The following is a 115,343-nucleotide window of genomic DNA, read 5'->3' as shown; positions in this document are numbered from 1 at the left end:
TAGCGATTCGTACAGACTCCAGCGTTGCAATCGGCGCAGGACATGTAATGCGCTGTCTAACATTAGCTCACATGCTAAAAGACCTTGGAGCTGAAATCCATTTCATTCATTCTGATTTGAAGGGGAATCTGTCTCAAGTCATAAAAGTAGCAGGGTTTAAAGTGCACGTCTTTTCGCCGGACTTTGAACATGAATCTTTATCAATGGATTCATTAATCGCGAAAATGAGTGGATGTTCTAATCAGGATGTAGAGAAAACAAGCAAGATCCTTGAAAAGCATGGTCCTTTCGATTGGGTAATCGTTGACCATTATGCGTTTGATTCAAACTGGGAGAGTCAAATTTATTCGTATACGAAGCATGTATTTGTTATTGACGACATGGCAAACCGATCTCATGAATGCGACGTTTTGCTGGACCAAAATTTTCATTTTGATGGTGCATCCCGATATGAAGGTTTAGTTCCAAACCGTTGCCGACTATTATTGGGAACAAGGTTTTTATTACTTAGAAAAGAATTTTATGCTGTAACGAGGAATCTAAAAAGACGAGATCAAGCCATTTTTCGATTGTTAATTTTTTTCGGAGGCAGCGACGTCAGCAATGAGACGGAGAAGGCGCTTCGAGCTGTTCAAATGTTAGAAGGTTATAACCTTCATGTCGATGTAGTAGTAGGAGCAAGTAATCCGTATAAAGAAAAAATAAGCATGATATGTGCAGAAATTAAAGATGCTGTTTTTCATTGTCAAATCGACTATATGGCAGAATTGATGTGTCAAGCCGATCTGGCTATAGGAGCCGGAGGATCTACGACTTGGGAACGCTGTTATCTGGGTGTGCCTGCGCTTGTCGTTATTTTGGCGGAAAATCAGCGGATTGGCATTGAAGAGCTGGAACCGATAGGTGCTTTTATAAATCTTGGGGATTATCGCAAGGTTAAGAAAGAACTCATTTATGATCAGCTTACTGATTTGTTAAATAATCCGGATAAACTGAGGCGTATGAGACAGCAGACTTCCAAGTTGGTATCGAAAAAGAGCATTATTAAACCAAAAGAGTGGATAGAAATATTTAATGGGGAGAAAAATCAATGAACATAGGTTCTTACTCCATGCGCCCAATCAGTGAAGAAGATTTGCCGAAATTACTGGAGTGGCGAAACTCGGATCCGATTCGTTCAAAAATGATTACCGATCATTTTATCACGATGGAAGAACATCTAAAATGGTTTGAGAAAATAAAACAGTATACCCCTAGTCTTCATTTCGTTTTTGAATATGAAGCAGAATCTGCCGGATATATCGGCTATACGGATAGGGATACAGCTAGCGGCACATGCTCTTCAGGACTTTATATCGGATTGCAAACCGGGTTGCCTCCAGTTTCTGCATTTGCCATTGAATTTTTGATGCTTGACTATGCATTCAAACAGTTAGAAGTTCGAAAGCTATGTGCAGGGGTTTTTGCTTTCAATCGTAAGGTGATTCGGTTGCACAATCTGTTCGGATTTCATCAAGAAGGAATTTTGCAAAGACATGTTTTAAAAAATGGGAACTATGAAGATTTTTTGTTAATGGCTGCATTTGCTGACGAATGGATAGAGAAAAGAAATGAATTTCATCGATATTTCAAATGACTTGAGCTGATTAAAAAAAACTGAAAATATATAAAAGGAGAAATGGAATTGGAATTTCAAATAGGCAGTCAGTGGATCGGGAAAAACCATAAACCTTTCATTATTGCAGAAATGTCGGGTAATCATAATCAATCTTTGGAACGTGCGCTAGCTATCGTTGAGGCAGCTGCAGCGGCTGGAGCCGATGCATTGAAGTTGCAAACTTATACTGCAGATACGATGACTCTCGATATTCATGAGGGAGACTTTTTTATCGAAGATCCGAATAATCTTTGGCAGGGAAATTCTTTGTATAATTTGTATTCGGAAGCGTATACGCCTTGGGAATGGCATAAGCCAATCTTCGACCGTGCGACAGAATTGGGCATGCTGGCATTCAGTACGCCTTTCGACGAAACGGCTGTAGATTTTTTGGAAAGCTTAAATGTGCCTGCTTATAAAATAGCGTCTTTTGAAAATACGGACATTCAATTGATTCGTAAAGTAGCCGCAACAGGTAAGCCGCTTATTATCTCTACCGGAATGGCATCGATCGCTGAACTCGACGAATCGGTATGTGCCGCGAGAGAAGCAGGGTGCCGCGATTTAGTTTTGCTGAAATGTACAAGTACCTACCCGGCAACGCCGGAAAATACAAATATTTTGACAATCCCTCACATGGAACAATTGTTTGGTAGTATGGTCGGAATGTCCGATCATACAATGGGGGTAGGTGTCTCTGTTGCTTCGATTGCGCTGGGCGCCGTCGTAATTGAGAAGCACTTCACACTTAAAAGATCTGATGGAGGAGTGGATGCTTCTTTCTCGCTTGAACCCCAAGAAATGGAATCGCTTGTTATTGAGACCGAAAGAGCTTGGCAAGCGCTTGGTCGTGTTTCTTATGGACCGACGGAACGCGAACAACCGTCTCTTAAGCACCGAAGATCTTTATATATCTCACAGAATTTACGGAAAGGAGATGTATTGACTCGTGACAATATCAAAGCAATTCGTCCTGGTTTGGGGCTGCCTACTAAATATTTAGATGAAATGATTGGGCGCGTCGTTTCACGAGACGTTTCCAAAGGTACGCCTTTAACATGGGAGGTCATTTGAAATGAAAAAGAACATCTTACTTACCGGAGGAGCCGGATTCATCGGCCGCTGGGTTGCCAAAAAGCTGCTTGAAGAAGGTCATCAGGTATGGATTTTGGACGACTTGTCCAATGGGCAAGCTTCAAACATCGCCGAGCTGCGAGACCATGCCAACCTTAAAGGATTCGTGGAAGGAACTATTCTCAATGAGAAGCTGCTGGCGAAGTTGTTCGAGGAACACCGCTTCGACATTTGCTACCACCTCGGTGCTTCCATCAATGTTCAGGATTCGATCGATGACCCGCGTACTACTTTTAACAACGATACCGTAGGCACCTTCTATATTTTGGAGCAGTGCAAAAGGCATGGTACAAAAGTGGTCTTCATGAGCACCTGCATGGTCTACGACCGCTGCAGCAATGAGACCGGCATAGATGAACTCCATCCGACCAAACCGGCTTCGCCCTATGCGGGAGCGAAAATCGGAGCGGAAAACATGGTGCTGTCCTATTATTACGCTTATGGACTTCCTACCGTAGTCATTCGTCCGTTCAACACCTATGGGCCTTTCCAAAAAACCGGCGGCGAAGGCGGCGTCGTAGCCATTTTCATCAAGAATGCGCTTGAGGACAAAGAGTTGAATATCTATGGAGAAGGGACTCAGACCCGGGATCTTCTGTACGTTGAAGACTGCGCCAGATTCGTTGTAGAAGCCGGTTTCAGTGACGCCGTAAACGGAGAAATCGTCAATGCCGGTCTGGGGCACGATATTTCGGTCAATGACTTGGCCGCGCTTATTGCGGGAAGTATGGATAAAGTGAAGCATGTTGAACATATACATCCGCAGAGCGAGATCCAAAAGCTGCTCTGCAACTCGGGCAAAGCGAAGACGCTGCTGGGCTGGGAACCGCAGGTTTCCTTGGAAGAAGGCATAGCGCGGACTCGAGAATGGATCAAACAGGGCGGGCTGGCTTAAGCCTGCCCTGTTTGACTGAATGCGAAGGAGGGAAAACGATGAGCGAGACGAATCGTAGAGAAACGATGCTGCCTTACGGCCAGCAGTGGCTGGACGAAGCCGATATCGACGCGGTCGTGCAGGTGCTTAGAGGCGATTTTATTACGCAGGGACCGGCAATACAGGCATTTGAACGCAAAGTAGCCGCCTATTCCGGGGCCAAATACGGGGTTGCTTTTACGAACGGAACTGCAGCTCTGCACGGGGCCTGCTTTGCGGCAGGAATCGGTTCAGGCGATGAGGTCATTACGACGCCGCTCACCTTTTTGGCAAGCAGCAACTGCGTACTTTATCAGGGAGGGACACCGGTATTTGCGGATATCAATCCGGATACTTATAATATCGATCCTGCCGATATCGAAGCCAAGCTGACTGCGCGCACCAAAGCCGTAATCGCCGTCGATTTCAGCGGGCAGCCTGCGGAAATGGACCGGATCATGGAGATCGGCAGGCAGCATCGGCTCGTAGTCATCGAGGACGCCGCGCATTCGATCGGAGCGGACTACGCAGGACATAAGGTCGGCTCTTGGGCGGACATGACGATGTTCAGCTTTCATCCGGTTAAGCACGTGACGACCGCCGAAGGCGGGATGATCGTGACCGACAACGAAGAATTCTACAAAAAACTGCTGCAGTTCCGAAGCCACGGGATGACGCGCGATCCGCAGGAGCTTACCCGTAACGAAGGTCCCTGGTACTACGAGATGCAGTCTTTGGGTTACAACTATCGGATGACCGATATGCAGGCTGCGCTTGGAATTTCCCAAATGGACAAGCTGGACCTTTTCGTGGAACGGCGCCGTGCGATTGTAAATACCTATAATCGGGAACTGGCCGGGATTCCGGGAATCGTACTACCCAAGCAGCATCCGGATGCCCGGTCCAGCTGGCACTTGTACGTCGTACGTTTTCTGCCCGAGTTTTTCACGGTTTCCCGAAAAGAGATTTTCGAAGCTTTCCGCGAAATGAATATCGGCGTGAACGTGCACTACATGCCGGTTTATCTCCAGCCGTATTACGAACAGTTGGGGTACGCCAGAGGCCTTTGTCCGAATGCGGAAGCTTATTACGAGACGGCGATCACGCTGCCTTTGTTTCCGAAGATGCAGGAGCAGGACATAGAAGATGTTATAGATAGCGCAAAAAAAATCATCGCTTGTTACATGTTCAAACAGCAATAAAAGCGTGGCTTTATTCTTATGGGGGTGTCGTCTTGGGGGTTGAATTTATTCAAAAGCAAATTGAAAGCTTGGATTCATTAAATACCGAAATTCAAACGGCTTTTCAAAATGGGGATTCAAATGAAATCATTGAGCAGCTGATAGAAAAATATAAAATTCAAAACGAAGATGCCAATTTGATTTCTTTTCAGAGTAATCTTCTGGTTCAAAAAGGGGATTACGATCAAGCAAAAAGTGTTTTAGAAAAATCGCTTAAAAAATATCCGTTTCATTTTGATATCAATCTTAATCTGGGAATCGTTTATGAAATAAAGAGCATGCTCCCATCAAGTTTATATCAGTACGTTCGAACTCTGAAATATGCAAGTGCAGATAGTAAGGATCTTGCTAAAACGTATGTGGACCGGATGCTGTCTCTTATTGGAGAAGCTTACCAAGGCAAGAAATCGGAACACTCGGACATTCTGAAGGAAGCCAAAAGAATCATAGCAGAACATGACGAACGTTTTTTCCCTATCGATACCAACCAAAAAAGCGTTGTTCGCAAAGTCATGCACCAAGGTACAAAAGACGAGTATATGACCAATTTATATAAATCTATTTTCCTGAGTAATGTAGATGAAAACAGTCGTTTTTTTCAAACGACGGAAACTTTCAAAGGACACCTGGTTGTACGAAAAGACTCTTTGATTCTGGAACCGGATTCGTTGATTCCAGTAACCTTACTGGAGCAAGATACCCAATTAAAGTTTAAATTTAATGATCAGAAACACTTTTTTAACGGAGAAGATCTTTCTCCTATGAGGTATCATTATTTGAACTTTAAAGAGGGCGGCGCTTTAAATATCGATGTCAATAAGCCTGTTTTTATAGGCAAACCTATTCTGCTCAAAGACCCTCCTAAAAAGAAAAGATTGATTTTCAATATTTTTGTCGACGGATTATCTTTTGATTTTTTGGATCGTCATAATTTTGAGGCAGCCATGCCGTATACTTACGAATATTTCAGACAGGGTAAGATTGCTTCTAATTGTTATGCGACAAGCGAATGGACTTTTCCAAGCGTAGCTACCATGATGACAGGAAAATATACGACGAACCATGGGGTCTTCCATCCGGAATTCATTCATCCTTTTGCGGAAAACAACAAGATGGTGCAAGAATCTTTTAAAGAAGCCGGATATTTCACTGCCCTCTTTAGTGGAGACTGGAGAGTAACGCCGGCACACGGATATCACAAAGGGTTCGATCGAATATTATATAGAAATTATTCCGGAGGGTTTGACTGTAAGGAAGTCATTTCTGAAGCTTTGGAACATTTGGGGACGTTCAAAGATAAAAATAATTTCATGTGGATCACGTTGGGAGACGTTCACTTGGTTCCCGATGAAGTCGATCTGAATTTGATGAGCCAATCCAAGATCGATATTAGCGAACGAGTGAACTCAGGCAAAAAAGGTGTCACTACCGTGCTTAGCTCTTATGACGAACGTAAGCTAAGCAAGTATCTTGCGGAAATCAAACGGGTAGATTTCTTTTTGAATATGCTTTATCGCTATTTTGAAGAACATTATAACGAAGATGAGATTTTGATCGTACTTCAGTCCGATCATGGTCAATCTTTCCTTGAAGACCACCCGTTTTTACTTAATGAAAGTCGGCGCAAAGTCCCTCTAATGGTTCGTGGAGGGGGAATAGAAAAAGGAGAGACGTCGGAGTTTATTGAACTTACCGATCTGCTTCCCATTTTACTGCATCATAGCGGTTTATCTTTAAGTCCATACATAGATGGGCAGCTCCCTAAAGCTTTTGGAGGGGAAACAGAACGTTCTTTTGCTTTTACCGAAAGTTTACATCCGAACCAAACTTATAAAGCCGCGATTACAGACTCGGATCACTTCTATTATTTCGAGAGTAAGCACCCTGTTTTAAACGACGGATTGATCGATTTAAACGGATACAGCGCAAAATTGATCAATAAACAGAGCGGAGAAGAAGAATCGGAAAAATATGATGAAAAGATGGAGAAATACGAAATCTTCATCTGGAAGCACGTAAAAGAAAAAGTGAAGCTGAGCTAAAACCAAATCATTTAGAATATATTTTATCAAAAGGATGCGAACCCATGAAAAAAACTCAGAAACTCAAACAAATGCTCACCCGTTCAGAACTTGACTTCATCATGGAAGCGCATAATGGAATGTCGGCTAAAATCGTCGAAGAGGCCGGATTTCAAGGGATTTGGGGAAGTGGATTGACGATCTCGGCTTCGCTTGGCGTGCGCGATAACAATGAAGCTTCTTGGACCCAAGTGATGGATGTTATGGAGTACATGAGCGATGCCAGCAGTCTTCCCATCCTTTTGGACGGAGATACCGGCTATGGTAACTTTAACAATATGCGCAGGCTTGTGAAAAAGTTGGAGCAACGAGGAGTCGCAGGCGTCTGCATCGAAGATAAGCTTTTCCCGAAAACAAACTCGTTTATTTCCGGAGAAACGCAGCCTTTGGCCGATATCGATGAGTTCTGCGGGAAAATCCAGGCAGCCAAGGAAACGCAGCTTGATGAAGATTTTTGCGTAGTGGCAAGACTCGAATCTTTTATTGCAGGCTGGGGGTTGGATGAAGCGCTTCGCCGCGGAGAAGCTTATCGAAAAGCGGGAGCAGATGCCATCTTGGTACATAGCAAGAAGGCGGATAGTTCGGATATTGAAGCTTTTATGCGAGAGTGGGGGAACCGCCACCCGGTCGTGATTGTACCCACTAAATACTATTCAACGCCTACGGACCGTTTTAGAGAAATGGGCATCAATATGGTAATCTGGGCGAATCATACGATGCGTTCTGCAGTTCAGTCCATGCAGCAGACCGTTCAGCAGATTTACAAAGATCAATCGCTAATTAACGTTGAAGGAAAAGTAACCACCGTATCCGAAATTTTCCGGCTTCAAGGTGCTGATGAACTTAAAGAGGCCGAGAAAAGATATCTGCCTACTTCGGGCAAGCAGGTCAATGCGATTATACTGGCTGCCAGCCAAGGTAACCTTGGCGAATTAACTCGTGATTTGCCGAAAACAATGCTCAAGATCAATGGAAAGCCGTTATTGAGCATGCAGGTAGACGATTTAAATAAAGTCGGCATTAAAAACATTTCGGTTGTACGGGGGTTTGCCAAAGAAAGTATTTCGCTTGGCAATATCATGCCGATCGACAATGATCGCTATGCTTCTACCAAAGAACTAAGCTCTTTGTACTTAGCCAAAGAACAGCTGGGTAAAGGGACGACGGTCATTAGCTACGGTGATATTGTATACAAAAATTACATTTTGAACGACCTGCTGAACGATGATAATGATATTACCATTATTGTCGACGCCGATTCTGAAATGAATGAGGATGTGCAGGATATCGTAGTTACAGACAAGCCGTATTCCCGGAATTTGTATTCGAACGCTGTAAAGTTGACAAGTGCAAAAAAACTCAATAATGAACAGCGGGCAAACGGTGAATTTATCGGTCTATGGAAAGTGTCGCAAGCCGGCGCAGCATTAGTCAAAACCGCTTTGGAAAAGCTGTCCAGCCATGACGATTTCGATACTTTCACTGTCATGGATCTTTTTAACGAACTTATTAAAGATACGGCAGTGGCTGTTAAATTCGTTAAAGGAGATTGGCTGGATATTGACTCGATCGTAGATTTGCAAAAAGCAGGTGAGCTCTTATGATCGATACGAGAGCTTTCGGGGATGCCATGAAAGAACGGGGATTTGATTTCTATACAGGAGTACCTTGTTCTTTTCTTAAAGATCTGATTAATTATGCCATAAACGAATGTGACTATGTAGGCGCAACCAATGAAGGGGATGCAATTGCTATAGCGGCAGGAGCTCAGATTGGAGGAAGAAAATCCGTTGTATTGATGCAAAATTCCGGCCTTACCAATGCCGTATCGCCTTTGACTTCGTTAAATTATTGTTTTAAGCTTCCGGTTCTCGGATTCGTGAGCCTGCGCGGTGAAGCCGGATTGGCAGACGAGCCGCAACATGAGCTGATGGGTGAGATTACGACGCGATTACTGGATCTGATGCAGGTCGAATGGGAGTTTCTGGCGGACAATATCGAGCAGGCGAAGAAACAGCTCGAACATGCGGATCAAATCTTTGCATCTGATCGGCCGTTCTTTTTCGTTGTAAAGAAAGGTACGTTTAGTACGCAACCTCTACAAAGCAGTGAAATTGCAATTCGTAGCATTCATTCCGAAGTCATTCGTCATGACAAAAACAACCAATCGAAACCTACGCGATATAAAGCTTTGCAGGTTATGAACGAAAGCAAAGATTCCAAGACCGTTCAGTTGGCTACTACGGGATTTACCGGCCGTGAATTGTATGAAGTTGCAGATTCCGAACAAAATTTATATATGGTCGGTTCAATGGGATGTATCAGTCCTCTTGGATTGGGTCTGTCTCTCAGCCGTCCGGACAAAAAAGTAATAGCTATCGATGGAGACGGCGCATTGTTGATGCGAATGGGCAACTTGGCTACAACCGGTCAGTACGGACCTTCAAACCTGCTTCATGTTCTGCTGGATAACCATTCGCACGACTCCACCGGGGGTCAAGGAACGGTATCCGCCGGAGTCGACTTCGCCGCTATAGCCGCAGCTTGCGGCTATGAACGAATCGAAGCAGTATTCAGCGAAGAGCAATTTGAATGTGCGATACAAGAATGGCACGCCAGACCACAGTTGACTTTTATCTATCTGCCTATAACCAAAGGAGCTAAAAAAGACCTGAGCCGTCCAAAGGTCAAGCCTCATGAAGTTAAAGAGAGACTGATGGCTTTTATAAATGGTTGATTGGAAAGAAATTTGGTCACGGGAACGCGCGATTCCGGACGAGAAACCAAACTTGGAGTTTCTTATTGAAGCGGACGGCTTCAATTCCGGAGCGGGAAGAATTGGGGAGGACGCTTGGAAAGCCTATACGTCTTCCATCTCGAAACTTGCCGGAATTCGGGAACAAGACGCTTTGTTCGAAATCGGCAGCGGCAGCGGAGCTTTTTTATACGATTTCTACAAAAAAGGACATACTGTAGGAGGCATTGATTACTCTCCTTCTTTGATCGATTTGGCTAGGTTTGCAATGCCTCATATGGATTTTCACGTACAAGAAGCAATTCATCTTGATCCTGAGCCCGAGTATGATTTCGTAGTCGCCAACAGCGTTTTTCAATATTTCCCGTCCTACGACTATGCAGCCGAAGTCATTCGGCAAATGTACCGTAAGTCCAAGCGGACATTGGCACTGCTTGATTTGAACGACTTGGATCATGCGGAGGAGGCGCTGCGTATTCGTAAAGGTGCATTATCTTCAGGGGAGTATGAGAAAAAATATTCCGGTTTGGATCACTTGTTTTATGAAAGAGAGTTTGTCTCTCGAGTATTAAAAGATCAGGATGCAACAGTGCGAATATTCGACCAACAGATCGAAAATTATGGTAACAACAAATTCCGATTTAATGTGGTGATCGAAAAATGGTAAAAACAGCGATTATTCTAGCGGCAGGATTAGGCAGTAGGTTGAAAGAACGAACTATGGATAAGCCGAAAGGCTTTGTCGAAGTTGGAGGAGTCTCCATCATAGAACGTTCGATCCAGGAGCTTATCCAAAATGGTATAGAACGTATCGTAATCGGTACGGGATACCTCTCGGAAGTGTATGACCGTTTAGCAGAGAGATATGAGCAAATTAGCTGCATTCGAAATGACCGGTATGCAAATAGCGGAAGCATGGAGACCCTATATAATCTTCGCCATGCAGTCAAAGAAGATTTCCTGCTTCTTGAATCGGATTTGCTCTACGATCCGGCTTGTTTGGCCAATTTGTTAGCCGACGCGCGAAGTGATATCATTTTGGCTAGTGGAACAACTCATTCAGGTGACGAAGTTTATATTGAATTGAACAGCGATGGGTTCTTGCACGCAATGTCCAAGCAAACTCAAGATTTACGGAACCTAGATGCGGAGCTTGTCGGAATATCCAAAGTATCGTTCGATACGTATCGAATGATGTGCGATTTGGCAGCTGTCGAATTAAAGAAACAGCCGAAATGGGACTATGAATATGCGCTTGTAGCAGTCGGCAGAGACAAACCTTTGTTTGTTAAAAAAATCGAGAGATTAATTTGGTGCGAAATTGATACGGAAGAGCATCTTCAGCGAGCAGCGAGCCGGATTTATCCTTTGATCATGAAAAAAACCAACGCAGAAAATGGATCGGTCCGGCGAAACATTTTGTTGAATCCGGGACCTGCCACAACGACGGACACCGTGAAATGGGCACAAGTCGTACCCGATATTTGTCCGCGAGAAAAAGAATTCGGCGATTTGATGAACTGGATTTGCGATCAGCTTACGTTGTTTGTGGCGCCCAAAAATAAGTACGAGACCGTTCTTTTCGGAGGTTCGGGCACTGCGGCAGTCGAGTCTGTGCTCACTTCGGTGATAGGCAGCGGCCAATTGCTGATTGTTAGTAACGGGGCTTACGGGGAGCGTATGGCAGAGATCGCCGAAGTTTACGATATCGACCATGAAGTATTACGCAGCTCGCCTATACAACCGTTATCCATGCAAGCTGTAGAAAATGCGATGAAGCAAAAAGAAGGCGGATTTACTCATGCGGCTATCGTTCATAACGAGACGACAAGCGGTATTCTTAACGATATCGACGCAGTATCGAAGTTGTGCGAGACATACAATATTGATTTGATTGTAGATGCCATGAGCTCATATGGCGCGATTCCGATCGATATGGAAGCCGGCAAAATCTCGTATTTGACTGCGAGTTCCAATAAGAATTTACAAGGAATGGCGGGAATCGGCTTTGTAATAGCAAATCGCGAGAAACTGTTGCAATTGAAAGAACATAAGCCGAAATCGTACTACTTGGATTTGTATAAACAATATGATTACTTGAAAAAAACTCATCAGCTTCGTTTTACTCCGCCGGTACAAACGTTGTACGCATTGGAACAAGCCATTATAGAAACTCAGATCGAAGGGATCGAGCAACGATATAGAAGGTATTCCGAATCATGGCTTACTTTGATTGAAGGATTGAAACTTTTGCGGCTTGAATGTCTGGTGCCTATAGAACATCATTCCAAGATCATTACGGCTATTAAAGAACCTGGATCTGAACATTATGATTTTGAGAAAATGCACGATTTTTTATACGAGAACGGCATAACGATTTATCCCGGAAAAATCGGAAATACTTCGTCATTCAGAATCGCCAATATAGGCGACGTTACAAAAAAGGATATAGAAAATTTTCTTGATGTGTTAGAGAGGTACTTGAAAGGCCTGTAAGCAGTAAAGATTTTTTCTCTATTTATTGTAATTTAATCTTTGCAGCATTCACATGTTTCGCTTATTTGGCATCGGTTTATAAAGAATTCAAGATCGCTACTGCGAATTTATCCAGCTTTTTCTCTATTATTCTTTGGAATATAATTGAATGTAAACATTTCATATTCCAATTGACAGTCGCGAATGACGGGTGGTATATTCGAGTAGTGGATCACACATTTTTATCTGATAACGAAGGGAATGTTCGTGCATGCAAGGTAAAGTGAAATGGTTTAACGCAGAAAAAGGTTACGGTTTCATCGAGACGGAAGAAGGCGGCGACGTTTTCGTTCACTTCTCGGCGATTCAAATCGAAGGATTCAAGACGCTGGAAGAAGGACAAGCCGTTGAGTTTGACATCGTTGAAGGCGCTCGCGGACCGCAAGCTTCCAACGTTACTCCTCTGTAAGTCGCGACAGCCGTATACCTGACCTACATAGAGAATTGTGCGTCAACGATTTATGCTGGTTGGAGACACATGGCTCAGCAGGAAGGCCCCACTTATGCGGGGTCTTTTTTGTGTGATTCAACAGAAAAATATCTGATTGCACCCTGTTTTTGAATTATGAAAAATCGAAAAAAGATTTAATTAGAGAAAATCGAGAAAAAATGGGCATATTCAAAAAATGAGCGTTTACTTGAACAGATTTGCGTTTAAAACGCATTAGGCAGATGGGACTATTCACCTGGTTTTTACTTCCATATATTTGCCTAACCACATCTAAGGAGGGATCACACAAAGTGAGGGGAAAGAACAAAAAAGTATGGGCCATTTTGATTGCCCTGGTACTCGTCTTACATACTATGCTCGGCGCGGGAATCGGTCAGGCAAGGGCGGAGGAAGCGGCGCCGGCCGGAGAGGCCGTTGAGCAGCAAGTCACATCCTCGACGGAAGGCAGCGTCGTTCAAGCGGACGTGCCGTCCGAGTCCGTACAGACCGGAGACCCAATCGTCGTTGAAGAAAGTCCTATAAGCGCAAACGAAGCAGCGGTGGAAGAAGTTCCTGCAGCGGACGCCGGAACTCCTGCCGTGGAAGCGGAAGAAGAAACGACTCCTGCAGCGGATGCCGCGGCTCCTGTCGCCGAAGAAGAAACAGCTCCTACAGAAAGCGTAGAGACGCCTGCCGTTGATACGGAAACGCCGGCGGTAGACGAATCGACTCCTGCGACAGACGAAGAGCAGACGCCGGACGCCGACGTCGAAACTCCTGCAAGCGAGGAAGAAGCGGCTGCAGCCAAAGAAGAAGCGGCCAAAGCGGAAGCCGAACTTGCTGCCAAAGCAGAAGCAGATGCAAAAGTAACATCCGTGATCGAAGAAAACATCATCACGAACGTGTCGATCACGAACCAAAACGGAAGCGCGATCGATGCCGACCACCCGGTTGACGTCAACGATGCGCTTCAACTGAATTACCAGTTCGCTCTCCCGGACGGTAAAGGATACGGAGACGGTTCGACCTTCGATTTCAACGTTCCTTCGCAGTTCCCGATTTACAACGCAGTCAATGCCCCTCTGTTCGCTACCGATAGCTCGGGCGAGACGATCGGTACGCTTCAAGTTACCACGGACGGTCACGTCAAACTCACGTTCAACGATTACATTGCCAAGCATTCCGATGTAAAAGGCAACTTGACGATCGGTACGGTACTGACGGAACAAACCGTAAACAACCAGGAGCAGGTTACCATTTCTTTCCCGATTGCGGGCGGACTCGTACCGGTTATTCTTTATGTCACAAAACCGGACAACACCGATCCGATTCGAAACGATGCCAACCTGTTCTACAAACTGCATACCTCTACCAACTACGCGGATAAGCAGGCCGCATGGGGTATTTTCATCAACAAAGACATGCTCTCGCTTAACAAGGTCGTCGTAAAGGACACGTTCCCGAACGGTGGGCTTGAATTGGTCAAAGCTTCGATCGCTGTCGAAGTCGAAGGCACTGAAAATGGCAAAGGAAACGGTCAGTACAGTGCTTATGCAGGCAGCTACACGGTGGAAGTTTTGGAAAACAATTTGCGTAAAGGGTTCGTCGTAACTTTCAATGAGCCTGTAACGCAAAGTCTTCGCATTACTTATACGACCAATTACGACAGCAGTAAATTGACGGACGCTACAGTGAATCAAGGATTCGTCAATCGTGCAAACCTGACTGCCGAGATCCTTGGCAAAGACGGACAAGGCCCTGCGGAACAAATTACCAAAGAATCGCAAATCGCTTTCTACGAGCCTTTCGTTGACAAAGACGGCGCGCAGAACGGAGATCGCCTGAATTGGTCGATCACGATCAACAAAAACCAGTCCACGATCACCAATGCGACCATTATCGATACGGCGGGCAACAGCCAGACGCTGGACCGCGAATCCTTCCGTCTGTACCAAGCGGCCGTGGATCGCAATGGCGTGGTAACCAAGACGGGTACACTGCTGACAGAAGGCACGGATTATATGTTGAATATGGCAGCGGACGGGACAACCGGATTCACCCTGACGTTCAACAATCCGATCAATTCCACTTACGTGCTGGAATACGCTTCGACCTTTAACGCCGCTGAGACGAAAGACCTTACGGAAATCGTCAACAACGTTCGTTTTACAGGTGAAGGCATTCGGGGCGGTATCGTGGAAAGCCAAAGCAAAATCACGGTACGCGTAACGACGGGTTCCGGTTCGGGTTCCGGGACGATCCCGGTAACGCCACCTACAACACCGCCGACGACGCCACCTACAACGCCGCCGACGACGCCACCAACAACGCCGCCGACAACGCCGCCGACAACGCCGCCGACGACAGAGACGCCTCCGCCAACGACGACGCCACCGACAACGGAGACGCCGCCAACGACGGTAACGCCGCCGGATACGACTGTACCGGAAAATCCGGTTCCCGTAGGACCGCCGGTCATCGTGGTGCCGACTCCGCCGACGCCGGATACGACGATTCCGGACGATACGACGCCAGTCGGACCTCCGGTTGTGCCGACAGAGCCGGATACGACAATTCCGGACGACACGACGCCGGTAGGACCTCCAGCCGTGCCGACGGAACCGGTTATGCCGATTCCGGACGAGACGATCCCGCAGGGACCTCCGATCGTTCCGGTTCAAGAGCAGCCGATTCCGATGCAGCCGATCGTTTCGATTCCCGATGACTCCGTGCCGCAAGGAATGCCGGTAGTCGAAGGAACGGTAGTGCCGAGCGAAGAGACACTGCCGCAGACCGGCGAAAGCAGCAGCCTGCCGTACGTGATGGCCGGTGCCGGCCTGATCCTGTTCGGACTGCTGATGAGACGCCGTTCGGCTAAAAACGCCGAATAAGCGCTTTTCGCAGCAAATACAAAGCAGCCTGCCCCCGTTTTCGCGACTCCCGCGAAAGCGGGGGTTTTTGTGTGCTCGCGGCTTAGGCTTTTACGCGTACATGCGTTCCTGCGTTTGCCCGGCGGCTTTTAAGGTTAAAAGAGAAGATAGCGGCAAGTCGGAACCGGAGTCCCGGACGAGGTGATCCGATTTGCCGATAAAGCGTTAACACTCTTTTTACTCGGCGTTAACGCTGTGCTATAATGGTGATATAAGGAGGAGTGCCCTATGGATTTTGCGATTCGCGGACAACACATTGAAGTTACTGACGCTCTGAAGGATTACATCGACAAGAGACTCAGCCGACTCGAGAAGTACTTCGATATTCCCCCTGCTACGGAAGGTACGGTTACGCTCAGCGTGACGCGTGGCATTCACAAAGTAGAGGTGACGATCCCTCTTCCAGGCGGCGTGTTCCTGCGCGCGGAAGATCGGAGCGACGACATGTACACGTCGATCGACTCGGTGCTGTCGAAACTTGAGCGCCAAATTCGCAAACACAAGACCAAAATGAACCGCAGGTTCCGTCAGGACGAAAGCCTCAAAGGGTTGTTCGTCGACGAGGGTGCCAACGCTTCCGTCTCCCCGTCCACGGACGAGGAAGAGGCCGAGGACGAACTCCAAGTGGTACGCAGCAAGCGATTCCTGCTCAAACCGATGGACGTCGAAGAAGCTATTCTGCAGATGAACATGATCGGCCACAACTTCTTCGTCTTTTCGAACATCGAATCCGAGACGGTCAACGTCGTGTATCGCCGTAACGACGGCAAATACGGCCTGATCGAACAGGAATAAGGCACGACTTTCACAAAAAAATCAAATTTTTTTAAGAAAAAGGGCCTTATCCGCATCGGATGAGGCTCTTTGTGCGTATATAATATGTTGGAAGTTTTACGGAAGAGCGGCCAGGCGGCCTTTTGCGCGGTTGCCCGTGCCCGCTCAAGCTGGTACAATTTAGGCAAACCATCCGTTTTGCACGAAAGGGGCACAACATGTTAGGACTTGTCAAAAAAATCTTCGGGGATATGAACGAACGGGACGTCAAGAAGTTCATGCGCACCGTGGAGATCATCAATAAAATGGAACCCGATTTCGAGAAGCTTACCGATGACGAATTGAAGCACAAGACGGTCGAGTTCCGCGAGCGCCTGGCCAAGGGCGAATCGGTTGACAGCCTGCTGCCGGAAGCTTTCGCAACGACGCGTGAAGCGTCCAAGCGTACGCTCGGCAAGCGCCATTACGACGTGCAGTTGGTCGGCGGCATCGCCCTGCATAACGGCCGGATCGCGGAAATGAAAACAGGGGAAGGCAAGACGCTCGTCGGCACCCTCCCGGTCTATCTGAATGCTCTCGTCGGCAAAGGCGTGCACGTCGTTACCGTCAACGATTATCTCGCCCAGCGCGACAGCGAGGAAATGGCTCAAGTCTACAATTTCCTTGGCATGACCGTAGGTCTCAACCTGAGCGGCATGGAGCACTCGCAGAAGCAGGAAGCTTACGGCTGCGACATCACGTACGGCACGAACAACGAGTACGGGTTCGACTACCTGCGCGACAACATGGTGCTGTACAAAGAGCAAATGGTACAGCGCCCGCTGTATTTCTGCATCATCGACGAAGTGGATTCCATCCTGATCGACGAAGCGCGTACGCCGCTGATCATCTCCGGCCAGGCGCAAAAATCGACCGAGCTGTATTTCCTTGCGGACCGTTTCGTAAAGCGTCTGCAGGTGGAAGAGGATTACACCGTCGACATCAAGATCAAATCGGTCTCGCTGTCGGATAAAGGCGCGGCCAAAGCCGAGCGCGACTTCGGCATCGACAACCTGTACGACCAAAAGCACGTCATGCTGAACCATCATATCGTGCAGGCGCTCAAAGCGAACGTGATTATGCGCCGCGACGTCGACTACGTCGTCGTCGAAGACGAAGTCGTCATCGTCGACGACTTTACGGGCCGCCTGATGGCCGGCCGCCGTTACAGCGACGGCCTGCACCAGGCGATTGAAGCGAAGGAAGGCATCACGGTTCAGAACGAGAGCATGACGCTCGCGACGATCACGTTCCAGAACTACTTCCGGATGTACCGCAAGCTGGCCGGCATGACCGGTACGGCAAAGACGGAAGAAGAAGAATTCAAAAAGGTATACGGCCTCGAAGTGCTGCAGGTGCCGACGAACCGGCCGAACCAGCGTCAGGATTCGCCGGACGTCGTCTACAAAAGCGTCGCCAGCAAATTCCGTGCGGTCGTAACCGAGATCGAAGAACGCCATGCCAAAAACCAACCGATCCTGGTCGGTACGGTCTCGATCGAGAACTCCGAAGTGCTGTCGGAAATGCTGAAGAAAAAAGGCATTCGTCACCAGGTACTGAACGCGAAGTACCACGCCGAAGAAGCCGAAATTATCTCCAGCGCCGGTCAACCGGGCGCGGTTACAATCGCGACCAACATGGCGGGACGCGGTACCGACATCATGCTGGGCGAAGGCGTGCAAGCTGTAGGCGGCCTGCACATCATCGGTACGGAGCGCCACGAATCGCGCCGGATCGATAACCAGCTGCGCGGCCGTGCCGGACGTCAGGGCGACCCGGGTTCGACGCAGTTCTACTTGTCGCTCGGCGACGAACTGATGAAGCGTTTCGGCGCGGACAACGTGCTGAACATGATGGAGCGCCTGGGCTTCGAAGAAGACCAGCCGATCGAGAGCCGCATGATCACCCGCGCGGTGGAATCGGCGCAGAAGCGGGTCGAAGGCAACAACTTCGATACGCGCAAAATCGTGCTCCAATACGATGACGTGATGAACCAGCAGCGCGGCGTGATCTACAAGCAGCGTATGGAGCTGCTGGAAGCCGACAACGTCAAGCAGATCGTGCTCGACATGATCCGCGGCACGATCGAGCGGATCGTCGAAGCGCACACGGGCGACGATATCCCGGAAAACTGGGAATTGGAGCAGGTGGCCGAGTATATCAACGCCAAGCTGCTTGAAGAAGGCGAGATTACCCGCGACGAGCTGTGGGGCAAAGAATCTTCGGAGATTACGGAGTACCTGTACGACAAAGTCGAACAGCGCTACAACGAACGCGAAGCTTCCCTCGGCGAAGCGATGGTCCGCGAATTCGAGAAAGTCATCGCGCTGCGCGCGGTCGACCGGAAATGGATGGATCATATCGACGCCATGGATCAGCTCCGTCAAGGTATCCACCTGCGGGCATACGGCGGTACCGATCCGCTGCGCGAATACCAGTTCGAAGGTTACGAAATGTTCAATCAGATGATCGCCGGCATCCAAGAAGAGGTGGCGACGTACATCATGAAAGCACGCGTCGAATCGAACCAGCAGCGCGAAGCCGTGATCGACGAGAAGAAGATCAGCACGAACAGTCCGACACCGGAAAAGAAAGCTTCCCGCAAAGACCGTCGCGCCCAACGTTAATCGTACACCCTGCCGCATAGGCAGGCAAAAGCTCCCCGACAAGTTCGGCGGCTGCGTTCGGAATCCCGCGGCACGATCGCCGGATTCCGGCGTACTGCGGCGCGAGCCCGGGCATACGGCCCGGTTTCCGAAGTTCTTTTCGGAAGCCGGGCCGAAGGGCTGTTTACGGGCGGTTTATCCGCCGACATAAACGAGAGAAGCCGCAAGCGGCTTTTTAGACTACCAACGAGGTGAAGAAAAATGATCGATCCGAATGTCAGACACGATCTGCGCGAGTTGACGCAGAAATTAACCAACCTTAGGGGGTCACTTTGACTTAGATCTCAAAGAAGAAATGATCTCCAACTTCGAAGAGAAAATGGCCGCTCCCGGTTTTTGGGACGACAGCGATAAAGCGCAGGCGCTGATCGCGGACATGAACGCGGTCAAAGGCTCGCTGGACCAATACCTGAAAATGCAGCAGGATTTCGACGACGCCGTGCTGATGGCGGAACTCGCCGACGACGAAGACGATCAGGAAATGGCGGATGAAGTGGCGGCAAGCGTAGCCGATCTCATGACGCGCATGGGCGAGTTCGAACTGCAGCTGCTGCTGAGCGAACCTTACGACAAGCTGAACGCCATTTTGGAGCTGCATCCGGGCGCCGGCGGCACCGAGTCGCAGGATTGGGGGCTGCAGCTGCTGCGGATGTACACGCGTTGGGCCGAGAAGCGCGGCTTCAAAGTCGAGACGCTCGATTACCTGCCGGGCGAAGAAGCCGGCATCAAAAGCGTGACGCTGCTGATCAAAGGCCATAACGCCTACGGCTATCTCAAAGCGGAAAAAGGCGTACATCGCCTCGTCCGCATCTCGCCGTTCGATTCGTCGGGCCGCCGCCATACGTCGTTCGTATCGTGCGACGTCGTGCCGGAGATCGACGACACGATCGATATCGATATTCGCACTGAAGACCTGAAGATCGATACGTACCGCGCAAGCGGCGCGGGCGGTCAGCATATCAATACGACCGATTCGGCCGTCCGGATTACCCACCTTCCGACCGGCGTCGTCGTGACGTGCCAGAATGAACGCTCGCAGATCAAAAACCGCGAACAGGCCATGACGATGCTTCGTTCCAAGCTGTATGAACGGGAGATCGAAGAACAGAAGCGGCAGTTGGCGGAAATTCGCGGCGAACAGTCGGAGATCGGCTGGGGCAGCCAGATCCGCTCGTACGTGTTCCATCCTTACAGCATGGTCAAAGACCATCGCACGTCGCATGAAGTCGGCAACATCGGCGCGGTCATGGACGGCGATCTGGACGGATTCATCGACGCTTATTTGCGCAGCCAGCTGAAGATCGAACCGTCGGAGTAAGCGGGAGCCATGTCAACGAGCAAAGGCGGCAGAAAGCCGCTGGTCCCGCTTCACGGCGCCAAACGAAACGCCCTCGATACGACGCTGATTGTCGTGGGCGCTTTTATTACGGCGATCGCGTTCAATCTGTTCCTGCTGCCAAATCAGATCGCGTCCGGCGGTGTGTCGGGCCTGTCGATCATTATCAAGGAATGGTTCGATTTCGAGCCTGCTTTTACCCAGTGGATCTTCAATATCCCTTTGTTTATCGCCGGGGTGATTTTTCTGGGCAAACAGTACGGAGCGCGCACGCTCGTCGGTACAATTTGCCTGCCGCTTTTCATCTTCCTCACGCGCGACTGGCCGATCTCGACGACCAATCCGCTGCTCGGTTCGCTGTACGGCGGAATCGGCGTCGGCCTGGGCCTCGGACTCGTGTTCCGCGGGCGCGGCTCGACCGGCGGCCTGTCGATCGTGGCGCATCTGCTGCAAAAGTTCAGCGGACTTAGCCTATCGCTGAGCGTCATGCTCGTCGACGGCACGGTTATCGTGCTGGCCGGCTTCACGTTGTCGTTCGAAAATGCGCTGTATGCGCTGATCGGACTGTACGTGACGGGCAAAGTAATCGACGCAGTGGAGATGGGACTCGGGTATACGAAAGTGGCCTACATCATTACGGATAAGCGCGAAGAGCTTACCCGGGTGATTTTGCAGGACCTCGACCGCGGCTTGACCGAACTCAGCGCACGCGGCGGCTATACCGGCGAGTCCCGGCCGATGCTGATGGTCGTGATCGGCCAGAGCGAGACGAGCCGGCTGAAGACGCTGGTGCGCTCGGTCGATCCCGAAGCGTTCGTCGTGATCAGCAACGCGCAGGAAGTGCTGGGCAAAGGATTCAAGATCCAGATCTGAGCGAAAACCTGCGCAAAACAAAAACCGCTTCCGGAGTCTCTCGACTTTGGAGGCGGTTTTTGCTTATGGAATCGGAAACTAGGTCGACAGCCGGTCGATCTCTTCCCGCGTCAGGCCGGATAACCGCATCGTCTGTTCGGCGCTCATGCCTTCCGCGAGCAGATTGCGGGCGATTTCCTGCCTCGCTGCCCGTTCGCCTTCGGCTTTGCCTGCCGCCATACCTTCGACCTTGCCTTCTTCCAAGCCTTTACGCCGCATTTCGTAATATTCGTCGCGCAGCGCTTTTGTCAGATTAGAAATCATGCTATCCACTCCTTTGGGATCGTTGAACTCGTCGAGAATATGGCCGATCTGTTCGGTTTCCTTCGGGTTGATCAGTTTGAACCACGATTTGAACAGCCGGAAAAGTTCGGGGCTGAGTGTTTGCAGCAGGCGGAGCGTTAAGGCTGACGTCGCGCCAGATCTCCGTCATGTAAGTGAGCAGCCGGTGCGGCATCTCGAAGTCGACCCGGGATTGGAACTCCAGCAGCAAATAAAAGTAAAACTCCTGTCCCCGTATACAGGCCCGGTAGACGAGATCCGACTCTTTTTCCTTATAATCGCTCAAAATGTACGACTTGTCGACCCGCAGCAGGTCTTCCCCGGCAATTTGCCGCGCCCATTCGCCGGGCACGAAGTTCTGCAGCAGTTCGGCGAACAGGGAGCGGCTGGACAGCAGCGATTTGTAGGCTTTGTCGTAAGGGTGATGCAGCGGTTTTTCTCGATCCGGATGCATGGCACGACCTTTCTCTCGGGGTCAAAGGATTACAAAGGAGATCGCGCCGGGGTAGGAAGATGCGCCGGATCTTTTCTTTTTATGAAGTATACTCTTTTCATGAAGAAAAGGGAATGTATGTTCCTGTTTTCGTGTATGCTTTTTTTCGCCTTGCATGGAATGTAAACTTTTTCGCACAAGGTTGTATTTATATGATGCCGAACGTATAATAATACATATTATTCACGTTCTATGCACGGTATATGCATGTATGACACATATTCATTCGAAAGAACCTTATAGAGCGGAGGCCAGGAAGAAATGAGCAAAGACAAGATCAAAGCGGCGATCGTGGGCGCGACCGGTTACGGCGGGGCGGAGCTGATCCGACTGCTGCAGGCGCATCCCCATGTCGAAGTGAGCTGCGTGCTGTCGTCGTCGAGCAGCGGCGTGCCGCTGAGTGCGAGCTTTCCCCATCTGACGAACCTTATCGAACTGGAGCTTGAATCGATCGAGCCGGCGAATATCAAAGCCAAAGCCGATGTCGTCTTCCTGGCCACGCCTGCGGGCGTAAGCGCCGAGCTGACGCCGAAGCTGCTGGAACAAGGACTCAAAGTTATCGATTTGTCGGGCGATCTTCGTCTCAAGGACGGAGCCGTGTACGAGAAATGGTACAAGCGTCCTCCGGCATCCGAAGACGTGCTGGCCCAGGCGGTATACGGGCTGAGCGAGATCTACGGTGAGTCCGTCGTCGGGCATGCGGCGATCTCGAATCCGGGCTGTTTTCCGACGGCGACGCTGCTCGGCCTGATCCCGGCGGTGAAAGCGGGCTGGATCGACCCGGCGACAATCATCATCGATGCCAAAACCGGCGTGTCCGGCGCGGGACGCGGAACCGGGCTCGGCACGCATTACGGCGAGATTAACGAAAGCGTGAAAGCCTATAAGGTCAACGCGCATCAACATATTCCGGAAATCGAGCAGGTGCTCGGCGAAGCGGCCGGCGCGGAAGTGGTCGTGACGTTCACGACACACTTGATTCCGATGACCCGCGGCATTCTGAGCACGATGTACGCTTCGGTCAACGAAAAGCGGAGCACGCAGGAATTCATCGATTTGTATCGAACCTTTTATGCAGGGCGTCCGTTCGTGCGCATTCGGGAAAACGGCGTCATGCCGGCAACCAAAGAAGTCTCGGGCTCGAATTACTGCGATATCGGGTTTTCGGCGGACGAACGGACCGGCCGCGTCACGATCGTGTCGGTCATCGACAATATGGTCAAAGGCGCGGCGGGACAGGCGATCCAGAACCTGAATCTCATGATGGGCTGGGACGAAGCGGAAGGTCTCCGTTTCGTTCCGATGTATCCTTGATTCCACAGCGATTATATACCGAAAGGCGGAAGCGGCTCATGGCAGTTCCTTCTTATACCGTCGTCGAAGGCGGATCAATCATTACGCCGAAGGGATTCCGGGCATCCGGTCTTCACTGCGGTTTGAAAAAAACGGACAGAAACGATATCGGCGCCATCGTGTGCGAGGTTCCCGCTTCGGCGGCGGCCGTCTATACGACGAACCTGTTTCAGGCGGCTCCGCTGCAGACGACCCGCGACAGCCTGGCGAACGGCGTGCTGCGCGCGGTCATCGTGAACAGCGGCAACGCCAATGCGTGCACGGGGACCCAGGGCGACGCGGACGCGTCCGAAATGCGCGATCTGGCAGCTAAAAGTTTCGGCGTGAACCCGGAAGACGTGGCGGTCGCTTCGACCGGCGTCATTGGCGAGACTCTGAAGATGGACTGCGTGCGAAGCGGCATCGCCCGCCTGGCAGACGTGCTGGCACGCGACGCGGATGCCGGAGAACAGTTCAGCCAGGCGATTCTGACGACCGATCTGGTCAAAAAAGAGCTGTGCGTCTCGCTGCCGATCGACGGGCAGACCGTGACGATCGCGGGCGCGGCCAAAGGCTCCGGCATGATTCATCCGAACATGGCGACCATGCTGGCCTTTATGACGACGGACGCCAAAATCGGCAGCGAAGCGCTGCACAAGCTGCTGCGGCGCACGACCGAAAACACGTTCAATATGATTACGGTGGACGGCGATACAAGCACCAACGACATGCTGGTCGTTATGGCGAGCGGTTTGTCGGAACAGAAACGGGAGCTGGACGAAGCCCATCCGGATTGGGCGGCGTTCGCCGAAGCGTTCGTGCGCGTCTGCGAGCATCTGGCCAAAGCGATCGCCCGCGACGGGGAAGGCGCGACCAAGCTTGTCGAAGTGACCGTGAGCGGCGCGGAGAGCGAAGAGTCCGCGCGGGCCGTCGCGAAGACGGTCATCGGCTCCAGTCTCGTCAAAACGGCCGTGTACGGCGCGGACGCCAACTGGGGACGCATCATCGCGGCTGTCGGACGCGCGGGCGTGCCCGTTCATCCGCATACGGTCGATATCCAGCTCGGCGACATCGTCGTGCTGACGTCTTCCCAGCCGGTCGCGTTCGACGAAGAGTTGGCGCTGGAATATTTAAAAGGCGATACCGTGACCATCTCGGTCGAGCTGAACATGGGCGAAGCGCAGGCGACCGCCTGGGGCTGCGACCTCACTTACGATTACGTGCGCATCAATGCCGCGTACCGGACATAAACCGAATCTGTTACCATACCAAGCACGGCCGGCGCAGGCCGGACCGCGAATCGATACAAAGCCGGAAGTTACCGGCGCATCTGGAGGGATAGTCATGCAGCGACAGTCGTACCGGTTCCCGCACGACAACGGGTCTTCGGCCCGGCTTCGGCAGGATTCGGACACATCCGACGTGCAAGCCTCGTTCGTCATGAAATGCGGCGGCAGCACGCTGGCCGCTTTGCCGGAAGCATTCTTCGCCGATCTGGCGCAGCTTCAGGCAGACGGCGTGCGGCCGGTCATCGTGCACGGCGGCGGCCCGGCGATCTCCGACAATCTGGAGAAGCTCGGCATTCCGACGGAATTCGTGCACGGTCTTCGCCGCACGACCGAAGAAGTGCTCGACGTCGTGGAAATGGTGCTTGCCGGAACCATCAACAAATTGATCGTGCGGCGCATTCAGTCCGCCGGCGGCAAAGCGCTCGGGCTGTCCGGCTCCGACGGCTCGCTGATCCAGGCCGAGCCGGTCGCGAATGCCGCCGAAGTCGGCCTGGTCGGCGACGTCGTGCGCGTGGAAGCGGACATCGTCACCGGCGTACTGAGCATGGGCTACATGCCCGTCATCGCTCCCCTGGGCGTCGACGCCCAGGGACAGCGCTATAACATCAACGCCGACACGGCGGCCGGCGCGGTCGCTTCCTTCGTCGGCGCGCGGCGCATGATCGTCGTGACCGACGTGCCCGGCATCCTCAAGACGGTCGACGGCGTCAAAGCGGCGCTGCCGTCCGTCACTTTTGCCGAGATCGAAGACATGATCGCAAGCGGCGAGATCTACGGAGGCATGATCCCGAAAGTCCGCGCCGCGATGAAGTGCCTTCACGGCAACGTCGAAGAAGTCGTGATCGTCGACGGCAGCGAAGAGAGAGTGCTGAGCCGGCTTCTGTCCGGCGAAGCGATCGGAACGACGATCCGGCGATGACGTTCGGCAGAACGGACTTGAACATTATTCCAATCCCTGATTTTTGTGAATGATTACTACGATGAAGCATGCCAAGCGGAGGGAAAAGTGCTGGGAAGGAGCGCCAACGCACTTCTCCCGCAGCTTCTCGCCGAACCCAGGAAGGAGCGTGCAAGACCATGACCGAAGAAAGCGCATTGTTTCAAACGTACGCCCGCAACCCGCTCGCCCTCGTCAAAGGCGAAGGCAGCTGGCTGTGGGACGACCAGGGCAACAAGTATCTCGACTTCATGAGCGGCCTCGCCGTCACCAATCTCGGCCACGCGCCGAAAAAGGTCGGAGACAAGCTCAAGGAGCAGATCGATACGCTGTGGCATACGTCGAATCTGTTCGTTATTCCGAAGCAGGAAGAAGCCGCGAAGAAGCTTGCCGAAGTGGCGCAGGCCGACGCCGTCTTTTTCTGCAACAGCGGCGCCGAATCGAACGAAGCCGCGATCAAGCTGGCACGCCGTTATTTCCAGAAGGTGAAGGGCGAGGATCGCTACGAGATCATCACGCTCGGCAAATCGTTCCACGGCCGCACGCTGGCCACGCTGACCGCGACCGGACAGGACAAAGTCAAAGAAGGCTTCCTGCCGCTGCCGGCCGGCTTCGTCACCGTGCCTCCGCATGACATTACGGCGATCGAACAGGCGATCAACGGGCATACGGCCGCCGTCATGATCGAAATGGTGCAGGCCGAAGGCGGCGTCTATCCGCTGGATCAAGCGTACGCGCAGCAGATCGAACAGCTGTGCCGCGACAAAGGCATTCTGCTGATCGTCGACGAAGTGCAGACCGGCATGGGCCGGACCGGCGCCTGGTTCGCGCATCATCGCTACGGCATCAAGCCGGATATTTTCACCGTCGCCAAAGGCATTGCGTCCGGCTTCCCGGCCGGCGCCATGATCGGGCGCGCCTATCTCAAAGAAGCGTTCACCGCGGGCAGTCACGCGACGACGTTCGGCGGCACGCCGCTGGCTTCGTCCGCGATCATCGCGACGATCGAGACGATGCAGGAAGACCGCCTGCCGGAGCGGGCCGCGGCAATCGGCGATCTGCTGATGAACAAGCTGCGCGAGCGTCTGCACGGCAATCCTTTTGTCAAGGAAGTGCGCGGACTGGGGCTGCTGATCGGTATCGAATGCGCGGAGCCCGTCAGCGAACTGGTCATGGCCGGACAGCGCCGCGGCCTGCTGTTCGTGTCGGCCGGCCCGAACGTGATCCGCCTGCTGCCGAACCTGTACGTCACCGAAGAACAAGTGCTGCAGGCGGTCGAGATCGTCGCTTCGGTGATCGAGGAGAAAGTACCGACGCCGAGCGCGTAGGCGCGGGCGGCGCCGACAGAGCGTTCGGCGAACCGGGCGACGGATGCCGGGTTCGCGAACGCTCTCTTTTTACGAAATCGACGCATTCCAAGGAGGACTTGATATGGATCTGACTCAACAGGCGTACGGGGCGGCTCTCAAAGGGCGTGACCTCGTCGAACTGACCGACTATACGACGGAAGAAATCCAGTACCTGCTCGATCTCGCGATCGAACTCAAACGCAAACAGAAAACGGGCGAGACGTTCCGGCCGCTGGAAGGCAAAACGCTGGGCATGATCTTCGAAAAATCGTCCACACGCACCCGCGTTTCGTTCGAAGTGGGCATGTTCCAGCTCGGCGGACACGCTCTTTTCCTCAGCAAAAACGATATCCAGCTCGGACGCGGCGAAGCGATCCCGGATACGGCCGGCGTTCTGTCCCGCTATCTCGACGGCATCATGATCCGGACGTTCGGCCACGAAAACGTGACGGAGCTCGCCAAATACGCGGATATCCCGGTCATCAACGCGCTGAGCGATCTCGGCCATCCGTGCCAGGTACTGGCGGATTTGCAGACGATCCAGGAACACAAAGGATCGCTGCGCGGCCGCAAGCTGGCCTACATCGGCGACGGCAACAACATGGCCCACTCGCTGCTGCTCGGCGGCGCGAAGATGGGCATGGACGTCAGCATCGCGAGTCCCGAAGGCTACGAGTCGGATGCCGATATCGTGCGCCAGGCCCGCGAGATCGCGAACGTCACCGGCGCGAAGATCTCGATCGTGCGCGACGCGCGCGAAGCGATCGAAAACGCCGACGCCGTGTACACGGACGTCTGGGCGAGCATGGGCTTCGAGGAAGAACAGAAAGTGCGCGAGCTCGCGTTCAAGGACTATCAGGTAAACGAAGAGCTGGTGCAGCATGCCAAATCCGATTACCTGTTCCTGCACTGCCTCCCGGCGCATCGCGGCGAAGAAGTGAGCGCGGGCGTGATCGACGGCAAAAACAGCGTTATTTTCGACGAGGCCGAGAACCGGCTGCATGCGCAAAAAGCGGTCATGGCGACGCTGATGGCGTAACGATCTCCCCGGATCGTCGATCGCACGGGGCAAAAAGAAGGGCGGCCGATCCTGCGCAGGCAGGAGAACGCCGCTTTTGCGCCGAACAAGGATAGATTGAAGAGGTACAGGAACGCAGACAGGCATCGAACTTTTAGAGCGGAGGATCATATACTTATGGCAAAAGAAAAAATTGTACTCGCCTATTCCGGCGGACTGGATACGTCGATCATTTTGAAATGGCTCAAAGAAACGTATGACGCGGAGATCATTGCTTTTACCGCGGACATCGGGCAAAAGGAAGAACTGGACGGCCTGGAAGAAAAGGCGCTCGCGACCGGCGCTTCGAAAGTGTACATCGACGACCTGCAGGCCGAATTCGCTTCGGACTTCATCTACCCGATGTTCCAATCCGGCGCCCTGTACGAAGGGCAGTACCTGCTCGGCACCAGCATCGCGCGTCCGCTGATCGCCAAGCGGATGGTCGAAATCGCTCGCGCCGAAGGCGCGACGATGATCGCCCACGGCGCGACGGGCAAAGGCAACGACCAGGTTCGGTTCGAACTCGGCGTCGCCGCGCTTGCCCCGGACATTAAAGTGGTCGCTCCGTGGAGACTCGACACGTTCCGCGAGACGTTCCCGGGCCGCGCCGAGATGATCGCCTATGCGGAGCAGCACGGCATCCCGGTCACCGCTTCGGCCGCCAAGCCGTATTCGACCGACCGCAATCTGCTGCATATCAGCTATGAGAGCGGCGTGCTCGAAGATCCGTGGTTCGATCCGAGCGCTCCGGAGAACAAAGAGATGTTCCTGCTCAGCGCTGATCCGCAGGACGCGCCCGACGAGCCGGAAATGCTGGAGATTGAATTCGAGCAGGGCAACGCCGTCGCCCTGAACGGCGAAGCGCTCAGCCCGCTGCAGGTCATGGACAAGCTGAACGAACTCGGCGGCAAGCACGGCATCGGCCGCGTCGACATGGTCGAGAACCGTTTTGTCGGCATGAAGAGCCGCGGCGTGTACGAGACGCCGGGCGGCACGATCCTGTTCACCGCCCACCGCAAAATGGAATCGCTGACGATGGACCGCGAAGTCATGAACCTGCGCGACTCCCTGCTGACCCGCTACAGCACGCTCGTCTACAACGGCTTCTGGTTCGCGCCGGAACGTCTTGCGCTCCAAGCACTGGTAACGGAAAGCCAGAAAAACGTAACCGGCACCGTCCGCGTCAAGCTGTACAAAGGCAACGTCATCGGCGCCGGCGTCAAAAGCCCGGTCAGCCTGTACAACCCGGACATCGCCACGATGGAAGCCGACCCGAGCCAGGCTTACGACCAGAACGACGCGACGGGCTTTATCAGCCTGAACGCGCTGCGTCTGAAAGTCGCAACCAGCGTAGAACAAAACAAATAAGACCGAAGGCGCAAAAACCGTTCCTGCGCACAGGACTTTGCACAGCCCTTCCCGTTCCTCCCGAACGGGCCCCCGGTCGAACAGGAGCCGCATAGCTGCTCCGCCTTCGACCCCCGGCCCCTGGCCGCACAGGAACGACGAAGTGTTCCGCCTGCGGCCCCGGCCCTACCCGGTCGAACAGGAGCCGCGCAGCCGCTCCGCCTTCGACCTCCGGCCCTGAGTCCCGGCCGAGCGCCGCACCAGGCAGCGAACAGCTGCCCTCACCGAGCGCCTCCGCTCGCCTGACAGCTGCGGCCGCCGGAGGCAGGCCGGGCAGCGCCACCACGCACCCGCACCGCCAATACACACGCACACCCCCCGCCGCCCGCGACCAAAAGTTCTGCAACGTTCGGGTGTCCAGAGGGCAGACGCCCTTTGGGGCCCTCCCTCGGGGAGGGTTTGGGAGGGGAAAGGAGTTCAGATGAACAAACTATGGGGAGGCCGCTTCACGAAGCCGACCGACCGTCTGGTGGAAGAATACACCGCCTCCATCAATTTCGATAAAGCGCTGGCCGAAGAAGACATTCAAGGCAGCCTGGCGCACGTGGCCATGCTGGGCAAATGCGGCATTATTCCGCAGGAAGACGCCGACACGATCGCGGAGGGCCTGATCAAGGTGCTGCACAAGATCGAAGCCGGACAGGTGGAATTCTCCGTCTCCGACGAAGACATCCATATGAACATCGAGAAGCACCTGATCGAAGAAGTCGGTCCGGTCGGCGGCAAGCTGCATACGGGCCGCAGCCGCAACGACCAGGTGGCGACCGACATGCACCTGTATCTGCGCAGCCGCGTCGTCGAGCTGACGGGCCTCGTGCAGGCCGTGCAGCAGGCGCTGCTCGATCAGGCAAAGCAGCATACGGACACGATCCTGCCGGGCTACACGCATCTGCAGCGCGCGCAGCCGATCCTGTTCGCGCATCATCTGCTCGCTTACGTCTCGATGTTCCAGCGGGACGCGGAGCGCCTGATGGACAGCTACAAGCGGATCAACATCCTGCCGCTCGGAGCGGGCGCGCTTGCGGGCACGACGTTCCCGATCGACCGCCATTTCGTCGCCGAACAGCTCGGCTTCGACGGCGTGTACGAGAACAGTCTGGATGCCGTCAGCGACCGCGACTTCATCCTGGAGTTCCTGGCCGGCGCATCCATTCTCATGATGCACATGTCCCGCCTCTGCGAAGAGATGGTGCTGTGGAGCAGCACGGAATTCGGCTTCGTCGAACTCGACGACGCGTTCTGCACGGGCAGCAGCATTATGCCGCAGAAGAAAAATCCGGACGTGGCCGAACTGGTCCGCGGCAAGACCGGACGCGTGTACGGCAACCTCATGGGGCTGCTGACCGTACTGAAGTCGCTGCCGCTCGCCTACAACAAAGACATGCAGGAAGACAAAGAAGGCATGTTCGATACGGTGGCGACGCTTGACGGCGCGCTGCGCCTGTTCGCTCCGATGATCGCGACGATGAAAGTGCGGACCGGCCGCATGCGCGAAGCGGTCAACAAAGACTTCTCGAACGCGACCGATATCGCGGACTTCCTCGTCGGCAAAGGGCTTCCTTTCCGTCAGGCGCACGAAGTCATCGGCAAAACGGTGCTGTACTGTATCGAAAACGGCAAGTATTTGCTCGATCTCAGCCTGGACGAGTTCAAAAGCTTCTCGGACCTGTTCGACGAGAACATCTATGCCGTGCTCCAGCCGGAGAACGTGGTCAACGCCCGCAACGTGTACGGCGGTACCGCGGCTCCGCAGGTAGAAGCGGCAATCGGGCGTGCGGAAACGACGCTCGGATGGACGACGGATTGGCTGAACGGCCGTCTGTAACCCTCTGTGCCCGCTCTACCGAATCCGTAACCGACGCAAGGCCTCCTTCGGGAGGCCTTTTTTTCGTGCGAAGTCCGGGTTCAAAGCGCCAAAGTGCATTTGCAGAAAGCCGCGAATGCGGTAGAATATAGGAAAAGCGGCTGTGTAACGCTGACAGCGGCTCAATTTGCATGGGTGCAGACTGCGAGGCCAACCTTTTATGTTCAAAGACCTGTTCGTCAATTTCACGATTCTGGCGACGCTGCTGTTTTTCGGCAACGTGTTTTTTAACCGCTTTCGCAAGTCTTCTTGGGCGGTCGCTTCGGCTTCGAGTGCCTGGCTGCCCTGGGCAACGGGAATCGCGCTCGGCTTGATCGGCATCATCCTGATGGAATTTTCGTTCCCGATCGGACGGAATTCCGTCGTGGACCTGCGCCAGACCGCGATCATCATCGCGATTTACGTCGCGGGTATCCCCGGAGGGCTGGGAGCGAGCCTGCTGATCGGCTTGTTCCGCCTGTTTTTCTTCGGCGAATTCGGCTTGTCTTCGTACGTCGGCGGGGCCAACGCGATCGTCACTTTTATCTGCGTGGCGCTGGTGCTGCGCAAAGGACGGCTCGAACCGCTCCGCTGGGCGGCGGCTTTCGCGATTCAATTCGTGCTGCTGATGATCAGTTTGTATATCATGGTAGGGACGACCGCCCTGCATATCATCCCCGTGTATCCCGTCATTATTGCCGGCACGGGCGTGTTTACCTTTTTCATGCTTCGCCATCTCAACAACTCCAACGAACTGTTCGCTTTCATGGAAGATGCCGCGCACCGCGATTTTCTGACCGGCCTGCATAATCCCCGTTCTTTCCATTTCGCCTACGACCGCCGAATGAAGCGCACGCTGAAGAACGATGAAGGATTTGGCCTCATCCTGCTCGATATCGATCATTTCAAGCGCGTCAACGATACGCACGGCCATCCGGCCGGCGATCTCGTGCTGCAGCAGCTGGGCAAAATTCTGATGTCCTGCTCGCCGGCCGACAGCTACTGCGCGCGCAACGGCGGCGAAGAATTCGCGGTCGTGCTCGATCGCCGCGAAGAAGACGCGGTCATGCGGCTGGCGGAGAAAATCCGTGCGGCGGTGGAAAGCCATGCTTTTCTGCTCGATGACGGAACGAAGCTGAAGCTGACCGTTTCGATCGGGTACGGCCGCACGGAAGAAGGGTCGCCGCGAACGCTGTTCCGCCGGGTCGACGACGCGTTGTACCAGGCCAAGGAAAGCGGGCGGAACCGGGTCAGCAAAGCGTCCTCGGAGATCGGAAGCGGCGAACGTCCTCCGGCTTCCGGTCCCGCTCCGAACCATCCTTCCTGAAGGAGGCGTGGGACGCAAGCGGGAGGCGGGAGCGTCCGAACACGGCGGCCCGCCTGGAGCAGTCCGAATCGAAAAGCCCTTGTTCCGATTTCCCGGACAAGGGCTTTTTTTAACGAATGAAAATGCAAGACCCGCTTATTTCTTCGGCTCGCCGAGCGGCAGCCATTCCAGCACGCGCTGGATCATCGTATCCCAATAGCCCCATTCGTGCTCGCCCGGACCTTCCTCGTACGTAAAGTCCAATCCGCTGCTGTCGGCCGCTTTTTTGAACGTTTGATTGTCTTTGTACAAAAAGTCTTCCGTGCCGCAGCATTGGTACAGCTTGGGCTTCGGTGCGGACGCTTTTGCCGTGCGATCGAGCAGGAACAGCAGATCGTCTTCGCTGCCGCGCACTTTTTGCTCGCCAAAAATCGTGTCCAGCAGCCCGGCGCGCGGATTGTTGCCGTTCTCCACCATGGAAGCAATATCGAGCGCTCCCGAGAGGCTGGCTCCCGCCGCGAATCGATCCGGCCGGCGCAAAGCCAGCTTGAACGCGCCGTAACCGCCCATCGACAGTCCCGCCGCGAAGTTGTCTTCGCGTTCGGCGGACAGCGGGAAGAACGAGCGGGCCAACTCCGGCAGTTCTTCGCTAATGAATTCCCAATATTTTTCGCCGTGCGCCATGTCCGTGTAGAAGCTCCGGTGTACCTGCGGCATCACGATCGCGATACCGTAGGCGGCGGCGTAACGTTCGATCGACGTGCGCCGCACCCAGATCGTGTCGTCGTCCGACAGGCCGTGCAGCAGATACAACGTTTTGTGCGGTCCCGGCCGTTTGACGTTTTCCATGCCGATCTGCGAACGCGTCTGCTGCGGCAGGATGACGTTCATCGACGTGCTGAGACCAAGCGATTCGGAAAAAAAGTTGCAGGTAAGTAAAGCCATGCTGTAAGTTCCTCCTTCGTGGGTTTCTTCAAAAACGGGCGAATTCGCGGTCTGCGCTTTCGGTCCGATTTTAAAGAAAACGCTTTATCGTAAACCATTTCGGGTTCGGTCCGGGCAATTCCTGCACAACAATCCAACTAGGGCCGAAAGACCTAAATAATCGTTGCCGGTCCCACAAGCGGAACATATAATGAAAGAAGCGAAAAAGACCGATATATAAGCGAATGCCGCCTGTCAGGCCGTCGTTTTGACGGAGATTTGTAGGCGTGCCGGAAGGAGGAGACCTTTTTGTTGGATCGGCTTAAAAAGGAACAGGGATTCACGTTGATCGAAGTGCTGGCGTCGCTGCTGATCCTGTCGATCGTGGCCCTGGCCTTCACCGCTTACTTTAGCAATGCGCTGACTTTCGCGAAGAGCAACCAGAACAAGACGATCATGTCGAATCTGGCCCGCAACGCGCTTGTGTATATGCAGAAGCAGGATTTTGACCGGATGGAAAGCTATTTCGAATCGGGTATCGCGACCGTCGTTCGTCCGGGCAATTCCCCAGGTACCGAGCGGGTCGGCATCGCGCCGGAGACGTTCGGAAGCTGCACCAATGATACGTCGGGCGTGTGCGTATTCCGTGACATGTTCGAGAACCGCAATCTGGAACCGCTGAGAGCCGTGCTGGAGCCGCGGGTGAACGGTATCCAATACCGGGTCGTGATCGAATATCAAAAAGAGTTGAACCGTACGGAGGCCGAAGGAGGCGCTCTGCTGCTGCCGATTCGGGCCACGGTCACGACGGCGGAAGCCGGATCGGGCGGACCGGGAGCGGACGCGGTAACGGTGGAGGGATACGTCAATGCGCAATCGATTCGCTAACATGTGGAAGCGCGAAGAAGGCGTGACGCTTATCGAGCTGATCGCCGTACTGTCGTTAATGTCGATGATCCTCGGGATCATCTCGACGACGATCTTCTTCGGCTTCCGAAGCTACAACACGGTCGGCGTGGAGAACCGGCTGCGCGAAGAAGGCGACATCCTGATGTCGTCCATCATTACGGAACTGTACGTGTTTGCCCCGGACCACGTCTATCCGCTGGCGAACGGAACCGGCTTCCGCATGCTGCACGTAACGGCTGACGGAACCGAAGATCCTTCCGACGCCACGACCGTAAGAATCAATGCCGAGACGGGACAATTGGAAATTCAAAAAGCGAATGTCGATTATTCCAAGATGGCGGACCCGTACCAGTCGACGAAGATCAATGGCACAATCGTGCAGGGGCTGTCTTCGATCACGCTTGAAGGCGACACGGCCGGCGGTTTCGACTATTATACGACCGGGTCGATCAACATCAAGCTTGCGCTGACGCTCGGTACGGGAACGGGAACGGACGGTTCGCAAATCGAATTGGAGAGCCGTTTCGGCTTCTGATGAAAACACAGACACAAGGGAAAGGGGAACAGGCTCCTATGAGACGTTTCCGCGAAGAAAAAGGTTCGGCGCTCGTAATGGTCATGTTCATGATGCTGATCCTGACGCTGCTGGGCGTAGCGGTACTGAGCGCGACCGTCGGCGGGGCAAGACGCACGCTGACCCGGGAGAACGATATCCAAAGCTTGCAGCTGACGCAAAAAACGCTGGACGAGTCGGTCGCGTACATCGCGGCCAACCTGGACGGCAAACAGATCAAAGCGGATATGCTGGGCTCGACTCTGCAGAGCGTCGTGAACAGCATTCCGGCGCTCGCCGCGGGGGGAGAGTCGGCCGAGTCGGAAAACGGAGTCAAGACCGAAGTGGCTCTGGCTTCGACGCAGCTGATCTCCGCCAAGCCGCAAGCGGACTTCGGCGGCAGCACGGTCAAAGGCAGCACTTCCTATACGGTGACCCTGATCGCCAAGAGCGACGTAAACGGAGTCGACCGCGTGCTGAGACAGAAAGTGCGCGTCAGCGTGTATCCGGACTTTCTGAATTATGCGTTCGGTTCCGAAGAAGATCTGATTCTTAACGGTTCGCCGCAGATCAAAGGCAATATTTATGCAGGTAAAACGCTCCGCGTCAGCAACGTGGCGAATTATGCCTATAACGCTCAAAGTTTGCAGAAGCAAAGTCTGTTCCCGAAAATGGAAGAGCGGGACGGCGGCGTGAAGCCGTTGGCCTTTATCCAGTCGCTGGACGAGTTCAACCTGTCCGAGAACAACTACCCGGCAAGGCCGGTCAATCGCGGAGCAGACGGCGCCGCTCTGAGCGGAGAGCTGACGAAGGCGAACGTGTTCAAAGCGCTGGGCATCGATCTGAGCCAGGTGCGCGTTCGCAAAAGCGAGCAGTTCGTCCGGGTAGACGTCAACCAATCGTTCAAGGACAAATTCGCGCAGGCGTTCAATCTGGGCGATGGCGCGGTTCCGGCGGATGCCGCGGCCATGTCCGCTTATTTGAGCGGTTACCCGAATGCGCTGCGCATGCCGACCGAGCCAATCAAGCCGATCCGGCCGGCGAATCCGGCTTCGACCGACCCGGAGACGCAGAAGAAGTACGAGCAGCAGCTGGACGAATACGAAAAAGCGTACACGCAGTACATCAAGTTTGATCTCCCGAAGTACGAGAAAGCGCTAAGAGACCTGGCGACCACCCTTACGAATATGCAAGGTACGGTCGTCTTCGACGGCGATCTCAACGTGGACGGAGAATGGCTGAGAGGCTTGATCCAGACCAGACGGGACCCTTCTTCCTGGTTGATCGTGAACGGCAGCCTGACGATCAACAATACGATCGACAAGGCGCCGCTTAATCTGTACGGCAGCGTTCTCGTGACGGGTTCCGTGAATTTGCAGGGCAATATCAACGTGGACTCCACACTGTTTACGCTGGGCAGCACGAAGATTCAGGATGCGACCATTACCGGAGCCGACGGCAGCAAAGAAATCGTGCTCATCTCCAAAGGGCCGATTCTGCTCAACCGGGTCGATGCTTTCACCCCGGCCGCCGTCGCCCAGACGCTGCGCGGGTTCTTCTATACCGACGCAACGGCCGAATTGTACGGAGTCGGCTCGAATTTCGATCTGCAGGGCGGCTTTTTCGCCAAAGGCAATCTGACCGTGAATGCCGTCGTCGGCAATTCGACGGAAGACGCAAGCCGTCAAATGATCAATTTCGACGATCAGGCTTACGGCAAAGCGAGCCGCTTCAAAGTCAATTACAACGACGGCGTGTTCGAGCACCAGGGATTGGCGCTGCCGAGGGTCGATCAGGTCAGCGTGAAGGCCGAGAAGATCGAATTGATTCAAGAGTCCGAGATTACTGCGCCTTAGCCTTAGAGCGGCCGCTTTGCGGTTTTGCGGCTTTGTAGCTTGGCCGCCAAAGGCGGAAAACTTCCGCACACAGCAAGAAGCCCCTACCTGTACAGGTAGGGGCTTCTTTTTCATACACGGGATAAGGACAAGGCCGAACGGTCAGCCGCCGCGGTTCAAGCGAACCTGCGGGCGGCGCCATGCGAGCAAATCCAGTGAATCGAGCGTATCGAACGTATTTAGCGAATCTATCGAATCGAGCGTATCAAACGTATCAGTAGCGATCGCCGTCGGTCGGCGCATTCGGATCGACCGCTTTGGCGACGATGACCCGGGTCGAAGCGGTAATGGCTTCGGAATCCGGCGTTCTTTTGTAAGAAACGGTGACCAGGACTTCCTGACCTTCCAACAGGCCGGTCACAAGCCCGTTCTTGTCCACGCTGACTGCGGCCGGGTTTGCCGTCGTCCAGACCAGCTGGCTTTGAATGTCCTGCAGCGGAATGGAGATCGGGTTGATCATCAGCGGTCCGCGGCTGATCAGGTCAAACGGCATGCCTTGTTCGACTTTGACCGTCGGAGGCAGCAGGAGCGCCGTCACGACCGGCTTGATCGTGACCGGACGGGTCACGGTGAAGTCTCCGGCCGGCGTAGTGAGCACGGCCGTTACGTTGACCTTGCCCGCGGTCGAGCCGGTCAGGGCGGCGGTACTGCCCGAGCTTGTGCCCGACGGAGCGGCACTCGTTCCGAACTGCGCATACGGATTCGTGCCGGGACCGGAGTTCGGGATGTTCGCTACCGACCATTTGACCGGAGCGAGGCTGCCCGGGTAATTGGCCGGCAGCAGGGAAGCGCTCATGTTGATCGAATCGCCGACGTAGACCGTATCCGGTCCCGTCATGGCGAAGTCCAGTACCCAAATCGTCTTGGTGACGGTGCGTTCAACCGGATTGTCTCCGGCCGTGCGTACCGTGACGCTGACCGTGACCGGACCCGGCGCGACGCCCTGCAGGGAGGCCGTCTTCGAAGGAACCGGGCTGCCCGGCGTCAGCACCGCATTGCCTTGTCCGTCGGTTACGGTCCAGGAGATGCTGCCGATATTGGCGGCAGCCGGCAGAATCACCGTGCTGAGGTCGATCGTGCCGCCTTTTCTGACCGTATCCGGTCCGTTGATCACGACGCTGTCGAGGTTGTCGATGACGGTGATGTCTTTGAACGCGACCAGAGGCCGGCTCGTATTCGTTCTCGTGTTCGTAATGGTGGCAGTCGCTTCCAGGCGGATCGTGCCGCTTTTGACGCCGGTCAAGTGGAGCGTGGTCGGATCAACCTGTTGACCCAAAGTGACGTTGGCCACGTTGGAGCTGATCACGCGCCACTGCACGCCGTCGATGCGCAGGTTGGACGCATTGACTACGGCTTTGAGATCGCGGATCGTCTGTCCGACGTTAACGGAAGAACTGCCGTCGATCGTCAATGCCGGCGCTTCGACCGTGACGGTCGCCGTGCCTACGATGCCGCTGCCGTCGGAAGCCGCTGCCGTGATCCGGGCGGTGCCCGGCTGCAGGCCGGTGACGCTAAGGCTGGCCGATTTGCCGTTGTTCGTGCCGTTCGGATACGAGATCTTCACGGCAGGGTCCGGACTGGACCAGGTGAGCAGCGGCGCCGGATTCGTCGTGCCGTCCGTCATGACGACGTTCGGGACGAGAACCGTCGAGTCGCCGACCCAAATCGATTGATCCGGCAGAGCGATGCTTCTCGTCTTGACGATGGCGTTGAAGGTCACGTCCGGGAACTGGATCGTACGGTTTTCGCCCGGCGTCGAAGCGGCGGACGGAGCCGCTCCCCCGAACTTGCCGCTGCCGATCGACGTCCAACCGGTCGTCTTGTAACTGCCGGCTACGATCGTGCCGGAGATGTCGCCGCCGTTGAAGTTTACTGTCGCCTGCGGAGCGAGCAGCGTGCCTCTCAAGCCGACCGAAGTCAGCGTGACCGAACCGGTTCCCACATAGTTGACGATCACTTTGTCGGCCGTGGCGCCAATCAGGTCGAACCCGCCCGAGAACGTGACGTTTCCTCCGACGACGTTCAATATGGCCGTGGAACCGGCAGGCACTTGAATCTTGAGGTTATTCAGGTTGGGCAGTTGGGAGCCGTCCACTTTGAAGACGTTGACCGCAGGATCGGTTCCCTTGAACACGATGCCGCTCTGGTCGGAAGCATCCCGCGCCCCGTTTACGGTCAGGGCGCCGTACGTGTTGGACAGGTTCGTCAGCTGCTGCTTGACGGCTTCAAAATCCGAGACGCCTTTGGCATTGGTCGCATTCTTCTGCGTGTCGAACTGCGATTTGACGGCAGCCGGCGTGGAAGCGGTGACGTAAGGGCTCGTGAAATTCGACGTGCCTCCATAGACGACGCTGCCTCCGTTCATTCCGCCGCCGGTCAACGCGAAGTTGCCTGCCGTGCGGAAGTTCAGGCCGTTATCCACATAATAATTGTTCAGGGTCAGGTTGCCGCCGGCCCATACGGAAGAATTGCTCAAACCGTTGTTGCCGTTCAGGCTCACATTGCCGCCGGCGAGGATCGTCGTGTTGCTGATCCCGAAGCTGGTCGAAGTAAAAGCGCCTCCGGACAAAATCGGTCCTTTGCTGATCGATCCGCCGTTGATCGTCAGGTCGCCTTTGGTCGCCACGGCAGGGAACGCCGCGTCATAACCCGGCAGCCCTTCGCCGATGCTGAAATTGCTCAACGCCGCGGGGCCGCTGAACAAGGCGCGTCCTTGCATCGAGCCTCCGGTAATCGTGGTCGTGTCCGGACCGAGCGTGATCAGGCTGTAGCCGTTCATCAGGGCGATCGTGCCGGCCCCCGCTGCGGCACTGTCGGCCGCGTGCACGTCCTCGTAAGACAAACGGGCCTGATTCAGGTTATAGGTCGCTTTTGCCGTCGGAATCGTATTCAGATGGAACGAGAATAGGCTGCCGGCGTTCGGCACGTACGAGCTGCCGTTCAGCGTGTACGTGATTTTGTCGAACGTCTTGCTCAGCGTATAGCCGGCGGCGAGCGTGCCGGTCTTGGTCATGCCCGGCGGCAGGGCGCCCGAGATCTCAAGGCCGGCCGGCAGCTTTTCCGTATACGCGACATTCGAAATCTCCAGCGTTTGCAGACCGTTCTCGCCCGTGCGGATATCCGCGGCCGGTATCGACTGCGGCGTGACTTTGTACGTCATGCCGACCGTGCTGCCGGTCAGGAATTCGTAGTTGGCCGGGATATTGTCCAGCGTACGTTCCGTCAGCAGGTTCGCCGATACTTTTTGCAAAGTCAGGTCGATCGTTTTGACGGCGGTCGCGCCCTGCTTGTCGCGGGCTTTGATTTCGATCTGAACCGTTCCCTGCTGCAGCAGCAGCGGATTTTTGAACTTCTCGATGATGACCGAACCTTTCGGTACGTTTTTCTCCGCGATACTCATACTGTCCACGTACTGTCCGTTGACTTTGAAACGAACGGAAGAGTAGACGGTAGGGTCCTGCAGATCGAGGTCGTCCACCTGGTAGCTGAATACCAAATCTTTCAAATAGGAAGGTTTGGTCGTTTCCGCCGCCGTCGGTGAAATGACGGTCACGCTCGGCGCGTGGTTCGAACCGATAAAGGCGCGGAACATCGTGTTGACGAACAATTTTTGCTCCCATTCCGGGAAGTTCGTATTCGTATGGCCTGTGCCGGAGTACGTGACATTGCCTTTGGAATACGTGTAGTAGTGATCGTAGCTGTCGTCGCTGTCGCGCTTGTAGTTGGCGGCGTCCGCGTCTTCGCTCACGATGTTGTACCACGGAACGATGTTCGGGTCTTCGAGATCCAGCATGTAGTATTGGTCGTGCGTACGCGCGATTTGTCCGACGTAACCGTTCGTATTGCCCGGCTTGAGCGAAAGGTCGAACGGGAATTGGGTCAGCAAGCCGCTGTTGACGATTTTGGTACGGGTGGACGGGTTGGGCGCTCCCAGACCCATATTCGTGTACGCGCCGGTCTGGCCGGTCGTTTTCTGGAAATTTTTGATCCAGGGATTGGAGGCGCTGCCGATCATCGTATCGTGGGTGAACATGACGGCCTGGCCGGTGTTGATAAAAGCATTGACGCCCGCCGCGGCCGCGTCGGTCAGGGAGCCGGACGTCTGCGTGTTGTAATTGTCGACGAACCCGAACATGACCATATCGTATTTGCCGTTCAGGTTGGCGTAGGAGTTCGCGTTGCTCGCCATGTTGAATTCGTTGAACAGAACCGGCGTGATCTGAATATCGTAATCGTTCGTCCGCAGATACGACGGATTCATGTTGTTGGTTCTCAGCATGCTGCTGTTATCGTTGTTCGGCATGACCTGCAGCACGCGGATGACGGTCTGCTTGTCGCGTACCCGGAAAGCTCCTTCCGCGTAATCGCTCAGGCCGTTCGCCGTCAGTTCCAGTTTCCAATAGATCGGACCCGAATAAGTCTGCGGCAGTTTGTACGTCAGCGTGCCGCTTCGGGAAGAGAGCGTGGAGCTGGCGACGACGTTTTCTTCCGACAGCGGAAGCACCTTGTCGACGCTGGCATACAGCTTGGCGTTCACGGGCGTGTTGAAATCCCGGACGTTGTTCGCATTGAACGTAAAGCTCAGCGTGTTACCGGTCGTATAGACCGTCGTCGAACCGGCGAGGAAGTCGGCCGGCTTGGAGACGATTTCGACGCGGGGACGCTGCTTGTACAGCGCGCTGCCGCTTTTGATATTCGCCGCAACGGTGCTGATCAGGTTCGAATCCGACACGAACAGCGTATTGCTCGCACGGCTCGCGGCGCTGGCATACTTATTGTAGAGAGCGTACAGGTTGCCGCGCGGACTCTGGCTGGCGATCGAGGTGTGGAAAATAACCGGCAGGCCTTTGAGGATGTACTCGGTCTCGATTTCGCCCGCTTTGAGCTTGGTGATGTCGTTCATGATCGCGGTGGTGTTGTGGGCGGCCCGCTGTTCGTTGGAAGGGCCGGTAGTGAAAGTCTGTGCCTGCGTCGTGCTGTATGAGCCTTTGCCGAAATAGATGGCGTCGTACTTGCCTTCCAATTCGGTGCGCATCGCGACGAACGTCTTCATGCGCATCGTCTCGACCGTGACGTTGGCCGTTCCGGCCAAAGCGTCATTCAGGGCGTAAGCTCCGTTGTCGACGATCTCAAGAATCTTGATCTGGTAAGGCGGCTCCGTATCGGCCAACGCTTTCCACATGCCGAAAGGCACGCTTACCGCGACGATTGCCAACACGAGAGCCAAAATGCCCACGTACTTTTTCTTCACTAAAATTCCTCCTCGGATCGCCGGTTTGTAATAAAATCGGGGGATGACTCACTTCGCTTGCTTATCGTTCCGTGTACCTATAAGAACCTGGAACAGGGAGTGTTTGTGTAAGTAAATTGTCAAAATCGAAACGCTGTGGTATATAATCATTTTAGGTCATAAGACTTAGGTTCACAATACTATTTACACACCCCGCCTCTATAAATCGCGTGAAATTATATTTTTTCGAATATTTTAGATTTTTTTCTGAAATCCTCTAAAAAAGCCCTCCCGATTCTACGATATAAAGAAAGACGCTTCGGTCGATGGTCCCTGTTTTTATAAACCGTATGACTTATGCGCTTGTAGATCCCTATTCTTTTTTCGGTTGGAAACGGCAAAGTTTGAATCTCAAATTTCAATAAATATGCGGAGATGAAGCGGGAATGGCAATCATTAAGAAAAGGCTCGGCGATCTGCTCGTCGAGAACGGCATTATTTCCGAAGAGCAGCTGCAGCAGGCGCTCGTCGAGCAGCGGGAGACCAAGCGCAAGCTCGGCGACCATCTGATCGCGCAGGGCACGATCACGGAGCAGCAGCTGATCGAAGTGCTGGAGTTCCAGCTCGGGATTCCCCATGTCAGCCTGTTCAAATACCAGATCGACCCGGCCATCACGCAGATCATTCCGGAGAGCATGGCCAAGCGCTATCAGGTACTGCCATTTATGAAAGAAGGCAGCAAGCTGATGGTCGCCATGGCCGATCCCCTCGATTACTTCGCGATCGAAGACCTGCGCATGAGCACGGGCTTCCGGATCGAGCCGGCCATCTGTACGCGGGACGAGCTGCAGCGGGCGATCGCCCGGCATTACGGCCTGCGCGATTCGATGAACCAGATGATGGGCGAACTGCCGAGCGCGGAAGAGATCGAAGAGACCGAGATCACCGACGAAGATTCGCCGATCGTCAAGCTGGTCAACCAGATGATCCAGCAGGCCGCCCAACTGCGCGCTTCCGACATTCACGTCGATCCGGGCGAGAACAATCTGGCGATCCGCTACCGGATCGACGGCTCGCTGCGGACCGAACGGATGATTCCGAAGCAGATGCAGGGCTTTATCACGGCGCGCCTGAAGATCATGGCCAAGCTGAACATCGCCGAGCGGCGCCTGCCGCAGGACGGACGGATCAAGATGCAGGTCGATTACCGCATGATCGATATCCGGGTGTCGTCGCTCCCGACGGTGCACGGCGAGAAGATCGTACTTCGTCTGCTCGACCTGACGACCGGCGTGCAGTCGATGGACAAGCTCGGCTTCGACGACCGCAACTCTACCGTGTTCAAGGAAATGATCGAACGCCCGTACGGCATCATGCTGCTTACCGGTCCGACCGGCAGCGGCAAGACGACGACGCTCTATTCCGCGCTGAACCATCTCAATACCGAAGAAGCGAACATCATTACCGTCGAAGACCCGGTCGAGTACCAGATCGAAGGCATCAATCAGGTTCACGTGAACCCGGCCATCGGCCTGACGTTCGCGGCCGGCCTGCGCTCCATTCTCCGTCAGGATCCGAATATCGTCATGGTCGGGGAGATCCGGGATACGGAGACGGCCGAGATCGCGGTTCGCGCTTCGCTGACAGGCCACCTGGTGCTGTCGACGCTGCATACGAACGACGCGGTCAGCAGCGTAACGCGTCTGCGCGATATGGGCATCGAGCCGTACCTGATCGCTTCGTCGCTGATCGGCGTCGTCGCCCAGCGGCTGGTCAGGAAAATATGCCCGGAATGCAAAGCGGAGTACACGCCTTCGGAACAGGAGAAAATTCTCATGCACAGTCACGGGATTTTCGCCGATAAGCTATATAGAGGCAGAGGATGCGGCAACTGCAGCACGACCGGCTACCGAGGCCGGGTCGCGATCCACGAAGTGCTGCCGATGAGCGACGCGCTGCGCCGCCTCGTCAACGAATCGGGTACCATCGAAGACATGCGCAACGTGGCCAAGCGCGAAGGCATGAAGTCACTGCTCGAAGACGGCTTCCGCAAAGTCGGCATGGGCATCACGACGCTTCAGGAAGTCATGAAAGAAACGGTCGCCCACTAAACGCAAGGGCTTCCGACGAACGGCGGAGGAGCTGCAGAAGATGAACGAACACAACCGGACAATCGAAGAGCTGCTGCGCGAGATGCACGCCAGAGGATCGTCGGACCTGCATATCGCGGTCGGCGCGCCGCCGAGCGTACGCATCCACGGTTCGCTGATGCCGCTGGCCGGCGAACCGGTCAGCCCGGCGGAAGCGGAACGAATGGCGGCCGACCTGCTCGGCGAAGAACGCGCCCTTCGCTTCCGGACCGAAGGCGAACTCGACTTCGCCTACGCCCTGCCGGGCGCCGACCGGTTCCGGATCAACGTCTACCGGCAAAAAGGCCATGCGGCGATCTCGGCCCGTTCCATTCCGGAACGCATTCCGACGATGGAGCAGCTCGGCCTTCCCGGGGCGCTGGCTTTGCTGGCGCACCGGCCGCAGGGACTGATTCTCGTCACCGGCCCGACCGGCAGCGGCAAGTCTTCGACGCTCGCAGCCATGATTCACGACATCAATACGAAGACCAGCAAGCATATTGTCACGCTGGAAGATCCGATCGAATTCATGCACGACCATCGCAAGTCGCTTGTCCATCAGCGCGAAGTCGGACTGGATACGGCAAGCTTCGCGGACGGCCTGCGGGCCGCGCTCCGGCAGGACCCGGACGTGATCCTGGTCGGCGAAATGCGGGACCTGGAGACGATCTCGGCGGCGATTACGGCCGCGGAGACGGGCCATCTGGTGCTGGCGACGCTGCATACGACGGACGCGCCGAAGACGATCGACCGGATCATCGACGCTTTCCCGGGCCACCAGCAGCCGCAGGTGCGCACCCAGCTCGCTTCGGTCCTGACCGCCGTGATCTCGCAGCGCCTGCTGCCGAACCGCGGGGGGCAGGGGCGGACCTGCGCGACGGAAGTGCTGATCAATACGCCGGCCGTCGCCAACCTGATCCGCTCGGAGAAGATCCACCAGATCCGCAGCGTCATGCAGACCGGCAAAGCGCACGGCATGCACACGCTGGAGATGAATATCCGCGAGCATTTGCAGCGCGGACAGGTTGATCCGGCGGCCGCCAAAGAGTACATGACGGAGGTGACCGCCTGATGGCGCAGTTCGAATATCAGGTGCGAACCGGCAGCGGCAAGCGGCTCAAAGGCAAGATGAACGCGAGCGACAAAGCCGCCGCCATGGAAGAACTCCGCAAACGCGGATTGAAAGTTTTCTCGCTCGTCGAGAAGAACAATACGGTCTTGTCCAAAGAAATCTATATCGGCAATCCGGTCAAGTCGATCCATTTCATCATCTACTGCCGCCAGTTCGCCACGCTGATGCGCGCCGGCATCACCATCGTGGACGCGACGACGATCCTGGCCGGACAGACCGAGAGCAAAGCGCTCAAAAGCGCCTTGATCCAGGTCTCGTCGAGCCTGCTCAAAGGCATTCCGTTCTCGCAGGCCGTGCAGGAACACCGCAAAATCTTTCCGTCGCTGTTCGTGAGCATGGTGCGGGCGGGGGAAGAGACGGGGGACCTCGAAGGCACGCTGGATCGCCTGGCGATGTTCTTCGAGAAGCAGCACTCGACCCGGGAAAAAGTAAAATCGGCGCTGACTTACCCGGCGACGGTCGCCGTCTTGGCGATCGTATCCACGGTGTACCTGCTGTGGGCGATCGTGCCGCAGTTCATCACGATGTTCGATTCGTTCGACGCGGAACTGCCGGCGATCACGATCGCGGTTCTGGCGCTCAGTAACAGCATCCAGCATTACTGGTACTTATGGGGGCTCGCGATCCTGATTCTTATCGCCGCTTTCTTCGTGGCCAAGCGTACCGAACAGGGCGCGTACTGGATCGATTACATGAAGCTCAAAGTTCCGGTGTTCGGCAAGCTGAATCAGAAAAGCTCGATCGCGCAGTTCACCCGTACGTTCTCTTCATTATATGCAAGCGCCGTGCCCGTCCTGCAGTCGCTGACGATCGTCGAAGACGTCGCCGGCAACCGGGTCATCGGCCAGGTTATCCGCAGCGCCGGCGATTCGCTCCGTCAGGGACGTTCGCTCTCGGGGCCGTTGGAAAAATCGTGGGTCTTCCCGCCGCTCGTCACGCAGATGATCGCGATCGGCGAAGAGACCGGAGCATTGGGGGACATGCTCGCCAAAGTCGCCGATTTCTACGAGATGGACGTGGACAACACGGTCGATCGGTTGAAATCGCTGCTGGAACCAATCTTGATTACGTTCCTGGCCGCCGTCGTCGGTGTCATCATGGCCGCGATCATGCTGCCGATGTTCTCTTTGTACAGCAGTATTTAAAAAAAGCGCGCGGCTCCATATGAAGTGCCTATTTCCTAATAGGATATGTACGGCGCCGCGATCTGATCTCAAGTTTGAGATCGAATAGCAGTACCGGAGAAATCCGGAATCTAACTCACGGGAGTGGAAAAAGATGAATCAAGCAGGAGCAGTCAAGGAAGTAGAAGTGCAGGAAACAGGTAAATCGACATTCATGCAGCGCGTATGGTCGAAAATGGGCAAGGAAGAAAAAGGCTTCACCCTGATCGAGCTCTTGGCGGTACTGGTAATCATCGCGATTATCGCGGTTATTGCGATTCCTTTGATTAGCGGAATCATCAATAACTCAAAAGATGATGCTGATGTCGCTACAGCTCGTCAAGTTTATGATGCTTCGCGCTTGTACGTCACAGGCGAAAAAGGCGGAGACTTTACAAAAGTAACAACAATCGAGGTAATCTCGCCTAAAGCTGGTGACGAAAGCCTCCAAAGCAAAAAATATGTAGATGACCCATTACGTTTGCCAAGTAATAAAGAAATTGTGACTGCAGGAACTGTCACTTATGCTTCTGGTAAATTGACTGGAGTTACCCTTACTGCCGGAACGACTAAACGTTCTTACACAGCTGATCAAGTTCTGAAAGGAACAGACAGATAAAGGCTCGTCTATTCCCATGTATATATTTGATTTAACGTAAGAAATTCGAGCCGGAAAAACCTACCGTTTTTCCGGCTCGTTTTATATCTTCGCTTTTTAATCTCAGCATAAGGCTAAAGGATTGTAGAAAGCGGAAAGGTCGCTATTGCCCTCCAATTTCACTCTTTGGCTTATCTTATCCGAAAATTGGAGGGCAACAGCGATTGGAACAACCTTTTGGACTGGAGCGCCTTACTCCAACGTGCCTTACCCGATGACTATTTTTATCGCCATCTACGTCACCGTCGTGGGCCTGTTATTCGGCTCTTTTTTCAATGTCGTCGGCCTTCGGGTTCCTGTGGGCGAGTCCGTCGTGCATCCGCCGTCGCGCTGCGGGAACTGTGGTACGCGTCTGGGCGCCAAAGACATGGTTCCGGTATTCAGCTATATGTTTTCAAAAGGGAAATGCAGGCACTGCGGGATCAAGTTCTCGCCGATCTACCCGCTGTTCGAAGCGGCGACCGGGCTGCTTTTCCTCTGGATGTTTCTCCGCTTCGGCCTGACGGGGGCAGCCGGGCTCGGTCTCGTGCTGGTCAGCCTGTGCGTGATCGTCACGGTGGCGGATTTGAAATACATGCTCATTCCGAACAAAGTGCTGCTCTTTTTCGCGCCGATCCTGATCGTGCTGCGCCTGGCGTTCATGGAAGCGCCGTGGTGGCATTACGGATTGGGCGGCCTGTTCGGCGGCGGGCTGATCCTGTTGATCGTTCTGCTGACCCAAGGCGGAATGGGCATGGGGGACGTCAAGCTGTTCGCGCTGTGCGGATTCGTGCTCGGGATCGGGCCGGCCGTGCTCGCGTTCATGCTGGCCTGCGCGTTCGGCACGATCGTGGGCGTACTTCTGATTTCTTTTAAAATCGTGCAGCGCCGCCAGCCCGTTCCGTTCGGACCGTGGCTGGCGCTGGGCACGCTGATCGCTTATCTCTATGGAACGCAGATTATCGGCGGATATTTCTCGCTGATCGGTTAGGAGGACACACCAGGCATGCTGGGACTCGGAAGCAAAAAAGCGGGACTTACGATCGAACAGACCGGGGTCCGCTTCATCCAACTCAAAAACAACAAAACCTGGGAGATCGAACAGCAGAGCTTTTTGCCGCTCGAACCCGGGACGATTATCGAAAACCAGATCGCCGACGAGGAAAAGCTGCGTACGCAGATTCGGGAGTGGGTCGAGCAGGAGGGCCTCAAAGGCAGCCGGGTCGCGCTGTCGGTGCCGCCTTCGCAGGTCATTATCCGCAAAATGAACATCTCCGCCGTCAATCCGAAGCAGGTGGAACAGCTCGTCGCGCTCGAAGTCGAGACGGGACTGCATCTGCCGTTCGAAGAACCGGTGTACGATTTCATTCCGATCGGCCGCGAGAAGATCAAGCAGGAAGACGGGATCGAGGAAGAAGTGACCCGGGTGCTCGTATTTGCGGCGCCGAGCCGGCTGATCAACGAATATATCGGCATTCTGGACGAAGCGGGCGTCAAGACGGACAGCGTGGAAGTGTCGGCGACGGCGCTTGCTCGTATGACCGGAATCGCGCAGGACAAGCCTTTTGCCGATACGATGCTCGTGCATCTGGAACATTCGCAAATGGACGTCTACATGTTCCGTGAAGGCAATCCGGTATTCATGCGCACGATCAACCTGCTCGATCTGGCCGACGAAGCGCCGATGTTCCAATCCGAGTCCTACCTGGCCCAAAAAGCCGCGCTCGGGGAAGACAGTCTGTCGACCGAGCAGATCGTGGAAATTACAGCCGAAATCTCGCGTATGCTCAATTTCTACCAATACAGCCTGCATGACGGCGCCGCGCGGATCAACGAGCTGGTCGTCACCGGCCCGGAAGCGATTCGCCGGCAGCTCGTGAACGAACTGCGGCTTGCGCTTGCGGAGATCGATATTCAGGAACTGCAGCTGGAAGCAGTGGCCGGCAAAACCGAAGATTCGTCGCTCAACCTGTACCGCGTCGCGGTCGGGGCCGCGCTGCGGGACGACAAGAACAGCCTGATCGACCTGCTGCCGCGGGAAGACCGCGACGTGAAGGTGCTGCCGTATGCGCTCGTTGCGCTGCTGCTGATCTGGGTGCTCGCGGCAGGAGGCGTGACGGTCACTTATCTGGCTCAAAAAAGCGAACTGGCCGACCGGACCGCGCAGGTCGCGTCGCTTCAGTCGGACAGCCAGGTCAAGCAGCTCGAATTGGCCGGGCTGCAAGGAGGCGGAGGCTCTCCGGCCGCGCTGATCCTGCAGCTGGAAGCCGCGCGCATGGACGCGACGGCGGTACTGGAGCAGTTGGACGCCCAGCTTCCGCAGCGCGGCGTCATTCGCGACATTTCCTATTCGCAAAACAGCACGATCGACCTGACGGTCGACGTGGGCAAGATCGAAGACGCCGCGGCTTATCTGGCCCGGTTGAAGCGTCTCGCCTTCGTCTCGAACGCCACGATTGCCACTCTCGCGGAAGAAGGCGATACAGGGAACGGAAGCACGGCAGGCGCGACCGGCTTGTACGCGGCCGTGTACAGCGTGTCCCTGCAGGGGATGCAGGCTGCTGCGCAAAGCGACGCGGACGCGGCCGCCGACTCGACGCGGTCGATCGGCAACGCGATCGCGCCGGGTGCGGCGTCTTCGGATCTTACGACACAGGAGGAAAGCGTCAATGATGGAACGAATCCATAATAACCGTCAGGCGCTCATACTGGGCGTCGCCGTGCTGTTCATGCTGCTGCTGGTGCCTTACATGCTCATGATTCGCCCGCAGTCGGAAGAGATCGCCGCAACCGACGGCGAGATTGCCCGGCTCCAGCAGGAGAACGAGATTTACCAGCGCAAAATCGACGAGCTGACGACCGAAGGAACGAGCGAGCTGAGCGAGGAAGAGATCGCGCGCCGGCTGCCGGCCGATCCGAATCAGGAGCAGATCGTAAACGATCTCTACAATGTGGGACTGGCTACAAGCGTGCGGCTGTCCGACGCCACGTTCGCGAACGAAAACACGGCGGGCGGCGATCAGGCGGCGGTGAGCGAAGCCGAACCGGCTTCCGGCCAGGTGCGTTCGATCTACGTGACCGCCAATATTCAGGGCAGTTACGCCGCCATCAAGGCGTGGATGAGCGCGATTCAGGATCTGCCGCGTCTGACGTCCGTAGAACAATTCACGCTGAACAAGCCTTACGACTTCAACGGCGCGCTGCTTGAAGCGACCGTGACGTTCACGGCCAGCTATGTGCCGCAGTCGGCTCCGGCCGATGGTGCCGCGGGGACAGACCCGGCCGGCGCAGCGGCGGACGGAAGCGGCACGGTCGCTCCGTAACGGGGCATCTTGGGCGAAGTGGACGCGGCCGGGGAGCATCGGTTATACTGGGTTTGCGCGTGCGTGCCGGACTGTGTGCCCGGCGGGTCGTTGAACGCACCGCGCGGCGTTCGTTCGAAAATCGTAGGCTCCCGGTCGACGCATCGGGTCCATCATAGTCGGAATTAAGGCCGGAACGAGTCTGTTCGGCCCGGGGAAGTACCCCGTAAGCTTCGGAGCCGCTTGCTAGCGTGCCCGAAGCTTTTTTGCAAGAGGTCGCAATAAGAAAAACCTCCCCCTTCGCTTTGTGCAGGATGGGAAGACCGGCTCTCTACTCATATGGATACAAATTTGTTACAATGAACTACATAGAGGAGAGTTGAACGGGCACGAACGGTTAAGCAGCGACGTTCGGGCTTGAATAGATACAGGGCCGCGGCACGTCCGGCGGCACCGGGGAACGAGAGGCGCGCGGGGGACGCGACTGCGCCTTGAGCTTCAAATCCAAATTCGGGAAGTGATACCGTGATCGACATGCAGGATGTGTGGAAGACATATCCGAACGGAACCCACGCGCTTCAAGGGGTTTCGCTCCAGATCGACCGCAGCGAATTCGTCTACGTCGTCGGCCCTTCGGGCGCCGGCAAATCGACGTTCATGAAGCTGATCTATAGGGAAGAAGTGCCGACCAAGGGACAGATTTCCGTGAACGGATTCAACCTCGGCAAGCTCAAGCAGCGCAACATTCCGCTGCTGCGCCGGAATATCGGGGTTATTTTCCAGGATTATCGGCTGCTGCCCAAACTGACCGCTTACGAAAACGTCGCTTTCGCGATGGAAGTCATCGAGGCGCCGAGAAAGATCATGAAGAAAAGAGTCATGGAAGTGCTCGACCTGGTCGGGCTGAAGAGCAAAGCGAACCGCGAACCGGCCCATCTGTCCGGCGGCGAGCAGCAGCGCGTGGCGATCGCCCGCGCAATCGTCAACAATCCTTCGGTCATCGTCGCGGACGAGCCGACCGGCAACCTCGACCCGGAGACGTCGTGGGGCATCATGCAGCTGCTCGACGAGATCAATTTCCGCGGCACGACGATCGTCATGGCGACCCACAACAAGGAAATCGTCAACACGATGCGCAAACGGGTCTTGGCGATCGAGAACGGGCACGTCGTGCGCGACCAGCTGAGGGGAGAATACGGTTATGAATTTTAATACCCTTCTGCGGCATTTTCGCGAGGGCACGAAAAACGTATTCCGCAACGGCTGGATGTCGGTCGCTTCGATGCTGTCCATTATCGTGTCGCTGGCTCTGCTCGGCGTCGCCCTGCTGCTCGTCCTGAACCTGGACCGGGCCGCCGACACGGCCGACAAGCAGGTCGAGATCAGCGTCTACCTCAATCTGGACATACAGCAGGCCGAACGCGAAGTGATCGAGCAGGAGATTCGCAGCATGCCCGAAGTGCAGCAGCTGACGTTCATTTCCAAGGAAGAAGGACTTGAGACGATGCGCGAAAGACTCGGCGACGCCATGGTCAAAGGCTACGAGGAGACGGGAACGAACCCGCTTCCGGATACGCTTCAGGTGCAGGTCGTCGAAGCGACGACGGTGCCGTTCGTGGCGGACAAGATTATGGCGCTGAACGCGGCGCATACGGACGAGCCGATTTACGAAGTCGATTACGGAAAAGGCACGGCGGAACAGCTGTTCAAATGGACGCAGACGATCCGGATCGTCGGACTGGTGCTCGTCATCGGGCTCGGCGCCATGGCCATGTTCCTGATCGCGAACACGATCAAGGTCACGATCATCGCCCGCCGCAGGGAGATCGCGATCATGAAGCTGGTCGGCGCGACCAACCGGTTTATCCGCTGGCCGTTCTTCATCGAGGGCGTGCTCGTCGGTATGACGGGTTCGGCGCTGACATTGGTCATTTTGCTGTACGGGTACTATCGGGTGGAGCTTGCCGCGGCAGGCTGGGCGCAGACCCTGTTCACCCTCATTCCGCTGCAGGAAATCTGGCTCTGGTTCAGCCTGCTGATTCTGCTGCTCGGATTCCTGATCGGAGCTTGGGGCAGCACCATTTCGATCCGTAAATTTTTGAAGGTCTGACGCGACGACGCCCGCAACAATAATTCGGAATAAAGGATGGGAAACCGCTTTGAAAAAAACAGCTTCGGTATTGGCCGGCCTTTTGTTGGCCGCAGCGATCGTTCAGCCCGCCAGCCTCCATGCCGCTTCCGCTCCTTCGACCGACAAGATCGATCGCCAGCTTCAAGAGCTGCAGCAGAAGGAAAAGGAAGCGCAGGCCCAGAAAAAATCGGCGGAATCCAACAAAAAGAAAGCCGAGCATTACAAAAATAAAACGGCGGAGTACCTGGAGCAGGTGCTGGCGAATATCGAAGCGGTAGGCAGCAAGCTGACCCGCGTTACCGTAGAGCTGTCGGAGACCGAAATGCAGCTCCAGCAGACCGAACAAGATCTCGAAGCCGCCAAGAAGCGTATCGCGGAACGCGAAGGACTGCTCGATACCCGTGTTCGCATGATGTACACCGACGGCGCCGTTTCTTATCTCGACGTATTGATGGCTTCGGCCGATTTCGGCGATTTCCTCGGCCGGGCCGATTCGATCAAGCGGATCATCGGCCAAGATAACACGATTCTGGAAGACCACAAGCGCGATCAGCAGATCGTGATCGAGAAGCAGGCGGATCTGGAGACGCAGCATGCCAAGCAGAAGACGCTGCTCGCCGAAGTCGAAGCCCACAAAAAAGAGCTTGATTCCAAAGAGCAGGAAAAGCGCGAGCTGATCGCCAAGTATGAGCTGGACATCGAAGAAGCCGGCGAGATCAGCCAGGAGCAGGATTCCATGCTGGTCGAGTTCGCGACGAAGCGTTCCGATCTGGAACGCGAGAAGCGCGAGATCGAAGAAGCCCGCCGCAGAGCGGCGGCGGAGGCGGCGCTGCGCGTCGCGCAGGAGAAAGCGCGTCAGGCCGCGGCGGCCCAGCAGGCCGAAGAACAGCGTCTGGCCGAAGCGGAAGCCGCCAAAGCGCAGGCTGAAGTGCAGGCGGCGCAGTCTCCGTCTTCGAGCGACTATTCGTACAACGCGGAGAGCGCTCCGGCGCCGGAAGCGACGCCGGATACCGGTTCGACGGCCACGCCCGGCAGCGGCCTGATGCTGACGCCGGTCGATCATTACCGGATGTCGTCGGGCTTCGGCACGCGCGTGCACCCGATCACGGGCAAAATCAAAAAGCATACGGGCGTCGATATGGCCGCTCCGCAGGGCACCGACATCCATGCCGCCGAAGGCGGCGTCGTCACGGTAGCCCAGTGGTGGAACGGTTACGGCAACACCGTCGTAATCGATCACGGCAACGGCATCTGGACGCTGTACGGCCATATTCGCGACGGCGGCGTCATGGTCTCGTCCGGCCAGACGGTGCAGCGCGGACAGAAGATCGCCGAGATCGGCTCGACCGGCAATTCGACCGGTCCCCACCTGCACTTCGAAGTTCGCGAAAACGGCGAACCGGTCAATCCCGGCCCTTACCTGGGCTGGTAAGTTCTACTAACGGAAGATTTCATGCTTTCAAGGTCCCGCCCGGCGCTTTTTCGGGGCGGGTCTTGCGCTTCATATTCGGAACGTAAACTTAGGATATTTCCAAGGAGGCTTGCACCATGGTGAAAAAACGGACAGCGGTTCTGTTGGTCATTCTGGCAATGATCATCGGAGGGGGAGCGATGCTGGCCTTGACGAATTATCCGATCTTCGCAAGCAGCGGAGCGAGTTCAAGTGCAAGCGCAAGTACCGGACTGAGCCGGGTCGACATGAACAAGCTCAATGCGGCGGTCAGGCTGATCGAAGACAACTACTACAAGGAAGTGGATCACGAGAAGCTCGTGACGGGCGCAATCAACGGCATCGTCGGCTCGCTCGAAGATCCGTATTCCGCTTATATGCCGGCCGAACAGGCGAGCGAATTTAACGAGTCGATCCAGGGTTCGTTTACCGGAATCGGCGCGGAAGTGGAACTGAAGAACGAACAGGTGACGGTCATCTCCCCGATCAAGGGATCGCCGGCCGAAAAAGCGGGCGTGCAGGCCAAAGACGTCCTGCTGTCGGTCGACGGCGAATCGTTAGCCGGACTTGATCTGCAGACGGCCGTATCCAAAATTCGCGGTCCCAAAGGCAGCAAAGTGACGGTCATGATCAAGCGTCCGGGCACGCAGGACCCGATCAAATTCGAGATTACCCGCTCGGATATCAAGCTGGAGACCGTGAACGCGCGGATGGAAGACGGCGGCATCGGCATTATCGAAGTGACGCAGTTCTCGACCAACACGGGCGAACGGTTCAAGGAAGAACTGTCCAAGCTTGAGCAAAAAGGCATGGAAGGGCTCGTCATCGACCTGCGCAGCAATCCGGGCGGCCTGCTCGACGTCGTCGTCGACATGTCCAAGGAATTCGTGCCGAAAGGCAGCATCATCGTGCAGGAAGAAGAGCGCGGCGTGGCGCGCAAAGTGTTCCGTTCGTCGGGCACGGCAAAGATCAAAGATTACCCGGTCACGGTCTTGATCAACGGCGGCAGCGCAAGCGCGTCGGAGATTATGGCGGGCGCGCTCCAAGAATCGGCGGGAGCCAAGCTGCTCGGGGAAAACTCGTTCGGCAAAGGCACCGTGCAGACGAGCGTTCCGAACGAACTGGGCAAAGGCACGCTGCTCAAACTGACGATCGCCAAATGGCTGACGCCGGATGCCGAATGGATTCATGAAAAAGGAATCAAACCGGACGAAAAAGTCAGCCAGCCGGACTATTTCACCGTCGCTCCGATCAACAAGGAGAAAACGTGGAAGTTCGACATGAACAACGAAAGCGTCAAAAGCGCGCAGGTCATGCTGAGTGGACTCGGCTATGATACCAAACGCAAAGACGGGTATTTCGATGCCGAAACGAAGAAACAGGTTCAAGCGTTCCAACAAGCGCAAAAGATGACGGTCAGCGGCATGATCGACGAAAAAACGGCGGTCGCACTCGAAGCGGCTACGCTTGAAGCGATTACCGATCCGGCCAACGATACCCAGTTGAATCGGGCGATCAAGGAATTGAAGCAGGAAACGCTCGCTCCGGCGTCGAACTCCTAAACCTAGCGGTTTGAACGAAAAGAAGGCGCGAGCCTTCTTTTTTTAGAAGCGGGACGAAAAGGAGAAACCGATGAACGCATACCTGGAAATCATCCTGTCGGCACTGCTGGAACTTGTGATTCAGCCTTTCTATTGGGCGGGGCTTTTGATCCTGCTGTTATATTATCGTCGTCAGGGCCTGCTGGAGCGCAAGCTGTTTCATATCCGGCTGCACGGATACGGCGGCTTTGCGGCGCGTGCGCTGCTCGGCGGACTATGCGCCGGCGCGGCCGTGTCGCTCGTGCTGGCCGGGCTCGGCTTTACGTTGACGCCGCAGGGCGCGACCGCCGTATGGATCACGACGCTGATCCTGCTCGCGGTGCGGGTCCGCTTCGCGAACTTCGCGTATGCGGTCGGCGTGCTCGGCGCCCTGCAGTTTGTGCTGGGCCTTGTTCCCGGGCTGCCGCAGGGCGGCTTCTGGGGCACGGCGTTCGCAGCCGTCGAAGGGCTGAACGTGCCCGCGCTGCTCGTGCTGGCCGCCCTGCTGCATCTGGCGGAGAGCGGATTGATCGCCTGGCAGGGCAAGTCGTTTGCCCTGCCGACCTACATACCGGGCAAGCGCGGCCGCCCGGTCGGGGCTTACGTCCTGCGCATGCTGTGGCTTGCGCCGACGCTGCTGCTCGTGCCGTCGGAGAACGGCCCGATCGGCGCCCTGCCGTGGCAGCCGCCGCTGAACGGCTGGCTGGGCCTGCCGGAGGCGGCCGGCTACACGCTGCTGGCGCTGCCGGTCATGTTCGGCATGGCGGAAGCGACGTGGACGCTGCTGCCGGAGCGCAAAGCCGCCCGTGCGGCGCGGCGCGGGCTTATGTTCGGCGCGGCGCTGCTGGCGCTTGCGTTCGGCGCCGTCTTCTGGCCGCCGATGACGCTGATCGCGGCCGTCGCGGGCATCGCCCTGCGTGAAGCGCTGTTGCGCGATGGTGTCCGCGAAGAAGACGGCCAGCAGGCGATGTACGCGCACGAAGGTCGCGGACTCAAGATTCTGGCCGTCCAGCCCGGCAGTCCGGCCGAGGACATGGGCATCCTGCCGGGCGAGACGCTGCTCAAAGTCAACGGCAGCCCGGTCTTCACCGAGCAGCAGATGCACGAAGCGCTGCGGATGAACTCGGCGTTTTGCAAGCTGCAGGTGGAGAACCGCCGCGGAGACAGCAAGTTCCTCCAGCGCCCGATCTATGCGGGCGACCATCACCAGCTGGGGTTCGTGTTCGCGCCGGACGACGCTTCGCTGTCCGAACAGCCGTACCGGCCGCTGTCGCTGCCGGGCCTGTGGAGCGTGCAGGCCGAGCAGGGCCGCGTCGTCGCGGCGCCCGCTCTTCTGCCGCCGGCTCCGGCTGCCGTCGACAACGGCGCCCGGTCGACAGACGACCGGGGCGACCGGGCATCCGGGCAGCCTGCCGCAGACCCGGCGGATGAAGCCGCGGACGTATCGGCCGCTTCTTCGAAAGCCGATTGAATCCGGCGGCGCCTCGCGACACGGATATAGGTTCGATCCACACAAGACGGAATTCCCCGCTGCGGGAATTCCGTCTTTTTTTGCTGTATTCGGCAGAGTAACGGCTTATAACTGACATGATCCTTTCGGCCTATGTTCGGATAGGCCCAATGTATCCGCTTACGCAGAAAAAGTCACAAAAAAGGGTGTTTTATTCATAAAAACCGTGCACAGAATTTACGGGAAGCTGATAGAATGAAGAAAATTGAGCAACAGAGAGACTTTCAGACTAGTTGAGGAAGCGGTGAACGAAATGCGAAACTTCAAGGTTCAAACCAAAATTTTGGCGCTTACCCTGCTGTCGGGAATCATGCTGCTGGTTGTCGGGTACACCGGTTTTTCCGCAATGAAGACGATGGCCGAAAAATCGGAAAACATGTATCGGAACAACGTGCTGTCGCTGAACTCGATCGGACAGGTCAGCTCCAATAACAGCGCGATCGAAGCTTACGTCATGGAGATGATTTTGAACGAGGATTATACGGCGAACCAAAATCTGTCGATGAGTATCAGCGATCGCACGGCGCGCAACGCGATGGCGTACGCGGCGCTGGAGGAGACGGCGCTGAGCCCGAACGCCAAAGCGCTGTACGACGCCTACAACGGGCTGATGCCGGAGTATTTCAACGTTCGTTCGCGGATCGTCGATCTGGCATCGCGCAATCAGGGCGAAGAAGCGTACCGGCTGTTCCAGACGGAACTGCAGCCGATCCGCGAGGAGGTCAACCGGACCGTCAACCAGTTGAACTCGCAGCTGCTGCGGGAAGCGCAGGGCAACAATGCCGCTTCGCTGGAAGCGGCGCAGAGCTCGACGCTGCTGATCCTGGTCTGTATCGCCGTCGGCGTGCTGCTGGTCGCGGGCGGCGGTCTGCTGATCGCCCGCCTCGTCGCGCGTCCGCTGCGCGGTATGCAGAAGATGATGGAACAGGCCGAGAGCGGCGATCTCAGCGTACAGGGCACGTATTTGTTCCGCGACGAGATCGGACAGGTGACGCTGTCGTTCAACCGGATGATCGACGGGCTGCGCGACATGGTCCGCCGGATCGACGAGAGTGCCGTTACGCTGTCCGCTTCTTCGCAGCAGCTTACGGCGGGCGCGGAACAGACGACCGGAGCGGCCGAGCATATCGCGACTTCTTCGGCGGCACTGACGGACGGCTTCGAGACGCAGGCCAAGTCGATCGCCGGCGTCAGCGGCTTCGTGGACGAGATGGAGAACCATATGCGTCTGCTCGGCCAAAACGGCAAAGGCATCGCCGATTCTGTCCGGTTGGCCAACGAAGCGGCCGAACTCGGCAGCGAGGAAGTGCGCAAGACGATCGGCCGCATGAACGAGATCGAACGCAGCGTAACGCAGGCGCTTGAAGTCGTGACCGGGCTGCGCCGCCGCTCCGAAGAGATCGGCGCCGCCGCCGGACTGATCGATCAGGTCGCGCGCCAGACCAATCTGCTGTCGCTCAACGCTTCGATCGAAGCGGCAAGAGCCGGAGAAGCCGGCCGGGGCTTTGCCGTCGTCGCCCAGGAGATCCGCAAACTGGCGGAAAGCTCGGCCGAATCGACGCGCACGATCAGCGAGATCATCGCGGCGATTCAGACAGAGTCGGAAGCGGCCGTCGATTCGCTGAACGAAGGCGCGCAGCGGGTGAAGCTCGGCGTGGAGAGCGGCCGGGAGATCTCGGAAGTGTTCGGCCGAATCCGCGGTTCGGTCTCGGGTGTGGCCCAGGAGACCGGCCAAGCGAGCGAATTGATTGATACGCTGCTCGAGCAGACGACGCAGGTGGCCGACGCGATGCGCGAAGTCAGCTCGATTGCCCAGCAGGGAGCCGCCGGCATCGAAGAAGTCAGCGCCGCCGGCGAAGAACAGCTGTCCACGATGGAAGAAGTGCAGGGCTCGGCCAAGTTCCTCTCGCAGCTGGCGGAAGAGCTGCAGGGCACGCTTGCCCGCTTCAAGCTGGACCAGGCGGAAGTTTCCGCCGCTTCAGCGGCTTCGTCCGCCGAAGCGGCCGAAGCGGAGCGCCTGGAGAGCAAGCCGTTCGACGCGCAGGCGGAGCCGGCCGACAATGCCGGCACGCGCGAGCCGAACGCCCCGGCCGCCAACTGGAATCCGGTCGCTTGACCGCGCTCGGCCCGCCGATTGCCCGGTCTATCCATGCCTAAGCGTCCCGCTCAAAAAGCCTGACATCCGGAAGTTTCCGGACGTCGGGCTTTTTTGCTGAGCTTTGTTCCGGGACTTGTTCCAGAACAAGTTCCAGCTTTGGTTCCGGGATCTTTTCCGGCACGTATCCCAACCTTTGTTCTGGAACTTGTTCCGCCGTTTTTTCTCACCAAGATTCTCCCCGAACCGCTACCGCCGGCGCAAATAAAAGATCGCGATCTGCGTCCGGTCGCGCAGCGACAGCTTGGACAGAATCTCCGTGACGTAATTTTTGACCGTGCCTTCGCTCAAGTACAGCCGGCCCGCAATCTCGCGGTTGGACAGCCCTTCGGCGATCAGACCCACGACCTGGCATTCCGACGGAGTCAGCCCGTATTCCGCCAGCCGTGCCCGCGCGTTCGCCGCGTGCCGCGCTTCGGACGCCTCTGACGCCGGGGCCGAAACCACTGGAACCACCGGAACTGCTCCGGCCGCAGCCGCATGGGGAGCCTGCGCCGCCATCCGAGCTTTTTGCGACGCAGGAGGCGCCAGCAGCCCCGCCAGCTTGGCCGCGATATCGGGATGGATCAGCATGCTGCCTTCGTGCACCGTTTTGATGCCTTTGATGATCCGGTCGGGCGGGATGTTTTTGAGCAGATAGCCGCTCGCGCCGCCGCGGATCGCTTCGGTAATAAATTCGTCGTCGTCGAACGTGGTGAGCACAAGTACGCGCACATGCGGGAAGCGCGACTTGATCCGCCGCGTGCCTTCCACGCCGTCGCATACCGGCATGCGGATGTCCATTAACACGAGATCGGCCGCTATGCCCTGCTCCAGCAGCCGCAATGCTTCTTCGCCGTTGCCGGCCGACCCCACGACCTCGATCTCGGGGTCCATGCCGAGCATGATGTGCAGACTTTCCCGGATGAAAATATCGTCGTCGGCGATGATGAGCCGGATCATGCGGTTTCCTCCTCTTGCGCAGCTGGCGCTCATTGACCGCCGGCTGCGCCTTGTTCGTCAGCGTCAGTGTCTTCGCTGTATTCTGCGCCGCGCTATTCGCTGCACCCTTCGCGGTGCGCGTTCGCCTTCATTCCGCCGCTTTATGAGCGCGGACCGGCAGCCGGGTCACGACGGTGAACGGCGGGCCCGGCTCGATCCGCAGTTCGCCGCCGAGGTGCCGCGTACGCTCCGCCATGCCGCGTATGCCCATGCCCGGACGAATCTTCGTCCGTTCCGGCTCTACCCGCTGTACCACTTCCAAACGCTGCCCGTCCGCGTCGCCCGTCCGCCCGCTCCGAATCTCCGTCACGACGGCGTCCGGCTCGTAGATGAGCGTCAGTTCGACGTAGTCGGCTCGGCCGTGCCGCAGCGCGTTGGTCAGCGACTCCCGCGCATTTTGGTACAGCGTCACGCGGTAGCTCGGATACAGCGCGTAAGGCAGGCCGCGGATCAGGTACGAAGTGCGGATGCCGGCCTGCTCGCCCGTCTCGCCGAGCAGGCGGTCGAGCGCGTACTCGTGCTCGGCGCGGCTTGCCGTCGTGCCTTTTTTGACCGACAGCCGGATCTCTTCCATGCTCTCTTCGAGCTGCCGGCGAATCTGCTCCAGCATCGCCGCAGCCCGTTCGCGTTCCGTCGGCAGAATATGCAGCGCCGCTTCCATCATCATTTTGATACGGATCAGCCGGTGGCCGATATCGTCGTGCAGCTTGCGGGCGATCCGCACGCGCTCTTCGTCCTGCGCTTCCTCCTCGATCCGCGCCGCGAACGCCGCCAGGCGCTCGCGTTGTTCGTGCAGCTCGAAATGGCGCAGCCGCAGCCCGTCGTAGCGCCTCCGGATCTCGCGTTCGCTCCGTTCGCTGCCGCCCAGCAGCCCAAGCAGGCCCGCGCTCAGCAGAAAAGCCAGGTTGGCGTTGAGCCGCGTCGGAACGTCTTCGCCGGCCAGCGCCAGATTCAGCGCCAACAGGTGGGCGGCCGCCAGCAGCCCTTCGGGAAACGTTCCGCTTCGCACGTATCCCTGCAGGCTCGACAGGGAGAGGAACAGCATCGCCGGTCCGAACCGTTCCGTCAGCCAGAACGCGCACAGAAGCTGCGCCGCATGCAGAGCGATGCGCAGCCGGTCCGGCAGGCCGAAGCGTTCCGCCGCCGTCAGCGCCGCGAACGCCAGCACGCCCGTCGTATACGTCGGCAGTTCGCCGGGCAGCGCGGTGTACAGGCCGGCCGCCGCCGAGACGAAGATCAAGCTTCCGCGTATCGCAAACCTCACTTGGCCTCCACTCCCGTGTTCGCAGTTTGACGCGATGCGCGCCTTTTTCCGATTATAGCATGCGTACCCGGCGAAGACGGAGGTGACTTTGGTCATGCCGCTTTTCGAACCGCCTTTCGAACTCATGACTTTTTGTACCTGCAAGCGGCGCCGAACCTACGTACAATGCGAGTATAAGCCGAAGCAATAGGCATAACGAAAGGGGAACGAGGCAATGTCTTTTATCGAAATCAACGACGTGGTGAAGCGCTACGGCAGCCGCATTTCGGTCGACCATCTGAGTCTGAACGTGGAAGAAGGAGAGGTGCTGGGGCTGCTCGGGCCGAACGGCGCAGGCAAAAGCACGACGATCGGCATGATCTGCGGGCTGATCGGCATCGACAGCGGCGAGATCCGCGTCGGCGGCATCTCGGTCCGGAAGTCGCCGATCGAAGTCAAGCGCATGCTCGGACTCGTGCCGCAGGACCTGGCGCTGTACGAAAAAATGTCGGCCGCGGAAAACGTGACGTTTTTTGCGCGATTGTACGGCCTGCGCGGCGCCCTGCTCAAGCAGCGGGTCGGGGAAGCGCTGGAATTCGTCGGGCTCGAAGACAAGGCGAGAGAGCTGCCGGCGACGTTCTCGGGCGGCATGAAGCGGCGGCTCAATATCGCCTGCGCGATCATGCACCGGCCGAAGCTGATCATCATGGACGAACCGACGGTAGGTATCGATCCGCAGTCGCGCAACCATATCCTCGATTCGGTGCGCGAGCTGAACCGAGCGGGCTCGACGATCGTCTATACGAGCCATTACATGGAGGAAGTCGAAGCGGTCAGCTCCCGGGTGGCGATCGTCGACCGCGGGCATCTGATCGCTTCCGGCAGCCAGGCGGAGCTGCGCGAGCGGGCGGCCCAGCAGGAACGGATTCTGCTGCAGGCTTCGCCGGTGACGGACGAGCTGCTGCGTGAACTCAAGGAACATCCGCGCATCGAAGCCGTCGAAGCGGAAGGCGACCGGATCACGCTCTATCTGCCTTCCGCGCAGCGTAGCCTGCAGGACGTGCTGTTCATCTGCGCTCGGCACGAAGCGCTGATCGCCTCGCTTGAATGCGAAGCGCCGAACCTGGAATCGCTGTTCCTGAATTTGACCGGCCGCACGCTGAGAGACTGAAGCTGAGAAACGGAAGAGGAGGAGAAACGGAATGCGAACTTTTTATGTCGTGGCGCTCCACCAGTTAAAAAGAACGCTGAGGATGCGGACGGTGCCGATCAATTTGTTTCTGCTGCCGCTGATTATTATTTTCCTGCTTGGCACGGCGCTTGCGGGAGTGACCGACGCCGGCAATACGGAAGACGCGAACATCGAGCCGGTGAGACTGGCGTTTGTGCAGGGCGAAGTCTCGCCGCTTGTGGACGGTTATTTGGCGGACGCAGGCGTAGCCGCTTACGTCGACGTCGTTGACGCGGCGGACCGGGCGCAGGCGGACAGCATGCTGCGCGCCGGTACCGCGGATTACGCGCTCGTCGTGCCTGCGGGCTTCGACGGAGCCGTCATGTCCGGCGGCGCAAGCTCGCTGGAACTGATCCGCGGCAAGAGCCGATCCGACAACCGCGTCGCCGAAAACGTGCTGCGTCCGTTCGTCGACGCGATCAACGATCGTTCGGCGGCAGCCGGGCTGCTGGGCCCGCAGGTGCTTGAGGCGTACGCGCAGCTGCCGGCGCCGGCTTCGCAGGTGCAGAGCGGCGCGCTTGGAGCCGAAGGGACGAGCTATACGGCGTTTCAATATTACGCGGCGTCGATGCTCATCATGTTCGTCATGTACGCCGGACTCAGCCTGAGCAGCAGCCTGTACGGCGAACGGGAGAACCGGACGCTGCAGCGCATGTACGCGATGCCGATTCGGCCGGTGTATCTGTTCGCGGGCAAAGTGGCCGCGGCCGGCGCGGTAGCGGGCATGCAGGCGCTGACGATCGTGCTCGTGTCCAAATGGGTCTTCGGCGTCGATTGGGGCACACAGCCGCTGCTGCTGGTCGGCGTATGCCTGCTGATGATCCTGTTCACGATGGGCATGTCGATCGCGGTCACGTTCCTGACGTCGTCGCAGGCGCAGAGCGCTTCGATCATTCAGGGACTGATCGTGGGCATGACGTTTCTCAGCGGAGGCTTCGTGCCGTTCGAAGGCTGGCTGCAGCGGCTGGGCGATTTCACGATGAACCGCTGGGCCGCGGAAAGCATGCTGCGCATGATGCTGCACGAACCGTCCGCGCACGTCGGCGCGTCGATCGGTGTTCTGGCCGCAGTCAGTGTCGGCGTGCTTGCGATCGCGCTCGCGATCTATGCCAGAAAGGGGTATGCGTATGAATAGTGTATGGATGGCCTGGAATTTGATTCGGCGGGCGCTCGGCAGCTTCAGGGGCGTACTCTCGTACCTGATCCTGCCGGTGGCGATCGTCTCCGGCGCGGTCGGGCTGCTCGGCAGCGGAATTTCGTCGCCGCCCGCGCCGGTCGGATACGTCAATCTGGACGCGGGGCCGGCGGGAGAACGTCTGCTGGGCGAACTGGGGCAGCGGGAGAACAGGGAGCTGAGCGAGGCGTCAGGCGAAGAGACTCTCCGGCAGGCCGTGACCGACCGGGATCTGGCGTTCGGTATCGTGATTCCGGCCGATTACAGCCGTTCGCTGCTGGGCGGAGGTTCGGCCGCGCCGACCTATTACCAACTGAATCCGACCGAAGATTCGATTCTGCTGAAGCTGACGCTGGACGGACAGCACAGACGGTTGGCGGATGCGGCGGCCTTGATTCGTTCTGCGGAAAAAGAAAGCGGGAACGCCGCGGCCGGGGTGTCGGCGGAGTCCCGCTTCGCCCAGCTGCTCAAAGCGCAGGGCAGCGAAGCGGTGAAGACGGTGCTGACCGACGAACAGCTGTATCCGCGCCAGGGGCTGAACAACGTAATCGGCTTTACGCTGCTGTTCCTGATGGGCTTGTCCGGCACCTGCGTCTCGCTTATTCTCGAAGACCGCAGGCAGGGCACGATGGCGCGCGTCTATACCGCACCGACGAGTTCGCTGCAGATCGCGCTGGGCAATTTTCTCGGCTGCTTCGCGCTCGGTTGGCTTCAGATCGCTCTGCTGCTGCTCGTGACGCGGGGATTGCTGCGCTACGATTACGGCGTGCCGGTCTGGCTGCATGCCGCGGTGCTGACCGCGTTCATGCTCGTGACGATCGGCCTTGCGAGCGCGGTAGCCGGCCTCGTGCGCAACGCGGACAACGCGCCGATGCTCAACACGCTGATCATTACGCCGACCTGCATGCTCGGCGGCTGCTTCTGGCCGATCTCGATCATGCCGGGATATTTGCAGACCGCATCGAACTTCGTGCCGCAGAAATGGGCGATCGAAGCCGTGCAGCGGATCGCGGACGGCGGCAGCCTGAGCGAAGCGGCCCTGCCGCTGCTTATCCTGCTGCTGATGGCGTTCGTGCTGCTCGCGATCGGCTCGGTCATCTTGAAGCCGGGCGAGAGCGCATCCTGATCGCAAAAAAACACCCGGTCGGCCTTCGCGTCAAACGCGGAAGCCGCCGGGTGCTTTTTTGTGCTTATTCACAGCAGTTGGGGACAGAAGTCTTGTAAAAGAAGGGCGTACGTTAAAAGAGGGTCACGCGTTCTGTCGGAATCATTCGGCCGAAGCCGCGGGCGCCGTCGTTCCGTCGGACCGAAGCTGCCGCAGCACCGTGATCTCGACCCTGCGGTTCTGCTGGCGGCCCGCAAGCGTAGCGTTGTCGCCGACCGGTCGCGTGTCCGCGTAGCCGGCGTACTGGAACTGCGTCGGGTTCAGGCCGCGGTTGTCGATAAAGTAGCGCAGTACCGATAGTGCCCGGTCGCCGGACAGCTCCCAGTTGTCGCTATAGCGTCCGCCGCGGATCGGCTGGTTGTCCGTATGGCCTTCGATGCTGATCGCGGCGTCGATGCTGCCGAACAGGCTGGACAGCCGGTCCAGAATTCCGGCGGCGCCGGGCTTCAGCTGCGCCTGGCCGACGTCGAACAGGAAGCGGTCGCTCAGCGTGATCGAGATGCCCTGCGGCTTGTCGGCCACGAAGATCTGGTCCTGCAAATTGTTGTCCGCCACGTAGGATTCGATCGTCTCCAGAAAACCGGCCAACTGCCGTTCCTGCTCGCGAAAAGCGAGTTCGCGCGCCGTCGGTTCGGTCTCCGGGTCCGGCGCGATCTGCGCATCCCCGCCGCCGGACGGAGCGCCCGAGTCGTTCCCGGCGCTGCCGGGCGTCTGCTGCCCTTCCTGTCCGGTGATCTTCGGTCCGCCGTCCAGAATGCTGCTGCCCGCCTGGAACGTCGTTTGGAGCGAACCGGAGACGGCTTCGTATTTTTCCGCATCGATCGTGCTGACCGCGTACATGATGATAAAAAAGATGAGCAGGAGCGTCAACAGATCGGCATACGTGATCAGCCAGCGTTCCTGCTGATGCGAAGGGCCTTCGTTGCGGCGTCGGCGGCGTCTGCTCATCGGCGATCGGCTCCGGCCGGTCTTTCGTCTTCATAATCGTCGAGGTAGGTCGACAGTTTTTTGCGGACCATGTTCGGATTCTCCGCGTTCTGAACGGCAAGCAGTCCTTCGAGCATCATCTCCATCACTTGGACCTCCTCTTCGCCGCGCGCCCGGATCTTGGAAGCGATCGGCAGGAAAATCAGGTTGGCGCTGGCGACCCCGTACAGCGTGGCGATAAAAGCGACAGCGATCGACGAGCCCAGATTGGCCGGTTCCGTCAGGCTGCCGAGCACGCGAATGAGTCCCATGACCGTTCCGATGATGCCCATCGTCGGGGCGTACCCGCCGGCGGATTCGAAAATTTTGGCGTAACCGTCGAACTTGTCCTGCTTTTTGTCGATTTCGAGTTCAAGGATATGCCGCATCAGCGGCTGGTCGCTTCCGTCCACGATCAGGCCGAGCCCTTCGCGCATAAAAGGATCTTCGTGCGTTTCCGCGGTCTTCTCCAGCGCCAGGATGCCCGAACGTCGCGCGGTCGAAGACAAGGAAGCGAGGTCTTCGACCAATTCCCCGGCGTGCAGACCGCGCGAGCCGAACGCGACCTTCAGCGCCTCGGGCAGCGTGCGCAGCCTTTTCCACGGAAAACTGATGACGACCGCGGCCGCCGTTCCGCCGAATACGATCAGGGCCGCGGCCCCCTGCAGCAGGCCTCCGGCCTGTCCGCCTTCCCACAGAAATCCGCCGATCAGCGCAGCGAATCCCGCAATGATTCCGATAATGATAGTGATGTCCATGCGTTCGTTCCTCTCTGCGGCAAAAGCTTGAAATAAGCATCTTCCGTTTTCATAAATAATTGCAACAGGGGTGGAAAAAGAGTATACTTAACGGGAACAGGTATTCTTATCTTCCGGCGGCCGGCGGGCGGAGGACGTTCCGTCCCTGCCGCCCGAATCCGCTTTTTCGAAGCGCATTCCGTTTCGTTTCCGGTCGCCGGAAGGCGAACGCAGTCTTTATTTTCGACCGGCGCGCGAGGCCTTGAGCCGTTGCTCGGCGGACCTTTTCCGCGTTTTCGAACCGGGGCGGTCCGACCGCCGATCGTTTTCCGCGCGAAAATCTGGTTATTTACAATATAAGCATCCGGACGGCGTATCAAACGAAAGCGATGCGTCGGTTTTTTCTTATTCTCTGCTTCAAATACTATCACTTCAAACGACGAGGGTGAAATAGGGCCAATGAGCGATATTGAAATCAGCAGCAAACCGTTCGAGATCGTCTCGGAGTTCTCGCCGCAGGGCGACCAGCCCCGGGCGATCGAACAACTGGTCGAAGGGATTCACGTAGGCAAGAAGCACCAGACCCTGCTCGGCGCGACCGGCACGGGCAAGACGTTCACGATCGCACAGACGATCTCCAGACTGAACCGTCCGACACTTGTCATCGCCCACAACAAGACGCTTGCCGCCCAGTTGGCGAGCGAATTCAAGGAATTTTTGCCGAACAACTCCGTCGACTACTTCGTCAGCTACTATGACTATTTCCAGCCGGAGGCCTATGTTCCTTCTTCCGATACGTATATCGAAAAAGATTCCAGCATCAACGAAGAGATCGACCGGCTGCGCCACTCCGCGACCAGCTCGCTGTTCGAGCGGCGCGACGTCGTCATCGTGGCGAGCGTCTCGTGCATCTACGGTCTCGGTTCGCCGCAGGAATACGGCAACCTGCTGCTGTCGCTGCGCGTCGGCATGGAGAAATCCCGGCAGGAGATTTTGTCGCGTCTGGTCGATATCCAATATCAGCGCAACGATATCAACTTCGTCCGCGGCACGTTCCGCGTACGCGGCGACGTAGTCGAGATTTTCCCGGCTTCGCGCGAAGAACATGCGGTGCGGATCGAACTGTTCGGCGACGAAATCGAACGGATCAGCGAGATCAACGTGCTGACCGGCGAAATTACCGGCGAGCGCGACCATGTCGCCATCTTCCCGGCGTCCCACTTTGTCACCCGCGAAGAGAAGATGAAGATCGCCATCACGAATATCGAGCGGGAGCTGGAAGAGCGCCTCGCCGTATTCAAGGAAGAAGGCAAGCTGCTCGAAGCGCAGCGGCTGGAACAGCGCACGCGCTACGACATCGAGATGATGAAGGAAGTCGGATTCTGTTCCGGCATCGAGAACTATTCCGGTCCGCTGACGTTCCGCGAACGCGGCGCCACGCCGTACACGCTTATGGATTATTTCCCGGACGATCTGCTGATCGTAATCGACGAATCCCACGTGACGCTGCCGCAGATCCGCGCGATGTACAATGGCGACCAGGCGCGCAAGAACGTGCTCGTCGATTACGGGTTCCGCCTGCCTTCGGCGCTCGACAACCGTCCGCTGAAGTTCGACGAATTCGAGCAAAAAGCGGATCAGCTCATCTACGTCTCGGCGACGCCGGGACCGTACGAGATGGAACACTGCCCGACGATGGTCGAACAGATCATCCGGCCGACCGGCCTGCTTGATCCGATCATCGAAGTGCGCAAGACGGACGGACAGATCGACGATCTGATCGGCGAGATCCGCGACCGCATCGAGAAAGACGAGCGCGTGCTCGTCACGACGCTGACCAAGAAAATGTCCGAGGATCTGACCGATTACCTCAAGGAAGTCGGGATCAAGGTCCGCTACCTGCACTCGGACATCAAGACGCTGGAACGGATCGCGATTTTGCGCGACCTGCGGCTCGGCGTCTTCCACGTCCTCGTCGGCATCAACCTGCTGCGCGAAGGCCTCGACCTGCCGGAAGTGTCGCTCGTCACGATTCTCGACGCCGACAAGGAAGGTTTCCTGCGTTCCGAGCGCTCGCTGATCCAGACGATCGGCCGGGCCGCCCGCAACTCGGAAGGCCGGGTCATCCTGTACGCCGACAAGATCACCGAGTCGATGGACAGGGCGATGAAGGAAACGCAGCGCCGCCGCGAGATCCAGCATGCCTACAATCTGGAGCACGGCGTTACGCCGCAGACGATCAAGAAGAAAGTGCGCGACGTCATCGAAGCGACCAAGGCGGCCGAGAGCGGCGCGGACTTCCTGTCCGGCATCGACGGCAGCACGAAGCTGACGAAGAGAGATCGCGAGAAACTCGTCATGCGCCTGGAAAAAGAAATGAAAGAGTCCGCCAAAAACCTCAACTTCGAACGCGCCGCCGAACTGCGCGACGCGCTGCTGGAACTCCGCGCGGCGGAGTGACCCGCAGCCTTTCCCTATACTCTATACTCTATACGTACAGTCAAGCGTCCGCATCCGTGCGGGCGCAATCTTTTTCCCAAGACCCAGGACCCAAGAATTTGCCGGTAGAGCGTTCCTGCAAAAGATCGGAAAACACTCTGCCGGACAAGTCGACAAACAGAATGATTCATGTGGAGGTTGAGGCCGGTGGCAAGCGAAAATATCGTAATCAAAGGTGCCAGAGCACACAACTTGAAAAATATCGACGTCACGATCCCCCGCGATCGTTTCGTCGTCCTGACGGGCCTCAGCGGCTCGGGCAAGTCTTCGCTCGCTTTCGATACCATCTATGCCGAAGGCCAGCGCCGCTATGTCGAGTCGCTGTCCGCCTACGCGCGCCAGTTCCTCGGCCAGATGGAGAAGCCGGACGTCGATTCGATCGACGGGTTGTCTCCCGCCATCTCGATCGACCAGAAGACGACGAGCCGCAACCCGCGTTCGACCGTCGGCACCGTCACGGAAATTTACGACTACCTGCGGCTGCTGTTCGCGCGAATCGGCAAGCCGCATTGTCCCGATCACGGCGTGGAGATCACTTCGCAGACCGTCGAGCAGATGGTGGACCGCATCATGCAGTTCCCGGAGAAGACCCGGATGCAGATTCTCGCTCCTGTCATTTCCGGCAAGAAGGGCGAGCACAAGAGCCTGTTCACCGAAATTTCGAAGCAGGGCTTCGTCCGCGTGCGCGTCGACGGCGAGCTGCGCGACCTGTCCGAGACGATCGAACTTGAGAAAAACAAAAAGCATACGATCGAAATCGTCGTTGACCGGATCGTGATCAAGGAAGACGTCCAGACGCGTCTGGCCGATTCGATCGAGACGGCGCTCAAGCTGTCCGGCGGGCAGCTGCTCGTCGACATCATGGGCCAGGAAGAACTGCGGTTCAGTTCCAACTTCGCCTGCCCGATCTGCGGGTTCAGCATGGAAGAGTTGGCACCGCGCATGTTCTCGTTCAACAGCCCGTTCGGCGCCTGCCCGGACTGCGACGGACTCGGCGTGAAGATGGTCGTCGATCCGGAACTGCTGGTACCGGACGAGCGCAAGACGATCGAAGACGGCGCGTTTACCGCATGGAGCGGCGGACTGTCCAATTATTATCCGCAGTTTCTCGCCGCGATGTGCGAACATTACAAGATTCCGACAAACGTGCCGGTATCCGAACTGACGGCGGACCAGACGAACAAGATCCTCTACGGCACCGACGGCCAGAAGGTCAAGTTCCGGTATGAAGGCGACTTCGGCCGCAGCAAGGAAGTGACCGTCGCGTTCGAAGGTATCATTCCGAATCTGGAGCGCCGCTACCGCGATACGTCGTCCGAGAGCATGCGCGAATATATCGAAGGCTTCATGGGCACCAAGCCGTGCGGCACATGCAAAGGCCAGCGGCTGAAGCGCGAAATTCTGGCCGTGACGGTCGGGGGAGTCAGCATCTCGCACGTGACGGACCTGTCGATCTCCAAAGCGACGGAATTTTTCAACGAACTCGAACTGTCGGAAAAAGAGCGTTCGATCGCGAACCTGATCCTCAAGGAAGTGTGCAGCCGCCTCGGTTTCCTCGAAAACGTCGGCTTGACGTACCTGACGCTCAGCCGCGCGGCCGGTACGCTGTCCGGCGGCGAAGCCCAGCGGATTCGCCTCGCGACGCAGATCGGGTCTAGCCTCATGGGCGTGCTCTACATTCTCGACGAGCCGAGCATCGGCCTGCACCAACGCGATAACGACCGCCTGATCAAGACGCTGCTGCATATGCGCGATCTCGGCAACACGCTGATCGTCGTCGAGCACGACGAAGACACGATGATGGCCAGCGATTACATTATCGATATCGGGCCGGGAGCCGGCGTGCACGGCGGCCGGATCATCGCCGAAGGCACGCCGCAGGAAGTTATGGACAATCCGGACTCGCTGACAGGCCAGTATTTGAGCGGACGCCGCTTCATTCCGGTTCCGCTGAGCCGCCGCAAGCCGGGCGAACGCTGGCTGGAGATCCGCGGCGCGAAAGAAAACAACCTGAGCAACGTCAACGTGAAGGTGCCGATCGGCCTGTTCACGGCGGTCACCGGCGTATCCGGTTCCGGCAAGTCGTCGCTCGTTAACGGCGTGCTGCACAAAGCGCTGGCCCGCGACCTCAACCGGGCGCGCGTCAAGCCGGGCAAGCACAAAGAGATTCGCGGCATGGAACACGTCGACAAAGTCGTCGAAGTCGACCAGTCGCCGATCGGCCGCACGCCGCGGTCCAACCCGGCGACGTATACCGGCGTGTTCGACAACATCCGCGACCTGTTCGCGACGACGAACGAAGCCAAAGTGCGCGGCTACCAGAAAGGCCGCTTCAGCTTCAACACGAAGGGCGGCCGCTGCGAAGCGTGCAAAGGCGACGGGATTATCAAGATCGAGATGCACTTCCTGCCGGACATCTACGTACCGTGCGAAGTGTGCAAAGGCAAACGCTACAACCGCGAGACGCTGGAAGTGAAATACAAAAACAAAAACATTTCCGACGTGCTGGAGATGACGATCGAAGACGCGGTCGAATTTTTCCAGAACGTGCCGAAGATCAGCCGCAAGCTGCAGACGCTGCTGGACGTCGGCCTCGGCTACGTCAAGATGGGCCAGCCGGCCACGACGCTGTCGGGCGGCGAAGCGCAGCGCGTCAAGCTCGCTTCCGAGCTGCACCGCCGCAGCACCGGCAAAACGATCTACATCCTCGACGAGCCGACCACGGGCCTGCACGTGGACGATATCGATCGCCTGCTGAACGTGCTGCACCGCCTCGTCGAATCGGGCGATACCGTGCTCGTGATCGAGCATAATCTCGACGTCATCAAGACGGCCGATTACCTGATCGATATGGGACCGGAAGGCGGCAGCGGAGGCGGAGACGTCGTTGCGACCGGCACGCCGGAGCAGGTGTCCAAAGTCAAAGGTTCGTACACCGGCCATTATCTGGCTCCGGTCCTCGAACGCGATACGCAGCGGACGCGGCAGGAAGCCGAGCCCGAAGCGCAGACCGCGGACAAATAACTCTGCTTCGGGATTAGGGCCCGTATTCGGCCCGTATTCGCCCGGAAATTCGGTCGAAAAAGGATGCAAGCAAGCGACGATTGCGGAAGAACGCCGTTCCGCCGCGATCCGGAAGCGGCTGCCTAGAGGCGGCCGCTTTTTTTCTTTTCTGCCCAAAGTCAAAATTGTTTATAAAAACGTCTTCAATTTTTCTAAAAGATGGAATAAAGTGAAGAGAGAAGTTCGAGTAGGGCAGAAAATCGGCAAATGGCGGCTGTCTTGTTCTGCCCGGCAGGGCGAAAAGAACGTATTCACCGTGCCGGAATCCGGACCTGCGAATAAAGAGGGGTGTCGACAAGATGAGTAAAACAGGAACAAAAGCGGCAGGTTTGCTGCTGTCGGGCGCGATCGCAATCGGCGGGTTGGGCATATCCCCGCACACGTACGCCGCGGCGGCAGCGTCCGCAAAATCGTCCGCCCCGGCCCAAACGATTCCGCAGATCATTGCGAAAGTCTCGCCTTCGGTGGTCGGCATTATCGGCGAAGTGCCGGTCGGCGCTTCGGAAGATTGGGGCGGCGAAGAGAGCGGGAGCGCGGAGGACGGCTACGATCTCGCGCACGGCTCCGGCGTCATTATCCGTTCGAACGGCTGGATCGTGACGAATGCGCATGTCGTGGAAGATATGGACCATATCCAGGTTGTCACGTCCGAAGGCAAATCGTACAAAGTGCGGCAGGTGTACAGCGATCCGACCAGCGATCTGGCGCTGATCAAGATCAACGTCTCCGGCTTCAAGCCGGCCACCTTCGTCTCGACGAAAGAAACGACGCTCGTGGGCGAGCCGGTTATCGCGATCGGCACGCCGGTCTCGCTGTCGCTGCGCAATTCGGCCACGCTTGGCATCGTCAGCGGCCTGAACCGCGCCGCCGGCGCGGAATACCGGCTGATCCAGACCGATGCGACGATCAACCCCGGCAACAGCGGAGGTCCGCTGGTCAATATGCGCGGCGAGATTCTCGGCATCAATTCGATGAAATACGCGGCCGTCGATATCGACAATACCGGATTCACGATTCCCGCGGCCACCGTCCAGTATATCGTGAAGCAGCTGTTCGCCAAGGGAGAAGTGATTCGCGCCGGGCTGGGCCTCGAACTCGAAGAAAGCTTTTCGGCCACCGTCGGCCTGCCTTCGGAAGATCCGCTGACGGTCAGCGAAGTGATGTCGGACGAAGCCCGCAGAGCGGGCGTGCGCGAAGGCGACGTGCTCTACAGCGTGGCCGGCCACCGGATTACCGCGCTCGTCGATTTGAACGAACTGATGAAAGCGTACGTGCCCGGACAGACGGTGCGCGTGCTCATGCAGACGGACGGCGATATCGTGGAACGCCGCATCGTGCTGACGAACGAGTAGAGGAGGAGAGCGGTTGAGACTGGCTAAAAAAAGTATCGCGCTGTGGTTCGTGCTGCTGCTCATGATCGGAACGTCGGTGCCCGCTTTCGCGGCCGAGCCGGTTACGCTGACTTTGCAGGTGCGCCTCGGCAGTACGAAGGCGCTTGTGAACGGCAGCGAGCAGAAGATCGAGAAGCCGTACACGCAAAATGGAATGGTCATGGTTCCGCTGGGCGTCTTCCAGCGGGCCTTCGGAACGACAAGCCGCCTCGAAGGCGACAATGTCGTTCGCGTCAGCTACGGCGCGCGCGTCGCGACGTTTACGATCGGCAGCAAGACCGTCTGGACGAACGGCACCAAAAAGGTATGGGACGCGGCGCCGGTCATGAAAAACGGCACGCTGATGGTACCGCTGCGTCCGGTCGCGGACCTCATGGGCGCCGGGGTCAAAACGAATTCCGGCACGGTCACGGTGACGTTGAAGTCGGATAACGGCATCCCGGGGCAGCCGGCGAAGCCGGGAGAAGACGCGGAAGAGATCCCGGGCCGGGTCGGCAGCAGTTATGCCGGCTGGTCGATCGATTCGCCGGCCGGTTCGATGGCCGAATTGGGTGACGACGAATATTCGGCGGCGATCGGCGACGCGGACGGCACGTACATGCTTCAGATCCATGTCTGGGACGAAGAAGCCGGCACGTCCGTGCCCGTCTCCAATCTGCTGGAGCAGTTGGAGCAGGAAGCGCTGGACAGCGGCGAGACGATCATTGACCGCCGGACGGTCCCGACCGCCGGACTGCCTTACGCGCGGTTGATCAGCCGCGATCTGGACGGCATTTATTGGGAAGCGCGCCGCTACGACGACAAAGGGCGCATCTACAGCCTCTACCTCGGCGATTCGCTGATCGAGGATTACCGGGCATTCGAAGATCGGGCGCCGCTGCTCGACTCGTTCCGAACTTCGTTCGCCACGTCGGGCATGCAGACGAAAGACCTGTCCGCCGTCGTCGACGGGCAGATGAACGTCTCGGCGCCCGATTACGGCGTGTCGATGAAGATTCCGGCCGAATGGTCGCCTGCGGCATCGGGTTTGTTCCAATACGGCGGAGAAGACGGTTCCGTTCTGGCGATGCAGGTCATTTCGGCCGAACCGGGCGAGACGCTGGACGATTGGCATAACCTGCTCAAGCAAAGAACCGGCGAACTGTTTCTGCCCGAGTATCTCAATCCGATCGTCAGCGAATCGCTGACAGTGTCCGGACAGGACGCCAGGATCGAGAAGATGACTTACAATCTCGGCAGCGGAAGCGTCTACTGGAACTGGCTCGTCCTGAGAGGCAAAGAGCATTTCTACGTGCTGCGCTACTCCGCGCCGGAAGGGGCTTACCGGGAGCAGACGCTCCGTCGGATCGCCGATTCGCTGGAAGTCGATTTCGGCGTCGTCGAAGATTCCTTCGGCAAGCTCGGACAGATTCCCTATCTCAAAGACAAGACGCTTAACATAAGCAAAAGCACGCCCGAGATGAAGATCAGCGTGCCGGCTTACTGGACGCCGCAGGCGATGGCCGATTCGGAGTTCGATCTGGGTTATTTCCTGCCGGGCGGTTCGTTTGAACTGACCGACGTCGAAGAAGGTCCGGAAGCGGCGGCGGCCCAGGCTGTTCGGCGTTACGCCGACTGGAAGCTCGACGATGCCACGTTGACGCACGAAGCGCCGCAGCGGACCGAATTCGCGGGCGTTCCGGCCGTACGTATCGCGTATACGGGCACGGACGGCAATGCTTACCGGGCCGAGGATATTTATTTCCGGCACGGCGGCACGACGTATTGGATTCATTACCGGATCGATCTCGGCATGGCGACGCAGCCGCAGCTGGACGGTATCGAACGCGCGCTGCGCTCGGTCAAGTTTCTCAAGTCATCCATAACGGGTTCATAGCTCATCCATAGCGTGACATTGGGGAAGACCGGTACCGCCGGAGGGCGGGCCGGTCTTTAAAATTTTGAAAAAGAGCGAAATGCTTGTAGGCATGAAGGTTACAGTCTGTTAAAATAAGTGAGATAAACGTCGTGATGAAGTTTGGGCGACGAATTGAAGTGCGTGTACAGGATGCTAATGATTCCCGCGGGGTTCGGCCCGGCGGGATTTTTGTCGGATATGCGAATAAGGAACGAACATTATACGGCGGCCGCTGCCAGGGCAGAGATGCATCATTGACGGGAAAAGCGGCCGCGCGGAGGGATCTTACTGTTATGAATACTCAAGGCATTACGAGACGCGACGTCGAACTGCTGGCTCCGGCCGGCGATTGGGATTGCATGCGCGCAGCCGTCGCAAACGGGGCGGACGCGGTCTTTTTCGGAGTCGAAAAATTCAACGCCCGGGCACGCGCCAACAACTTCCGGATGGACGAACTGCCGGAAATCATGGGCTTTTTGCATAGTTACGGGGTCAAGGGATTTTTGACGTTCAATATCCTCGTATTCGAAAACGAGCTGGAAGACGCGCGCGAATTGATCGACGCTTGCGTCGTGGCCGGCGTGGACGCGGTCATCGTGCAGGATTTGGGTCTGGTCAAAATGATCCGCGAGATCTCGCCGGACTTCCCGATTCACGGTTCGACGCAGATGACGATCACGTCGCCGGAAGCGGTCGAGTTCACGAAGCCGTTCAACATGGAGCGGGTCGTGCTGGGCCGGGAGAACAACCTCAAGCAGATTCGCAAGATCGGCGACCAGGCCAAGCTGCCGATGGAAGTGTTCGTGCACGGCGCGCTGTGCGTGTCGTATTCGGGGCAGTGCCTGACGTCGGAAATGTGGGGCGGACGTTCCGCCAACCGCGGCGAGTGCGCGCAGGCCTGCCGCCTGCCGTACGACCTGATGGTCGACGGCGAACATAAGCCGATGGGCGATATCGCCTACCTGCTGTCGCCCAAAGACCTAGCGGCAATCGATATCATGCCGGAGCTGATCGAAGCGGGCGTGACGTCGTTCAAGATCGAAGGCCGCCTCAAGACGCCGGAATACGTAGCGAACGTGGTCAGCAAATACAATGCCGCGATCAACCGCTATTTCGACGGCGACGACGCGAAGCCTTCGGAAGAAGAAGTGCGCGAACTGCAGCAGAGCTTCTCGCGCGGCCTGACGCACGGCTTCCTGGACGGTACGAACAACAAGCAGCTCGTGGAAGGCACTTTCCCCAAGAGCCGCGGCGTGTACCTCGGCCGCGTGGAACAAATTTTGCGCGACGGCGTCGTCTGCCGGATCGAAGCGCCGCTCAAGCGCGGCGACGGTATCGTATTTGACGCCGGAGATCCGACGAAGAAGGAAGAAGGCGGCCGCGTCTACGACGTGCGCCGCAAAGGCGTCAAGCTCGAAGGCGAAGCCGGACAAGGCTGGGTTATCGACATCGTGCCGGGCCGCAACGACGTTGACCTGCGCCGCCTGCACGTAGGCGACCGCATCTGGAAGACGAACGATCCCGCGCTCGACCGACGTCTGCGCCAGACGTACGAGACGGACAAGCCTTACCGCGTGTTCCCGCTGACCGTCAAAGTCATGGGCAACCCGGGGCAGCCGCTCGTCTCGATCTGGACCGATACGGACAAAGGCACGACCGTGCGCGTCGAATCCGAGATGGAACTTGAGATCGCCAAGAAGCGTCCGCTCGGCTACGAGATTCTGGAAGAGCAGTTCGGCCGTCTTGGCGGCACCGTCTACCAGCTGGAAGAGCTGGACGTGCAGCTGCACGGCGACGTCATCGTGCCGATGCGCGAGCTGAACGCCATGCGCCGCCGCGCCGTCGACGAACTGTCCGGCGAGCGTCCGAAGCCGCCGGTCTACGTGCAGCGCGATATCGCCGTATACGGCGATTCCAAGCAGCCCGCGCAGCCGATGGAGCGCTCCGAAGCGCGCATCACGGCGCTGTGCCGGAGCCTGCCGCAGGTCGAAGCGGCACTGGAAGCCGGCGTAGGCATGATCTACGCCGACTTCGAATTCATCAAGCAGTTCCCGGCGGCTGTCGCAGCCGTACGGGCAGCCGGCAAGCAAATCGCGCTGGCGACGCCGCGCATTCACATGCCGGGCGAGAACGGCTACCACGCGAACATTCTGCGTCTTGCGCCGGATGCCGTGCTCGTCCGCAATACCGGTGCCCTGTATTACTACCTGCGCCACCGCCAGGAGAACCCGGATCAGAACCATCCGGAACTGATCGGCGACTTCTCGCTCAACGTAGCGAACCACAAAGCCGTAGACTTGTTCCTCGAAGCCGGCCTCGACCGCGTTACGCCGTCGTACGACCTCAACATCCAGCAGATGGTCGATCTGCTCGGCCGTTCGCAGACGGACAAGCTGGAGATCGTCATCCATCAGCATATGCCGATGTTCCATACCGAACACTGCGTCTACTGCACGTTCATGAGCGAAGGCACCGACTTCACGAACTGCGGCCGCCCTTGCGAAGAGCAGCGCGCGTCGCTGCGCGACCGGATCGGCATGTCCCACCCGGTCCGTGTCGATGAAGGCTGCCGCAACACTGTCTACAACGCCATCGAGCAGTCCGGCGCCGAATACCTGAACGAGTTCCTGAGCGCCGGCGTGCCGAGCTACCGGATTGAGTTCCTCGAAGAAACGCCGGAGCAGGTGCACGAAGTGCTCGACCTGTACACCCGTGCCCTGAACGGCCAGATCAGCGGTTCCGAAGTGTGGCGCAAGCTCAAAGCGACGAATCAGCTTGGGGTAACGAGAGGGCAGTTGGTGAAGTAAGCCGGATCCATATTCGAAAAAGACCGCAAAAAAGCCGCGCATTTGTATGCGCGGCTTTTTGTTATCCTTGGCGCCTCCGTCGATCCCTCGGCAACGACGAACGGCTTCAGATCAAAATTCGATCGAAGAGAGCGTATCGATCTGTTCTTTGGCCGAAGAATCGGCTTTGATCACTTTGTCGTAGACCGCCTGATCGGTCTGACCGGCTTTTTTGAGCGCGATCAGATACCAGCGGGCGGCTTCCAGATTGTCCGGATTGGCATAGTCGTCCGTCAACATGCTTTTGAGCAGGGTCACCGCTTCTTCCGGCTTGCCCGCCAAATAATTCGATTTGCCGGCATTCAACGTCAGCTGCGGCGTGATCGCGAATTCGCGGCCCTGCAGCTGTCCTTCCGGCAGCGTCTTCAGATGTTCGACGCCGGCCTGCATTTTGGCGTAGGCGGCCGCTCCCTGCTCGGCATACAGCTTCTGGGTGTCGAAATCGCCCTGCCCAAAAGCCTGATAAGCCAGATTGGAAGCTTGCAGAATCACCTGGTTGTACCACTGCATATCCCAGGCGAATTGATCCAGATTGTCCGCATACAGCATAAAGCTGCTTTTGGCATCGTTTTTCAGCGCATAGACCGAAGCCAGTTGGTTGATCAGTTCTTTGCTGCTGCGTTCTTTGGCGAGGGCGGCTTTGAGGCGCGACTCGGCTTCGTCCAGGTAGTTGACGTCCTGCGTGCTGTTATACACGCCCTGCAGCAGCGAAGAGAGCTGCGACACGGTCGACGGGTACGTCGGCCGGGCGTCGAGCGCCCGGTCGAGCGGCTCGCGGACCTGTTCGTAATTGATCTGTCCCGTGCCCTGCAGCAGGGCCGAAGCTTCTTCGCCGGCTTTGATCGAAGCGAGATAACGGCTGGATACGACCACCAGCACGATCGCGACGACGCTGCCGACGACGGCATACAACGTCGGGAAGCCCGTGCCGCTGCTTTCGCCTTCGACTTTTTCGGTCTTTTTCTTTTTCCCGAACAGAGGCTTGGCCTGGATGCCCGCCGCCATGCCGCCCAGTGTAAAGAATACGAGCAGGCTGATGTAGACGTAGCTCATGTTGAAATCGAGCAGGCTGTGCATCAGAATCGAGAACGCAATCAGGAAATAGAAGAAATGAGCGTGTCGTTTTTCTTCGTTTTCTGTCCGGTAATAACTGCGAATATACTGATAGAACACGTACACGAGGAACGACAGCAGGATCAACAGGCCCACGATACCGGTCTCGTCCAAATATTGCAGGAAGTAATTGTGCGTCTGGTTACTGATGTACGGATTGTTTTGATACTTCTCGTACAGGGCTGACCAGGCCCCGCCGCCGCCGCCGAGTACCGGATAGTCGGCCACGAGCTTCAGCGAGTCTTTGTAGAACGTAATCCGTTCCAGAACGCTGTGCTGCTGGAAGTTGATGTTCTCCACGCGGCCGCGCATATTTTCCGGCAGCGCGTTGCGCAGTCCGGTTCCGATCAGCAGGAAAGCCAGCACCGCGATGACGAGGACGCCGCCCAGCGGAAGCCAGAGGCTTGCCGTTTTGCGCGCCGACCATCCGGCGAACTTCGTCTCCAGCCACGGCTGCACGTAGCGGCCCACGAGCCAGATCAACGCCGCATTGACCGCCGAAGCCCCGATCAGCAGGCCCCAGCCCTTGAACGCGTCTACGCCGTTATAGACCTGGTTCAGGCTGAGCCCGAGTTGCGTGATCGGATTGAGCACGATCAGCGCAAGGCCTACCGAAAGCAGCAGGTTGATCGTCCAGACGATCTGCCGGGCCGGCTTGAGCAGCAGCAGCACGAGCACGAATACGATCGGCAGCATAACCAGTCCGCCGCGCGAGAGCGTGAGCGCGATCGACAGCACGATCGGCACGAGCATGAAGCCGTGTATCAGCCGGTCATAGACCTTAACCGAGCGAATGGCCGTAAACAGAACCGCGAACAGCATCGCCATCAGGAAAGCGGCGTACGTATTCGCGTACTGGAACACCGAAGCCAACCGCAGACCGTTGGAGTCCGTCATGACCGCGTCGGCGTACACGCCGTTGCTGACGATATGGGTGAACCAGCCAACCAGGCTGCCCGCGAACAATCGCTGGCCGAACCAGTTGATGAAGCCGTAGATCACAACGACGTAAGTCGTCCAGAGCAGCGCGGCGCGCATGACCCGCCCGGCCGCTCGATGCTGAAGCAGGAAGACGCCGATCGAGAAAAACGCCGTGTTGGCGCACATGATCAGAATCATGTCGAGCGCCATGTAATGCGAAACGGCCGGAATCAGCGAGAGTATGTAGGTGAGCGGAAGCAGCCATACCCATACCGCCGTAATCTCCCGGCGATCCGCGATGCGCATATGCTTCACGAACGCCGCCGCGCACAGCAGCATCAGCGCAGCCGCCCAGATCACCGCCCAATAGATCGGCCTTTCGAACATGGTCTGCTGCCCGTTAAACAATCCCTGCTGGAAAGGCGCCCAGATTAAGAATATAATGAGGGCTGATACGAGAGTCCAGATTAGCGTTGAGCCGTTAGTCATCTGTTCAATGGGTGTTCGTTCCTTAGTGCTCGACTCGTCATACATATTACCGTATACTTGGTTAGTCAAGGTGATAGCTCCTTTGATTTGAATGTACTAGGGTATTTTAGCATAATCTAATAGCTCGGAGAAACATTAAGAAATGTTCTAAAACAAACCGGACTATTGCAAGGAAAATAATGAGGTGAGAGAGATTGAGGCTTAGAGATTGATTTTTACTATGAGCATTTGATTATTTAGAAAATTGTGTTAATAATAAGGTGGCTTGAGGCTTGGAAGGAGTTTTTAAGGAAAATGAGAATCATTGGATTCGGCAAATACAATTTTCTTCTTTCTCAGCTTGTAGAGAGAGATTTCAAAACAAAGTATAGAAGATCAGCTTTAGGAATTTTGTGGAGCTTACTCAATCCACTTTTAATTATGAGTGTACAATACATGGTTTTTTCTACACTTTTTCGTTTTGATATTCCTAATTACGCGGTTTACTTACTTAGTGGAATCATTATGTTTAATTACATGGCTGATGCAACATCGCAGTCTATGACGTGTATCATTCAAAATGCTTCTTTAATTAATAAAGTTTATATGCCTAAATATATTTATCCTTTTTCACGAGTACTGTCTTCGGGAGTTAATTTTCTTTTCTCTTTAGTGGCTTTATACATCGTAATTATAGTAACTGGAAAAGAAGTTACATACCATCATATTGCTTTATTATACGGGGTAGGTTGCTTGTTTGTGTTTATTTGTGGGCTTTCTTTTCTTTTGGCTTCTTTAATGGTTTTCTTTAGGGACACTCAATTTTTATATAGTATCATTCTAACTATTTGGACTTATGTGACACCTATTTTTTATCCAGAAAGTATATTACCGAAATTCATGCTCACTCTTTTAGATTTCAATCCCATGTATCATTTTATCCGCTTCATACGAGTGATTATATTGAATAACGGATTTCCTGATTTCATGGCTTGGGTATACTGTGCGGTATTTGCTTTAATATCTTTGTTTTTAGGCTTACTTGTTTTCCAACGCACACAAAATAAATTTATTATGTATTTGTGAGAGAGGTCTTAAAGTGATTAGTGTAAAAAATGTGTCTATAAATTTCAAAATAGCAAATGACCGTATTACAACTTTAAAAGAATTCTTACTTAAAAAGTCTACTGGAAAACTAGAGTATAAAGAGTTTAAAGCTTTGAAAAATGTATCTTTTGATATTAAGCAAGGAGAAGTAATAGGTATTGTAGGTAGTAATGGTGCGGGAAAAAGCACACTTCTTAAAGTGATATCAGGTATTCTATTTCCATCATCGGGATCTTTGAAAGTAGATGGGACGATTGCTCCAATGTTGGAATTGGGAGCTGGATTTGATGTTGATTTGACGGCTAAGGAAAATGTTTTCCTGAACGGATCTGTACTAGGCTACTCTAAGGCATATTTGACAGACAAGTATGAAGAGATTGTGGAGTTTTCTGAACTACAGGGATTTATGGATACCCCAATTCGCAACTTTTCTTCTGGGATGACTATGAGATTAGCTTTTTCTATAGCAACCTTAGTTAACCCCGACATTTTAATTGTAGACGAAATTCTTTCTGTTGGAGACTCTAAGTTTCAAAAGAAAAGTGCTAAAAGAATGAGAGAACTGATGAGCGGCGGAACTACTGTTTTGATGGTTTCCCATAGTATTGAGCAGATCCGTGCTATGTGTGATCGTGTGGTTTGGTTGGATCACGGCGAAGTACAAATGGTAGGAAAAGCGACTGATGTTTGTGATGCTTATATGGGTAAATCCAAACAAGAATATTTGGAGGAAGAACAAAAGCAAGTAAGTGCTCACAATCAAGAGGCAAGTAACGAGTGGAAGAAAAATTTATATTCTCCTACTCGGATTGAAAAAATAAACAATGAGTATTTCATCGTCGATTGCTGGCACAATCGAATCATATTTAATGATAATTTATCCGACCCTGTAGAAGGATGGTCGGTAATGGCAGAAAATATAGGTGATCCTCATTCTATAGTAAGCAATGGAGAAATATATTTGACAGAGGATACAAAAGCGGACGAATTAAGAGTTTTTACAAGAGAAGACAATCAATTTATCCAAACGAAAATGATAGATAAAATTGGCCTTAGACCGAATCATATTGTATATGAAGAAAATCAGAATATGTTTTATGGGATCTCAGCTATGTCTCAGCATGTGTTTATGTTGAAAGATCTCGAGAAGGACGTATCCGAAGAGAAAGTTATAAAGCTAGGTTATCTGAAAAAAAACTCTTATATTAGATCGATCCGAATCATTGATCATAAACTTCACTTCACTTCTGGACCTGGAAAAATCATTGTTGCGGATCATATTCATTCCCCATTCGAAAAAGTCCAAGAATACGAGGTTCCTTTTGAAATAAGCGGAATGAACGATATTTTAAAAGTTGATGGCTATTACTACATTACGGTTTATCAAGATGGAGAAGGTACTGTTAAACCGGCTTTTTTGAGAACTAAAAGCCTCTCTTCCTTAAAAGAAGGCAAGTATGAGGAGTTATACGAAAAGCTGGAACTGAAAGGGATCCCATATGGGCTTTCTTTTATAGACGGACGAATTTTTCTTACTACCATTGATTCTTATTCTTCAATAGTTTCTTTCTGTGCCAATGAAGATAAAATTGAAGATTTAAAAATCCATTATGATGTAGGGCCTCCGGACGAGCATTCAATTAGAAAAAGAACAGGAAATTAAATATACAACGAGAAAAGTGAGGGGAAAAGCTTGGCGAAACTGATTTTAGATTTTTATGAAGGTGAAGCTAATTATACGGATGGAAAAAGCATAGAAGATGAGATGTTGAAGTTAGCTGAATCCGGGGTTTACGACGTAAGTCAAACCGATAAAATTGAGTGGCCTTTTTTTTATCATTTTTCTCCTTTAAGAGAAAATATTTTAAATTGGTATCCTTTTTCAAATAATTGCAGCATCCTTGAAATTGGTTCTGGATGTGGGGCATTAACAGGCCTTTTGTGTGAAAGAGCTTCTTATGTCGCTTCAGTTGAACTAACTTACCAGAGGGCAGCCATAAATTATGCAAGACACAAAACAAAGAAGAATTTAGAAATATTCGTAGGTAATCTTTCTAACATAAAACTAGATCGGAAATTTGATTATATTATCGTAAACGGAGTATTAGAATATGCAGGCCAATTTATATCAGGAGATAAACCACATGAACAGTTTTTACGGATGCTATCTCCTTTTTTGAATGTGAATGGGGTAATGCTATTAGCTATTGAAAATAGGCTTGGGATGAAGTACTTCGCTGGTGCAAAAGAAGATCACCTGAACGAACTATTCGTTGGGTTGAACGCTTATCGTACTGATCAGAAAATTCGTACGTTCTCTAAAACCGAGCTGCAGCAGGTTGTTGAGAATAGTGAGCTGCAAGTTAACAAATTTTATTACCCATACCCAGATTATAAATTTCCAGAAGTCATTTTTACAGATGAAGGTTTCGAGTTGGTGTCGCTTTCGTACGATGTAAACAGCTATGATACGGATAGATACATGCTTTTTGATGAGATTAAGATGCAGAAAAGCTTGGTGGAAGAACGAGCAGCGAGTGTGTTTGCAAACTCTTTTCTGGTAGAAATTTCTGCTGTAAATCAACCAGAAAAGCAGTTTGCAGATTCAGAATTTTTGTATACGAAAATTAATGCAAACAGAAAAAAGGAGTATAGAATTTATACGTCAATTATTAAAACAGACAAAGGCATAAAAGTGAAAAAAACGCCTCTTACTAAAGAGGCATTTGCTCATTTGGAACAAATGAAGATTGCTTACGATAGTTTTTCAGCAAATGCAGAAGTAGCGCTTCTACCTCTCGAGATAGGCTCGGATTATGTTTCTTATCCTTACATAAAGGAAATAACTCTTGAAAACATGCTATTAAAAACAGTAGCATCGCAAAATGGAAACCTCTTTTTGGCTTTGCTTGATAAATTCAAAAAAATGATTGTTGAATATGAATGTGGAATCAATTTGTATAGTTCGGAATTTCATAAGGCCTTCGGGGAAACAAAAGCTTTAGAAGATTTAGAGTTTACCCGTATAGATAATATCGACATGTTATTTGATAACGTATTTTACGACGAATCTCAATTTACGATTTTTGATTATGAGTGGTGTCTCGGTTTTAAACTGCCATCGAAATTTGTTGTTTGGAGAGCTATAAAAGAATTTTATGAGAAGAATAAAGAAGTTCAGAATGTGTTTGGTATAGAAGCCTTATATGAAAGATACAAAATTACACCTAATATGGTTACTACCTTTTATGAATGGGAAAAGCATTTTTCACTTCAGTATGTAGGAATGCTCGATAAATCGGTGTATAGAAGAAACACGATTTACTTGGAAGATCCATCGAAAATGTTTAATAAAGATAGTTTTCAAGCGAATTTATACGTAGATACTGGACAGGGATTCAATGAAAAAGAAAAGATCGAGCTTCAGTATGAACCTAATGAAACTGGAGAAGCAAAAGTTGAATTTAAGATTGGAGCATTTAAGGATATCAAAGGTTTAAGGTTTGATCCTTTGGAGGGGGCCGTTATTCTTTGCACAATTTTATCATCTAACATTTTAAGCGAAAAGATTGAGTGGAAGCCTCATAACAGTTTTGCTCCTCGCGGGAATGAAAGTGATGAAGATCTATTTTTGGATAGAGATCCAATCTATATAAATAATTTTACGTTTGTGCAAGGGGATTTATTAATGATACACTTCAAAGTTAAAAAACTAATGGACGAAGAAATACATTCAGAAATTATAAATCGATTTCTAAATGAAAAAAAAGCAGTCGAAGCCTATTATGAACAACTAATTTTCCAGAAAAATAAGAATATTTTAGCAATTCAAGAAAAAGAAAAAGAGCTCTTGGAACAAACACTAGCATTTGAAGAAGAAAAAGCAAGTTTAGAAAATCAATTAGCTACCTTAGAAAGTGACTTGAAAAAAGTGGCGACTGAATATGAGGTAGTTATTAAATCTAAAGTTTGGCTTTCTACAAAACCAATCAGGGCTTCTATGGATTTTGCCAAGTATACCAATAAAAGAATTAAAAATAATGCAAGAGAAGGAAAAATGCTAGTTGGAAAAGTGAATCAAAACTTTAAGAATCATGGAGTCAAAAAAACGTTACTTAAAATAAATAGTAAAGCGCCGGATATTTTAAATAAAGTGAGAAAGTCGAATGAAATTGCAGAATCCTTAGATAAAGGAGATGCATGGGAGCAAATCAAAAACTGGGTAGAGAACACCCCTCATGATTTCATTGATATTTTCCATGTTCCTATGGGATGGCATACTCCATTGTTTCAAAGGTTCCAACATCTATCCTTACAAGCTGGAGGATTGGGAGGCATATCTTTCTATGGAGCCCATCCACTAGTTGATAAAGATATTGAAATCTATAAATTTATAACTCCGACTCTTTGCATCATTAATTTAGATAACTATGAAGTGAAAAGAAGATTATTTGAATTTTTGGATCAGAGAAGTGAAAAACGCGTCATTCGGTTACAGTCCATAGACCTAGCAACAACTAAAGAAGAATTGGAAGCTTTCTTGAATAAAGGATATAAAATTGTATATGAGTATATTGATGAGATTACGCCGCAAATCACAGGCAGCATACCTCAATTTGTCCTAGAAAGACATGACTATACGATGAGAAATGAAGAGATTACGGTTATTGCAACATCAGATAAATTATTCGACCAAGTTAAACCTTACAGAGATAAAAATATGGAAGTCATTACTAACGGAGTAGACTTGAGTCATTGGGCAATTACTAAGGATAAAGCTGTTTGTCCTGCTGATATCAGAGAAATAGTGGAAAGTGGAAAAGTAATTATAGGGTACCATGGAGCGTTGGCACAGTGGATCGACTATGAAGTATTAGCCAAATTGGCTTCTGATCAAAGGTTTAGCGTGTTGATAATCGGTTACGAACATGACGATTCGTTACAACACAGCGGAATTTTGAATTTAGAAAATATTCATTTCATCGGTTCAAAGCCATACGAAGAATTAAATCGATATGCTGTATTTTATGATATTGCTATTCTTCCATTTCTTTTAAATGATATTACAAAATCCGTTTCACCGGTAAAGATTTTTGAATATATGGCTTTGAAAAAACCTATAGTTACTTATGCTTTGCCTGAATGTTTGAAATATGATTCTTGTTTAATAGCGCATCAACAAGATGAGTTTATTGAACAAGTTCAAAGGTCCCTTGATTTAAGAAAAGATGCAACTTATCTTAATGTATTGGAAAAAGAAGCTTTAGAAAACACTTGGCAGCGAGTTGCCGAACTAACATTCAATTTGGCCTTTAATAATAATTACGCTAAACCAATGTTACAAAAATCTGAAGCATCAGAAAATCAATTAGAACCCTTCATGAATGATTTGAAAGTAGTTGATGAGGCAAAGCCGTATATTCAAGAAAAGAAAAGCTATCAAGTCTTAAAAAACATCTTTTGGAATATGCCTTTACTTCCGGATGATTTGAAAACAAAAATGATGGTTAACTTTAAATCTCGTTATTTCCCTGAAATGCTCTCCTATAACCCTACAGTCAAAATGGAGAGTTCTAAAAATGAATTGGAAAATGACAGTGTGTTACCGGAGCAGCGTAAGATTCAAACCGATTATATCGAACAAGTTTTGAGTATTCCGAATAAAGATTTAAATAATCATGTGCCGATCACAAAAGAACCTTACGTAAGAGAGAACCAAGACAGTAAGATAATCGCTTATTATCTTACTCAGTTTCATCCGGATAAGCATAATGAAATTTGGTGGGGAAAAGGTGTTACTGAATGGGACAATGTAGCACGTGCTGTTCCGCAGTACATTGGACACTATCAGCCTCGTTTACCTGGAGAGCTTGGTTTCTATGATTTACGGTTGAGGGAGAATATGGAGCGGCAAATCGAGTTAGCTAAAATGTATGGGGTCTACGGTTTTTCTTTTTATTATTACTGGTTTGATGGTGAAAGGTTGTTGGAAAAACCTATAGAAATGTTTTTGGAGGATAAGAGTCTTGATTTTCCTTTCTCATTGTGCTGGGCAAATGAGAATTGGACAAAACGTTTCGACGGAACTAATTCAGGAATTTTAATGGAGCAGCCCAAAACCGTAGACAGTTATAAAAATGTAATTCATGATATGATACGCTTCTTAAAGGATCCACGTTATATTGAGGTTCAGAACAAAAAAGTGTTAACAATTTACAGACCTTCGTTAATGCCCGAGCCTGAAATTGTTATACAATACTGGAGAGAATTTTGCCTTAAAAATGGAGCAGGTGAACTTTATCTGATAGCAGTTAAAGAAAATATGGTAGAAACCGATTTGTTATCACTGGGTTATGATGCCCTCTCAGAATTTCATCCAGGAACTTTGTATACAAATTCGAAAAATATTACTCCAGATTTGAGCTATGCACGAACAGACTTTGCAGGTGAAATTTTTGATTACAAAGATCTTGTAGAGAATCAGAAATATTTCAACTATAATTATCCTAAATTATATCGTGCAGTAATGCCAATGTGGGATAATACAGCAAGAAGGAATAATAAAGGCATGATTTTTCATGGAGCTACTCCAGCACTCTACAAAAGATGGTTGAAAGATGTAATGTTAGAAGAGAAAGAGCGTATGGATTTGGACGATGAATTGGTATTCATAAATGCATGGAATGAGTGGGGAGAAGGCACATATCTTGAACCGGATAAAAAGTACGGATATGCTTATTTACAAGCTACAAAGGATGCTGTAGAAGAAATGCGGAGTTTAAATAAAAGAAAATGATCGAGAATAGACGCTTGATTTTTAAGTTTTTGGGATCAAGCGTCTATTATTAGTGAGTAGAAGTAACAAATGAAATAATAGTTATTCTAACTGTTTTAGGGGGACAAAATGCTTAAAATTTTAAATGAAAACTGGATAAAGAAGGAATCCATCCTTTTCTATAATTTTGTTAAAGAAAATTCGATTTTTATTATCCCTTTTCTCTTTTTCTCTTTTTTAGCCTATAGAATCCCGTTAACCCAGTTGACCCTTTCAATAGACGAAGAAAAAGCAATGTTTTCTGATTCTATAAGTAACGATTGGGTGAGTCAAGGTAGGTTTGGTATAATTTTAATAAAATGGTTTTTTAACTATTGGTATGTTAATTCTATTACTGCGGCTTTTTTAGGCGTTTTTTGCTTGGCAGTAAGTGGATTAATATGGGCTTACCAGCTTAATAGCGTTTTATCGGAGAACATTGACAAAAAAAAATATGCAGCTTCCTCATTGCTTGCTATTCTTTTATTTTTTACTTTTCCAGCGTATGCGGAAAACATGGGTTTTTCTATAATGAATTTTGAACTAGGGATAGGATGGATTCTTACTTCACTTTCTGTAGTGCTAGTTTTTAAAGGCCTTGTGAAAAATTCCGGGAAATCGTACATATTAACAGGGATTGTTTTTTTAATGTTGTGTATTTCTATTTATCAATCTTTTTTACCCGTTTTTATATTGGGAATGATAGCTAGCTTTTTAATCCATGCAGTTTCAAGTCAAAAAGATGATGTGAAAATAAATGTGAAAGAAGTAGTTGTTTACGTATTTAAATTTTCATTAGTAGGGATTATGAGTTTGGTAATGTACAAATTGATTGATAAAATCATTGGATTTTATATTCCACCTTCAGGTTATATTTCGAATTTCTTTGCATGGAACGTCAATGACATAGGTGGATCCATATTAAAGTTATTAAGCAATTTTAAACAAATTGTTGTCGGAGATATTGTTTATGGAAGTCTAATGATTCTTTTCGGGTTCATTTTCAGCCTGATTGTACTGATGATTTATATATATAAATTTTTTTCTGATAAAGAGAATAGAGGGAAAAATACGGTTGTATTGCTTCTCGTTTTAGTCCTCGCAGCTACACCTTTTCTCATGCCGATTTTATTAGGAGCTCCCGTCCCTATACGTGTGAACTTAAATTTTTCCTTGTTCGTAGCAATTGCTTGGTTTTTATTATACTGTTCAGTTAAAAATAAAGGGTTAAAATTCCTTCTAATTTTACTCGTATTATGGGGAAGTTTTTATCAATCTCTAGCAGTTTCTCGTTTATTTTATAGTGACTATAATCGCTATGAAGAAGATAAAGGTTTAGCTGCACAACTTAATGACAGAATCTCTACTTTAGCGGCTGATGAGAATTCAACTTATCCAGTTGTATATATCGGTCAGCACACCCAAGAAGCTAGACCTAATATTATTAAACAGGAAGTACTTGGGTATTCGTTTTTTGAATGGGATGGAGGAAATCCTATACGTATGCGGAATTTTATGAACTCTTTGGGATATGAGTTTTTAGAACCTTCATCTGTACAAATTGAAGAAGGTAAAAAGCTATCTTTAGATATGCCTAGTTGGCCTGCTTCGGGGTCTGTAGCAGTAAAAAAAGAAATGATTATTGTAAAGCTTTCCGAAGATCCTTCTAACTATGCTTTAAATTTAGTGAACGATCCTGAAAGAAAAATAGAGAAATCAGCTTTCTCACATATTGGCTTTACAAATATGACGTACAACTATGCTATGAGAGAATTCAAGGAAACATCTAAAGGGATAAAGATAGTCTCGACAGATGCTGATCCTCAAGCATCGTTCTCGTTAAATACAGTTGCTGAAAAAGACTCTTTCGACTATATTCGTCTCATTATTGAATCAGATACTGAAGGTGACCTGCAATTATTTTTAGCGGAAGAAGAAGGGATGTATAGTGGACGGTTTAATGGCACTGTGTTGCTCAAGAAAGGAGTGAATGTAATTTACTGTGATAGACAGAGACTTATGAGAGAAGTGAAAAGCATGAGGATCGATCCTCCAGATAACTCAACAATTACACTGAAAAGCATTGAATTTTATAAATAATTATATTTAATTCTGTTCTTTATACAAACTTTATTAAGTTTAGACCAATGAAATAAAGAATACTTGATTAGTGATAGTGATGCATACTGGAGGGGGAAAAATGTTGCAAAATTGGAGTAGAGCACTTCTTGCATTTAGTGTAACAGCAATTTCACTAATTATTTTTTCAATATATTTTAAGCAAAATTTTTCAACGCTCTTTTACGACGAAGTCGGATATTATTATGTTGGAAAGCATGTTACAGGAACAGGATTGTTCAATGTAAACGAATCTTTAAGAACATATTTCTATCCACTAATCATTGCGGTTTTAAGTTTATTTACAGATTATCAAGTGAGCAGTGTTAAAATAATTGTTATTTTTTCGCAGTATTTTATATATCTATACACAGTTTATAAGGTAGCAAAAACCTTCTTTGGACAAAAAAAAGCATTTGGATTTTGGGCTGTTATATTTTTCGGGTTTTTAAATCCGTATTTAATTCAAGCTACAACTCTTCTTCTTACAGATATTTTTGCAACATGTTTTGTGATACTAGCGCTCTTAAAACTTTTATCAGGCGATATGGATAAGAATAAAACTTTTATCTTATCCTTTATATTTATGGGGATGGCTATAATGATACGTCCTTCTTCTTTAATATTTATCTTTCCGATGATTATCGTAATTCTTTTGAAGTGGTACTTATTCAGAAAAGTCAAAATTTCTTCTTTAATCATAGGGGCACTCTTTATACCTGTAATGTTCTTCCCTCAAATTTATAATAACGTTAAGCAGTTTAATGAGTGGTCATTTTTGGTTCATCAAGATCTTTATGCTTTTCAAAGTAAGCTAGCAGCTACATATCTCAAATATGGAACAGTAATTATTCCTGATGAAAAAGCACAATTAATATTTTCAGTACCATTTACAGTAGATCCTGATATGAGTATTTATGGTTTATTGCTTGATAACCCACTCAAATTTATTTTTGTATATGTAATTCATATATTTAGTGCACTTGATTGGGGATATATTGATACTTATATCAATGACTTTTACCCATTGAGTCGTATAATAGGCTCAATCTTTCTTTATATCTTTTGGTTCATTTGCTTTTCTGGAATTTATAATGCTGTGAAAAAAAGAAAAGAATATGAGAAAGAAGCTGCATTCAAATTTATTTCTCTTCTTATTTTTTCTATTATGTACTTGGCTTTTATAGGAACTACAGTTGTAGAATCGCGATTTGGTTATCCAGTTTTTTTATTGCTGTTACCTTTTGCTGGTCTTTACTTAGAAAAAGCTTTCCACTTTTTATTAGAGCAAAAAAAATCGGTTACAATAAGAAAAGGTTGTATTCATGTAATTGCGGCGTTAATATTCATAATGCTTATGTTTGGCGCTTCTTTCCTTTTAGACAGTACAACGGGTAGAATAAATTGGTTCTAAACCTAGGAGGGCAATATGGAATTGAATGATGAACAAAACGGGAGTCGGTTGATTACGGTCAAGGAAAATGGCGATGAGAGAGGCCTGCTCACTGTCCTTGAAGAAAATAAAAATATTCCGTTTTCTATTAAGAGAGTCTTTTACATTTATAAAACGTTACCTGGAATTCGGCGTGGTTTTCATGCTCACTACAAAACCAGACAAGCTCTCATAAGCGTTTCGGGAAGCTGTACAGTGTTTTTGAATAATACGATTCGGGAGGAAGATGTTGTGTTAGATTCCCCTAACAAAATTCTTTTATTGGAACCGGAAGATTGGCATGAAATGTATGACTTTTCTGAAGACTGTGTTTTACTTGTCCTTGCTTCCGAGCTTTATGATGCCGATGATTACATTCGGAATTACGAAGTTTTTAAAGAGGTGTATGGCAAATGAGTAATTATTTTAAGCATGAGAAAGCAATCGTCGAAAGCGATCAGATCGGTGAAAAAACACGCATTTGGGCATTTTCTCATATTCTTCCGGGCGCGGTAATCGGGGAAGACTGTAATATCAATGATCATACTTTCATTGAAAATGACGTACGTCTCGGAGACCGAGTGACCGTCAAATCAGGAGTTTATATTTGGGACGGCATCACCATTGAGGACGATGTGTTTATAGGTCCAAATGTAACTTTTACCAATGACATACGGCCTCGTTCTAAACAATATCCTGATCAATTTCTTAAAACGGTATTGAAAAAAGGGGTCTCTATCGGAGCAAATGCAACTATAGTTGGAGGAGTTACCCTTAATGATTATTGTATGATTGGGGCTGGAGCGGTTGTTACAAAAGACATACCAAAAAATACGCTTTGGTATGGGAATCCAGCCGTTTTCAAGAATTATATTTGCAATTGTGGAGAAAAACTGAATGATGAATTCGTTTGTGTTTCTTGTCAAACAAAGTATAAGATTTTAAATGGGGAAATTGTCCAATTGTAAATGGAATGAAGTGAAGTGAAATCCTATTATTTATAAGGTGGGCACAATTATGATTCCCTTTTTGGATCTCAAAAAAATCAACCTGCGTTATCAAGAAGCTATTGAAGCGGGTGTACGTAAGGTCATTGAATCCGGATGGTATATACTCGGGCAGGAAGTAAAGCGTTTTGAGGAGGCGTTTGCCGATTATTGCGGTACGGAGCATTGCCTAGGCGTGGCCAATGGATTGGATGCGCTTGAATTGATCATTCATGCCTATGGCATAGGAGCAGGAGACGAAGTCATTGTTCCATCCAACACATATATAGCGTCTATATTGGCGGTTTCTGCCAATGGAGCTACTCCGGTTTTAGTAGAACCCGACATTTCAACTTATAATATCAACCCCGAGGAAATCGAGAGAAAAATCACCAGTCGAACAAAGGCTATCATGGTCGTTCACTTATATGGACAGGTTTGTGATATGAAGCCGATTCAGGATATAGCTCGACGTCACGGATTGAAAATAATCGAAGACTGTGCGCAAGCGCATGGTGCTTTTTACCAAGGTGAAAAGGTCGGTAGGCTTGGCGATGCAGCAGCATTCAGTTTTTACCCGGGGAAGAATTTGGGGGCATTAGGGGACGCTGGAGCTATTACGACTAACGATTCTGAGCTCTACGCCAAGCTAGCAGCACTGCGGAACTATGGATCGGAGAAAAAGTACCATAATGTTTATAAAGGTTATAATAGTAGATTGGATGAACTGCAAGCTCCTATATTATTAGCTAAATTAAATAATCTTGATGAAGAAAATAACTATAGAAGGCGAATTGCGGAGTACTACAATCGTGAGATCAAAAATGAAGCTGTTTTGCTTCCACATAGCCAGACAAGTGAAGGACATGTTTGGCACGTTTATGTTGTGAGAGTGCAGAACCGATCTGCTTTTATTACTTTCATGGAAGAAAAAGGAATACAAACAATGATCCATTATCCGGTTCCGCCACATAAGCAGAAGGCTTATGAAGAATTGAATGCATGCAGCTATCCAGTATCCGAGCTTATTCATTCTGAAGTGGTAAGTATTCCATTGAGCCCTGTAATGGAGTGGTCGGATATCGAGTACGTGGCGGAGGCTATCAATGAATACAGACCGACTTAAACTTTCCATCGTAGTGCCCGTTTATTTTAACGAATTGAATATTCCGTTTACCGTTCCACGGTTACAAAGCTTACAGGAACTTCTTCCGGCATGGGACCTGGAATTGATTTTTGTTGATGACGGTTCCAAGGATAAATCGCTTCAGTTGCTTTTGGAACAGCGTGATCGCGACTCGAGAATTAAAGTGATCAAACTTAGCCGTAATTTTGGGTCTATGTCGGCTATACAGGCAGGCTTACAGCATGCTACGGGGAACTGCATTGGTATTATTGCAGCGGACCTTCAGGATCCTCCAGAACTTTTCGTAGAAATGATTGAACATTGGAAAAACGGGAAGAAAGTTATCTTGGCTACGCGAGAAGATCGAGAAGAGTCTTTTTCCCAGAAGTTATTTGCGAATACTTATTACTATCTTTTAGAAAAGTACGCTTTAAAAGATTACCCTAAAGGCGGGTTCGACTTTTTACTTATCGATCAGCAAATCGCTTCAGAGGTTCTGCATATGGAAGAGAAGAATACAAACGTCATGAGCTTGATTTATTGGCTTGGTCATGAACGGGAAACCATTCCCTATATCAGACAGGAACGCAAACTCGGAAAATCCAGATGGACTTTAGCGAAAAAAGTGAAGTTGTTTGTAGATTCGTTTGTAAGTTTCTCATATACACCCATTCGATTTATGTCGGTATTAGGCATCATTACCGCTATGCTGAGTTTTTTCTACGGAGTATTCATAGTGATCAATTTTTTTGTAGGAGCTATTCAACTTCAAGGGTGGTCTACAATTATTGCTTTGATTACTTTTCTTCTCGGAATTATTATGGTGATGTTAGGAATAATCGGGGAATATTTATGGAGGATCTTGGATGAGAGTAGAAAACGGCCGGCATATATTGTGGACGAAACTTACAAATAAAGAGTTTTTACGTTTTTTAATTAGTGGAGGCTTAAATACTCTTGCAACCTACATTATTTACTTGATTTTATTGAATTTTTTGGATTATAGAGTTGCTTACACCATTTCATATGTATGTGGGATTTTTATTTCTTATGGTTTGAACGTGAAATTTGTTTTCAAAACAAATGTTACTTTTAAAAGTTTTATTCAATTCCCTATCGTTTATTTGGTACAGTATGCGATTAATTTGTTGCTTTTATATGTGCTTGTTGATTATTTATACATCTCTGAGATTATAGTCCCTATTATTTCTGTCATAGTTACAATTCCTCTTTCGTTTTTGTTGTCCAAGTTCATTATCAAGACCAAATGAATAAAGTAGAGTAAAGGAGTGGCTACAAATGAAAGGTGTTATTTTAGCTGGAGGAACAGGGTCACGACTTTATCCCTTAACAAAAGTAACAAACAAGCATTTGCTACCCGTTGGAAAGTATCCGATGATCTTCCACTCGGTTTATAAGCTTAGAAAAGCAGGTATTCAGGATATTTTGATTGTTACAGGTAAAGATCATATGGGAGACGTCGTTAATCTTCTTGGAAGTGGGAGTGAAATGGGAGTTTGCTTCACTTACAAAGTACAAGATGAAGCAGGAGGTATCGCTCAAGCCCTTAATCTTGCCGAACAATTTGTGGGTCAAGATCAAATGGTTGTTATTTTAGGTGATAATGTATTTGAAGACGATATTACTCCGTACGTAAATAACTTCCGTGAACAAATTCTTGGAGCCAAGATTTTGATTCAGGAAGTTCATGATCCGACTCGATTTGGAGTACCTGAGATAAAAGGCAATCAAATCATTTCGATTGAAGAAAAACCTAAGCAGCCTAGAAGCAGCTATGCGGTTACAGGCATTTATATGTTCGACCATACTGTATTCGATATTATCAAAACGCTTAAACCTTCGGAGCGTGGAGAGCTGGAAATTACCGATGTAAATAATGCTTATATTCAAAATGGCCAACTCACGTATGATGTGCTTGAAGGATGGTGGACCGATGCAGGCACGCATCCTTCATTGGCTCGAGCAAATGAATTGGCTAAAGAAATGGTGTTCGGAACAGAGTTCGGTAAACTTAAACTTTAAGTTAGGAGGAGCAACCAATGAAGGTAACTCCTTTAAAACTTCAGGGAGCAGCGATTATCGAGCCAGTCGTACATGGAGACCAACGCGGCTTTTTTATGGAGAGCTTCAATCAAGTTCAATTACAACATGAGGGCATCCACTACGAATTTGTACAAGACAATCAGTCATTGTCTGCAGAAGCAGGAGTACTGAGAGGGCTTCATTATCAAATGAATCCTAAAGCACAAACTAAAATTTTAAGAGTTATATCGGGTGCAATCTACGATGTCATCGTCGATATCCGCCGCGGGTCGCCGACTTTCGGCCAATGGGAAGGGTTTATCTTAAGCGAATACAATCATCGCCAACTGCTCGTCCCGAAAGGGTTCGCGCACGGCTTCTGCACGTTGGTTCCCAACACCCAGGTCATGTACAAAGTCGACGAGTATTACTCGCCGGAGCACGATCGGGGCATCCTGTGGAACGATCCGGCACTTGGCATCGATTGGCCGACGTCGGATCCGGTTCTGTCGGAAAAAGATCAAAAGCATCCGCTGCTGCAAGACGCGGAACTGAACTTCGAATAAGATACAGGGCTCTCCGCAAGGAGAGCTTTTTACACGAGAACAGGAGGCAACTAACTTATGAAACTACTCATTACCGGCGGAGCCGGCTTTATCGGCAGCAACTTCGTTCTGTACATGCTTCAGCAGCATCCCGAGTACGAAATCGTCAACGTGGATGCGCTCACTTATGCAGGCAACCTGGAGAACCTCAAGGCCATTGAGAAGAATCCCAAGCATACGTTTGTCAAAGCCGACATCTGCGATGCGGCCAAGATGGACGAGCTGATCGGGCAGGGCGTCGACATCGTCGTCAACTTTGCGGCGGAATCGCATGTGGATCGCAGTATTCTGGAACCGGACGTGTTCGTGAAGACGAACGTGCTCGGCACCCAGGTGCTGCTCGACGCGGCCAAAAAGCATAACGTGACCAAATTCGTGCAGGTGTCCACCGACGAAGTGTACGGAACGCTCGGCGAGACCGGCCTGTTCACGGAAGAAACGCCGCTGACGCCGAACAGTCCTTACTCCGCTTCCAAAGCGGGCGGCGACCTACTTGTGCGCGCTTATCACGAGACGTTCGGACTCCCGGTCAATATTACGCGCTGCTCCAACAATTACGGCCCGTACCAATTCCCGGAGAAGCTGATCCCGCTCATTATTTCCAAAGCGCTGAACGACCAGCCGCTGCCGGTATACGGCGACGGCCTCAACATCCGGGATTGGCTGTACGTGGAAGACCACTGCAGCGCGATCGACCTCGTCATTCACGAAGGGGTAAACGGCGAAGTGTATAACATCGGCGGCAACAACGAACGGACCAATCTGCATATTATCCGCACGATTCTGGAACAGCTCGGCAAGCCGGAATCGCTGATTACGTACGTGCAGGACCGTCCGGGCCACGACCGCCGCTACGGCATCGACCCGGCGAAGATCACGAACGAACTCGGCTGGAAGCCGAAACATAATTTCGAGACCGGCATTCGCGAGACGATCGCCTGGTACCTGGACAACCAAGAATGGTGGACCCGGATTCAATCCGGCGAATACGAACAATATTATGCCCAGCAGTACGGCGAACGCCTCGGAGAATCGCAATGAAGGTGCTCGTTACCGGAGCGAACGGACAGCTCGGCAGCGACGTCGTGGCTTTGCTGAAGCAGGAAGGCCATGAAGTCCGAGGCTGCGGCCGCGCCGAGCTGGACATCGTCGACCCGCGGCAGTGCGACGAAGTGATCGGCGATTTTATGCCGGAAGTCATCATTCACTGCGCCGCCTACACGGCTGTCGATGCGGCGGAAGAAGACGCGGACGGCGCTTATCGCGTCAACGCCGCCGGAACGCGCAATCTGGCCGTCGCCGCCGAACAGGCCGGAGCCAAGTTCGTCTATATCAGCACGGACTACGTGTTCGACGGACAGGCCGATCGCCCGTACCGGGAATACGACAACACGGCTCCGCAGACCGTCTACGGCGAGAGCAAGCGGGCGGGCGAAGTGCTGACCCAGTCGCTCAGCTCGAAATATTTTATCGTGAGAACTTCGTGGGTGTACGGGCCGCACGGCAGCAGCTTCGTCAAAACGATGCTGAAGCTGGGAGCGGACCGTGACAGCGTGAGCGTGGTGCATGACCAAGTGGGCTCGCCGACGTATACGGTGGATCTGGCCGTCTTCCTGCTGCAGCTGATCCAAACGGAAAAATACGGCTTTTACCATGCTTCGAATGCCGGACATTGTTCCTGGCATGAGTTCGCGGAAGCGATATTTGCGGAAGCCGGCCTTGAAGTCGATGTGCTGCCGGTCACGACGGAGCAGTTTCCCCGTCCGGCCAAGCGCCCGGCGTACTCGGTGATGGACCACACGGCGATCCGCGCCAACGATCTCGAAGACCTGCCGCATTGGCGGGACGGATTGAAGCGTTTTATAACACAAGCCAAGCAATGAGGGTGAACGATGAACAGAGTCGACAGGATGGATCTGGTAGATCAGAACCTTTTTTGATAAAATGAAAATGAACTTGTAATCCTTGTTCCGTCATCGATAAATCGAATGCGATCGGAGGGAATGACATGCCAGCGAGTTATATCAAGGCTATAGATTACTACTTTCCGGAAGGAACGGATTACAACGACCCTAACGACAGAATGACCAAGAAAATTGGGATCAACGTAAAACATATCGCGGGAAAAGAAGAGTTTGCTTCCGATTTGGCTGTGCGGGCTGTTCAAAAGTTATTCGATTCGGGGAAATGTGTTCCGGAAGAAATCGACTATTTGATTTATTGTACGCAATCGCCGGATTATTATTTGCCAACCACGGCCTGTTTGCTTCAGGAGCGTTTGGGGCTGCCAATGTCGTGCGGAGCATTGGATATTAACCTGGGTTGTTCCGGTTATATTTACGGTCTTTCTCTTGCGAAAGGCTTGATTGAAACGGGAATGGCGAAAAATGTATTGTTTATCACCTCGGATACCTATAGCAAATATATTCATCCTAAAGACCGCAATGTAAAACTGCTTTTCGGCGATGCGGCAGCGGCTACTCTAATAGCGGCAGAAGAAGTTGAAGAGTTATCGATTGGTCCTTTTGTGTTTGGTACGGATGGATCTGGGGCCGAGCATCTGATCGTGCCTGCTGGAGGGTTGCGGCAACCGATGACGTCTTTGACTGCGGAAGAGCATGAAGATTCCGTAGGCAACGTCAGATCCAAAAACAACCTTTACATGAATGGGGCGGAAATTTTCAATTTCGCCGTGTTGCGGGTACCGTCTACTGTTCAAGCCTTGATGGATAAGACGGGAGAAACGCTGGATTCTTACGGATATTTTGTTTTTCATCAGGCGAACCAATATATGCTGGAGACCCTTCGAAGAAAACTCGATATTCCCAAAGAAAAATTTTCAATCGAATTTGCCGACTGTGGCAATACGGTTTCTTCGTCGATCCCTATAGCGTTGATCAGGGGCTATGAAGAAGGCAAAGTCGGAAACGGTCAAAAAGTGATGCTGCTTGGATTTGGCGTAGGATATTCTTGGGGCGCCTGCGATATCCGCTTGAATTTTAAATAATACAAATTTGGGGGAATAATCATGGACAAGCAAGCATTTATTTCCGAGTTTGAAGAAATCGTCATGGTCGAATCGGGAACAGTTAACGAGTCTACGGAATTGAACGACTTGGAAGACTGGGACTCTTTGACCAAAGTGGCCTTGGAAGCATTCATTGAAGATAAGTTCGGCATCAAATTGGATGGCAAAGCCCTCAATGAATTCAAGACGTTCGGAGATGTTTTGAAAGTTGTGGAAGGCCGTCTTTTTTAAACAACAGGCTTCAAATGAGGGTGAACGATGAACAGAGTCCAAGTGCTGCTGTCCGCCTATAACGGGGAGAGCTATATCCAGGCGCAGTTGAACAGTTTGTCCGGGCAGGGGCATGGGGAATGGTCGCTTCGCGTTCGCGACGACGGTTCGTCCGACGCAACGGCCGCGATCGTCGAACGGTATCGGGCGTCGGAATCCCATACCGTCTTTTTGGAAAAAGGCGAGAACATAGGCGTTATCCCGAGCTTTTTCGAACTGATTCGCCAAGCGGATGAGACGGCCGACTACTTCTGCTTCTGCGATCAGGACGACGTCTGGCTGCCGGACAAAATGGAGCGGGCGGCAGGTCGTCTGTCCAACGTGAAGGCCGGCGTTCCGGCGATGGTGTTCACGTCGACGCAGCTGGCCGACGCGGACTTGAATCCGCTGGGACAATGGCCGGAGCGGCCGCAGCGGGAAGCCGCTTTTTATAACGCGCTCGTGCAGAACATCGCGGTCGGCGCCACCGTCACGTTCAACCGCGCGGCGCTGCAGCTGATTCGGGAGCATATGCCGCAAACGGACAAAGTGCTCATGCACGACTGGTGGTTGTATCTGTGCGTGTCCGCGTTCGGGGAAGCGATCTACGATCCGCAGCCTTCGATCCTGTATCGGCAGCACGGCGGCAACGCGGTCGGCGGCGAAGTGTCGGCGCTCGGCAAGCTTAAGAAAAAATGGGGCAGCTTCCGCAAGCATCGGGGGGCGCACAAGCTGGTCGCGCAGGCCAGGGAATTTCATCGTCTGTATGGCGGGCAGCTCGGCGATTCCGAGAAGCTGCGGCAGCTGGAAGCCTTCATCGCGCCGCGGACGACTCCGGGGCAGCGCGCGGCTTACCTGAGAAGCTCCAAGCTGTACCGCCAGTCCGCTCTGGAGAACAGGCTGTTTCGCCTGCTGATTCTGAGCGGTTATATTTAAATCGGGGCCGTTATGAAGTTCATGGGGAACACTTCCAAGTCTTTCCTTAACCGAATCCAAAGTTCCATTCCTGCGATCTCTGTGGTACTCTGTATAGAGGAATCTGGAGGTCTTTTTTTCGTTCGTCTTTTTTTGACCACATAGATATTTATCATTACATTTGTCAGGAGCGTAATCAGATCATGGACGTAAGTATACTGATTCTCAACTATAATACGTGCCAGCTGACGACAGACTGCATCCGTTCGGTGTTTGCTTCGCAAACCCGCTACCGCTACGAAATCATTCTGATCGACAACAACTCGTCCGATAACTCGGTCGAGGTCCTGTCGCGTACTTTCCCTTCTATCCCGCTTATTGCCAACCGGGAGAATGTCGGGTTTGCCAAAGCCAACAATCAGGGCATGAAGATCGCCAGAGGCCGCTACGTACTGCTGCTCAATTCGGATACGGTCATTCAATCCGATACGCTGCAGACGATGGTGACTTACATGGACGAGAATCCGCACGCGGGCGCGGCAGGCTGCAAAGTGCTGCTGGCCGACGGATCGCTCGACAAGACGTGCAAGCGGGGGCTGCCGACGCCGTCCGCTTCGTTCTATTACATGTTCGGCGTATCCAAGATGTTCCCGGACAAGCCGAAGTACAACCAGTACCAGCTGAGCTACCTGGACCCGGACGAAGAACACGCGGTAGACTGTCTGGTCGGAGCTTTCATGCTCGTGCGCGCGGAAGCGATTCGGGAAGTCGGCATGCTGGACGAGAACTTTTTCATGTACGGCGAAGACCTGGACTGGTGCTACCGTATCAAGCAGGCCGGTTGGGCGATCCTGTATTATCCGCGGACGTTCATCCTGCATTACAAAGGCGCCAGCAGCAAGCGTCGGCCGGTCAAGCTGCTGTACGAGTTCCATCGGGCGATGATCTTGTTCTACCGCAAACATTACCGGGAAAAATACGCCTGGCCGGTCAACGGATTCATTTACACGGGGATCGGAGTGAAGTTTGCGATGACGCTCGTGCGCAACCGGCTGCGTCCGGTCAAGGATACGCAGGCTCCGCCTCCGGGCGGGGGAGAAAGTTCGGCTCTGCCGGGTCGAGGTGAAGCATGCTCCGCAAAAATCAGCAATTTCTGACCCAGGTCTACATGGTCGCCGACATGGCGGTCATTCAGGCGTCGTTTCTGCTTGCCTGGTGGCTGCGGTTTGAGAGCGGGTTGTTCGGCTTCGTCTATCCGATTCCGATCAAGTATTACCTCGTCTGGAGTCTCGTGTACGGCGCGATCGCGCTGCTCACCGGGCTGATCAGCGGCCTGTATTCGCCCAAGCGGCGCAAACGGTTCGCGGACGATTTCATTCGGGTCGTGCAGACGCACGTCATCGGTTTTTTCCTGCTGCTCGGCACGATGTATTTTGCCAAAGAAATCAATATTTCGCGTTCCTACTTATTCCTCTACATGGCGCTGAGCGTCGTACTTATCGTGCTGTATCGCTATGTCGTCAAGCAGGTGCTGCGAACGATGCGGCGCCGCGGCTATAACAAGCAGTACATGCTGATCGTGGGCGCGGGAGCGCTCGGTCGGCGGTTCTATCTGAATCTTCAGCATCATCCGGAACTCGGGTACGACGTGGTCGGGTTTCTGGACGACGAGCTGGATTGGAAAAAAGGGCAGACCGAATACCCCGAAGTGCTCGGCAAACTGGACGATTTGCAGGCGATGCTCGATCGCTTCCGCATTATCGACGAAGTCATTCTGGCGATGCCGTACGGCCATTCGGACCGGTATCCGGAACTGATGGAGATCTGCGAGCGGGCCGGCGTACATACGATGATCGTTCCGGACTATTACGACTTTTTGCCGACCCGTCCCGTGTTCGACAATTTTGCCGGCATGCCGCTGATCAACGTGCGCGAAGTGCCGCTCGATCTGGCCGCCAACCGCTTTTTCAAAAGGCTGTTCGACGTCGTGTTCGCGGCAATCGCGGTCATCCTGACGTCGCCGATCATGCTGGCGGTGGCGATCGGAGTGAAGCTGACTTCGCCCGGGCCGGTCATTTTCAAGCAGGAGCGGGTCGGGTTCAACCGGCGGACTTTTCAGATGTACAAGTTCCGCTCGATGCAGGCTCAGGTATCCGATGACGAAGATACGGGCTGGACGACGGAGAACGATCCGCGCCGCACCAAATTCGGCACGTTCATCCGCCGCACCAGCCTGGACGAGCTGCCGCAGTTTTTCAACGTGCTGCTGGGACAGATGAGCGTCGTCGGACCCCGGCCGGAACGGCCGCATTACGTGGAGTTGTTCCGCGAACGGATACCGAATTACATGCTGAAGCATCACGTGCATCCCGGCATTACCGGATACGCCCAGTGCGCCGGGCTGCGGGGCGACACGTCGATCGAGAAGCGGATCGAATACGATTTGTTTTATATCGAGAACTGGACGCTTCTGTTCGACATTCGGCTCGTGTTCATTACGGTGTACAAGATGTTGACGGATCGTAATGCTTATTAAAATAAGGAAAAGAACGGGTTTCGGCATTTTGCCGATATCCGTTCTTTTTATTTGAATTCCCTACTTCCTAATCAACGCGTATTGCAAAAAGACCTGCTGCCTCTCGAAAGGCAGCAGGTCTTTTATAGTCCAAGCTTACATCCACAAATACCAGATCAACCAGCTCAAGAACGCTCCGAGCCACGAGACGTTTCCGAATACGGCCACGATTTTGCGTTCGTTCCAGCCGTATTTCAGGCTGTAATGGTAATGGATCGGCGTCATGCGGAAAATCCGCTTTTTGGTACGTTTGTAGTAGGCGACCTGGATAATGACCGAGAACTGTTCCGCAAAATAGATGACGAACAGCAGCGGGACGAGAATCTCGACTTTTTCGATGACCGCCATCAGCGACAGCGAGCCGCCGATCGCAAGCGAGCCGGTGTCGCCCATGAACGCTTTGGCCGGATATTTGTTGTACAGGAACAATCCGAGCAGCGCGCCGACCATAACGAGCGAGAACAGCTTGATCGCCGGCTCGTCCGAGATGACGAAGAAGAACAGATAGGTCGGAATGGCGACGATAATCAGCAGGCCGTCCAGACCGTCGGTGAAGTTGATCGCGTTGGCCGAGCCGACGATGAACAGCAGCATGATCACGAAGTAGACGGCGGCCGGCAGCGTCCAGACGAAGCCGCCCGGGAACGCGATCGTCGGCTCGACGCCGAAACTGTTCATCGCGATCAGCAGCAGCGCAATCGTGAACGTGAACTGCATGACCAGTTTGGCTTTGCCCGAAATGCCCTGTGGGTCCTGGAAAGCGGCTTTTTTGAAATCGTCGCTGAAGCCCACGATGCCGAGCAGGATGAACGAAGCGGCGAGCAGCCACATCATCGGCGTCGGCTGGGCGATCAGCGAGATAAGCACGCCGATCATGAACACCATGCCCGCCATGAGCGGCGTACCTTTTTTGGCCTGATGATCGGGCGGCAGTTCTTTGCGGATCGGCTGCAGCCAGCCGATGCGGCGAAGCGTGCGAATCCAGACCGGCGACAGCAGGGCGACGAGGACAAACGAGAGGATAGCGGCGATCAATGTGTAAAAATTCATGGTTTTCAGTATTCTCCAATCGGCATTTCGGATTTTGAAGCGGCTCTATCGGTTAATAATAGACATCGAGGTTATGTAGGACGCGAATGCGAACGCTGCAACTCCCTTATTTTAAGCAATTTGTACGTCCGCTACAAGAGAAGCCGGACACAATTTGGCTTTTTCCGGTTCACGCGTCTAGAATGAGAGCAGCCGGGCAAGACCGTCGGCTCCTATTTCATTCGCTTTTATGCGGAACCGGCAAAGCGGACCCCGCGGCCGGATGCAATCGATCCCTGGATTCACCTACATAGTTAAGTCCACATTTTCTAGGAGGAATTATAATGAATACACAGAAAATCCGCAAAGCGATCATTCCGGCAGCCGGTCTCGGCACGCGCTTCCTGCCGGCTACCAAAGCCATGCCCAAAGAAATGCTGCCGATCGTCGACAAGCCGACGATTCAGTATATCGTCGAAGAAGCCGTGAAATCGGGCATCGAAGATATCATCATCGTGACGGGCAAAGAAAAGCGCGCTATCGAAGATCATTTCGACACTTCGTTCGAGCTGGAGCACAATCTGGAAGAGAACGAGAAATGGGCGATGCTCGAAGAGGTGCGCAACGCCTCCAACATGGCCGATATTCATTATATCCGCCAAAAAGAACCGAAAGGTCTCGGCCATGCGATCTGGTGCGCCCGCAAGTTCATCGGCAACGAACCGTTTGCCGTTCTGCTCGGCGACGATATCGTCGAATCCGACACGCCGTGCCTCAAGCAGATGCTCGACGTGTTCGACAAGCATCAGGCTTCGGTCGTCGGCGTGCAGGAAGTGCCGTGGGAAGACGTGTTCCGTTACGGCATCGTGGACAGCGAAGCGATGGAAGGCGAAGATCGCACCTTCCGCGCGAACGGCCTCGTCGAGAAGCCTGACCGCGAAGACGCGCCGTCGAACCTGGCTATTATGGGCCGTTACATCCTGACTCCGGAAATCTTCGATATTCTGGAGCATCAGACGACCGGCGCGGGCGGCGAGATCCAGCTGACGGACGCGATCGCGACGCTCGGAGAGACGCAGGAAGTGCTGGCGTACAACTTCGAAGGACAGCGTCACGACGTGGGTGTCAAGCTCGGCTTTATCGAGACGACGATCCATTACGCGCTGCAAAAAGACGAAATGCGCGAGCCGCTGGCCGCTTATATGAAGAAGGCACTGGCCGAACTCGAAGAAAAGCGTTAAAATAGCACAAACAAGAAGCCCGGCCGCGAGGCCGGGCTTCCTTGTGACGTTCTAACGCCAGATTTGACTATAAGAGGCCAAAGGGGAACTGCGCATTGCCGCCTAATCCGAAAGTGTTATTGATCATTCCCGCTTTTAACGAAAGCGAAAGCATCGGCCCGCTGCTCATCGCGCTGCGCGAGCAGGGGCTGACCGCGCTTGTCGTCAACGACGGCTCGACCGACGATACCGCCGAAGTCTGCGCCGCCGCCGGGGCGGACCTCATCACCCTGCCCTGCAATCTCGGCATCGGCGGAGCCGTACAGACCGGCTATAAATACGCGTACGCGCACGGCTACGATATCGCGATCCAATTCGACGGCGACGGCCAGCACCGGGCGGAATTCGTCCCGGCGCTGATCGAGCCGCTGCTCAGCGGCCGGGCCGACCTGTCGATCGGCTCCCGCTATATCGAGAAGGAAGGCTTCCAGTCGACCTTGCTGCGCCGCGCCGGCATCCGGTATTTTAGCGGGCTGATCCGTCTGATCAGCGGGCAGACCGTCACCGATCCCACCTCGGGCTTCCGGGCGGTCAACCGCAGCATCATGGCGATGTTCGCCGCCCAGTATCCGACCGATTACCCCGAACCCGAATCGATCGTGCACGTGCTGCGCCTCGGCGGCCGGATCGTCGAAGTGCCCGTGCTCATGTCCGAACGGGTCGGCGGCCGCTCGTCGATCCGCAGCCTGCGCTCGGTCTATTACATGATCAAAGTATCGCTGGCGATCCTGATCGACGCGCTGCGCAGAAGCGGGGCGAAGTCGCTATGATTACCCTCAAGCTGCAGCTGCTGCTGATCCTGTTCAGCGTCGTCGTCTTCGCCGTCTTCATCAACCGGACGCGGCGCTACAAGCTCGAACTGAAATACGCGCTGGTGTGGATTTTCCTGAGCACGGCAGGCGTAATCGTGGCCGTTTTCCCGCAGATCTTCTTTTTCATCGCGGACGTCATGGGGATCGAAGTGCCGGTCAACGCGGTGTTCCTGCTTGCCGTCTCCGCCATTTTCCTGATCCTGTACAGCATGACCGCTTCGCTCTCCAATCATTCCCGCAAGCTGCGTACGCTGACCCAGGAACTGGGACTGATGCGTCACCGGATGGAGCAGTTGGAACGCCGGCTGGAACGGACCGAAGGAGGGACGGCGGATGCGGACGAACGATAGAACGCGAACGCCGGGCCAAAGTCTGCTGCGCCTGCTGCCGCCGTTTCTGCGCGACCATCTGCCCGATTTTATCAAGTACGGCGTGATCGGGGTCGGCGGGACGCTGCTTCAGACCGGGACCCTGCTGCTCTACGTGGAAAAAGGGCACGGCAGCCCGTTGGTCGGCTCGACGCTCGGATTCGTGCTGTCGCTGCTGTTCTCGTACGCCGCCAATGCCAGATGGACGTTCAGGCAAAGCAAGCGTTCGGCTTCCGTTCTGGTCAAGTACACGGTCGTGTCCCTGGCGGGGCTGCTGCTGAACCTGCTGATTCTGTACCTGTTCGACCGGGTGTTCGGTTGGTGGTACGTATACGGACAGATCACGTCGATCGTACTCGTCCCGATTCATAACTTCATTTTGAACAAAGCGTGGGCGTTCCGGACGCCGAAGCGGGAAAGAAGGTAATGGTGTTCTCCTTAAAAAAAGAAACCGCGCAAACGCGCAGACGCCTGCTGCTGCTGTGCCTGATCGTGTTTGCCGCAAGCTGTATCGTTTCGCTCGCCTACGGCGACCGGCTGCTGCTCGGCTCCTACGCGAAGATGAACGACGACGACGTCAAATACGCCCAGACCGCCGACCGGCTGCTGGAGACGGGCGTACTGTCCTATAATACCGGCGAAGCGCCGTCCACGTTCATCATGCCGCTGTTTCCGCTGCTGCTGGCCGGCGCCAAATGGATCGCGGGCGAAGCCGGAGGCGTCATCTTGCTGCGGCTTCTGCAGGGAGCCTTTCAGGCGTTCGGCGTGTATCTGATGTTCGTGCTGGCTCGGCGGGTATTCGGCAGCGGACGGACCGCGATGACGGCAGCGGTGCTGCTCGCTGTTTATTTGCCCGACTACTTCGTCTCCGGTTCGATCCTGACCGAGTCGGGCTTCCGGCTGTGCCTGATGCTGAGCGTCTGCTGGCTGTTCAAAGCGCTGGACAAGCCCGGCGTTCTCAACTGGGTGCTGTTCGCCGTCTTCTGGACGGCGCTCTGCTATTTCAAGCCGCATGCCGCGCTGCTGCCGCTCGTGCCGGGGCTGTTCTGGTTGGCGCGGCGGTATGCTTTCGGCAAAATGCTGGGCTATACCGCGGTCATTCTGGGCGTGTTCGCCCTGTTGATGTCGCCGTGGTGGATACGCAACTACGAGGCGTTCGGCCGGTTCATTCCTTTTACCGAAGCGGTCGGCAGTCCGATGATTCTCGGCTCGACCGCGTTCGGGCAGGTGCCGGACGGCTTCTACGACAAATACCCCGAATACGGGGGTGACGTCATGCGCGGTTCCGACGACTCGATGGCGCAGGCCGCCGGGCGCATGGTCGCCTACGGGTTCATGCACGAACCGTTCAAATACGCGGCTTTCTACACGGCGGGCAAGTTCGGCGGGCTGTACGGTATTGCTTACTGGGAACGCCCGATCCTGGGCCTGACGTGGGCGCCGTATTTCCCGATCCATGCCGCGTACGTGCTGCTTGGCCTTTACGGGATGTGGCTGGCGTATCGCAGAAAATGGAGCGGCGCTTTCGTACCACTCGCCGTGCTGGCCTACTTTACGCTGATCTACGTGCCGTTTATCGCGATTCCGCGTTACGGCTACCCGAACCTGTTCCTGTTCGCGCTGTTCGCCGCACCGGCGCTGCTGGCGCTGCATGACCGGTACCGGGCCCGCCGCGCTGCGCTTCGCGGAGAAGAAACGGCCGCTCGCGCAGACCTGTAAGCAGCGTGCATGGACGGCCTGCGCAAGCCGCGTGCGTTACCCCGAACCTGCCCCGAACCGCCCCGCTGCCGGGGCGGTTTTTGGTTCGCCTAATAGGCGTGCCAAACTGTTCGCATTCCATGCGAACAAAGAATTGACACGCCTCTGCACGTAGCATAGACTTATGTTGGAACAGCCTGCCTGAACGCCCCGATGGAGCCGTGCCGGCAGGCCGACAAGGCGGATGGAGGAATGGCATTGAGTCACCTATTCGAGACATGGCGACATGTTTTCAAGCTGGACCCGGATCGGGAATTGTCCGATCAGGATCTGGACGCGATCTGCCTGTCGGGCAGCGACGCGATTCTGGTCGGCGGATCGAGCGGCGTCACCTACGACAACACGGTCGATCTCATGTCGCGTATTCGGCGTTACGAACTGCCCTGCGCGCAGGAGATCTCGACGCTGGATTCGGTCGTGCCGGGATTCGATCTGTACCTCATTCCGATGATCCTGAACACGGATCGGGCGGAATGGATTACCGGGCACCACCGGGCGGGCCTGGAGAGCTTCGGGGAAGTCATCCCGTGGGATATGCTGGCCGCCGAGGGGTACATCGTGCTGAACCCCGATTCCACCGTCGCGCGCCTGACCGGAGCGCAGGCGGAGATCGACGCGGCTGCCGCCGCGGCCTGCGCCCGTATGGCCGACAAGCTGATGCGGCTGCCGATCGTATACGTCGAATACAGCGGCATGTACGGCGATCTTGAGCTCGTGCGCGAAGTGCGCCGGGTGACGGGCGAAGCGTCCGTCTTCTACGGCGGCGGCATTCGCGATTACGGGACCGCCCTGGCGGCGGCCGAAGCCGCCGATACGGTCGTCGTCGGCAATATCGTCTACGACGACCTGAAGGCCGCTCTCGATACCGTGCGCGGCGTCCGGAGCGCCAAATCGCCGACCTGAGCTTTAATCAATCCCTTTTGAAGCGGACTCCGCTTTCGGTACGCGCAGCCGCGCGGATATCGGAGTCCTTGCAGCAGCCTATCCCGGAATGCATAACCTTGTGCATTCCTTGTACGCTTTTGTCTCTTGATCTTTTATGTTGGATTATTGATCGTGCATTCCCAATCTCAACCGACGCCAATGCGCAGCGTCTCTCCGAGCGCAACGAAAGGAGCAACACATCATGTTTAACCTCGACGAATCGATCGCCCGTCTGAATCCGCAGCAGCGCAAAGCCGCGCTCAAGACGGAAGGCCCGCTGCTGATCATGGCCGGCGCGGGCAGCGGCAAGACCCGGGTGCTGACGCACCGCATCGCCCACCTCATCCGCGCCAAGAAGAGCGCGCCTTGGGGCATTTTGGCGATCACGTTCACGAACAAAGCCGCCCGCGAGATGCAGGAACGGGTCTCGGCGCTCGTCGGACCCGAAGGCAAGGAGATCTGGGTCTCGACGTTCCACTCGATGTGCGTCCGCATCCTGCGCCGCGACATCGACCGGATCGGGTTCTCGTCCAGCTTTTCCATTCTCGACTCCGGCGACCAGCTGTCCGTCATCCGCAACTGCATGAAGGACCTGAACCTCGACACGAAGAAGTTCGAACCCAAAGCCGTTCAGGCGCTCGTCAGCGCGGCGAAGAACGAACTGATCACGCCCAAGATGTACGAGCAAAAAGCCGGCGGAGACTTTATGGAGTCCATCGCGGCCAAAGTGTACGGCATGTACCAGAAGCGCCTGCGCAGCAACAACTCGCTCGACTTCGACGACCTGATCATGAAGACGATCGAGCTGTTCAACGAAGTGCCCGAAGTGCTGGAGTCCTACCAGAAAAAATTCCGCTACATCCACGTCGACGAATACCAGGATACCAACCGCGCGCAGTACATGCTGTGCCGCATGCTGGCCGACAAGCACCATCAGATTTGCGTCGTGGGCGACAGCGACCAGTCCATTTACCGGTGGCGCGGCGCCGACATCACGAACATCCTGAATTTTGAGCAGGATTACCCGGAAGCCGAAACGATCCTGTTGGAGCAAAATTACCGTTCTACCGCGAATATCCTGAATGCCGCCAACAGCGTCATCGGGCGCAATACCGGACGCAAGCCCAAGAACCTGTGGACCGATCAGGAAGGCGGCGCCAAAATCCGCGTGTTCCGCGGCAGCACCGAGCATGACGAAGGATACTTCGTAACCGGTGAGATCCACAAAAATATCAAAAAAGGCATGGTCTACAAAGACCACGCTGTTCTGTACCGCACGAACGCCCAGTCCCGGGTCATCGAGGAAATTCTGATCAAGTCGGATATTCCGTACCAGATCGTCGGCGGCATCAAGTTCTACGATCGCAAAGAAATCAAGGATCTGCTCGCCTACCTGCGCCTGCTGTCCAACCCGGACGACGATCTCAGCCTCGTGCGCGTCATCAACGTGCCCAAGCGCGGTATCGGCGACACGAGCGTGGCCAAGCTGGCCGCGGCGGCGACCGAGCGGGGCATTTCCATGTTCAAGGTGCTCGAAGTGGTGGATGACCTCGGCTTTGCCGGGCGGACCCGCAACGCGCTGGTCGAGTTCTACGACATGATCGTCGCCCTGCACCGCATGGTCGATTATTTGTCCGTCACCGAATTGACCGAGAAGATTTTGGAGATGAGCCAATACCGCGTCGAGATGCAAAAAGAAAACACGCTGGAGTCCAAAGCCCGTATCGAGAACATCGACGAGTTCCTGTCCGTTACGCTGGAGTTCGAAGCGCGGACGGAAGAGAAGACGCTCGTCGCGTTCCTGACCGACCTTGCGCTGATCGCGGACATCGACACGGTCAACGACGACGAGAAAGACAAAAATCCCGACGATGCCGTCGTCCTCATGACGATGCACAGCGCCAAAGGCCTGGAGTTCCCGGTCGTGTTCGTTATCGGCATGGAGGAAGGCGTCTTCCCGCACAGCCGGGCTTTCCTCGACAATGACGAACTGGAAGAAGAACGCCGCCTGGCCTACGTGGGCATCACCCGCGCGGAAAAGCAGCTGTACCTCTCCTGCGCGCAGATGCGGACGCTGTTCGGCCGTACGACGGCCAATCCGCCTTCCCGGTTCCTGCAGGAGATTCCGGAAGAGCTGAAGGAAGATACCGGAGTCAATCCCGACCGGTACCGCCGCGGCGGCGATCCCGACAAAGGCTACGGCAATTCGCGCGGCGGCGGACGGGGCTTCGGCGGCGGATCGTCGACCGGCGGCTTCGGCCGTCCGGCTTCGAGCACCGCGCCTACGGGCATGGGCCGACCGGCCGTCGCTCCCCGCGGTTCCGGCGTGACCGTCACCCCGGCGGGCGGCAAGCCTGCCGCGCGCAGCACGAACAACACCGGCGCGTTCCAGGTCGGCGACAAAGTCGCGCACGGCAAATGGGGCGAAGGCACCATCGTGTCGATCAAGGGCAGCGGCAACGATACGGAGTTGAACATCGCTTTTAAAGCGCCGACCGGCATCAAGCGCCTGCTGGCCGGATTTGCGCCGATTACCAAAGTCGAATAAAAAAGGACGGGAAGACGATGGATGCGATGCACGAGATGGAAGGGTTGGTCGAGCAGCTCAACCGCTACAGCTACGAATACTATACGCTGGACCGGCCGACGGTCAGCGACAAGGAATACGACGTGCTCTACGACCGGCTGATCAAGCTGGAGCAGGAGAGCGGCTTCGTTCTGCCGGATTCTCCCACGCTGCGGGTAGGCGGGGAACTGCTCAAAGGATTTGCGCCGCATCGGCATCTGGCTCCGCTCTGGAGTCTCGACAAAGCGCAAAACGAAGAAGAGCTGGGAACCTGGAATACGCGGACAATGAAGCTGTGGAACGACTACAACACCAAAAATCCCGAAGACCCGCTGCCGGAACTGGAATATGCGCTGGAACTGAAGTTCGACGGGCTGACGCTGAACCTGACCTATACGGACGGCAAACTGGTGCAGGCGGCGACGCGCGGCAACGGGACGGTCGGCGAAGGTATTTTGGAACAGGTCAAAACGATCCGCTCCGTGCCGTTGTCCATTCCGTTCAAGGACGGCACGATCGAGGTGCAGGGCGAAGGCATCATGAATCTGTCGGCGCTGGAGACGTACAACAAGACCGCGCAGGAACCGCTCAAGAACGCCCGGAACGCCGCGGCCGGCGCGCTGCGCAACCTGAATCCCAAAGTGACGGCGAGCCGCAAACTGAGCGCTTTCTTCTATAATATCGGGTACAGCGATTCGAAGACGTTTGCGAGCCACCTGGAGATGATGGACTTTTTGCGGGACAATCACTTCAAGGTGAATCCGTACATTTTCTACTTCAACAAGTTCGAGGACGTCATGGAGCAGCTGCACGATATCGTGCAAGGGCGCAGCGGACTCGACTATCTGATCGACGGGGCGGTGATCAAGATCGTCGACGTGCGCACGCGCTCCGTGCTCGGCTACACGGGCAAGTTTCCGAGGTGGGCGGTTGCGTACAAGTTCGAAGCGGAAGAGACGACCACCGTGCTGGAGTCCGTATCGTGGGAAGTGGGCCGTACGGGCAAAATCACGCCGATCGCGCGGCTTGAAGCGGTGGAACTTGCCGGCGTCACGGTCAAAAACTGTACGCTCAACAACGTGGGCGACATCGAACGCAAAAATCTCAAGCATGCGCTGGGGACGAGAGTGTTCATCCGCCGCTCGAACGACGTCATTCCCGAGATTCTGGGCAAAGTGACGGAAGAGAGCGACGGCGAAGAGATCATCTATCCGGAAAATTGTCCGGCGTGCGGTTTCCCGCTCGTTCAGCGCGGCGCGCATCTCTTTTGCGATAACCGCTTGTCTTGCAAACCGCAGGCGATCGGACGGATTGCGCATTTCGCTTCGCGCGACGCGATGGATATCGAGACGTTCAGCATCAAGACGGCGACGCAGCTCTACGACGAACTTAACGTTCGCGAGCCTGCCGAACTGTATGAACTGGAGCAGGAATCGCTGGTCAAGCTGGAGCGGTTCGGGGAACGCAAAGCCGCCAACCTGATCGAAGCGCTGGAGCAGAGCAAGACCCGCGACCTGGCTTCGTTCCTGTTCGGCCTCGGCATTCCGAATACCGGCAAGTCGACGACGAAGATGCTGGCGGAACATTATCGGGATCTCGATAAAGTGATGAACGCGACGGCGGAAGAATTGATCGAGCTGCCGGACGTGGGCGGAATCGTGGCCGAGAGTATCGTGACTTTCTTCAACGATCCGTTCATGCGGGCGGGCGTCAAGAAAATGCGACAGTTGGGCGTACAGCCGACCGTTCCTGCAGCGCCGCCCGAAGTCAAAGCCGATTCCTATTTCAGCGGCAAAACGGTCGTACTGACCGGTACGCTGCATCAGCTGACGCGCGAAGAAGCGGCGGAGCGCCTGGAAGCGTTGGGAGCCAAAGTCACGGGCAGTGTGTCCAAGAAAACAGATATCGTAATTGCCGGAGAAAAAGCGGGCAGCAAGCTGACCAAAGCGCGGGAGCTGGACATTGAAGTCATTGAAGACGAAGACGAGCTTGTGCGGCTGCTGAACGAATAGCGTCCGTCTGAAGGAAGAAGGGGCCGGGCAGCCGGCCTTTTTCTGTTCCTTCAAAGTACGCGGAAAAAGCAATTCAGAAAAAGCCTTGCTTTATTGTCAGCTAGGTGGTAAGATATTTCTTGTCGCTTCTGACAGCTGCTCAACACCATAAAACATCGGGTTGTGAAACTTGAGAAATAAGTTGTTGACAACGAGAACGACGCATGATAAGATATAAAACGTTCGGCAAACAAGTTGCCGGTCGCAAGTTCTTTGAAAACTGAACAGTGAGTGAGTTGCGACAGTGCAGACTGTCGTAAGAATATAAGGTTCTTGAGCAATCGAGAATCGCCACGTTTTAACGAGCACATGGTGCTTTCTTTAAAAAGCGAAAATCAAGTGACCGCTTGGTTCAAAGCCTTGGCCCTAAGGGTTCCGGCTTTGAAGTCGCGGTTGCGAAAGTGTTCGCAACTTAATGGAGAGTTTGATCCTGGCTCAGGACGAACGCTGGCGGCATGCCT

At 53.9% G+C, this 115,343-nt stretch carries 86 protein-coding genes (1 of these 86 running past the window's edge); 76 read left to right on the top strand and 10 right to left on the bottom strand.

The genetic code is table 11. The annotated features are described in order from the left end of the window. From pseG to FTE24_RS19510, 16 genes are all read left to right on the top strand, one after another. A protein-coding gene (gene pseG / locus FTE24_RS19585; RefSeq protein ID WP_150235205.1) for a UDP-2,4-diacetamido-2,4,6-trideoxy-beta-L-altropyranose hydrolase crosses the window boundary here: on the top strand, nucleotides 1-1,094 show its 3' portion. Its footprint begins 7 nt before the window's first position; 1,094 of the gene's 1,101 nt are visible here — the last part of the coding sequence; the start codon falls outside the window, past its left edge; it ends in the stop codon at nucleotides 1,092-1,094. Beyond that, the gene (gene pseH / locus FTE24_RS19580; RefSeq protein WP_150235208.1) at nucleotides 1,091-1,636 is read left to right on the top strand and encodes a UDP-4-amino-4,6-dideoxy-N-acetyl-beta-L-altrosamine N-acetyltransferase; all 546 of its coding nucleotides are present in this window, start codon (nucleotides 1,091-1,093) and stop codon (nucleotides 1,634-1,636) included. The genes pseG and pseH overlap by 4 nt, the downstream gene beginning before the upstream one ends. A 42-nt stretch (nucleotides 1,637-1,678) precedes the next feature. Continuing rightward, nucleotides 1,679-2,731, top strand: a complete 1,053-nt coding sequence (gene pseI, locus FTE24_RS19575; RefSeq protein ID WP_150235210.1) for a pseudaminic acid synthase — start codon at nucleotides 1,679-1,681, stop codon at nucleotides 2,729-2,731. A gap of 1 nt (nucleotide 2,732) precedes the next feature. Beyond that, nucleotides 2,733-3,686: an NAD-dependent epimerase/dehydratase family protein gene (locus FTE24_RS19570; RefSeq protein ID WP_150235212.1), complete on the top strand. Its 954-nt coding sequence runs from the start codon at nucleotides 2,733-2,735 to the stop codon at nucleotides 3,684-3,686. 38 nt (nucleotides 3,687-3,724) lie between these two features. Then, complete coding sequence (gene pseC, locus FTE24_RS19565) at nucleotides 3,725-4,906, top strand: UDP-4-amino-4,6-dideoxy-N-acetyl-beta-L-altrosamine transaminase (RefSeq protein WP_150235214.1); 1,182 nt, start codon at nucleotides 3,725-3,727, stop codon at nucleotides 4,904-4,906. Nucleotides 4,907-4,938: 32 nt separating this feature from the next. Continuing rightward, entirely contained in the window at nucleotides 4,939-6,987 is a 2,049-nt protein-coding gene (locus tag FTE24_RS19560) for a sulfatase-like hydrolase/transferase (RefSeq protein ID WP_150235216.1), read from the top strand. Nucleotides 6,988-7,031: 44 nt separating this feature from the next. After that, nucleotides 7,032-8,630 carry a phosphoenolpyruvate mutase gene (aepX, locus tag FTE24_RS19555; protein ID WP_150235219.1) on the top strand — a complete coding sequence of 533 codons (1,599 nt, stop codon included), beginning with the start codon at nucleotides 7,032-7,034 and terminating at the stop codon, nucleotides 8,628-8,630. Next, a complete protein-coding gene (gene aepY / locus FTE24_RS19550) occupies nucleotides 8,627-9,763 on the top strand; it encodes a phosphonopyruvate decarboxylase (protein WP_202111929.1) in 1,137 nt (378 codons plus the stop codon). The genes aepX and aepY overlap by 4 nt, the downstream gene beginning before the upstream one ends. Then, nucleotides 9,756-10,448 carry a class I SAM-dependent methyltransferase gene (locus FTE24_RS19545; RefSeq protein WP_150235221.1) on the top strand — a complete coding sequence of 231 codons (693 nt, stop codon included), beginning with the start codon at nucleotides 9,756-9,758 and terminating at the stop codon, nucleotides 10,446-10,448. Before aepY ends, FTE24_RS19545 begins: the two co-directional genes overlap by 8 nt. Further along, nucleotides 10,442-12,277, top strand: a complete 1,836-nt coding sequence (locus FTE24_RS19540) for a 2-aminoethylphosphonate aminotransferase (RefSeq protein WP_150235224.1) — start codon at nucleotides 10,442-10,444, stop codon at nucleotides 12,275-12,277. The genes FTE24_RS19545 and FTE24_RS19540 overlap by 7 nt, the downstream gene beginning before the upstream one ends. A gap of 250 nt (nucleotides 12,278-12,527) precedes the next feature. Beyond that, the gene (locus FTE24_RS19535) at nucleotides 12,528-12,725 is read left to right on the top strand and encodes a cold-shock protein (RefSeq protein WP_141447389.1); all 198 of its coding nucleotides are present in this window, start codon (nucleotides 12,528-12,530) and stop codon (nucleotides 12,723-12,725) included. A gap of 332 nt (nucleotides 12,726-13,057) precedes the next feature. Continuing rightward, on the top strand, nucleotides 13,058-15,637 hold the full coding sequence (locus tag FTE24_RS19530; RefSeq protein WP_160441839.1) for a collagen binding domain-containing protein: 2,580 nt from the start codon (nucleotides 13,058-13,060) through the stop codon (nucleotides 15,635-15,637). A 267-nt stretch (nucleotides 15,638-15,904) separates the two neighbouring features. Then, entirely contained in the window at nucleotides 15,905-16,471 is a 567-nt protein-coding gene (gene hpf, locus FTE24_RS19525; RefSeq protein ID WP_141447386.1) for a ribosome hibernation-promoting factor, HPF/YfiA family, read from the top strand. A gap of 197 nt (nucleotides 16,472-16,668) precedes the next feature. Continuing rightward, a complete protein-coding gene (gene secA, locus FTE24_RS19520) occupies nucleotides 16,669-19,116 on the top strand; it encodes a preprotein translocase subunit SecA (RefSeq protein ID WP_141447385.1) in 2,448 nt (815 codons plus the stop codon). 240 nt (nucleotides 19,117-19,356) lie between these two features. After that, nucleotides 19,357-20,473, top strand: a protein-coding gene (gene prfB / locus FTE24_RS19515; protein WP_237401851.1) for a peptide chain release factor 2 whose coding sequence is annotated in 2 segments (ribosomal slippage) — nucleotides 19,357-19,428 and nucleotides 19,430-20,473 — 1,116 coding nt in all. Because the reading frame shifts where the segments join, the coding sequence is not laid out codon by codon here. A 9-nt stretch (nucleotides 20,474-20,482) separates the two neighbouring features. Next, nucleotides 20,483-21,364 carry a YitT family protein gene (locus FTE24_RS19510; RefSeq protein WP_141447383.1) on the top strand — a complete coding sequence of 294 codons (882 nt, stop codon included), beginning with the start codon at nucleotides 20,483-20,485 and terminating at the stop codon, nucleotides 21,362-21,364. A 78-nt stretch (nucleotides 21,365-21,442) separates the two neighbouring features. On the opposite strand, the gene FTE24_RS19505 is transcribed toward FTE24_RS19510, so the two are convergent. Together FTE24_RS19505 and FTE24_RS19500 are read right to left on the bottom strand one after the other, a co-directional pair. Continuing rightward, nucleotides 21,443-21,667: a hypothetical protein gene (locus tag FTE24_RS19505; RefSeq protein WP_150235228.1), complete on the bottom strand. Its 225-nt coding sequence runs from the start codon at nucleotides 21,665-21,667 to the stop codon at nucleotides 21,443-21,445. Nucleotide 21,668: 1 nt separating this feature from the next. Next, the gene (locus FTE24_RS19500) at nucleotides 21,669-22,139 is read right to left on the bottom strand and encodes an Rpn family recombination-promoting nuclease/putative transposase (protein ID WP_150235230.1); all 471 of its coding nucleotides are present in this window, start codon (nucleotides 22,137-22,139) and stop codon (nucleotides 21,669-21,671) included. Nucleotides 22,140-22,439: 300 nt separating this feature from the next. Here FTE24_RS19500 and argC point away from each other — a divergent pair, with 300 nt between their 5' ends. The 8 genes from argC to FTE24_RS19460 all read left to right on the top strand — a co-directional run bounded on the left by argC (nucleotide 22,440) and on the right by FTE24_RS19460 (nucleotide 32,722). After that, nucleotides 22,440-23,492, top strand: a complete 1,053-nt coding sequence (gene argC, locus FTE24_RS19495; RefSeq protein ID WP_150235232.1) for an N-acetyl-gamma-glutamyl-phosphate reductase — start codon at nucleotides 22,440-22,442, stop codon at nucleotides 23,490-23,492. 38 nt (nucleotides 23,493-23,530) lie between these two features. Continuing rightward, complete coding sequence (gene argJ / locus FTE24_RS19490; RefSeq protein ID WP_150235234.1) at nucleotides 23,531-24,760, top strand: bifunctional ornithine acetyltransferase/N-acetylglutamate synthase; 1,230 nt, start codon at nucleotides 23,531-23,533, stop codon at nucleotides 24,758-24,760. Between the two features lie 190 nt (nucleotides 24,761-24,950). Further along, nucleotides 24,951-25,718 carry an acetylglutamate kinase gene (gene argB / locus FTE24_RS19485; protein ID WP_237401856.1) on the top strand — a complete coding sequence of 256 codons (768 nt, stop codon included), beginning with the start codon at nucleotides 24,951-24,953 and terminating at the stop codon, nucleotides 25,716-25,718. A 158-nt stretch (nucleotides 25,719-25,876) separates the two neighbouring features. Beyond that, nucleotides 25,877-27,064 carry an aspartate aminotransferase family protein gene (locus tag FTE24_RS19480; protein WP_150235238.1) on the top strand — a complete coding sequence of 396 codons (1,188 nt, stop codon included), beginning with the start codon at nucleotides 25,877-25,879 and terminating at the stop codon, nucleotides 27,062-27,064. A gap of 103 nt (nucleotides 27,065-27,167) precedes the next feature. Then, complete coding sequence (gene argF / locus FTE24_RS19475) at nucleotides 27,168-28,124, top strand: ornithine carbamoyltransferase (RefSeq protein ID WP_141447377.1); 957 nt, start codon at nucleotides 27,168-27,170, stop codon at nucleotides 28,122-28,124. Between the two features lie 156 nt (nucleotides 28,125-28,280). After that, nucleotides 28,281-29,513: an argininosuccinate synthase gene (locus FTE24_RS19470; RefSeq protein ID WP_150235240.1), complete on the top strand. Its 1,233-nt coding sequence runs from the start codon at nucleotides 28,281-28,283 to the stop codon at nucleotides 29,511-29,513. Between the two features lie 460 nt (nucleotides 29,514-29,973). After that, the gene (gene argH, locus FTE24_RS19465) at nucleotides 29,974-31,377 is read left to right on the top strand and encodes an argininosuccinate lyase (RefSeq protein WP_150235242.1); all 1,404 of its coding nucleotides are present in this window, start codon (nucleotides 29,974-29,976) and stop codon (nucleotides 31,375-31,377) included. A gap of 199 nt (nucleotides 31,378-31,576) precedes the next feature. Further along, on the top strand, nucleotides 31,577-32,722 hold the full coding sequence (locus FTE24_RS19460) for a GGDEF domain-containing protein (protein WP_150235244.1): 1,146 nt from the start codon (nucleotides 31,577-31,579) through the stop codon (nucleotides 32,720-32,722). A 135-nt stretch (nucleotides 32,723-32,857) separates the two neighbouring features. Here FTE24_RS19460 and FTE24_RS19455 read toward each other — a convergent pair whose 3' ends face one another. Next, a complete protein-coding gene (locus FTE24_RS19455; protein ID WP_150235246.1) occupies nucleotides 32,858-33,646 on the bottom strand; it encodes an alpha/beta hydrolase in 789 nt (262 codons plus the stop codon). A 291-nt stretch (nucleotides 33,647-33,937) separates the two neighbouring features. Here FTE24_RS19455 and FTE24_RS19450 point away from each other — a divergent pair, with 291 nt between their 5' ends. The 3 genes from FTE24_RS19450 to FTE24_RS19440 are packed head-to-tail and all read left to right on the top strand — an operon-like array spanning nucleotide 33,938 to nucleotide 36,943. Then, entirely contained in the window at nucleotides 33,938-34,513 is a 576-nt protein-coding gene (locus FTE24_RS19450) for a prepilin-type N-terminal cleavage/methylation domain-containing protein (RefSeq protein ID WP_160441838.1), read from the top strand. After that, the gene (locus FTE24_RS19445) at nucleotides 34,494-35,069 is read left to right on the top strand and encodes a pilus assembly FimT family protein (protein ID WP_141447371.1); all 576 of its coding nucleotides are present in this window, start codon (nucleotides 34,494-34,496) and stop codon (nucleotides 35,067-35,069) included. Before FTE24_RS19450 ends, FTE24_RS19445 begins: the two co-directional genes overlap by 20 nt. A 38-nt stretch (nucleotides 35,070-35,107) precedes the next feature. Then, nucleotides 35,108-36,943: a hypothetical protein gene (locus FTE24_RS19440; protein ID WP_150235250.1), complete on the top strand. Its 1,836-nt coding sequence runs from the start codon at nucleotides 35,108-35,110 to the stop codon at nucleotides 36,941-36,943. Nucleotides 36,944-37,196: 253 nt separating this feature from the next. Here the strand turns inward: FTE24_RS19440 and FTE24_RS19435 are convergent, their stop codons facing one another. Further along, nucleotides 37,197-42,233 (bottom strand): DUF5057 domain-containing protein, encoded by a 5,037-nt coding sequence (locus tag FTE24_RS19435; RefSeq protein WP_150235252.1) that lies wholly within the window; start codon nucleotides 42,231-42,233, stop codon nucleotides 37,197-37,199. A 425-nt stretch (nucleotides 42,234-42,658) separates the two neighbouring features. Between FTE24_RS19435 and FTE24_RS19430 the strand changes: the two genes are divergently transcribed. The 13 genes from FTE24_RS19430 to FTE24_RS19370 all read left to right on the top strand — a co-directional run bounded on the left by FTE24_RS19430 (nucleotide 42,659) and on the right by FTE24_RS19370 (nucleotide 59,362). Next, nucleotides 42,659-44,323, top strand: a complete 1,665-nt coding sequence (locus FTE24_RS19430) for a GspE/PulE family protein (RefSeq protein WP_150235254.1) — start codon at nucleotides 42,659-42,661, stop codon at nucleotides 44,321-44,323. 40 nt (nucleotides 44,324-44,363) lie between these two features. Next, nucleotides 44,364-45,413 (top strand): type IV pilus twitching motility protein PilT, encoded by a 1,050-nt coding sequence (locus tag FTE24_RS19425; RefSeq protein ID WP_141447367.1) that lies wholly within the window; start codon nucleotides 44,364-44,366, stop codon nucleotides 45,411-45,413. After that, entirely contained in the window at nucleotides 45,413-46,618 is a 1,206-nt protein-coding gene (locus tag FTE24_RS19420) for a type II secretion system F family protein (protein ID WP_150235256.1), read from the top strand. Before FTE24_RS19425 ends, FTE24_RS19420 begins: the two co-directional genes overlap by 1 nt. A 133-nt stretch (nucleotides 46,619-46,751) precedes the next feature. Beyond that, the gene (locus tag FTE24_RS19415) at nucleotides 46,752-47,255 is read left to right on the top strand and encodes a prepilin-type N-terminal cleavage/methylation domain-containing protein (RefSeq protein ID WP_237401850.1); all 504 of its coding nucleotides are present in this window, start codon (nucleotides 46,752-46,754) and stop codon (nucleotides 47,253-47,255) included. Nucleotides 47,256-47,508: 253 nt separating this feature from the next. Further along, nucleotides 47,509-48,264 carry a prepilin peptidase gene (locus FTE24_RS19410; protein ID WP_150235258.1) on the top strand — a complete coding sequence of 252 codons (756 nt, stop codon included), beginning with the start codon at nucleotides 47,509-47,511 and terminating at the stop codon, nucleotides 48,262-48,264. A gap of 15 nt (nucleotides 48,265-48,279) precedes the next feature. Continuing rightward, entirely contained in the window at nucleotides 48,280-49,962 is a 1,683-nt protein-coding gene (pilM, locus tag FTE24_RS19405) for a pilus assembly protein PilM (RefSeq protein ID WP_150235260.1), read from the top strand. Next, the gene (locus tag FTE24_RS19400; protein WP_150235262.1) at nucleotides 49,943-50,596 is read left to right on the top strand and encodes a hypothetical protein; all 654 of its coding nucleotides are present in this window, start codon (nucleotides 49,943-49,945) and stop codon (nucleotides 50,594-50,596) included. The genes pilM and FTE24_RS19400 overlap by 20 nt, the downstream gene beginning before the upstream one ends. Before the next feature lie 504 nt (nucleotides 50,597-51,100). Continuing rightward, entirely contained in the window at nucleotides 51,101-51,787 is a 687-nt protein-coding gene (ftsE, locus tag FTE24_RS19395; protein WP_141447361.1) for a cell division ATP-binding protein FtsE, read from the top strand. Then, nucleotides 51,777-52,685 carry a permease-like cell division protein FtsX gene (ftsX, locus tag FTE24_RS19390; RefSeq protein WP_150235264.1) on the top strand — a complete coding sequence of 303 codons (909 nt, stop codon included), beginning with the start codon at nucleotides 51,777-51,779 and terminating at the stop codon, nucleotides 52,683-52,685. Before ftsE ends, ftsX begins: the two co-directional genes overlap by 11 nt. Nucleotides 52,686-52,734: 49 nt before the next feature. Beyond that, nucleotides 52,735-54,138, top strand: coding sequence for a murein hydrolase activator EnvC family protein (locus tag FTE24_RS19385; RefSeq protein ID WP_150235266.1), 1,404 nt, complete (start codon nucleotides 52,735-52,737; stop codon nucleotides 54,136-54,138). A 116-nt stretch (nucleotides 54,139-54,254) separates the two neighbouring features. Then, nucleotides 54,255-55,718 (top strand): S41 family peptidase, encoded by a 1,464-nt coding sequence (locus tag FTE24_RS19380; RefSeq protein WP_150235268.1) that lies wholly within the window; start codon nucleotides 54,255-54,257, stop codon nucleotides 55,716-55,718. A gap of 70 nt (nucleotides 55,719-55,788) precedes the next feature. Continuing rightward, the gene (locus tag FTE24_RS19375; RefSeq protein WP_150235270.1) at nucleotides 55,789-57,207 is read left to right on the top strand and encodes a PDZ domain-containing protein; all 1,419 of its coding nucleotides are present in this window, start codon (nucleotides 55,789-55,791) and stop codon (nucleotides 57,205-57,207) included. Between the two features lie 292 nt (nucleotides 57,208-57,499). Further along, the gene (locus FTE24_RS19370) at nucleotides 57,500-59,362 is read left to right on the top strand and encodes a methyl-accepting chemotaxis protein (protein WP_150235272.1); all 1,863 of its coding nucleotides are present in this window, start codon (nucleotides 57,500-57,502) and stop codon (nucleotides 59,360-59,362) included. Nucleotides 59,363-59,590: 228 nt separating this feature from the next. Here the strand turns inward: FTE24_RS19370 and FTE24_RS19365 are convergent, their stop codons facing one another. Together FTE24_RS19365 and FTE24_RS19360 are read right to left on the bottom strand one after the other, a co-directional pair. Beyond that, nucleotides 59,591-60,343 carry a response regulator transcription factor gene (locus tag FTE24_RS19365; protein ID WP_150235274.1) on the bottom strand — a complete coding sequence of 251 codons (753 nt, stop codon included), beginning with the start codon at nucleotides 60,341-60,343 and terminating at the stop codon, nucleotides 59,591-59,593. Between the two features lie 127 nt (nucleotides 60,344-60,470). Continuing rightward, the gene (locus FTE24_RS19360) at nucleotides 60,471-61,646 is read right to left on the bottom strand and encodes a histidine kinase (protein WP_160441837.1); all 1,176 of its coding nucleotides are present in this window, start codon (nucleotides 61,644-61,646) and stop codon (nucleotides 60,471-60,473) included. 214 nt (nucleotides 61,647-61,860) lie between these two features. On the opposite strand from FTE24_RS19360, the gene FTE24_RS19355 reads away from it, so the two are divergent. Genes FTE24_RS19355 through FTE24_RS19345 form a run of 3 tightly spaced genes read left to right on the top strand, consistent with a single transcriptional unit; the run spans nucleotide 61,861 to nucleotide 65,156 of the window. Beyond that, nucleotides 61,861-62,796, top strand: a complete 936-nt coding sequence (locus FTE24_RS19355; RefSeq protein WP_141447353.1) for an ABC transporter ATP-binding protein — start codon at nucleotides 61,861-61,863, stop codon at nucleotides 62,794-62,796. A 31-nt stretch (nucleotides 62,797-62,827) separates the two neighbouring features. Further along, the gene (locus FTE24_RS19350; RefSeq protein WP_150235279.1) at nucleotides 62,828-63,991 is read left to right on the top strand and encodes an ABC transporter permease; all 1,164 of its coding nucleotides are present in this window, start codon (nucleotides 62,828-62,830) and stop codon (nucleotides 63,989-63,991) included. Further along, a complete protein-coding gene (locus tag FTE24_RS19345; protein ID WP_160441836.1) occupies nucleotides 63,984-65,156 on the top strand; it encodes an ABC transporter permease in 1,173 nt (390 codons plus the stop codon). Before FTE24_RS19350 ends, FTE24_RS19345 begins: the two co-directional genes overlap by 8 nt. Before the next feature lie 141 nt (nucleotides 65,157-65,297). Here FTE24_RS19345 and FTE24_RS19340 read toward each other — a convergent pair whose 3' ends face one another. Both FTE24_RS19340 and FTE24_RS19335 read right to left on the bottom strand, forming a co-directional pair. Next, complete coding sequence (locus FTE24_RS19340) at nucleotides 65,298-66,143, bottom strand: OmpA/MotB family protein (protein WP_150235283.1); 846 nt, start codon at nucleotides 66,141-66,143, stop codon at nucleotides 65,298-65,300. Then, the gene (locus tag FTE24_RS19335; RefSeq protein WP_150235285.1) at nucleotides 66,140-66,919 is read right to left on the bottom strand and encodes a flagellar motor protein; all 780 of its coding nucleotides are present in this window, start codon (nucleotides 66,917-66,919) and stop codon (nucleotides 66,140-66,142) included. The genes FTE24_RS19340 and FTE24_RS19335 overlap by 4 nt, the downstream gene beginning before the upstream one ends. Before the next feature lie 438 nt (nucleotides 66,920-67,357). On the opposite strand from FTE24_RS19335, the gene uvrB reads away from it, so the two are divergent. The 5 genes from uvrB to FTE24_RS19310 all read left to right on the top strand — a co-directional run bounded on the left by uvrB (nucleotide 67,358) and on the right by FTE24_RS19310 (nucleotide 78,555). Then, nucleotides 67,358-69,358 carry an excinuclease ABC subunit UvrB gene (gene uvrB / locus FTE24_RS19330; RefSeq protein WP_150235287.1) on the top strand — a complete coding sequence of 667 codons (2,001 nt, stop codon included), beginning with the start codon at nucleotides 67,358-67,360 and terminating at the stop codon, nucleotides 69,356-69,358. Between the two features lie 186 nt (nucleotides 69,359-69,544). After that, nucleotides 69,545-72,421, top strand: coding sequence for an excinuclease ABC subunit UvrA (uvrA, locus tag FTE24_RS19325; RefSeq protein WP_141447347.1), 2,877 nt, complete (start codon nucleotides 69,545-69,547; stop codon nucleotides 72,419-72,421). 338 nt (nucleotides 72,422-72,759) lie between these two features. Then, nucleotides 72,760-73,812 carry a S1C family serine protease gene (locus FTE24_RS19320; RefSeq protein ID WP_150235289.1) on the top strand — a complete coding sequence of 351 codons (1,053 nt, stop codon included), beginning with the start codon at nucleotides 72,760-72,762 and terminating at the stop codon, nucleotides 73,810-73,812. 13 nt (nucleotides 73,813-73,825) lie between these two features. Beyond that, entirely contained in the window at nucleotides 73,826-75,727 is a 1,902-nt protein-coding gene (locus tag FTE24_RS19315; protein ID WP_150235291.1) for a stalk domain-containing protein, read from the top strand. A 314-nt stretch (nucleotides 75,728-76,041) separates the two neighbouring features. After that, complete coding sequence (locus FTE24_RS19310) at nucleotides 76,042-78,555, top strand: U32 family peptidase (RefSeq protein WP_141447344.1); 2,514 nt, start codon at nucleotides 76,042-76,044, stop codon at nucleotides 78,553-78,555. Nucleotides 78,556-78,666: 111 nt separating this feature from the next. On the opposite strand, the gene FTE24_RS19305 is transcribed toward FTE24_RS19310, so the two are convergent. Then, complete coding sequence (locus tag FTE24_RS19305) at nucleotides 78,667-81,015, bottom strand: O-antigen ligase family protein (protein ID WP_237401849.1); 2,349 nt, start codon at nucleotides 81,013-81,015, stop codon at nucleotides 78,667-78,669. 396 nt (nucleotides 81,016-81,411) lie between these two features. Between FTE24_RS19305 and FTE24_RS19300 the strand changes: the two genes are divergently transcribed. The 19 genes from FTE24_RS19300 (at nucleotide 81,412) to FTE24_RS19210 (ending at nucleotide 104,055) form a co-directional block, all read left to right on the top strand. After that, a complete protein-coding gene (locus FTE24_RS19300) occupies nucleotides 81,412-82,182 on the top strand; it encodes an ABC transporter permease (RefSeq protein WP_150235294.1) in 771 nt (256 codons plus the stop codon). A 13-nt stretch (nucleotides 82,183-82,195) separates the two neighbouring features. Continuing rightward, complete coding sequence (locus FTE24_RS19295) at nucleotides 82,196-83,866, top strand: ATP-binding cassette domain-containing protein (RefSeq protein WP_150235296.1); 1,671 nt, start codon at nucleotides 82,196-82,198, stop codon at nucleotides 83,864-83,866. A gap of 30 nt (nucleotides 83,867-83,896) precedes the next feature. Then, nucleotides 83,897-88,999 (top strand): glycoside hydrolase family 99-like domain-containing protein, encoded by a 5,103-nt coding sequence (locus tag FTE24_RS19290; protein ID WP_150235298.1) that lies wholly within the window; start codon nucleotides 83,897-83,899, stop codon nucleotides 88,997-88,999. Between the two features lie 108 nt (nucleotides 89,000-89,107). Beyond that, nucleotides 89,108-91,117 (top strand): glucosyltransferase domain-containing protein, encoded by a 2,010-nt coding sequence (locus FTE24_RS19285; protein ID WP_150235301.1) that lies wholly within the window; start codon nucleotides 89,108-89,110, stop codon nucleotides 91,115-91,117. Between the two features lie 100 nt (nucleotides 91,118-91,217). Next, nucleotides 91,218-92,549 carry a glycosyltransferase family 39 protein gene (locus tag FTE24_RS19280; RefSeq protein ID WP_160441835.1) on the top strand — a complete coding sequence of 444 codons (1,332 nt, stop codon included), beginning with the start codon at nucleotides 91,218-91,220 and terminating at the stop codon, nucleotides 92,547-92,549. 15 nt (nucleotides 92,550-92,564) lie between these two features. Next, the gene (locus FTE24_RS19275) at nucleotides 92,565-92,984 is read left to right on the top strand and encodes a sugar 3,4-ketoisomerase (RefSeq protein ID WP_150235305.1); all 420 of its coding nucleotides are present in this window, start codon (nucleotides 92,565-92,567) and stop codon (nucleotides 92,982-92,984) included. Further along, entirely contained in the window at nucleotides 92,981-93,535 is a 555-nt protein-coding gene (locus tag FTE24_RS19270) for an acyltransferase (protein ID WP_150235307.1), read from the top strand. Before FTE24_RS19275 ends, FTE24_RS19270 begins: the two co-directional genes overlap by 4 nt. A gap of 49 nt (nucleotides 93,536-93,584) precedes the next feature. Further along, nucleotides 93,585-94,679, top strand: coding sequence for a DegT/DnrJ/EryC1/StrS family aminotransferase (locus tag FTE24_RS19265; protein ID WP_150235309.1), 1,095 nt, complete (start codon nucleotides 93,585-93,587; stop codon nucleotides 94,677-94,679). Then, entirely contained in the window at nucleotides 94,660-95,595 is a 936-nt protein-coding gene (locus FTE24_RS19260; protein ID WP_150235310.1) for a glycosyltransferase family 2 protein, read from the top strand. Before FTE24_RS19265 ends, FTE24_RS19260 begins: the two co-directional genes overlap by 20 nt. Next, the gene (locus tag FTE24_RS19255; protein WP_237401848.1) at nucleotides 95,546-95,950 is read left to right on the top strand and encodes a GtrA family protein; all 405 of its coding nucleotides are present in this window, start codon (nucleotides 95,546-95,548) and stop codon (nucleotides 95,948-95,950) included. The genes FTE24_RS19260 and FTE24_RS19255 overlap by 50 nt, the downstream gene beginning before the upstream one ends. A gap of 28 nt (nucleotides 95,951-95,978) precedes the next feature. After that, nucleotides 95,979-96,722: a sugar phosphate nucleotidyltransferase gene (locus tag FTE24_RS19250; RefSeq protein ID WP_150235312.1), complete on the top strand. Its 744-nt coding sequence runs from the start codon at nucleotides 95,979-95,981 to the stop codon at nucleotides 96,720-96,722. A gap of 17 nt (nucleotides 96,723-96,739) precedes the next feature. Further along, complete coding sequence (rfbC, locus tag FTE24_RS19245) at nucleotides 96,740-97,288, top strand: dTDP-4-dehydrorhamnose 3,5-epimerase (protein WP_150235314.1); 549 nt, start codon at nucleotides 96,740-96,742, stop codon at nucleotides 97,286-97,288. Between the two features lie 57 nt (nucleotides 97,289-97,345). After that, nucleotides 97,346-98,368 (top strand): dTDP-glucose 4,6-dehydratase, encoded by a 1,023-nt coding sequence (rfbB, locus tag FTE24_RS19240; RefSeq protein ID WP_150235316.1) that lies wholly within the window; start codon nucleotides 97,346-97,348, stop codon nucleotides 98,366-98,368. After that, nucleotides 98,365-99,210 (top strand): dTDP-4-dehydrorhamnose reductase, encoded by an 846-nt coding sequence (rfbD, locus tag FTE24_RS19235; RefSeq protein WP_150235318.1) that lies wholly within the window; start codon nucleotides 98,365-98,367, stop codon nucleotides 99,208-99,210. The genes rfbB and rfbD overlap by 4 nt, the downstream gene beginning before the upstream one ends. 125 nt (nucleotides 99,211-99,335) lie before the next feature. Further along, on the top strand, nucleotides 99,336-100,334 hold the full coding sequence (locus tag FTE24_RS19230; protein ID WP_150235320.1) for a 3-oxoacyl-ACP synthase III family protein: 999 nt from the start codon (nucleotides 99,336-99,338) through the stop codon (nucleotides 100,332-100,334). Between the two features lie 21 nt (nucleotides 100,335-100,355). After that, on the top strand, nucleotides 100,356-100,586 hold the full coding sequence (locus FTE24_RS19225) for an acyl carrier protein (RefSeq protein ID WP_150235322.1): 231 nt from the start codon (nucleotides 100,356-100,358) through the stop codon (nucleotides 100,584-100,586). A gap of 27 nt (nucleotides 100,587-100,613) precedes the next feature. Next, a complete protein-coding gene (locus FTE24_RS19220; protein ID WP_150235324.1) occupies nucleotides 100,614-101,540 on the top strand; it encodes a glycosyltransferase family 2 protein in 927 nt (308 codons plus the stop codon). A gap of 182 nt (nucleotides 101,541-101,722) precedes the next feature. Continuing rightward, nucleotides 101,723-102,676, top strand: a complete 954-nt coding sequence (locus FTE24_RS19215) for a glycosyltransferase family 2 protein (protein ID WP_150235325.1) — start codon at nucleotides 101,723-101,725, stop codon at nucleotides 102,674-102,676. Beyond that, nucleotides 102,649-104,055 (top strand): undecaprenyl-phosphate glucose phosphotransferase, encoded by a 1,407-nt coding sequence (locus FTE24_RS19210; protein WP_141447330.1) that lies wholly within the window; start codon nucleotides 102,649-102,651, stop codon nucleotides 104,053-104,055. The genes FTE24_RS19215 and FTE24_RS19210 overlap by 28 nt, the downstream gene beginning before the upstream one ends. 135 nt (nucleotides 104,056-104,190) lie before the next feature. On the opposite strand, the gene mraY is transcribed toward FTE24_RS19210, so the two are convergent. Next, nucleotides 104,191-105,144: a phospho-N-acetylmuramoyl-pentapeptide-transferase gene (gene mraY, locus FTE24_RS19205; RefSeq protein ID WP_141447329.1), complete on the bottom strand. Its 954-nt coding sequence runs from the start codon at nucleotides 105,142-105,144 to the stop codon at nucleotides 104,191-104,193. Between the two features lie 323 nt (nucleotides 105,145-105,467). Here mraY and galU point away from each other — a divergent pair, with 323 nt between their 5' ends. From galU to FTE24_RS23370, 9 genes are all read left to right on the top strand, one after another. Further along, on the top strand, nucleotides 105,468-106,364 hold the full coding sequence (gene galU, locus FTE24_RS19200) for a UTP--glucose-1-phosphate uridylyltransferase GalU (RefSeq protein WP_141447328.1): 897 nt from the start codon (nucleotides 105,468-105,470) through the stop codon (nucleotides 106,362-106,364). A gap of 95 nt (nucleotides 106,365-106,459) precedes the next feature. Continuing rightward, a complete protein-coding gene (locus FTE24_RS19195) occupies nucleotides 106,460-107,173 on the top strand; it encodes a glycosyltransferase family 2 protein (RefSeq protein ID WP_150235327.1) in 714 nt (237 codons plus the stop codon). Continuing rightward, nucleotides 107,170-107,565: a DUF2304 domain-containing protein gene (locus tag FTE24_RS19190; protein ID WP_141447326.1), complete on the top strand. Its 396-nt coding sequence runs from the start codon at nucleotides 107,170-107,172 to the stop codon at nucleotides 107,563-107,565. Before FTE24_RS19195 ends, FTE24_RS19190 begins: the two co-directional genes overlap by 4 nt. Next, complete coding sequence (locus FTE24_RS19185; protein WP_150235329.1) at nucleotides 107,549-108,010, top strand: GtrA family protein; 462 nt, start codon at nucleotides 107,549-107,551, stop codon at nucleotides 108,008-108,010. The genes FTE24_RS19190 and FTE24_RS19185 overlap by 17 nt, the downstream gene beginning before the upstream one ends. Further along, entirely contained in the window at nucleotides 108,010-109,302 is a 1,293-nt protein-coding gene (locus FTE24_RS19180) for an ArnT family glycosyltransferase (protein WP_150235330.1), read from the top strand. The genes FTE24_RS19185 and FTE24_RS19180 overlap by 1 nt, the downstream gene beginning before the upstream one ends. Nucleotides 109,303-109,539: 237 nt before the next feature. Next, a complete protein-coding gene (locus FTE24_RS19175; protein ID WP_150235339.1) occupies nucleotides 109,540-110,244 on the top strand; it encodes a heptaprenylglyceryl phosphate synthase in 705 nt (234 codons plus the stop codon). Nucleotides 110,245-110,467: 223 nt separating this feature from the next. Further along, nucleotides 110,468-112,813: a DNA helicase PcrA gene (pcrA, locus tag FTE24_RS19170; protein ID WP_141447323.1), complete on the top strand. Its 2,346-nt coding sequence runs from the start codon at nucleotides 110,468-110,470 to the stop codon at nucleotides 112,811-112,813. Nucleotides 112,814-112,830: 17 nt separating this feature from the next. Further along, nucleotides 112,831-114,843, top strand: a complete 2,013-nt coding sequence (gene ligA, locus FTE24_RS19165; protein WP_150235332.1) for an NAD-dependent DNA ligase LigA — start codon at nucleotides 112,831-112,833, stop codon at nucleotides 114,841-114,843. 312 nt (nucleotides 114,844-115,155) lie between these two features. After that, on the top strand, nucleotides 115,156-115,343 hold a 188-nt coding region (locus tag FTE24_RS23370; protein WP_237401847.1), incomplete at its 3' end, for a hypothetical protein.

Origin of the sequence: Saccharibacillus sp. WB 17, from assembly GCF_008634075.2 — a bacterium.
GTDB lineage: Bacteria > Bacillota > Bacilli > Paenibacillales > Paenibacillaceae > Saccharibacillus > Saccharibacillus brassicae.
The sequence above is the reverse complement of the archived record's forward strand: the minus strand, read 5'-3'. Positions and strand labels throughout refer to the sequence as shown.

Bases quoted from the DNA above. Each gene is read 5' to 3' on its own strand.
- pseH (WP_150235208.1), top strand. From the start codon at position 1,091: ATGAACATAGGTTCTTACTCCATGCGCCCAATCAGTGAAGAAGATTTG.
- pseI (WP_150235210.1), top strand. From the start codon at position 1,679: ATGGAATTGGAATTTCAAATAGGCAGTCAGTGGATCGGGAAAAACCAT.
- FTE24_RS19570 (WP_150235212.1), top strand. From the start codon at position 2,733: ATGAAAAAGAACATCTTACTTACCGGAGGAGCCGGATTCATCGGCCGC.
- pseC (WP_150235214.1), top strand. From the start codon at position 3,725: ATGAGCGAGACGAATCGTAGAGAAACGATGCTGCCTTACGGCCAGCAG.
- aepX (WP_150235219.1), top strand. From the start codon at position 7,032: ATGAAAAAAACTCAGAAACTCAAACAAATGCTCACCCGTTCAGAACTT.
- aepY (WP_202111929.1), top strand. From the start codon at position 8,627: ATGATCGATACGAGAGCTTTCGGGGATGCCATGAAAGAACGGGGATTT.
- FTE24_RS19545 (WP_150235221.1), top strand. From the start codon at position 9,756: ATGGTTGATTGGAAAGAAATTTGGTCACGGGAACGCGCGATTCCGGAC.
- FTE24_RS19540 (WP_150235224.1), top strand. From the start codon at position 10,442: ATGGTAAAAACAGCGATTATTCTAGCGGCAGGATTAGGCAGTAGGTTG.
- FTE24_RS19535 (WP_141447389.1), top strand. From the start codon at position 12,528: ATGCAAGGTAAAGTGAAATGGTTTAACGCAGAAAAAGGTTACGGTTTC.
- hpf (WP_141447386.1), top strand. From the start codon at position 15,905: ATGGATTTTGCGATTCGCGGACAACACATTGAAGTTACTGACGCTCTG.
- secA (WP_141447385.1), top strand. From the start codon at position 16,669: ATGTTAGGACTTGTCAAAAAAATCTTCGGGGATATGAACGAACGGGAC.
- FTE24_RS19510 (WP_141447383.1), top strand. From the start codon at position 20,483: ATGTCAACGAGCAAAGGCGGCAGAAAGCCGCTGGTCCCGCTTCACGGC.
- FTE24_RS19505 (WP_150235228.1), bottom strand. From the start codon at position 21,667: ATGATTTCTAATCTGACAAAAGCGCTGCGCGACGAATATTACGAAATG.
- FTE24_RS19500 (WP_150235230.1), bottom strand. From the start codon at position 22,139: ATGCATCCGGATCGAGAAAAACCGCTGCATCACCCTTACGACAAAGCC.
- argC (WP_150235232.1), top strand. From the start codon at position 22,440: ATGAGCAAAGACAAGATCAAAGCGGCGATCGTGGGCGCGACCGGTTAC.
- argJ (WP_150235234.1), top strand. From the start codon at position 23,531: ATGGCAGTTCCTTCTTATACCGTCGTCGAAGGCGGATCAATCATTACG.
- argB (WP_237401856.1), top strand. From the start codon at position 24,951: ATGAAATGCGGCGGCAGCACGCTGGCCGCTTTGCCGGAAGCATTCTTC.
- FTE24_RS19480 (WP_150235238.1), top strand. From the start codon at position 25,877: ATGACCGAAGAAAGCGCATTGTTTCAAACGTACGCCCGCAACCCGCTC.
- argF (WP_141447377.1), top strand. From the start codon at position 27,168: ATGGATCTGACTCAACAGGCGTACGGGGCGGCTCTCAAAGGGCGTGAC.
- FTE24_RS19470 (WP_150235240.1), top strand. From the start codon at position 28,281: ATGGCAAAAGAAAAAATTGTACTCGCCTATTCCGGCGGACTGGATACG.
- argH (WP_150235242.1), top strand. From the start codon at position 29,974: ATGAACAAACTATGGGGAGGCCGCTTCACGAAGCCGACCGACCGTCTG.
- FTE24_RS19460 (WP_150235244.1), top strand. From the start codon at position 31,577: ATGTTCAAAGACCTGTTCGTCAATTTCACGATTCTGGCGACGCTGCTG.
- FTE24_RS19455 (WP_150235246.1), bottom strand. From the start codon at position 33,646: ATGGCTTTACTTACCTGCAACTTTTTTTCCGAATCGCTTGGTCTCAGC.
- FTE24_RS19445 (WP_141447371.1), top strand. From the start codon at position 34,494: ATGCGCAATCGATTCGCTAACATGTGGAAGCGCGAAGAAGGCGTGACG.
- FTE24_RS19440 (WP_150235250.1), top strand. From the start codon at position 35,108: ATGAGACGTTTCCGCGAAGAAAAAGGTTCGGCGCTCGTAATGGTCATG.
- FTE24_RS19430 (WP_150235254.1), top strand. From the start codon at position 42,659: ATGGCAATCATTAAGAAAAGGCTCGGCGATCTGCTCGTCGAGAACGGC.
- FTE24_RS19425 (WP_141447367.1), top strand. From the start codon at position 44,364: ATGAACGAACACAACCGGACAATCGAAGAGCTGCTGCGCGAGATGCAC.
- FTE24_RS19420 (WP_150235256.1), top strand. From the start codon at position 45,413: ATGGCGCAGTTCGAATATCAGGTGCGAACCGGCAGCGGCAAGCGGCTC.
- FTE24_RS19415 (WP_237401850.1), top strand. From the start codon at position 46,752: ATGAATCAAGCAGGAGCAGTCAAGGAAGTAGAAGTGCAGGAAACAGGT.
- FTE24_RS19410 (WP_150235258.1), top strand. From the start codon at position 47,509: ATGACTATTTTTATCGCCATCTACGTCACCGTCGTGGGCCTGTTATTC.
- pilM (WP_150235260.1), top strand. From the start codon at position 48,280: ATGCTGGGACTCGGAAGCAAAAAAGCGGGACTTACGATCGAACAGACC.
- FTE24_RS19400 (WP_150235262.1), top strand. From the start codon at position 49,943: ATGATGGAACGAATCCATAATAACCGTCAGGCGCTCATACTGGGCGTC.
- ftsX (WP_150235264.1), top strand. From the start codon at position 51,777: ATGAATTTTAATACCCTTCTGCGGCATTTTCGCGAGGGCACGAAAAAC.
- FTE24_RS19380 (WP_150235268.1), top strand. From the start codon at position 54,255: ATGGTGAAAAAACGGACAGCGGTTCTGTTGGTCATTCTGGCAATGATC.
- FTE24_RS19375 (WP_150235270.1), top strand. From the start codon at position 55,789: ATGAACGCATACCTGGAAATCATCCTGTCGGCACTGCTGGAACTTGTG.
- FTE24_RS19370 (WP_150235272.1), top strand. From the start codon at position 57,500: ATGCGAAACTTCAAGGTTCAAACCAAAATTTTGGCGCTTACCCTGCTG.
- FTE24_RS19365 (WP_150235274.1), bottom strand. From the start codon at position 60,343: ATGATCCGGCTCATCATCGCCGACGACGATATTTTCATCCGGGAAAGT.
- FTE24_RS19355 (WP_141447353.1), top strand. From the start codon at position 61,861: ATGTCTTTTATCGAAATCAACGACGTGGTGAAGCGCTACGGCAGCCGC.
- FTE24_RS19350 (WP_150235279.1), top strand. From the start codon at position 62,828: ATGCGAACTTTTTATGTCGTGGCGCTCCACCAGTTAAAAAGAACGCTG.
- FTE24_RS19345 (WP_160441836.1), top strand. From the start codon at position 63,984: ATGAATAGTGTATGGATGGCCTGGAATTTGATTCGGCGGGCGCTCGGC.
- FTE24_RS19340 (WP_150235283.1), bottom strand. From the start codon at position 66,143: ATGAGCAGACGCCGCCGACGCCGCAACGAAGGCCCTTCGCATCAGCAG.
- FTE24_RS19335 (WP_150235285.1), bottom strand. From the start codon at position 66,919: ATGGACATCACTATCATTATCGGAATCATTGCGGGATTCGCTGCGCTG.
- uvrB (WP_150235287.1), top strand. From the start codon at position 67,358: ATGAGCGATATTGAAATCAGCAGCAAACCGTTCGAGATCGTCTCGGAG.
- FTE24_RS19320 (WP_150235289.1), top strand. From the start codon at position 72,760: ATGAGTAAAACAGGAACAAAAGCGGCAGGTTTGCTGCTGTCGGGCGCG.
- FTE24_RS19310 (WP_141447344.1), top strand. From the start codon at position 76,042: ATGAATACTCAAGGCATTACGAGACGCGACGTCGAACTGCTGGCTCCG.
- FTE24_RS19305 (WP_237401849.1), bottom strand. From the start codon at position 81,015: ATGTTCGAAAGGCCGATCTATTGGGCGGTGATCTGGGCGGCTGCGCTG.
- FTE24_RS19300 (WP_150235294.1), top strand. From the start codon at position 81,412: ATGAGAATCATTGGATTCGGCAAATACAATTTTCTTCTTTCTCAGCTT.
- FTE24_RS19285 (WP_150235301.1), top strand. From the start codon at position 89,108: ATGCTTAAAATTTTAAATGAAAACTGGATAAAGAAGGAATCCATCCTT.
- FTE24_RS19280 (WP_160441835.1), top strand. From the start codon at position 91,218: ATGTTGCAAAATTGGAGTAGAGCACTTCTTGCATTTAGTGTAACAGCA.
- FTE24_RS19275 (WP_150235305.1), top strand. From the start codon at position 92,565: ATGGAATTGAATGATGAACAAAACGGGAGTCGGTTGATTACGGTCAAG.
- FTE24_RS19270 (WP_150235307.1), top strand. From the start codon at position 92,981: ATGAGTAATTATTTTAAGCATGAGAAAGCAATCGTCGAAAGCGATCAG.
- FTE24_RS19265 (WP_150235309.1), top strand. From the start codon at position 93,585: ATGATTCCCTTTTTGGATCTCAAAAAAATCAACCTGCGTTATCAAGAA.
- FTE24_RS19260 (WP_150235310.1), top strand. From the start codon at position 94,660: ATGAATACAGACCGACTTAAACTTTCCATCGTAGTGCCCGTTTATTTT.
- FTE24_RS19255 (WP_237401848.1), top strand. From the start codon at position 95,546: ATGAGAGTAGAAAACGGCCGGCATATATTGTGGACGAAACTTACAAAT.
- FTE24_RS19250 (WP_150235312.1), top strand. From the start codon at position 95,979: ATGAAAGGTGTTATTTTAGCTGGAGGAACAGGGTCACGACTTTATCCC.
- rfbC (WP_150235314.1), top strand. From the start codon at position 96,740: ATGAAGGTAACTCCTTTAAAACTTCAGGGAGCAGCGATTATCGAGCCA.
- rfbB (WP_150235316.1), top strand. From the start codon at position 97,346: ATGAAACTACTCATTACCGGCGGAGCCGGCTTTATCGGCAGCAACTTC.
- rfbD (WP_150235318.1), top strand. From the start codon at position 98,365: ATGAAGGTGCTCGTTACCGGAGCGAACGGACAGCTCGGCAGCGACGTC.
- FTE24_RS19230 (WP_150235320.1), top strand. From the start codon at position 99,336: ATGCCAGCGAGTTATATCAAGGCTATAGATTACTACTTTCCGGAAGGA.
- FTE24_RS19225 (WP_150235322.1), top strand. From the start codon at position 100,356: ATGGACAAGCAAGCATTTATTTCCGAGTTTGAAGAAATCGTCATGGTC.
- FTE24_RS19220 (WP_150235324.1), top strand. From the start codon at position 100,614: ATGAACAGAGTCCAAGTGCTGCTGTCCGCCTATAACGGGGAGAGCTAT.
- FTE24_RS19215 (WP_150235325.1), top strand. From the start codon at position 101,723: ATGGACGTAAGTATACTGATTCTCAACTATAATACGTGCCAGCTGACG.
- FTE24_RS19210 (WP_141447330.1), top strand. From the start codon at position 102,649: ATGCTCCGCAAAAATCAGCAATTTCTGACCCAGGTCTACATGGTCGCC.
- mraY (WP_141447329.1), bottom strand. From the start codon at position 105,144: ATGAATTTTTACACATTGATCGCCGCTATCCTCTCGTTTGTCCTCGTC.
- galU (WP_141447328.1), top strand. From the start codon at position 105,468: ATGAATACACAGAAAATCCGCAAAGCGATCATTCCGGCAGCCGGTCTC.
- FTE24_RS19190 (WP_141447326.1), top strand. From the start codon at position 107,170: ATGATTACCCTCAAGCTGCAGCTGCTGCTGATCCTGTTCAGCGTCGTC.
- FTE24_RS19185 (WP_150235329.1), top strand. From the start codon at position 107,549: ATGCGGACGAACGATAGAACGCGAACGCCGGGCCAAAGTCTGCTGCGC.
- FTE24_RS19180 (WP_150235330.1), top strand. From the start codon at position 108,010: ATGGTGTTCTCCTTAAAAAAAGAAACCGCGCAAACGCGCAGACGCCTG.
- pcrA (WP_141447323.1), top strand. From the start codon at position 110,468: ATGTTTAACCTCGACGAATCGATCGCCCGTCTGAATCCGCAGCAGCGC.
- ligA (WP_150235332.1), top strand. From the start codon at position 112,831: ATGGATGCGATGCACGAGATGGAAGGGTTGGTCGAGCAGCTCAACCGC.